The sequence below is a fragment of the Sphingomonas sp. 22176 genome, assembly GCF_052045505.1.
In the GTDB taxonomy this organism is placed as follows: Bacteria; Pseudomonadota; Alphaproteobacteria; order Sphingomonadales; family Sphingomonadaceae; genus Sphingomonas.
This window is the reverse complement of record NZ_JBQEPL010000001.1, coordinates 1,172,336-1,279,808: the sequence shown is the minus strand read 5'-3', so window position 1 is coordinate 1,279,808 and position 107,473 is coordinate 1,172,336. Positions and strand designations below refer to the sequence as shown.

The following is a 107,473-nucleotide window of genomic DNA, read 5'->3' as shown; positions in this document are numbered from 1 at the left end:
CGGGGGATCGCGCCCTGTTCGCGCCACGCCACCAGCGTCGGCCCGAATCGCGGATGGTCGAGCAGCCAGGCCTCCAGCCGCGGCGAGGAGCGGGCGAAGCAGCCGGCGGCGAGGATCAGGAAGATCGTCGTCGGCATCAGCGGCAGCAGCGCGCCGATGAAGCCGAGGCCCACGAACACGAAGCCCAGCACCAGCCACAAGGGTCGCGACAGCCGCCCCTGCCCTGCCCCCGATTCGCGTTCCTGCACCATCGTCATCCTGCCCTGCTGCCGCGAATCGCTCGCAGTGACCATAAGGGAAGCACCGCAATCCCGCGCCCCAGGATTGACAGCGCCGCACCGCTCCCGCAGCCGGAAACCATGGCCGACCTTCTCGACACGCTCGAACAGACCATCCGCGACCGCCGCACCGGCGACCCTTCGACCAGCTATGTCGCCAAGCTCACCGCCCGCGGCCGCGCCAAGATCGCGCAGAAGCTGGGCGAGGAAGCCACCGAAGCGGTAATCGCCGCGATCCAGGACGATCACGACGAGGTGGTGAAGGAATCGGCGGACCTGATCTTCCATCTGCTCGTGCTGCTGGCGGACATGGGGCTGGGCCTCGACGACGTCCGCGCCGAGCTGGCGCGGCGCGAGGGTGTCTCCGGCATTGCCGAAAAGGCGGCGCGGGGGGCCTAGACACTTCCCTCCCCTCAATCCTCCCCTGTAAGGGGAGGTGGCAGGCCGCAGGCTTGACGGAGGGGTGTTCCCGCTGAGAGCGGGGACTTCGGGCTCGACCGGTTACATCCCTCCGTCGCGCTGCGCGCGCCACCTCCCCTTGCAGGGGAGGATTGAGGGAGCCACCAATGCCGATCGACGCCACCAAACCCTATGACGACCAGAACATCTTCGCCAAGATCCTGCGCGGCGAGATACCGGCGAAGAAGGTCTATGAGGACGACCACGCCCTCGCCTTCCACGACATCGCGCCCCAGGCGCCGCACCATATCCTGGTGATCCCCAAGGGCGCCTATGTGAGCTGGGACGATTTCTCGGCCCGCGCCTCCGACGCCGAGATTGCCGGGTTCATCCGCGCGGTCGGCAAGGTTGCCCGCGACGCCGGGTTCGTCGGGCCCGGTTACCGCCTGCTCGCCAATACCGGCCTCGACGCCGGCCAGGAGGTGCCGCACCTGCACGTCCATCTCTTCGCCGGCCACCCGCTCGGGCCGATGCTCGCGCGGTAATTGCGTGCGCACGCAACATTGTTTCGCGTCCGCACGCGGTAAGGGATTGCGTGGGCCGAGTTTGGGGCTAGGCTCGTACCTTTACCAATTGGGGGCGGCGCAACGCTCGCCGCATATGGGGATCACGCAATGATATTCGGGCGCGTAAAGCCTCTCGATGCCATTCTAGCTACCGCCGAAAAGAAATCGCTCCACCGCTCGCTGGGGGCCTTCCAGCTGACCATGCTGGGCATCGGCGCAGTGATCGGCACCGGCATCTTCGTGCTCACCGCCGAGGCCGCGCAAAAGGCCGGGCCGGGCATGATGATCTCGTTCGTCATCGCCGGTTTCGTCTGCGCGGTGGCGGCGCTTTGCTATGCCGAAATGGCGGCGATGGTGCCGGTCTCCGGCTCCGCCTACACCTACAGCTATGCCGTGATGGGCGAGCTTGTCGCCTGGATGGTCGGCTGGGCGCTGATCCTCGAATATGCGATTGCGGCGGGGGCCGTCTCGGTCGGCTGGTCCGGCTATATGATGGGCTTCATCCAGCATAATTTCGGCATCGTAGTGCCGCTGCAACTGATCCGCGGGCCGTTCGACGGCGGCATGATCAACCTGCCGGCGATGGCGGTTGCCGCGATCGTCACCGCGCTGCTGGTGAAGGGCACCAAGGAGAGCGCCTCGGTCAACGCGGTGCTGGTGGGCATCAAGATCCTCGCACTGGCGATGTTCGTGATCGTCACGCTGCCGGTGCTGAAGACCGGCCAGTTCACGCCGTTCGCGCCGCTCGGCTTCGCCGGCATCTCGGGTGCCGCCGCCTCAATCTTCTTCGCCTATGTCGGCTTCGACGCGGTTTCGACCGCCGCCGAGGAAACCAAGAACCCGCAGCGCAACATGCCGATCGGCCTGATCGGCAGCCTCGCGATCTGCACCATCTTCTACATGCTCGTCGCCTCGGGCGTGATCGGCACCGTCGGCGCGCAGCCGGTCCATGGCCCTGCCGGCGAAGTGCTGTCGCCCGGCACGCCCGCGCTGTCGGAAGCCTGCCGCGCGATGTCCGACCAGGCGGTGGTCTGCTCGAAGGAAGCGCTCGCCTGGACGCTGCGCTCGATCGGCCATCCGTTCCTCGGCTGGCTCGTCGGCGCCGCGGCGATCATCGCGCTGCCCTCGGTCATCCTGATGATGATGTTCGGCCAGACCCGCATCTTCTTCGTGATGAGCCGCGACGGCCTGCTGCCCGAGTTCTTCTCGCGGGTGCACCCGAAGTGGCACACGCCGCACGTCATAACCATTCTGACCGGCATCTTCGTGTCGCTGTTCGCGGCCTTCTTCCCGGTGGGCCTGCTGGCGGACGTGTCGAACTCCGGCACGCTGTTCGCCTTCGCGGCGGTGTCGATCGCGGTGATGGTGCTGCGCAAGACCGATCCGACCCGCCACCGCCCGTTCCGCACCCCGGCGATCATGGTGACGGCGCCGATCGCGATCGCGGGCTGCCTCTATCTGTTCGTCAGCCTCTCGGGCCCGACGATCATGCTGTTCTTCGGCTGGGCCGCGGTCGGTCTGGTGGTCTATTACGCTTATAGCTATCGCCGCAGCTATGTCGGCCGCGGCATCATCGACGTGCACGAGGCGGATGCGGACGCGCCGCCGCAGCCGGTGCCGCCGATCGGCGACGCGCATACGCCGGGCTACAAGGACGCCTGATCCCCGGATCGCAGTCCACAAAAAGAAAGGGCCGGAGGAGCGATCCTCCGGCCCTTCTTCTTTGGGTCGCGTTGGCCGATCAGCCGATCTTGGCGGCGGCGAGCGCCTTCAGATCCTTCTCGGCGCGGGCGCCGTAGTGCTGGATGATCTCCGCCGCGCAGATCGCGCCGAGCTGGAGCGATTCCTTCAGGCCCTTGCCCTGCGCCTGGCCGTGCAGGAAGCCGGCCGCGAACATGTCGCCCGCGCCGGTGGTGTCGACCAGCGCGCTGATCGGTTCGGCGGGAACTTCGATCCGCTCGTCGCCCTGGAGCGCCATCGCCCCCTTCTCGCTGCGGGTGACGACGAGTAGCGGCACCTTGCCATGGATGTGCTGCACCGCCGCTTCGAAATCCTCATGCGCGCACAAAGCGAGCAGCTCGGCCTCGTTGGCGAACAGGATGTCGATCAGGCCGTCCTCGATCAGCTTGCGGAAATCGTCGCCGTGGCGCGAGATGCAGAACACGTCGGAGAGGGTGAAGGCGACCTTGCGGCCGGCGGCGCGGGCGATGTCGATCGCCTTGCGCATCGCGGCGCGCGGCTCTTCCGGGTCCCACAGATAGCCTTCGAGATAGAGGATCGCACCGTTGGCGATCAGCTGCTCGTCCAGCGCGGCGGCGGGGAGGAACTGCGAGGCGCCGAGGAAGGTGTTCATCGTGCGCTGGCCGTCCGGCGTCACGAAGATCAGGCAGCGCGCCGAGGTCGGCTGGCCGGGGCGCATCGCGGTGTCGAAATGCACGCCCGCCGCGCGGATGTCGTGCGCGAAGACCGCGCCGATCTGGTCGTCCGCCACCTGGCCGATGAACGCCGCCTTCCCGCCGAGCGCCGCGATGCCCGCCACGGTGTTCGCCGCCGAACCGCCGGAAACCTCGCGACCCGGGCCCATCTTGGCGTAGAGCGCATCAGCCTCTTCGGGCGAGAACATCAGCTGCATCGAACCCTTGGGGACGCCGATCGATTCGATGAAGGCATCGTCGGCCTGGGCGAGGATGTCGACGATGGCATTGCCGATCGCGACCACGTCGTAGCTGGGGTTGGTCAAGGTTCAGGGCTCCAATTGCAATGGGCGTCGCCCTAGAGAGAGGCAGATACAAGTGCAACCAAGGGAAAACCGTTTGAACGCTGTCCGTCTCGCCAAGTCCTCGGTGCCCTTTTCGGCGCTGCTGCTCGCCGCCTGTTCGGGCACGGTGCCCGCCGCGCGACCGGCGGCGTCGCTGCCGGTGCCGGGACGCGTGCCCGAGCAGCCCGCCAGCCTCGCGCCGATCCGCGGGCTTACCGGCCCGCAGCTGCTCGCGCGCTTCGGCCAGCCCCGGCTCGACGTGACCGAGGGCAAGGGCCGCAAGCTGCAGTTCGTCGGGCCGATCTGCGTGCTCGACGCGTACCTCTACCCGCCCGAGCATGGCGGCGGCGCGGCGACCGTCACCTGGGTCGATGCGCGGCAACGCAACGGCAGCCCGCTCGACCAGGCGAGCTGCGTCGCGGCGCTGGGGAAGCGGAAGTAACTCCCCCCGCTAAGCACCCCTCCCGCTTGCGGGAGGGGCTGGGGGAGGGACCGACGTGGAAGAAGCGCTGCTGGGTTTCAGCCCCTCCCCCGTCCCCTCCCGCAAGCGGAAGGGGAGCGCAGACTGGAGCGGCGCAGCTCCGTTTACGGCAGCAGGATCGTCGACCCGGTCGTCTGCCCACCCTCGATCGCGCGGTGCGCCTCGGCGGCGTCCTGCAGCGCAAACCGCTGGCCGATCTCCGGCTTCACCGCGCCCTTCTCCAGCATTTCGAACAGCCGCGCCGCGCCGGCCTGCCGCTCCTCGGGCGTCACATAGTAATCGAACAGCTTGGGCCGGGTGACGAACAGCGAGCCGTGCTGGTTGAGCGTGGCGAGCTTCACCCCCTCCACCGAACCGCTGGCATTGCCATAGCTGAGGATCAGCCCGCGCCGCGCCGTCGACCCCAGCGAGGCTTCCCAGGTTGCCTTGCCGATCCCGTCGAACACCACCGGCACGCCTGCGCCGTCGGTGATCTCGCGCACCCGCGCCGCGACATCCTCCTGCCCGCGCGACAGCAGCACATGGTCGCAGCCGACCGCCTTCGCCTTGTCGACCTTGGCCTCATGGCCCACCGTACCGATCACCGTCGCGCCGATGCCCTTCAGCCAGCCGACCGCGATCTGCCCGACCCCGCCGGCCGCGCTGTGCACCAGCACCGTCATGCCCGCCTGCACCTTGGCTGCGCGCTCGACCATGAATTCTACCGTACAGCCCTTGAGCAGCACCGCCGCGGCGGTTTCGCTGCTGATGTCCTCGGGCAGCTTGAACAGGGTCTCGGCCTTGAGGTTGCGCGCGGTGGCATAGGAGCCCAGCGCCGGCCCGAAGGTCGCCGCGCGATCACCGACCGCGAAGCCGGTGACGCCCTCGCCCACCGCCTCGATCACGCCCGCGCCTTCCACACCGATGCCCGAGGGCAGCTGCGCCGGATAGACACCGGTGCGGTGGTACACGTCGATGAAGTTGAGCCCCGCCGCTTGCGTGCGCAGCCGCACCTCGCCGGGGCCGGGCGCGGGCAGGTCGACCTCGACCCATTGCAGCACTTCGGGACCGCCGGTCTGCTCGAAGCGAATCATCTGTTCCATCGAAACTCCATCCTCAATGCACCGGCCACACGGCCATGATCAGTCCCGTGCCTATCAGCAGCACCAGCAACGACAAGGGTGCGCCCAGCCGCGCGTAATCGCCGAACCTGTAGCCGCCCGGCCCCATCACCAGCGTGTTGCACTGGTGGCCGATCGGCGTGAGGAAGTCGCAGCCCGCGCCCACAGCGGTCGCCATCAGGAACGCCTCGGGCCGGTAGCCGAGCTCGCCCGCGAAGGTGGCGGCGATCGGCGCCATCACCAGCACGGTCGCGGCATTGTTGAGGAACGGCGTCACCGCCATCGCCGCCGCCAGGATCATCGCGACGGCGCCCCAGGGCGGCAGCGTCGCGGCGATGTGGCCGAGCTGGTCGCCGATGATCTTGCTGGCGCCGGTGGTGCGCAGCGAATCGCTCACCGGGATCAGCGCGCCGAGCATCACCAGGATCGGCCATTCGATATGCTCATAGGCCTCGCGTACCGGCAGCGCGCCGAGCAGGATGGTGAGCCCCGCCGCCGCGAAGAATGCGACCGCCACGGGGACATAGCCGGTCGCCGTCGCCGCCATCGCCACGCCGAGGATTGCGAGCGGCAGCAGCCCTTTGCGCGCGCTGCCCAGCCGCAGCTCGCGCTGCGCGAGCGGCAGGCAGCCGAGCTCGCCCAATCGCTCGAACAGCAGGTCGAGCGGACCCTGCAGCACGATCACGTCGCCCGCGCGCAGCTCAATCTCGCCGAGCCGGGTAGACAGCCGCTCGCCCTGGCGCGACACCGCGATCAGGTTCACCCCGAAGCGCTCGTGCAGGCCCAGCCGCCCGGCGGTGCGGCCGATCAGCGTGGAGTCGGTGCCGATCACCGCCTCGATCACGCCGACTTCGCTGGTGTTGCCTTCAGGCTGGGCGCGATCCTGCCCTTCCAGCACCAGCGCGTCGGTGGCGATCACCCGCTCCAGGTCGTCCGGGGCGCCGGTGAGGATCAGCACGTCCTCGGCGCGCAGCTTGTTGTCCGGGAAGGGCGTGCTGCGGATGCCGCCGCGCAGGATCGTCGTCACTGCGACCGCGTGATCGTGGCGCTCGCGGAACTCGGCGACGGTCTCGCCGACCGCTTCGGATCCTTCGGGCACCGCCGCCTCGGTGACATAGTCCTCGATATCCATCGCCTCGCCCAGCGTCGGCGCGGCGCGGCGGTCGCGCGGGATCAGCCGATAGGCGAAGCGCAGGAACACCAGGCCGACCAGCGTCAGCCCCAGCCCCACAGGCGCATAATCGAACATGCCGAAGGGCTTGCCGGTCATCTCCTCGCGCACCCGGCTGACGATGATGTTGGGCGAGGTGCCGATCAGCGTGATCAGCCCGCCGAGCAGCGAGGCGAACGACATCGGCATCAGGAAGGTGGCGGGCGACGCCTTGGAGCGCTTGGCCATCTGGAAGGCAACCGGCATCATCATCGCCAGCGCACCGATATTCTTGACCAGCGCCGAGGCGAAGCCGACGCTGGCGCAGAGCAGCAGCAATTGCGAACGCACCCGCGTCACCCGCCGCTGGAGCAGCAGCATCGCCCGCTCGATCACGCCCGAGCGCTGCACGGCGGCGGAAAGCACCAGCGCCGAGGCGACGATGATGACGATGTCATCGGAAAAGCCGGTGAAGGCCTCCTTCGGCTTCACCACCCCCACCGCCAGCGCCGCGAGCAGCGCCAGCACCGCCACCATGTCGTAGCGCAGCTTTCCCCAGACGAAGAGCAGCATCATGCCGGCAAGCACGACGAGCGACAGGATCTGGGGTGTGGTCAAGCGTACCTCGCGGAAGGAGTGCGAGGAAGCTAACGCGGTGATGCAGGGTTGGGTCCGGAGCCTAGACGATCCTCCCCTGCAAGGGGAGGTGGCAGGCCGCAGGCCTGACGGAGGGGTGTCCCCGCTGGCGAGGATTCCCGCCATCGCCGACCGGGATACCCCTTCACCGCACTGCGGGCGGTCCCCCTCCGGGGGAGGATCTTAGGGCCTCAATGCACCGTGCCCAGCACCTTGGGGACGGACAGCAGCACCACCAGCCGTTCGATCTGGCGCCAGCGGCAGAAGTGGATGACGTTGCCGAGATCCCGGCTCGCCTCGGCACGCGCCGCGGCCTCCCCGCAGGCCGCATGGCCGAAGCGCCGAATCAGGTCGGCCGCGTCGTGCACTTCGTCGCGATCGCTCAGATAGGGGTAGACGTCCATTGCAACTCCAACACAGGGGCAGCCCCCCGGCCCGTGCCGACCTGATACACCAGTTTCCCTTCCGCTCCGGTGGACGATGCTGGTGAACGATCGGGAAACCATGGCAAAGGCTGGCGCTTCGCGCAGATTCGTGGCAAGGGGCACCATGCAGTCCACCCCTTCGCGCACGCCGATGGCCGGCGGCTTCCTGTTGACGGCGAGTATTCTCGTCGGCGCAGTGGCCGGGGCCCTACGCGGAGAAGCGACGGTGGGATTGCTGGCCGGGCTGGCAGTGGGGTTCACCCTCACGCTCGCCGTCTGGCTTATCGATCGCGCGCGAGGTTAGAGGGGCGCGCCTGCAACACTGTATCGGGCTTGCGGTGCGCCGCGCGTAGCCCCAATTTTAGGGTCTCAATGTCTATTTCGAATCTACCGACGCGCCTCGCCGAGGCGCTGGAACAGCGTGGCTATTCCACGCTGACTCCCGTTCAGTCCGCCGTCCTGGAAGACCAGGCCGCGGGCCGCGACCTCATCGTCTCCGCCCAGACGGGCTCGGGCAAGACGGTCGCCTTCGGCCTCGCCATGGCGCCCGAACTGCTCGCCGGCGAAGAGATGCTGCCGCCCGCCGGCGCGCCGCTCGCCCTCATCATCGCGCCGACGCGTGAACTCGCGCTGCAGGTCAGCCGCGAGCTGATCTGGCTGTACAGCCCGGCCGGCGCGCGCATCGCCACCTGCGTCGGCGGCATGGACGCCTCGAAGGAGCGCCGCACGCTCAACCACGGCGCGCACATCGTCGTAGGCACGCCGGGTCGTCTGCGCGATCACCTCGAGCGCGGCGCGCTCGACCTCTCCAGCCTGCGCGTCGCGGTGCTCGACGAGGCCGACGAGATGCTCGACATGGGCTTCCGCGAAGAGCTGGAAGCCATTCTCGATGCGACCCCCGAAGGCCGCCGCACGCTGCTCTTCTCGGCGACGATGCCGCGCCCGATCGTGGCGCTGGCCAAGCGCTACCAGAACAACGCCTTCCAGATCACCACCAAGAGCGACGATCGCGGCCACGGCGACATCAGCTACCAGGCGGTGACCGTCGCGCCGGCGGATATCGAGCATGTCGTGATCAACCTGCTGCGCCTGCACGAGGCGGAGACGGCGATCCTGTTCTGCGCGACGCGCGACAATGTCCGCCACCTCCATGCCAGCCTGATGGAGCGCGGCTTCGCGGCCGTCGCCCTTTCCGGCGAGCATTCGCAGTCCGAGCGCAACCATGCGCTGCAGGCGCTGCGCGATCGTCGTGCCCGCGTCTGCGTCGCCACCGACGTTGCCGCCCGCGGTATCGATCTGCCGACGCTGACGCTGGTGGTCCATGTCGAACTGCCGCGCGACGCCGAGACGCTCCAGCACCGCTCGGGCCGTACCGGCCGTGCGGGCAAGAAGGGCACTGCGGTCCTCATCGTCCCCTATCCGCGCCGCCGCCGCGTCGAGCAGATGCTGCACGGCGCGCGCATCCCGGCCGTGTGGATCGAAGCCCCGACCGTCGAACAGATCCGCGCCGCGGATCGCGAGCGGCTGATCGCCGCGCTGCTCCAGCCGATCGAGACGGACGAAGAGGACGTGGCACTGGCTGAGCGCCTGCTCGCCGAGAAGACCCCGGCCGAGATCGCTGCGGCGCTAGTGCGTGCGCACCGCTCGCAGCTGCCCGAGCCGGAAGAGCTGATCGAAGCGACGCCGGAGGCCCGCCGCGCCGCCCAGCAGGAGCGTCACCGCCCCGGCTTCGACGATACCGTGTGGTTCCGCATGGACATCGGTCGTCGCCAGAACGCCGATCCGCGCTGGATCCTGCCGCTGATCTGCCGCCGCGGGCACATCACCCGCAACGAAGTCGGCGCGATCCGCATCGCGGCGAACGAAACGCACTTCCAGATCCCGGCACCGCTGGCGGCGAAGTTCGCGGCCGCGGTCGACAAGTTCGCGCGCACCGCGGGCGACGACGATGACGGCATCCGGATCGAGCGGTCGACCGAAGCGCCGGAGCCCGGCGCCCGTGCCGATGGTCCGGCGCGTCGTGGTCCGCCGAACCGCAGCAACGCCAACGGCAAGCCCGGCGGCTTCCGCAAGGGCCCGCCCCGCGCCCGCTGATATCGGCAGCGCCCCCTCCCGATGCGGAGGGGGCGCTGCGTCAGCCGGCATTGCATCGAACCCCGGCCAGGCCGGTTACCAGTTCGCCGCCTCTACCGCGTGATTATAGCTTCCCAGCATCATCTCGGCGTTGAACGGACGGTGGTCCTTCTTGAACGACCGGTAGCTGCCGAGCATCGACGACAGGAAATGCAGTTCGGGCGGCTCCTTCTCGCCGGCCTTGGACGCTTCGGCGCGCGCGGCCGCGATCGCCGGCTCGATGATCGCCAGATCCGCATCGGCGCGCTGGAATAGCGCCGCATCCGGCGCCTTGGCGGTAGTGAACCGCGAGATCAGTGCATTGGCGTGGAACATCGCCAGCCGCCTGTTGTAGTCGAGCACCTTCCCCTCGGCCTTCAGCTTCTCCAGCACCGCCGTATCGCGCTTCACCGACTCGCGATCGATCAGGTCGCTGAACCGCTTGAGATCCGCGTCGGCCGCGTCGATCTCGGCCAGCATCTGGGCATCTTCCTTGCGCCCACGTGCCAGATTGTCGTCCATATAGGCCTTGCTGGTATAATAGGGAGCCAGCTCGGCCAGATGCTTCTGGACCTTGGTCATCGATGCGATCAGCGCATCGGCAGCAGCGTTGAGGTCGGCCGGCGCGCCGGCCAGGGCGCGGGCCTGCTTCAACTCGTCGATGCCCTTGTCGATCCAGCCGGCGTCCACCAGGAACTGGCCGTCGGTCGATGCGTGGGCGACATCGGCTTCGCGATACTTGGCCGCCTTTTCGTAGAAGCCGAACGTGCCGATCAGCCGGTTATGCGCGCTGATATAGGCATCGAGCTGGGTCGAGGCAGCGGCGGTGCCGGCGGCGGCGCTGCTCTGGTTCTTGTCGCTGGATGCAGCGATCTTGTCGCACCCGCTCAGGCAAAGGCTGGCGACGCCGATCAACAGGGCGGCGGTTTTCGAAGATGTCATGGCGTTTCCTGTGGGACAGGGGAAGGTTCGGCCGGGCGGGCGCGATCAGACAGCGCTGTCGGACTCCGCACGGCGTGAAAGCGCGTCTTCAACCGAGGGAGCGTTAGATCCAGCTCCGGCCATCCGGTCCGGCGCATCCGACGGGCGGCAACTGGCTCGGAAAGCGTTCCTGCAACTTGTGACAGCCCCAAGTGCGCATCGGCTTCGGCGCATAGCCGTTCAGCGCGATCCCGACCTCGTCATAGGGGCTGGCTGCACGCGCCACGTACATATACCAGCGCCCGCCGAACATCACCGCGCCGGCGACCAGCACGACGCAAAGAACTTGAAATATTTTACGCACCTACGACCCCTTGTTGTGACAAAGGGGGCCCCGTTGCCGATAATTTCAATCCATTTCAAGCATATGTGTGATGGGTTGAAGATCCCCGCCGGTCCGGACGGGGAATTTCGGGCTCGCCCCGGCCGATGGCCAGACTGCGGCAGCGCCCCCCGGAGGTGGCGCCGTCCCCCTTACTCCGCCCGGTGGCGCTTCTTGCCGCTCAGCGCCGAGAGCACCCCGCGCATCGTGCGCACCTCGGGGCTCGACCAGCGCGGCTTGGTGAGCAGGGTCCGCAGCGTGCGCTTGGCCGTGGGTACGCGGTCGGGCGGGAAATAATAGCCCGCTTCCTCCAACATCGCGTCGAGCTGGCCGATCATCCCGTCCAGTTCCTCCTGCGGGGCCGGCGGCTCGATGTCGACGAGCGGCGGGCTCTCCAGCCCGACATGCTTCGACCATTCATAGGCGACCAGGATCACCGCCTGGGCGAGGTTCAGCGAACCGAATTCCGGGTTGATCGGCACGGTGATGATCGTGCGAGCGAGCGCGACGTCGTCGGTCGCCAGCCCCGAACGCTCGGGGCCGAACAGGATTGCGCAACGCTCCTGCACGCCGTGGATCTCCCGGGCGGCGACTTCCGGCGTCACCACCGGCTTGGTCACGCCGCGCTTGCGCACCGTGGTGGCATAGACATGGGCGCAATCCGCCACCGCATCGGCGACGCTCTCGAAAACCTGCGCCTTCTCCAGCACGATATCGGCGCCGCTCGCCGCCGGCCCGGCCGAAGGGTTCGGCCAGCCGTCGCGGGGGCTCACCAGCCGCATCTCGGCCAGCCCGAAGTTGAGCATTGCGCGCGCGGCCTTGCCGATATTCTCGCCCAGCTGCGGGCGGACGAGTACGATGACGGGGGAATTCAACTTTTGCCGACCTCGCTGACGTTACCGGCGAATTCCTCGAAATCCTTCGCCTCGCGGAAATCCTTATACACGCTGGCGAAGCGGATATAGGCCACCGAATCCAGGCCTTTGAGCGCCTCCATCACCAGCTCGCCGATGCGTTGGGAGGGGATTTCGCTCTCGCCCGTCGTCTCCAATTGTCGTTGGATGCCCGAGACCAGCCGCTCGATCTGGGCGGGCTGGATCGGCCGCTTGCGGCAGGCGGTGGAAACCGAGCGCATCAGCTTCTCGCGCTCGAACGGCTCGCGGCGATCTCCGCTCTTCACGACCGTCAGGTCGCGCAGCTGGATACGCTCGAAGGTGGTGAAGCGCGCACCGCACGCTTCACATTGCCGGCGCCTGCGGATCGCCGCCCCGTCATCAGTGGGGCGGCTATCCTTTACCTGGCTGGCTTCATTGGAACAGAATGGGCAGCGCACTTAGCCGCCGTAGATCGGGAAGCGTTCGCACAGCGCGCGGACGCGGGCCTTCACATCGGCCTCGACCGCGGCGTCGCCCGCCTCGCCCTTGGTCCGCAGCCCGTCGAGCACATCGGCGACCATGTTGCCGATCTCGCGGAACTCGGCCGGGCCGAAGCCGCGGGTGGTGCCCGCCGGCGAGCCGACGCGGATGCCGCTGGTCTTCATCGGCGGCAGCGGGTCGTTGGGGATGCCGTTCTTGTTGCAGGTGATCGCCGCGCGCTCCAGCGCCTCGTCGGCGTCCTTGCCGGTCACGCCCAGCGGGGTGAGGTCGACCAGCGCGAGATGCGTGTCGGTGCCGCCCGAAACGAGGTTCGCACCGCGCTCCTTCAGCGTCGCCGCCAGCACCTTGGCGTTCTCGACCACCGCAGCGGCATAGCTCTTGAACTCTGGGCGCAGCGCCTCGCCGAACGCGACTGCCTTGGCGGCAATCACGTGCATCAGCGGGCCGCCCTGCAGGCCCGGGAACACCGCCGAGTTGATCTTCTTGGCGATCGCCTCGTCGTTGGTCAGGATCATGCCGCCGCGCGGACCGCGCAGCGTCTTGTGCGTGGTGGTGGTGACGACATGGGCATGGCCGAACGGGGTCGGGTGGACGCCGCCGGCGACCAGGCCGGCGAAGTGCGCCATGTCGACCATGAACATCGCGCCGACCTCGTCCGCGATCGCGCGGAAGCGGGCGAAATCGATGTGACGCGGATAGGCCGAGCCGCCGGTGATGATCAGCTTCGGCTTGTGCTCGCGGGCGAGGGCGGCGACCTGGTCATAGTCGATCAGGTGATCGTCCGGGCGCACGCCGTACTGGACCGCGTTGAACCACTTGCCGCTCATCGCCGCGCGGGCGCCGTGGGTCAGGTGGCCGCCGGCATCGAGGCTGAGGCCGAGGATGGTGTCGCCCGGCTTGGTCAGCGCGAGCATCACCGCGCCGTTGGCCTGCGCGCCCGAGTGCGGCTGGACGTTGGCGAAGCCGCAGTCGAACAGCTGCTTGGCGCGATCGATCGCCAGCTGCTCCACCTCGTCGGACGGGTGGCAGCCCTGGTAATAGCGCTTGCCGGGATAACCCTCGGCGTACTTGTTGGTGAACACCGAGCCCTGCGCCTCGAGCACCGCCTTGGAGACGATGTTCTCGCTGGCGATCAGCTCGATCTGGTGCTGCTCGCGGTCCAGTTCATGCTCGACGCCGGCGAACACCGCCGGATCGACTTCGCTGAGGGTTTTGGTGAAGAAGCCATCCGGCTGAAGGCCTGCCGTAACGGGGTTGGTGCTCATGCGGGGCTCCTTTCGGGGTTGCGCAGCTTCTCCACGCGGCGGACGTGCCGGTCGCCGAGGAAAGCCGTTTCGAGAAACTGGGTGATGCACGCCTTAGCCATTTCGATGCCGATCATCCGCGCGCCGAGCGCGATGACATTGGCATCGTTATGCTCGCGCGCAAGGCTGGCGGAGAGCGGCTCGGAGACGAGCGCGCAGCGGGCGGCAGGGTTGCGGTTGACCGCGATCGAGATGCCGATGCCCGATCCGCACAGCGCGATGCCGAAGGCCGCGTCGCCGGTCTCGATCGCCTTGCCGAGCCGGTATCCATAGTCCGGATAGTCCACGCTCTCGGGCCCGTTGGTGCCCAGATCGAGCACGTCATGGCCGAGGCCACGCAACCAATCGGCGAGTTCTGCCTTCATTACGTAGGCGGCGTGATCCGAGGCGAGGGCGATGCGATGTTGCATGGCGCGCCCTCTACGCGCGTGTGCGCCCGCTGGCTAGACACCCAGGAGACCATATGCCGAAGACTCTGTCCGTTCTGCTTCCCGCGCTGGCACTCGGCCTTGCGGCCTGCTCGCCGAGCACCGAGGACCGCGTCGACAATTCGCTCGATCGTACCGGCGACTCGCTGGCCAATGCGGCCGACCGGCTGGGCGATCGGATCGAGAACCGCGCGGACGCCGCCGGCCGCGCGATCCGCGAAGGCGCGGACGACACCGGCGATGCGCTGGCGAACGGCGTAGACCGCACCGGCAACGCGATCGACGACGCGGCGCATTGAGGTCGATCGATTCAACTTCGAAATGAATTGGGATAGCTTGGTTGTCGGCAGCAATCCCGCTGCCTGAACCAAGGAACCGCACATGACACTCGCAGAAGTGTGCGTTCTGCTGATGGCGCTGTTCGCCTTCGCCACCTTGATCCTCAAGGTGATCGAAGTCGCGCGTCAGAAGTAAGCGTACCGGGAGGGGGAGGCGTTGCAGCGTCTCCCCTGAACGAAGAACCCCCACCGTTGCAGCGGCGGGGGTTCCGGTGAACCAGGGAAAACCCTGACAGTCGCATAGACCTATATACACCAGACGGTGCTCGGTTTCAATTTCACCCCTGCAAGGTCGCCTTCTTCCCGCGCTTCGGGCTTCCCGACTTGAGCACCCCGCGCCGGAACAGCCGCGCCGCGATCGTCAGCGTGATCGCCACCCACAGCGCCTGCCAGGCAAAGGCGAGCGCGTGCGGCCAGAGCTCGGGCGCATTCGCCGCCCGCGCCGCCATCGCCATGGGCGAGCTGAACGGCACGATCTCCGCCACGGTCGCCACCCAGCTCTCCGGATTGCCGGCGGCATAGGAGGACATGCCGAACATCGCGAACTGGAAGATGGTGATCGGCAGCGACAGCATCTGGATCTCGCGCTGGCTGGCGGCGAGCGAGCCCACGCCGAGGAACACCGCGCTCTGCAGCAGATAGGCCATCACGAAATAGCCGATCAGCAGCAGCGGGAAGATCGGCCCCACCGCGACGCTCAGGCTGGTCAGCATCCCCGCCGCATCCCCCGGCAACAGCCGCGGCAAGCTGGCGACCAGCGTGCCCCAGAAGGCGACGAACAGCAGCGCCGATCCGAACGCGCCGAGCAGCTTGCCGAAGAACACGCTTTCCAGCGGCACCGCGGCGGCGAGGATCTCGATCACCTTGTTCGAGCGCTCTTCGGCCATCGCCCCCACCGCCTGGCCCGACAGCATCAGCGTGACGAGGAAGATCGCGAAGGTGGAAAAATAGGCCGCCTGCCCGCGCCCGCTGACGGTCGGCGCCTGGACGGCGATGGTCTCGTAGCGCGCGGTGCTGCGGATGCCCGGTGCATGCTCGGCACGAAGTGCCTGCGTGGCGAGCGCGGCGAGATAGCGTCCCTCCGCCTCGGCACCGGCGCGGCGCAGCACCGTGGGATGATCGAGCGGGCCATACAGCACCGCCGCCGCTTCGATCGCATCGGAATCGAACAGCCCCCGCGCCTGCCGCGCCATATCCCCTTGCGGATCTTGCAGCTGCAGCTTCGGCCGGGCGGAGTCCCGCGTGAACACGCTGCGCAGTTCCCGGTCGGCGGCGCGCACCCCCTCCTGCTGGCCGGCAGGCACGATCGCCACGAGCATCTGCCGCGCCTCCCCGGCAGCGCCCGCGGCCTGGCCGCTTAGCCCGCCGATGATGCCGAAGCCTATCATCAGTAGCGGGCTGAGCAGGAACAGCAGGAAGGTCGGCGTCATCACCGTCGCAGTGAGGTCGCGGCGCGCAATGGTCAGCGCCTGGCGGAGGAAACGCGGCATCATGCGATCGTCTCCGGCTGGTCAGCCAGCGCGTCGGTGCCGACGATGCGAACAAAGGCGTCGTGCAGCCCCGGCCGCTCGATCGACAGGCCGGAGATGCCGTGCCCCGCGTCGATCAGCCGGACGAGCAGCGCCTCGATGCCGCCATCGGGCACGGTGAAGCGCCAGCTGCCGTCCTCGCGCCCCGCATCGGCGGGCAGCATTCGCCCGATCGCGTCGGCATCGTGGTGCGGCGTGTAGCGGGCGCGGAGCGGCAGCAGGGCGCGCGCCTCGTCCACACTGCCCTCGAAGCGCACCTTGCCGCCCGCGATCACCGAGATGCGCTCGCACAGCCGTTCGGCATGCGCCATCACATGGGTGGAGAAGAGGATTGTCGCCCCGCGATCGCGCTGGCCACGGATCAGCAGCTCCAGCCGCTCCTGGTTGACCGGATCGAGCCCCGAAAAGGGTTCGTCGAGCACCAGCAGGTCGGGTTCGTGCACCACCGAGCCGAGCAGCTGCACCAGCTGCGCCATGCCTTTCGAGAGCTTGCGGATCTTGTCGTCGGCGGCATGGCCCAGCCCTGCGCTTTCGAGCAACTCCCCTGCCCGCTTGCGCCCGGTGGCCCAGGGCAGCCCGCGCAGCGCGCCCATGAAGGCGATCGCCTCGCGACACTTCATATTGGGGTAGAGCCCGCGCTCCTCGGGCAGATAGCCGACCTGGTCGCTCATGTCGCGCGGGTGGCGGCTGCCGAGCAGGGTCCGCTCGCCCTCGTCGGGCTCGATGATGCCGAGCAGCATCCGCAAGGTCGTGGTCTTGCCCGCGCCATTGGGCCCGAGCACGCCGTAGATAAGGCCCTTGGGCACCGCGATGCCGACACCGTCGACGGCACGTCGATCGCCGAAACGCTTGACCAGCCCGGAGGCACTGACGGCGAGTTGCTGCAACGATGCCTCCCCCTAGCAATCGCAACGTGGTAGCGGGTGCGCGTGCGGCAAGACAAGTCCATCGAAGAACGGCTGAAGGCGAAGGCGGCGGAGATCGGCTTCGCGGCCTGCGGCATCGCGCATGCCGATGCCGCGCCGCGCACCGCCGAACGGCTCCGCAAATGGTTGGACGAGGGCGCGCATGGCGACATGCTGTGGATGGAGGAGCGCGCCGAGCAGCGCGGCAGCCCCAAAGGGCTTTGGCCCGAGGTGCGCTCGGTCATCGCACTGGGCATGAGCTATGCCCCCGCCAAGGATCCGCTGGCGCTGGCGAGCGAAGGCGAGGTCGGCCGCATCTCGGTCTATGCCCAGGGCGCCGACTATCACGACGTGGTCAAGCGCCGCCTGAAGGAACTCGCCCGCTGGCTGGTCGCCGAGGCGCCGGGTGCCGATGTGAAGGTCTTCGTCGATACCGCGCCGGTGATGGAAAAGCCGCTGTCCGAGGCGGCCGGGCTCGGCTGGCAGGGCAAGCACACCAATCTGGTCAGCCGCAGCCATGGCAGCTGGCTGTTCCTCGGCGCGATCTACACGACGCTCGACCTGGCCTCCGACGGCCCGAGCGGCGGCAGCTGCGGCACCTGCAACGCCTGCCAGACGGCCTGCCCGACCGGTGCCTTCCCGGCCCCCTATCGGATCGACGCGCGCCGCTGCGTCTCCTACCTGACGATCGAGAACAAGGGCCCGATCCCCCGCGACCTCCGCGACGGCATCGGCAACCGCATCTATGGTTGCGACGACTGCCTGGCGGTGTGCCCGTGGAACAAGTTCGCCGCCGCCGCGCAGGCGAACCTGGCCTTCCATCCGCGTGCCGAGCTAACCGTCCCGTATCTCGCCGATCTGCTGGCGCTGGACGATGCCGGCTTCCGCGAAGTCTTCGCCGGCTCCCCGATCAAGCGCATCGGCCGCAATCGGATGGTGCGCAACTGCCTGATCGCGGCGGGAAACAGCGGCAGCGATCGGCTGGTGGCGCCGGTGCTGGCCCTGCTCGACGATCCCGCGTCGGTCGTGCGCGGCGCGGCGGCATGGGCGCTGGAACGGCTCGATCCGGCCCGCTGGCAGATAGAAAGCGATGCCCGGGCAGCGCAGGAGCCCGACCCGCAGGTTCGCGCCGAATGGCTCGGGCTTGACTCGCCCGCCCCACCCCGCTAGGCGCGCCCCTTCGCAATTGGCCCCGCACCCCCGGTGAAGCGGTGGCCCTGCGCTTTTCCCGCAAGAGAAGCACAGGCGAAACCGGGATCGCGATCAGGACGGCGTGCCGCCCGGGTCAACGTCACAGCAATTGGTAAAGGATTTTATATGTCGAAGCGCTCCAGCGCCAAGCATAAGCTCGATCGCCGCATGGGCGAAAACATCTGGGGTCGTCCGAAGTCCCCGGTGAACAAGCGCGAGTACGGCCCGGGCCAGCACGGCCAGCGCCGCAAGGGCAAGATGTCGGACTTCGGCATCCAGCTGCGCGCCAAGCAGAAGCTCAAGGGCTATTACGGCGACATCACCGAGAAGCAGTTCAAGCGCTCGTACGAAGACGCCTCGAAGATGAAGGGCGACACCGGTCAGAACCTGATCGGCCTGCTCGAGCAGCGCCTCGACATGATCGTCTATCGCGCCAAGTTCGCTCCGACGATCTTCGCGGCCCGTCAGCTGGTCAACCACGGCCATGTCCGCGTCGACGGCGAGAAGTGCAACATCGGTTCGCGCCGCATCAAGCCCGGCCAGGAAGTCAGCCTGAGCAGCAAGGCGCAGGAAATGGCCCTGGTCATGGAAGCGCAGAGCCTCGCCGAGCGCGACATCCCCGACTATGTCGCTCCGGACGGCGCGGCGAAGATCACCTTCACCCGCGTGCCGACGCTCGACGAAGTGCCGTACCCGGTGAAGATGGAACCGAACCTGGTCGTCGAGTTCTACTCGCGCTAATTCGGCTCCCTTCGGGAACGAGAAACGGGGCGGTCCTTCGGGGCCGCCCTTTTTCGTTGTGCGGACCAAAACGAATCCGCAGAACAGGCGCACCAGGAGGAATTCCATGCGCTTTTCGTTGCTTGCCCTTGCCTTGCTCTCGACCACGGCCGCCGCCCAGGCGCAGACCGCCGCCCCCGCCCTCTCGCTCGACACGCTGAAGACCGTGACGCAAACGCTGTCCTCCGACGCGTTCGAGGGGCGCAAGCCGACCACGGCGGGCGAGGACAAGACGATCGCCTATCTGATTGAGCGCTTCCAGAAGGCGGGGCTCAAGCCCGGCAACAAGGGCCAGTGGGTGCAGGACGTGCCGCTGGTCGAACTCAGCGTGCAGAGCCCCAGCAAGCTCGCCTTCACCGGCGGCAAGACCCCGGTGTCGCTCGCTTATGGCAGCGAGGCGGTATTCTCCACCTATCGCGTCACCCCGAAGATCGACCTCAAGGACAGCGAGGTCGTGTTCGTCGGCTATGGCATCAACGCGCCCGAGCGCGGCTGGAACGACTATGCCGGGCTCGACGTGAAGGGGAAGACGGTCGTCATCCTGATCAACGATCCCGACTGGCAGACCATGACGTTGGACGGGCCGTTCGGCGGCCGGGCGATGACCTATTATGGCCGCTGGACCTACAAGTACGAGGAAGCCGCCCGCCAGGGTGCGGCGGGCGCGATCATCATCCATGACACCGAACCCGCCGCCTATGGCTGGGGTGTGGTGGAGAGCAGCTGGGGTGGCCCCAAGCTCGAACAGGATACGTCCGGCGACCACGCCGACCAGTCGCAGCTGATCGGCTGGATCCAGCAGGATGCGGCGAAGGCGCTCTTCGCCAGCGCCGGCAAGAACTATGCCGCGCTGGTCGAGGCGGCCAGGCACAAGGGCTTTAAGGCGGTGCCGCTGGGCGTGAAGGCCTCGGCCAGCTTCGGCGTCGGCATCAAGCGCCAGGCCTCGAAGAACGTCGTCGGCATCCTGCCCGGCACCGCCAAGCCCGACGAAGTGGTGCTGTTCTCGGCGCATTGGGACCATCTCGGCCATTGCAAGCCGGTGAACGGCGACGACATCTGCAACGGCGCGGTCGACAATGCCACCGGCACCGCCGGGCTGGTGGCGCTTGCCGAGGCCAATGCCAAGGCGGGCCCGGCCAAGCGCAGCATGGTGTTCCTGGCGGTGACCGCCGAGGAACAGGGGCTGATCGGCTCGCAATATTATGCCGAGCATCCGGTCTATCCGCTGGCCAAGACCGTCGGCGGCGTGAACATGGACGGGCTCAACATCCACGGCAAGGCGAACGACTTCGTGCTGGTCGGCGCGGGCAAGTCCGAGCTGGAAGAGCTGGTGAAGCCGCTGGTCGCCGCCGAAGGCCGGGTTATCGGCGTGGAGTCCACGCCCGAGAAGGGCAGCTATTATCGCTCCGACCATTTCAGCTTCGCCAAGCTCGGCGTCCCGATGCTGTACGGCGAGAGCGGCGACGATCTGGTGGTCGGCGGCAAGGCGGCCGGCGCCAAGGCGGCGGAGGACTATACCGACAAGCGCTACCACAAGCCGCAGGACGAATATGATCCCAACTGGAACTGGGACGGCGCACTGTCGGACCTGCGGATCTATTACGGCCTCGGCCGCGAACTGGCCGAGGGCAGCAGCTGGCCGAACTGGTTCAAGGATGCCGAATTCCGCGGCATCCGCGACAAGGCACGGGCGGGGCAGTAACGGCGAACGCCAGCCGCACCTACCCGGAGGAAGCCGGGATCCAAGGGAGGCGCCGTCGCGGCGCCTCCGCCGCCGAAAGGCGAAGGAATCCCGGCGGACCCGCGCGACCGGTCCGCCGCTGGCGAACGGGTCGGGCGGCTGTCCTACAGCCAAGGTTCCTGCTAGGTTCGATCGGCTCTTTGAACCGGTGAGTCCTTCGCTGCTGCGCCTTTGGCGGCACTCGCGGCAACCCGCCTGAACTTCAGGCCGCGCCCCTGCGCGAGCGCCTGAACTTCCTAAACTTCGCCCTCCGCGAAAAATCCGCACGGGCCTAAACTTCGTAAACTTCGACCCCGCGAAAAATCCGCACAAGCCTAAACTTCGTAAACTTCGACCCCGCGACAAATCCGCACGAGCCTAAACTTCGTGCACTTCGCACGCCGTCCAGCGACCCCAAATCGATCGCGATGCCCTCGGATTTCCGATCGCCGCAGCGCGCGGAATGCGCGCCCTCCGCGCTGCCCGACCTTTCCCCTGGTACCGTACGGAGCTAAAGCCCGCGCCATGACTCGTACCCCTCCCCCCGAATGGGCGCCGCACGATGCGGTCTGGATCGGCTTTCCCAGCCATGCTGACCTCTGGGTCGAAGACCTGGAGCCCGCCCGCGAAGAAGTGATCGCCTTTGCCCGCGCGGTCCATGCCGAAGGCCGCGGCGAGCGCGTGATCCTGGTTGCCGCCGATGCGGCCGCCGCCGAGGCCGCCAAGGCGATGGCCGGCGACGCCGCCGAGGTCGTGACCGAGCTGTTCGGCGATATCTGGCTGCGCGACACCGCCGGCATCCTCACCAGCGACAAGGTCGCGCAGGATTTCGGCTTCAACGGCTGGGGCGGCAAATACGACCTGGAAGGCGACGACACGATCGGCGCACGCCTCGCCGCGCATCGCCAGCTCGCCACCGCCAAGCATGGCTGGGTGCTCGAAGGCGGCGCGATCGACGGCGACGGCACCGGGCTGTGCGTCACCACCGAACAGTGCCTGCTCAACCCCAACCGCAACCCGGACCTCGACCGCGCCGCGATCGAAGCCAAGCTGGCGGCGGACCTGGGCTATACCCGCGTGCTGTGGCTGGGCGACGGCCTCGCCAACGACCATACCGACGGCCATGTCGACAATCTCGCCCGCTTCATCGGCCCCAACCGGCTGCTGATCCCGACCCCGGCCGAGGACGATCCCAATGCGGCGATCTACGCCGATGCGGTCGCCCGTGCCGAGGCGTTCGGCGTCGAGGTGGTGCGGATGCCCTCCCCCGGCGCGGTGCTCGACGAGGACGGCGAGGTGATCCCCGCCAGCTACATGAACTTCTACATCGGCAACGCCGCCGTGGTGGTGCCGCTCTACGGCCAGCCCAACGACGGGGCTGCGATTCAGACGCTGCAGGGCATCTTCCCCGGCCGCGCGATCGTCGGCCAGCGGGCGGACCATATCCTCACGGGCGGCGGCAGCTTCCACTGCATCTCGCAGCAGATCCCGACGCTCGGGTGACCGCCTTCGCCGTCCGCGCGCTGCTCTCCGGGCTGATCGTCGCCGCCGTGGCGATGCTGGCCCGGCGCAGTCCCGCGGTCGGCGCCTTGGTCGCGTCGCTACCGCTGATCTCGCTGCTCGGGGTCATTTGGCTGTGGCGCGACACGCAGGATCCGGTGCGGGTGGCGGCCCATCTCTAGGCGACCTTCTGGTATGTGCTGCCGTCGCTCCCCATGTTCCTGCTCGTGCCGGCGCTGATGCGATCCGGGGTCGGCTTCACGCCCGCCCTGCTCGCGGGCATCGCGCTCACGATCCTGTTGTATTTCCTGACCGCCGCGGCGCTCGCCCGGTTCGGCATCACGCTCTGAGGACCGTCATGACCCAGATTACCGTCGGCGCGCTGCAGCTCGCCTTCTCGAACGATATCGACGCCAACATCGCCCGCGTGACCGAGCTGGTCCGCGAGGCGGCCGGCCGCGGCGCGCAGGTGGTGCTGCCGCCCGAACTGTTCGAGGGCGAATATTTCTGCCGCGTCGAAGACGAGGGCCTGTTCGCCAACGCCAAGCCGGCGACCGAGCACAAGGCGGTGCTGGCGATGCAGGCGCTCGCCGCCGAGCTCTCGATCCACATCCCCACCAGCTTCTTCGAAGCCGATGGCCCGCATCACTATAACAGCCTCGCGATGATCGGCCCGGACGGCAAGGTGTCCGGCGTCTACCGCAAGAGCCACATCCCCGATGGGCCTGGCTATGAGGAGAAGTTCTACTTCCGCCCCGGCAACACCGGGTTCAAGGTGTGGGACGGCCCCGGCGCCAAGCTGGGCGTGGGGGTGTGCTGGGACCAATGGTATCCGGAAACCGCGCGCGCGATGATGCTGATGGGCGCCGAGCTGCTCTTCTACCCCACGGCGATCGGCAGCGAGCCGCATGACGACAGCCTCGACACCGCCCGGCTGTGGCGGCGCGCGATGGTGGGGCATGCGGTCTCCAACGTCGTGCCGGTGATCGCCGCAAACCGCGTCGGCACCGAGCATGGCCAGACCTTCTACGGCACCAGCTTCATCACCGACGAGCGCGGCGATATCCTCGCCGAGCTGGACCGGGCGGAAGAAGGCGTGATCACCGCGACGCTCGACATCGATCGGGTCAAGCGCCACCGCGCCGCCTTCGGCTTCTTCCGCGATCGCCGGCCGGAGCTGTACGGCCGACTGGTGCAGGATATCTGATCGAGGCTTTCCCGGCGCGTCAGCCGCGCGCCGGGGCCTTGCGGCGGAAGGGCACGTCGCGCCGCAGATAGGTCAGCGCGCGCCAAACCCACTCGATCGGGCCGTACTGGAAGCGCGCCAGCCACCAGTGTGCGCCGACGATCTGGACCGCGATCGCGAACAGCGCGACCCACAGCCGGGTCGCCGCGTCCCACTCGGCATATTTACCCAGGCCGTAATGGTAGAAGATCGGCACGAAGATCGCCGATTGCAGGATGTAATAGGTCAGCGTCAGCCGCCCCGGTGCGGCGAGCGGCTGCACCAGCCGGCGCGCGGGCCCGTCGTACAGCGCAATCACCAGCAGCGCCCAGAAGGCGGTGCCTGCAAGGTCGAGCCACATATTGAGCAGCGCCCAGAAGGCGCGGTCGGCGCCGAGCCCGAAGCCCAGGCCTGAAAACCATGCGCGCAGCGGCTCGCGGGTGAGGAAGAGCAGCACCGCGGCCACCAAGGCACCCAGCAGCGCAGGACGGCGCCAGGCGCGGCTCTTGGCAAGGTTGCCGAAGAAATCGGTCCGGCCCAGCACCAGCCCGAGCAGATAGAGCCCGAGGATCTGCACCATCCGGCCATATTCGAGGAAGAACCAGTATTTGGATTGCTGCCCGGCCCACAGGTTCACCCGCAGCACCTGCCAAAGGTCGCCGCCCAGATAGACCGGCATGCCCGGATCGACCGAGGATTGCGCCGGGGCATTGGCCCAGCCCGCCCCCAGCGCGCCGGCGACCATCTGCACGATCAGGCTGGGGCCGATCAGGCAGAACACCGCCCCGCCGAGCAGCACCGCATTGCTGCGGATCCGGTTGAAGAACAGCAGCAGGAAGCCGATCGCCGCCAGCGTCTGCATGATGTCGCCGCGATAGATCAGCGAATGCAGGAAGCCGATGCCTTCGAGCAGCAGCAGCCGCCAGGCGAAACGCGCGGTAAAGTCCTGCCCCCGCTGCGCCGCCCGGTCCATCAGGATGAAGAAGCTGAATCCGAAGCACAGCGCCAGCAGCGAGAAGCTCTTTCCCATGAACAGTGCAAAGACGACGTCGGTGATCAGACCGGGTTTTTCGCCCGCCCAGAACAGCTCGTAACTTTCGATGACATGGACGAGGAACAGCGCCATCAGCGCAAAGCCGCGCAGCACGTCGACAACGTCTAGCCGGTTGGCAGGCGCGGCCGCCCGGCCGCCCGGTCCTGGTTCCACGGAATGGTTGCGAGACGCTCCGGCAGTGTCAGCAGTGCCCGGCATCGGCCTCATTTACGTCTTCTTTGTCCGACAGGCGTAGCCACGCCATCATGGTTAGCGCCCTATCCCGCCGGCTGCTCTGCATCGCGCTCGTCGCGGTGCTCACGTGCATCGTGCCCCCGGCACATGCCCAAGCGGGCGTTGCCGGTCAACCGCTTGGCGTGTGCCTGCTGGCGGACACGGGGCAGCGGGAAGACGAACTGATCCGGCACCCGGAACGGTTCGACTGTACGACGCCGCAGCACCGATTCGGTTCCGGCGATTTCTGGGCGATCTCTACGACGATCGACCAGCGCTCGACCTTCGCCGTGCCGCTTGCGCTGCGCTTTGCCAGCCTCTGGCAGGGCCGGCTGGCGATCCGCTTTTACTACGCCGACGGCGCAATTCGCAGCTGGCAGAGCGACGGACGGGGCATCAGCCCGCTGATCCAGCTGGGCGCGGTGGCGGAGTTGCCCGTGCCGGTGCGCGATCCGGCGCTCGTGCGCGTGCTGTTCCACGTCGAAGGCGCCGCCAATCTTCGCGGGATCGCCACCGGACTGCGCATCGCCACCCATCGCGAAAGCGAGCACGCCAATCTGGTACTTGCCGGACTCTATGCCGCCTTTGCCGGCATGGCGGCGGCGCTGATCGTGTACAATTTCGCGCTTTGGTGCGCGATGCGGCATCGCTTCCAGCTCCATTACTGCCTGCTGCTGGGCGCGCTGCTCGGCTATACCTTCACCTCCTCCGGCGCCCTGACCTGGGTCGCGCCGATGGTGGCCAACAACGACCGAATTCGGCTCAACTATCTGTTCATCGGGCTGGCCGGGGGTGCAGCGGCGCTGTTCACCCGCAGCTTCTTCGCAGAGCAGGCGATGCCGCGCTGGCTCGATCGGGCCAGCCGGATCGCGGCGATGGCAGTGCCGCTGTCGGCCGTGGCCGTGGCCGTGTTCGGCGCGGTGCAGCTGCGCATCGCCGACCTGCTCTACTCGCTGGCCTTTGCCGGGCTGCTCGCCATCGTGGTCCCCACCCTTTGGGGCGCCTGGAGACAGCGTTCCAATTTCCTCTGGCTGTTCGCCATCGCCTGGAGCGCGCCGATCCTACTGGCGGCGATACGGATCGGTGCCGCGCTGCACATCGTCCCGTGGAACTTCTGGATCGACAACTCCACCATCCTGTCGATGGGGCTGGAGGCGCTGGTCTCCTCGCTGGCCGTGGCGTATCGGATCAAGTTCCTCCGCGACGAGCGCGACGCGGCGATCACCCGCGAAGTGGTTGCGCGCAAGCTGGCGGACATCGACCCGCTCACCGGCCTGCTCAACCGCCGAGCCTTTCTCCACCGGGCGATCGGCCGCGCCGAGGACCAGCAGCTGCTGCTGGTCGACATTGATCATTTCAAGCGCGTCAACGAGACGCTTGGGCATGATGGCGGCGACGAGGTGCTGCGCCTGTTCGCCGCCGCGCTACGCCACGCCGCGCCCGATCCCGTGCTGATCGCGCGAATGGGCGGCGAGGAGTTCGCCCTGCTTACCCCCGCCGCCCAGCGGATCGAACCCGAGGCGCTGCTCGCCAGCCTGCGCCGCATCCGGATGCCGTTCGACATGTCGATCACCTCCAGCATCGGTACCTGCAACGGCACGCTGGCGACCGATCGCGACTGGAAGGCCCTGTACCGCTGCGCCGACTCGGCGCTGTTCGAGGCCAAGGCCGCTGGCCGAGACCGTGCCCGGGCGCTGCGACTGGACGCGGCCTGATCTTGCCTGCCTGCACCCGCGCATGTACATTGCGCGCAGGGAGAATGGGGAAAATGCAGCGTCACAAGCGCTTGTTGCTGGTTGCCGGAGCCGTCGCGCTGCTCGTCGCGATCACGCGCCCCTCGCCCCCGCATGCCAATTTCGAGCTGCTGATGCACCGCGTCGGCGATACCGCGCCCCAGCAGGTCCACGCCGCGGTCGATCTCGGCGTGCTGGCCGTTTCGGTGCTGGTCACCTGGAGCGGTCGTCTCGCGCATTAAGGCGCGGAACCAACCTCGGAATTTGCCGTAGAGACGGAACGCGCACGCCGCGCGACACGTCCGCCTGTGCATGAAAAACCGCGCTTGCATGGCAAAATCGGGTTGCTTACACTGATGTCAATGACAAAGCCCGAAATGGTCTGGAAGACCGCCTATCGGCATCCAGGAGAGTGGGATCGCAGCTACGCGTTGCGGTCCATGGTAGACCTGTTCGAGGAGAGCGCAGCGGCCCATCCGCACGCCCCGCTCCTCGATTTCATGGGTCGCATCTACAGCTATGGCGAGGTGCTGGACGGCGCCAACCGCGTCGCCTGCGGGCTGCGCGCGCTGGGCTATGGGCCGGGCGACCGGATCGGCCTGTTCCTGCCCAATGTGCCGCACTACGTCGCCGCCTATTACGGCATCCTCAAGCTGGGTGCGACGGTGGTGAACTTCTCGCCGCTCTATTCGGTCGAGGAGCTTGCCGCCCAGGTCGCCGATTCGGGCACGCGGCTGCTCTTCACCCTGTCGGCCACCGCGCTGCTGCCCACCGCGCTCAAGGTGCTGGAAAAGAGCGGGCTGGAGAGGCTGGTGGTCGGATCGGTCGCCGGCGCGCTGCCCACCGCCAAGTCGCTCTTCTACCAGCTGTTCCGCGGCAGCGAAGTCACCGCCAAGCCGCACGACCCGCGCATCCTCGCCTTCTCCAAACTGATCGCCAACAAAGGCGATTGCGCCCGTCCCGACCTGGATCCCGCGCGCGACGTCGCGCTGATCCAGTATACCGGCGGCACCACCGGCACCCCCAAGGGGGCGGTGCTCACCCACCAGAATCTTTCGGCCAATGCCCGGCAGGTCGCCGAGCTCGACCCCGATCTCGGCAAGATCGAGGATTCGGTGCTGGGCGTGCTGCCCTTCTTCCACGTCTTCGCCAATACCTGTGTGCTCAACCGCACGGTGATCACCGGCGGCAAGATCGTGATGCTGCCGCGCTTCAACGCGCAGCAGGTGCTCACCGAACTGCGCCGCACCAAGCCCCGCTCGCTGCCCGGCGTGCCAACCATGTACCAGGCGCTGCTCGACGCGCCGGGGATGAAGCCGTCGGATTTCTCGTCGCTGCGCTTCTGCATATCAGGCGGCGCGCCGCTGCCCGAGCAACTGAAGCTCAACTGGGAATCGGTCACCGGCGCGCACATCATCGAAGGCTATGGCCTGTCGGAGAGTTCGGGCGTGGTCTCGGCGAACCCCTATGTCGGGCTGAACAAGAGCGGCACGATCGGCCAGCCGATCGCCGGCACCCGCGTGCGGCTGGTCGACAAGGAAGATCCCCGCAAGCCTGCGCCCGAGGGCGAGCCGGGCGAGATCGTCGTGCAGGGCCCGCAGATCATGCAGGGCTATTGGAACCGGCTCGAGGCCGATGTCGGCACCTTCGTCGACGATCACTGGCTGCGCACCGGGGACGTCGGCATCATCGACGACGATGGCTATATCCACATCGTCGACCGGCTGAAGGACATGATCGCGGTCGGCGGGTTCAAGGTGTTCCCCAGCCAGATCGAGGCGGTGCTCTACACCCATCCGGCGGTGAAAGAGACGCTCGTGCTCGGGCTGCCGGATCCGTACCACGGCGAGCTGCCGCACGCCTATGTCGCGCTCAACGACGGCATGACCGCGGACGCCAAGGAGATGTGCGACTGGCTCAATGCGCAGCTCGGCAAGCATGAGCGCGTCAAGGAAGTGGTGATCCGCGACAGCCTGCCCAAGACGATGATCGGCAAGCTCAGTCGCAAGGATCTGCTGGCGGAGGTGAAGGCCGGGCGGTGATTCTCGCCCGACTCACCCTCACCCTTACGGCGCTCCGCGCCTCCCTCCCTCTCCCGCCTGCGGGAGAGGGATTCTAGTCTCGCCCTCTCCCGCAGGCGGTGGGGAGGGTGAGGGTGTGTGGAGGTAGCTCAATCCCCCTTCTTGCCCTCGGTGAACATCACCGCCTTCAAGTTCATGAACTCATGCAGGCCCCAGGGCCCAAGCTCGCGGCCATGGCCGGATAGCTTCACCCCGCCAAAGGGTGCCGGCGGCACCGAAGCGAGCAGCGTGTTCACCGCCGTCATCCCGGCTTCGATGTCGCGCGCGAACCGTTCGATCTCGGCCTCATCCTGCGTCCACACCGACGAGCCCAGGCCATAGGGCACGTCGTTCGCAACGGCGATCGCTTCGTCGATATCCGCGACCTTATAGACCGCCGCAACCGGCCCGAAGATCTCTTCCTTGGCGACATCGCTCTCCGGATCGAGATCGACCAGCACCCCCGGCGTCATCCAGGCGCCCGCGCGGTCGATCTTGGTGCCCCCCGTCAGCAGCTTCGCGCCGGCGGCCTGCGCCTTCTCTACCTGCTCCAGCACGGTGTCCCGCTGCTCGATGCTGGAGAGCGGCCCCATCACCGTTTCCTTGTCCATCGGATCGCCGATCTTCACCGCTTCCATGCCCGCGACGAACTTCTCCAGAAATGCGTCGTACACATCGGCATGGACGATCATCCGCTTGGAGCAGATGCAGCTCTGCCCGGCATTCTGCACGCGCGCGGTCACCGCGGTCTTCACCGCCGTGTCGAGATCGGCCGAGGGCATGACGATGAACGGGTCGGAGCCGCCCAGCTCCAGCACCACCTTCTTCAGCGCGCGGCCCGCGGCCTCGGCCACCTTAGCACCCGCGCCTTCCGAGCCGGTGAGCGTCACCGCCACCACCCGCTTGTCGGCGATGATCGCGTCGACCTTGCCCGACTTGATCGCGAGGTTCTGGAACAATCCCTCGGGCGCCCCCGCCTTGCGCGCCATCTCTTCCATCGCCGCCGCGCAGCCCTGCACGCTGGAGGCATGCTTGAGCAGCGCGACATTGCCGGCAAGGATCGTCGGCGCCAGGAAGCGCACCGCCTGCCAATAGGGGAAGTTCCACGGCATCACCGCCAGCACGGGCCCCAGCGGCAGCCAGCGCGCGACGGCATGGCCGGTCGGCGTCTTGACGGTCGTGGGCTCCAGATAGGCGGGACCATGCTCCGCATAATGGCGGAAGCCCGAGATGCACTTCTCCACCTCGGCCAGGCCGGCGGTGATCGTCTTGCCCATCTCGCGCACCGCCAGCTCGGCGAGGTGCTGCTTGTTGGCTTCCCATGCATCAGCGATCTTGGCCAACAGCGCGGTGCGCGTCTCGATCGAGGTCTCGCGCCACTGCTTGTACCCGGCCGCCGCGCGGGACAGCGCCGCCTCGATCCCGGCATCGTCGAGCTCGGCGATGCGATCGACGGTCTCGCCGGTCGCCGGGTTAATGATTTCGAACATCTGCAAGTCTCCTTCGCGCTTCCCAACGCGGACCTAGGCGCAGGGTGCCAAGGGCGGCAATCATACTGCCGTCCATTGCGTGCGGAACGGCTTGCCAAGCGCGCGGCGCCCGAACACGATGCCGCATCTGTCCTGCCGGAGACCTTCATGCGCCTCGCTCCCCTCGCCCTCCTTCTCATCGCCACGATCCCCGCGGCCGCGATCGCGCAGGACGCGCCCAATCGCCTGTTCACCGGCAGCGACCTGTTCGCGCTCGAACAGGCGAGCGATCCGCAGATCAGTCCTGACGGGAGCAAGGTCGCCTATGTCCGCCAGTCGGCCGACATCATGACCGATCGCGGCCGCGCGAGCATCTGGCTGGTCGACGTGAAAACCGGCCAGCAGACTCCGCTGGTCGCCGGCACCGGATCGCACAGCCAGCCGCGCTGGTCGCCCGACGGCACCCGGCTCGCCTATGTCTCCTCCGGCGAGGGCGGTACGCCGCAGCTGTTCGTCCGCTGGATCGCCACCGGCGCCACCGCACGGATCACCGGTATGCCGGACAGCCCGCAGGGCATCGCCTGGTCGCCCGACGGCAAGCAGATCGCCTATACCATGACCGTGCCCGGCGAGGGGCTCTCGCTCGGCAGCCAGCCGCCCAAGCCCGAAGGCGCCAAATGGGCCGAGCCGCTGGAGGTGATCGACCGCGTCACCTACCGCGCCGATGGCGGCGGCTATCTCAAGCCCGGCTCGGACCATATCTTCGTCGTGTCGGCGGACGGCGGCGCGCCGCGCCAGGTGACCTTCGGCAAGTTCGACGATGCCGGACCGCTCGCCTGGTCGAACGACGGACGCACGCTCTTCTTCGGCAGCAACCGCCGCAAGGATTGGGAGCGCGAGCCGAACGACAGCGAGATCTACGCGGTAGACGTGACCTCCGGTACGCTGACCCAGGTCACCAAGCGCTACGGTCCCGATGCCGCGCCGGTGCTCTCCCCCGACGGTACCCGCATCGCCTATCTCGGCTTCGACGATACGCATCGCAGCTTCCAGAACACCCAACTCTACGTGATGAACCGCGACGGCAGCGACAGCCGGTCGCTCACCGCCGCGCTCGACAAGAGCATCGACAGCGCGGTCTGGGCCAAGGACGGCCGCAGCCTGTTCGTCTCCTATGACGATCACGGCCGCAAGCTCGTTGCCCGCATCGGGCTCGACGGCAAGGCGACCACCATCGCTACCGGCCTCACCGGCGGCGGGCTCGATCGACCCTATACCGGCGGCGACTTCACCGTCTCGGCGGGCGGAACCATCGCCTATACCGGCGGCGACGCGCTGCATCCGGCCGACATCTATGTGAACGGCAAGCGCCTCACCCATCTCAACGATACCGTGCTTGCCGCCAAGACGCTCGCGCCGGTGACCCCGCTGGCAGTGACCGCGCCCGACGGCCGCAAGATCGATGCGTGGCTGGTCACCCCGCCGGGCGTGAAGCCCGGCACCCGCGTGCCGACGATCCTCGAAATCCATGGCGGCCCGCACACCGCCTATGGCCCCGGCTTCTCGACCGACTACCAGCTCTACGCCGCGCACGGCTATGCGGTGGTCTATGCCAACCCGCGCGGCAGCACCTCGTATGGCGAAGAATTCGCGGACCTGATCGACAAGAAATATCCCGGTGACGATTACGGGGATCTGATGGCCGCGGTGGATGCAGCGATCGCCTCGGGCGTAGCCGATCCCGACAACCTCTTCGTCACGGGCGGCTCGGGCGGCGGCGTGCTCACCGCCTGGATCGTCGGCAAGAATGATCGCTTCAAGGCCGCCGCCACGCAGAAGCCGGTGATCAACTGGATCAGCGAGGCGCTGACGATGGACGCGACCGGCTTCACCTCGCGCTACTGGTTCGCCAAGCAGCCCTGGGAAGATCCGATGAGCTATTGGAGCCGCTCGCCGCTCAGCCTGGTCGGCAACGTCAAGACGCCGACGCTCGTCGTCGTCGGCAGCGAGGATTACCGCACGCCGGTGAGCGAATCGGAGCAATATTATGCCGCGCTCCAGATCCGCGGGGTGCCCACGGCGCTTGTGAAGGTGCCCGGCGCCAGCCATGGCGGCATCGCCGCGCGGCCCAGCCAGGCGGCGGCCAAGGCCGCGGCGATCCTTGCCTGGTTCGATCGCTACCGCACCGGTGCCACGCCGGCCGGCCAGTAAATACATGGCGGGGCCCGGTTGCCATCGGGCCCCGCCCTGCCGCATAGCGAGCGCATGGCGGAACAAGCAGACATCACGGCGCTCTCCTTCGAAGAGGCGCTGAAGGAACTGGAGAAGATCGTGAGCCGGCTGGAGAGCGGGGAAGCGGCGTTGCAGGAGGCGATCGACCTCTATGAGCGCGGCGACCAGCTGCGCCGGCAATGCGCCGCCCGGCTCGACGCGGCACAGGCCCGGATCGAGGCGATCCGCACCGATGCCGACGGCCGCGCCGCCGGCACCACGCCCTTCGCGGCCGGCTGAGGCGTGGCGAGCGTGACGCACGCCTCGCTCGCGCTCGAGTCCGCGCTGCGCCAGGTCGCGGCCGAGATCGACGCCCAGTTCGACCGCCTGCTCGAAGTGCCGGACGATCCCCGCGCCGACCTGTACCGCGCGATGCGCCACGCCGCGATCGGCGGTGGCAAGCGGCTGCGGCCGCTGCTGGTGTTCGCCACCGCGCAGCTGTTCGCGGTCGACAAGACCTGCGCGGCGCGCGTGGCGACTGCACTCGAATGTATCCACGTCTATTCGCTGATCCATGACGATCTGCCGGCGATGGACGACGACGACCTGCGCCGCGGCAAGCCGACGGTGCACAAGGCGTTCGACGAGGCCACCGCGATCCTGGCGGGGGACTGCCTTCACGCGCTCGCCTTCGAGATTCTCGGCCATGAGGCGACGCACCCGGACCCCTATGTCCGCGTCGAGCTGATCGCCGAACTCGCCCGCGCCTCCGGCCCTTCGGGCATGGCGGGCGGCCAGATGATGGACCTGGAGGCGGAGAAGGCCAGCTTCGACCTCGCCACCGTCACCCGGCTGCAGGCGATGAAGACCGGCGCTCTGATCTCTTGCGCAGTCGAGAGCGCCGCGATCCTCGGCCGCGTGTCGCCCGAGGCCCGCACGGGCCTGCGCGGCTATGCCCGCGATATCGGCCTCGCCTTCCAGATCGTCGACGACATCCTCGATGCCGAGGGCGACGAGGCGCTGGTCGGCAAGAAGCTGGGCAAAGACGGCGCGGCGGGCAAGGAGACCTTCCTGTCGCTGCTCGGTATCGATCGCGCACGCGAACAGGCGCGGATGCTAGTCGACCAGGCGATCGCCCATCTCCACGCCTTCGGCCCCGAGGCCGATCTGCTGCGCGACGTGGCGCGCTTCACGCTCGAACGCGACCGGTAAGGACCGGGGGGAGACACCGCATGCACAGCCGTATCGGGGTCTATCCCGGCACCTTCGATCCGATCACCCGCGGCCATATGGACATCATCCGGCGCGGCGCGAAGCTCGTCGACCGGCTGGTAATCGGCGTGACCACCAATCCGTCCAAGTCGCCGATGTTCACCGTCGACGAACGAATGGCGATGGTCCGCCGCGAGGTGGAGGGGCTGCCCGGCACGATCGAGGTGGTCAGCTTCGATTCGCTGCTGATGGACTTTGCCGAACGCGAGCGCGCCAGCGTGATCATCCGGGGTCTGCGCGCCGTCGCGGACTTCGAATACGAGTATCAGATGGCTGGCATGAACCAGCAGATCAACGACCGGATCGAGACGGTTTTCCTGATGGCGGACGTGTCGCTGCAGCCGATCGCGAGCCGGTTGGTGAAGGAAATCGCCATCTATGGCGGCCCGATCCATCGCTTCGTGACAGAGGCCGTCGAGGCCGATGTCGCGGCCCGGGTAGAGCTGCTCGGACGCAAGGGCAGCAACTAACATCACGCCGACGCGCACCGGGCTTTGCGCTGCCCGGCGATTGCGGTAGAGCCGCGCATTCACCAGAAAACGAGTGGGAAGTTCGATGCGTTTCCTAGCCACGATGGCCGCCATGGCCGCCACGCTGTTCGCCATGCCGGCGCTGGCCCAAGGCGGTGGGGGCAAGCCGAAGCCGATCATCGAACCGTTTAAGGGCGTCGACGCCGATGTGAACACCCGCCCCCCCGTGCTGGTTCCCGCCGACCCGGCGAACACCTGGGTGCTGGACCTCTCGACCGGCGGCCGCGTGCTGATCCGGTTGCGCCCCGATGTGGCGCCGAAGATGGTCGAGCGGATCAAGACGCTCACCCGCAAGCATTTCTATGACGGGCTGACCTTCCACCGCGTGGTCGACGATCCCTACAACATCGCCCAGGGCGGCGATCCCAAGGGCGACGGCACCGGCGATTCGGACATGCCCAACGTGCCGGCCGAGTTCAGCTCCCTGCCGCACGTGCGCGGCACCGTCTCCGCCGCCCGCCGCGGCGCGCCGGACAACGCCACCGCCGAGCAGAAGACCGAGGCGGAGAACAGCGCGAACAGCCAGTTCTTCATCATGATGCAGCCCAAGCTCGCCTTCGACCATGACTACACCGTGTTCGGCCGCGTCACTTCGGGCATGGAGTGGGTCGACAAGATCGAGCGCGGCGAGCCGCCGCAGCACCCGACCGTGATCATCCACGCCTATATCGAATCGGACAATCCCCCGCCCTATCAGCCGCTTGCCCCCGCCGCCCCGGCGGCGACCGGCCCGACGCTGATCCCGGTGGGCCCGAGCGCTCCGGCCGCCAAGCCCACGCCCGCGGCGAAGAAGCCGGCACCGACGAAGAAGTGATCGACCTCCGCCAGTGAACGTCGACCTTTTCGATTTCGAACTGCCGAACGAACGGATCGCGCTGCGCCCCGCGGCCCCGCGCGACTCCGCCCGCCTGCTGGTGCTCGACGGCGCGGAGACGCGCGACGCGATCGTCCGCGACCTCGCCGCTCAGCTGCGCCCCGGCGACTGCCTGGTGTTCAACGACACCCGCGTGATCCCGGCCCAGCTGGAGGGGACGCGCGGCGAGGCGCGGATCAGCGCGACGCTCCACAAGCGCGAGGGGCCGCGCCGCTGGCGCGCCTTCATCCGCAACGCCAAGCGGCTGCGCGACGGCGATGCGATCGACTTTGGCCCCGAGGCGATCGCCATCGCCTCGGATCGTGCCGAGGACGGGAGCTTCGCGCTCGACTTCCAGGGCGACGAGCCGGTCGAGTTGCTGCTGGAGCGCTGCGGCCGCATGCCGCTGCCGCCCTATATCGCCTCGAAGCGCCCGACAGACGAACGCGATGCCGACGACTATCAGACGATGTTCGCGGCCGAGCCCGGCGCGGTCGCCGCGCCCACCGCCGCGCTGCACTTCACGCCCGAACTGATGGCCTCGCTGGACGCCGCCGGCATCGGCCACACCACGCTGACGCTCCACGTCGGCGCGGGCACCTTTCTGCCGGTCAAGGCGGAGGACACGGCCGACCACAAGATGCACGCCGAATGGGGGCGCATCACCCCCGAGGTGGCCGAGCGGCTGAATGCGGTGCGCGCCGCGGGCAACCGCATCATCGCAGTGGGCACCACCAGCCTGCGCCTGCTGGAGAGCGCCGCGGACGAGCACCGCGTGATCCAGCCCTTCGAGGGCGACACCGCGATCTTCATCACGCCGGGCTATCACTTCAAGGGCGTCGACGGGCTGGTCACCAACTTCCACCTGCCGCGCTCGACGCTGTTCATGCTGGTCTCCGCGCTGATGGGGCTGGACCGCATGCAGGCGGCCTATGCCCATGCGATCGAAACCGACTATCGCTTCTACAGCTATGGTGATTCGAGCCTGTTGCTGCCAGCCCGCTAAAGGGAATCCGATGCGCCTGTTCCTGCTGCTCGCCGCCTGTACCGCCGCTCTCCCCGCCGCCGCGCAGCAACGGTCCGGGTCGGACCAGATCACGGTCAATGCGCCCGGGGCGCAGCCCCAGGCCACCGTCATCGCCGAGCCGGTCGCGCTGCTGATCGCCGGGTTCGACAGCGACGGCGACGCGCGTGTCACTCGCACCGAGTTCGACGCCGGCCTCAAGCGCAGCTTCGACAGCGCCGATACGGCGCATACCGGCAGCCTCAGCTATATTGCCTATTCGGACTGGTCGCTGCGCTGGATGGGCGATCGCAACACCCTGCCCAGCCCGTTCGAGATCGACCGCGACGGCGACAACAAGGTGAGCTGGGCCGAATTGCAGGACCGCTTCGCGCTGATCTGGACGCGGTTCGACAAGAACAAGGACGGCGTGATCGAGCGCAGCGAGCTGGTGACGATCCGCCCGCCGGCGTTCAGCCCGATGGACGGCAAGCGCAAGCGGCGCTGATTCCTACACCGCCAAGCCGCTCAAACACTTTCGCCGCAATGCGCTAGCATCACATGGGTGACGCCCGCTAGGATCGCCCGACATGTCGGGAAATCACGCGCACGGCCATCATCATGGCCACTCACACGGGCATAGCCACGGCCATAGTCACGGGCACGGCCATTCGCACGGCCATGGCATAGGGCACGGCCACGCGCCCGCCGATTTCGGCCGCGCCTTCGCGATCGGGACCGCGCTCAACATCGCCTTCGTGGTGATCGAAGGCGGCGCCGGGATCTGGACCAATTCGATGGCGCTGCTGGCCGATGCCGGCCACAATCTCTCCGACGTGCTCGGGCTGCTGATCGCCTGGGCGGGCGCTGAGCTCGGCAAGCGCCCGGCGACCCCGCGGTTCACCTATGGCCTGGGCGCCTCGTCAATCCTCGCCGCGCTTATCAATGCGCTGCTGCTGCTGATCGCGATCGGCGCGATCCTGCTTGAGACGGTCCAGCGCTTCGCCGATCCCCCCGCCGTGGCGCCGATCCCGGTGATGCTGGTGGCGGGCGCGGGCATCGTCGTCAACCTGGGCACCGCGCTGCTCTTCGCCCGGGGGCGCGACCACGACATCAACGTCCGCGGCGCCTACCTCCACATGGCGGCCGATGCCGCGGTATCCGCCGCAGTGGTGGTCGCCGGTGCGCTGATCTGGTGGACCGGGCTGCGCTGGATCGATCCGGCGATCAGCCTCGTGGTCGTGGTGGTGATCCTGGTCGGCACTTGGGGGCTGCTCCGCGAATCGGTCACCATGGCACTGCAGGCAGTGCCCGATCGCATCGATCTGGAGGCGGTGGAGCAGGCGCTGCTCGCCCAGCCGGGCGTCACGCGGGTCCACGATCTCCACGTCTGGCCGATGAGCACCACCGAAACGGCGCTCACCGCGCATCTCATCATGCCCGATGGTCATCCGGGTGACGCATTTCTGCTTCATCTTCAGCACCAGCTCGCGCATGATTTCCGGATCGAGCACAGTACGGTACAGATTGAATTGGGCAACGGGGCGGAGTGCAGGATGCATGGACCTGGCAGCGGACACGGGTAAGACGAGCGCCATGGCGGCCCGGCCGCTGGACCTCGTCATCTTCGATTTCGACGGCACGCTGTCCGACAGCGGCGACTGGTTCGTCTCTGTCGCCAACGACCTCGCCGAACGTTTCCGCTTCCGCAAGATCGCGCCGGACGAGGTGGAGCTGCTCCGCCGCAAGAGTTCGCGCGAGGTGATCGACTTTCTCGGCATCTCCCGCTGGAAGATGCCCTGGATCGCCCGGTACGTCCGCAAGCTGGTGAGCCGCGAGGCGCACCGGATCGAACTGTTCCCCGGCACGCCCCACCTGCTGGAGCGGCTGGTCGACATGGGCGTGAAGCTGGCGCTGGTCACCTCCAACTCGGAGGAAAATGCCCGCAAGATCCTCGGCCCCCGCTACGCCGCTAAGATCCATTGCTATGCCTGCGGCTCGTCGCTGTTCGGCAAGGCGCCCAAGTTTCGCCGCGTGCTGCGCAAGATGGGCGTCGCCCCCCATGCCGCACTGGCGATCGGCGACGAGACTCGCGACGTGGATGCGGCGCGTGAAGTCGGCATGCGGGCAGGTTCGGTGCTGTGGGGCTATGCCGCCGAGGATCTGCTGACCGGCATGTCCCCGGACGCCGTTTTCCGCACGCCCGAAGAGATCGTCCATTACGTCAGCCGGCATCGGGGCTGAGGTACCGCCATGTCCTCCCCCGGGCGGGGGAGGATCAAGCGTGGCCTTCAGATATCCAGCGCCCAGCCGTCGCGACCCTTGGGATCGGGCGGGGTGACGGGCACGTAGCGTTCCGCCCCGGCAGCAAGCCGCAGGATCGTCCAGTCGCCGCGGCGGTCGATGGCCTCCAGCGTGCAGCCGCACGCCTCGAACGCTTCCACCACCTGGGCGCGCTGCGTCTCCAGCAGTCCGGCCAACACGATCGTCGCATTCGGCGCCGCGATGGCGGCAAGCTCGGGTGCCATCGAGACCAGCGGCCCCGCCAGGATGTTGGCGATGACAAGGTCGTAGGGCGCCTTGGCGGTGATCGCATCGCACAGCGCGCCGTCCGCTACCACCAGGTCGACGCCCTCGATCCCGTTCGCCACCGCATTCTCGCGCGTCACGTCGACTGCGGCGGGATCGATGTCGGTCGCCATCACCTTGGCCGCGGGCCAGAGATGCGCGCCGGCGAACGCGAGCAGCCCGGTGCCCGTGCCGACATCGATGATGTTCGCGAACTGGCGATCCGAAAGCCCGTCGAGCATCGCCAGGCAGCCCGAGGTCGTCGCGTGATGCCCGGTGCCGAAGGCCCGGCCCGCGTCGATCAGGAACGCCCGGCCGCCCTGCGGTGCCTCGACCGGATGCGCGCTGGTGTGGACGACGAAGCGCCCCTCGCGGATCGGCTCCAGCCCTTCCTGACTCAGCGTCACCCAGTCCTGCGCGGTCAGCGCCTCGACCTCGGGTTCGATGCCCGCCGCGCTCGGCACCAGCGCCTTCAGCGTCGCCAGCATCGCCGCATCGGGCTCGTGCTCCATATAGGCGTCGAGCAGCCAATGCTCGACGTCATCTTCCACCGTCTCGGTGGTCATCAGCACCGCATCGATCTCGATCGTGCCCGCGTCGATCGCCTCGGCCTCGGCGCGGGTGCAGGGCAGGCTGACCTTCCAGCTATCGATCTCAGCGGACATAGCTGGCTCCATTGGCGTCGAGCACCGCGCCGGTCATCGAAGGCGGCGCATCGAGCGCGCAGAATTTTGCGATGGCGGCAATCTCCTCCGGGCTGGCGACGCGGCCCAGCGGGATGTCCGCCAGCAGCTTGTCGCCGCCGCGGCTCGCCAGATAGTCCTCGGCCATGCCGGTCATGGTGAAGCCGGGGCAGATCGCGAAGGCGAGGATGCCCTCGCCGGCGTAGCCGCGCGCGATCGACTTGGTCATGCCGACCATGCCCGCCTTGGAGGCGGCATAATGCCAGTGCGCCGGGCTGTCGCCGCGATAGGCGGCGCGGCTGGCCACGTTGACGATCCGGCCGCCGCTCTTGCGGTCCTGCCAGTGGCGCACGGCGAGCCGGCACAGTTCGGCCGAGGAGGTGAGGTTCACGCGCATCGTGCGCTCCCAGCCCTCGACCCAGTCGTCATGGGGCGCATCGAGCGGGTTGGCCTCGAAGATGCCGGCATTGTTGATCAGCACGTCGATCCGGCCGTCCAGCGCGTCGAGCGCCTGCTGCCAGAGCGCCTGCGGGGCGGCGGGATCGGTGAAGTCGGCGGGGATGCCGCTGCGCGTGCCCTGGCCGACCAGCGTCACGCGCGCGTCGTCGCCAAGCAGCGCCATCGTCGCCGCGCCTATGCCCCGGCTGCTTCCGGTGAGGAGGATATGGGTCTTCATGGCCCCTGCCCTAGCGCGGGCGGGTGGGCGCGTCACCCCGCCACGCAGGCGTCAGTCGTGCAGCACCGCCACGCCGAGCGCGCCGAGATTGACCGTCAGCTGGACGCTCAGCGCATGGTCCATCTGCGGCCGCGCGCCGTTCCGTCCGACGCGATACTGGTTGAGATAGCCGATATCGGCATTCAGCGCCTTGCCCAGCGGCACCGCGACGCCGAGGATGTTGCGCATCCGCTCATAGCCCGCGCGCTGGCCCCAGCGCGTGTCGTTCACCAGGATGATGCTTTCATGGCTGGCGAACAGCGCAAGCCGGTGGCGCCCGACGGGCAGATTGTAGCGGAGCAACGGCCGGATCCGCACCCCCACGCCGCGCGCGTGCGCCACGAAGCGCTCGTCCACGCGGAACCGCCCGGCGAAACGGCCGCTGGTCACCACCAGATGTTGCCGCAGGCGATCCTCGTCGGGCGCGAGGTTGAGGTTGTGAAAGCCGACGCGGCGATAGCCCATGCCGAGCTCGATGCCCTTGCGCATCTGCCAACCCAGAATGCCGCCATATTCGGTGGTGTAGATGCCCCCAAGTCGGTCCCCTGCCCGCGCGATCTGCTCCACCGTCAGGCGCACGCGCGGGACAACCGGCACCACCACGTTGAGCTGCTCCCAGGCCTGCACATCCTCCTGCTGCGCCCGCGCAGGGACGACACCGGCGAGCAACAGAAGCGCGGCACAGGGAAAGACACGAGACATCGAACCGCGATGCACCGCTGCGCACCGCGGATCAACCCGCGGCGGCGTTGCTTCAGATCATGCGGACACTGCCGTCGAGAAGTCCTCGGCCGCAGCGCGCAGCTGGTTCAGCCGGTCATCCACCTCGGTCACGTCGTGCTGGAGCGTGTCGATCTCGCTGGTGACGCTCTTGGTATCCTCGCGGATCGCCCCGATCGTGGCGGACATCGAGTCGGCCGCAAGCGCGGTTTCGTCCACCGCTGCGGTGATCGCTGTCACCGTCTGGGCCTGCACTTCCATCGCGCTGCGGATGCGGTTGGCGCTTTCCTGCACCTCGGAGACGGTCGCCCGGATCGAGGCGTTGGTCTCCACGGTCGAGCGCGTCGCCGACTGGATCGCGGCGATCTTGGCGGCGATGTCGTCGGTGGCGCGGGCGGTCTGGCTGGCGAGACTCTTCACTTCCTGCGCCACCACCGCGAAGCCGCGCCCGGCATCCCCTGCCCGCGCGGCCTCGATCGTGGCGTTGAGCGCGAGCAAATTGGTCTGCCCGGCAATGTCGCGGATCAGGCCGAGGATCGATTCGATCGACTTGGCGTGATCGGAGAGCATCTCGCTCATCCCCACCGCCTCGCTCGCCTGCCCCGAGGCCCGCGTCGCGATGCCCGCCGCCGCTTCGACTTCGGTGCGGGCATCCTCGATCGCGCGGATCAGCCCCGCCGCGGTCATCGCCGCCTCACGCATCGCAACGGCGGACTGCTCCGCCGCGGCCGCGACTTCGCTGGCCTTGCCGAGCATGCCGCGCGCGGCACTGGAGGCACCCTGCGCCTGCAGCCGGATGCGATTGCCTAGCATCGTCGCGCCTTCGATCGATTCGGCGATGCTGGCGCGGAACTGGTCCGAGCGTGCGCGGCGTTCGTCATGTACCGACTCGGCATCACGCGCGCCGAGATGCGCCGCCATCAGGTCCACCTCGGCCATGGCGATACGCTGCACCGCATCGCTGAGCCGGGCATAGCGATCGACATCCCCATCCACCTTGCCCCGCAGCATGTCGAGCGCCTGGCTATGGGCATAGGCGAAATGCGAGATCAGCACCGGCAGCGGCACGCCCATCAGATAGGTACGCGCGGCATAGTCGCAGACCATCTGCGCCCATTCCTCGCTGAACGGCTGCTCGAACTTCACGCGATCGTAGCGCGCGCCGCCGGCGACATGCGCCTCGGACTCAATCTCTGCGCGCATCTGGCTGCTCAGCCGGCCGCGAAGAAGGTGCTGCTGGCACCGCCGCGAAATCAGCTCGTGCGCGTCCTCGAGCAGGCCGGCGATGTCGGCACAGCTGGCGAGCAGCGTGCCGTCCCAGTCATAATCGTGACGGTGTTCGCTCAACGAGCGCGCGCCGCCGCTCCACTGGCCGGGCTTGCGGCTGGCCGCCAGTGCAGACCCCATCACGCCGCGACCATGGCGACGAACTCGCTGGCGCTGCCCTTCAGCGCGCCAAGCTGTTCGTCGAGCGCCGCAAATCCCTGGCCGACCCGATCGATCTCGGAGGCGACCGCCTCGGTATCGGCGCGGATCGCGCTGATCGTCGCCGACATCGAATCCGCCGCCAGCGCGGTCTCGTCGACTGCCGCGGTGATCGCAGTGACGGTCTGCGCCTGCACTTCCATCGCGCTGCGGATGCGGTTGGCGCTTTCCTGCACTTCGGAGACGGTCGCGCGGATCGAGGCGTTGGTTTCCACCGTAGAGCGCGTCGCCGATTGGATCGCGGCGATTTTGGCAGCGATGTCGTCGGTCGCCCGCGCGGTCTGGCTGGCGAGGCTCTTTACTTCCTGGGCCACCACCGCAAAGCCGCGCCCGGCATCGCCTGCTCGCGCCGCCTCGATCGTCGCGTTGAGCGCGAGCAGGTTCGTCTGCCCCGCGATATCGCGGATCAGGCCGAGGATAGATTCGATCGACTTGGCGTGATCGGATAGCATCTCGCTCATCCCCACCGCGTCGGTCGCCTGGCCGCTCGCGCGCGTCGCGATTGCCGCCGCCGCTTCGACTTCGGTGCGGGCGTCCTCGATCGCGCGGATCAGTCCGGCCGCGGTCATCGCCGCCTCGCGCATCGCCACGGCCGACTGCTCGGCAGCGGCCGCGACTTCGCTTGCCTTGCCGAGCATGCCGCGTGCCGAAGCAGAGGTGTGCACCGCCTGGCCGCGCAGCTCCTCGCCGCCGCGCGACGCCCGCTCCACGGTCGCGCCGATCGACAGCTGGAACTCGTTCGCCAGCCGATCGCGCGCCACCTGCGCGCTGTGCTCGCGGTACATGTTGTAGATCTCAACGGTGATATCCGCCTCGAGCGCAGACAGGCGCATCAGGGTGTCGACCAGCACCGGCAGCCGCGCATCGGCGCCCCCCACCCGGCGGATCAACACTTCCAGCGCCGCGCGGTCGCTCGCGCTGATCATCGAAAGCAGCGCCATCGGCGGCACCCCCTTCTCATAGGCGGCGGCGACCGAGCGCTCCACCGACTCGATCCAGGTCTTGGTCGTCGTCTCCAGGAAGCGGCTGCGCAGGAACACCACGCCCACGTCGATCATCTTGGCGGTGTCCGACGGCGCCCAATCGCGCTCCTCAGGAAAGCAGCGGACCCACTGGTGCCAATAGGCGGCAGAGACCGCTTCGATCTCCGGCTCTAAAATGTCCCAGCATTCGCGACTTGATTTCTGAAGCGAGCCTTCGAAATCGAACACATGCAGCCGCGCCGCCACGTCGATCCGTGCGCTCATCGTGCCGGCAGCCGCCAGCGCCTGGGTGGAAACCGAATCGCTCACCTACGTCACATCCCCGGTCGGCGGCCGGGCTTCGGCCGCATCGGGCCAAGCTATGTCGCTTCAGTGGTTAAGAGCCGGTTAGGAGCGCATCTGGCATTGCGCGCGTGCAACATCTTGCATCCACCGCCCGGCTGAACCTAAGGGCAATCCGTCTTGCATCCTCGTCTGGCGGGCTTAAGGAAGCCCGCGTCGACCGAAAGGATTTATCGTTGGCCAACGTCCGCAACACGGCGCGACCGCTGTCGCCGCATCTGGGCATCTACAAATGGGGACCGCACATGGCGGTCTCGATCATTCACCGCGCCACCGGCTCCGGCATGGCGACCGTGGGCACCGGGCTTTTCGTCTGGTGGCTGGTCGCGCTGGCCTATGGCCCCGATGCCTATGCGACCTTCCTGGACGTGTTCACGTTGCAGAACGGCCAGCTCAACATCCTCGGCTATATCGTCGGGATCGGGATGAGCCTGTCCTTCTTCCAGCACATGGCCTCGGGCGTGCGCCACCTGTTCCTCGACGCCGGCGCGAATTTCGAGCTGCGGGGCAACAAGCGCACCGCGCTGACCACCTTCGCGGTCAGCATCCTCGCCACCGCGATCTTCTGGGTCGTGCTTCTGGAGAAGGCGCATGGGTAACGGCACCCGGCTCGGTCGCGTCCGCGGCCTCGGTTCCGCGCATGAAGGCGCGGGCGAATGGTGGAAGCACAAGGTTTCCGCCGGATCCAACCTGCTGCTGGTACTGTGGCTGATCGTCTCGATCGCCCTGCTGCCCGCCTATGATTACGCGACGATGGTGGCCTGGATCGGCCAGCCGCTGGTCGCGGTGCCGCTGATCCTCCTGGTGCTCAGCGTCACCTTCCACTTCCGTCACGGCCTGCAGGTCGTGATCGAGGACTATCAGCACGACGAAAGCCGCTTCGTGCTGATCGTCCTGCTCGAATATTTCACGATCACCGTCCGCGTGCTCGCGATCTTCGCCATCCTGAAGATCGCCTTCACCACCACCGGAGTGGCTGCCTGATGTCCGCCGCCTACAAGATCATCGATCATATCTACGACACCGTCGTCGTCGGCGCGGGCGGCTCGGGCCTCCGCGCGGTGATGGAAGTGGCGCAGTCGGGTCTCAAGACCGCCTGCATCACCAAGGTGTTCCCGACGCGCAGCCACACCGTGGCGGCGCAGGGCGGCATCGCCGCCAGCCTCGGCAACATGGGTCCGGATCACTGGACCTGGCACATGTACGACACCGTCAAGGGCTCCGACTGGCTCGGCGACCAGGACGCGATCGAGTATCTCACCCGCGAGGCTCCGGCCGCGGTGTACGAGCTCGAACATGCAGGCATGCCGTTCAGCCGCACCGACGAGGGCAAGATCTACCAGCGCCCGTTCGGCGGCATGATGCAGAACATGGGCGAAGGCCCGCCCGCGCAGCGCACCTGCGCCGCGGCGGACCGTACCGGCCATGCGATGCTGCACACGCTGTACCAGCAGAGCCTGAAGTACGACGCGGACTTCTTCATCGAATATTTCGCGCTCGACCTGATCATGGAAAATGGCGAGTGCCGCGGCGTGATCGCGCTGTGCATGGAAGACGGTTCGATCCACCGCTTCCGCAGCCATGCGGTGGTGCTGGCGACGGGCGGCTATGGCCGCGTCTACCAGTCGGCCACCTCGGCGCACACCTGCACCGGCGACGGCAATGCGATGGTGCTCCGCGCCGGCCTGCCGCTGCAGGACATGGAGTTCGTCCAGTTCCACCCGACCGGCATCTACGGCGCGGGCGTGCTGATCACTGAGGGCGCGCGCGGCGAAGGCGGCTATCTCACCAACTCCGAGGGTGAGCGCTTCATGGAGCGCTACGCCCCGTCGGCCAAGGATCTCGCCAGCCGCGACGTCGTGTCGCGCTCGATGGCGATGGAGATCCGCGAGGGCCGCGGCGTGGGCAAGGAGAAGGACCATATCTTCCTTCACCTCAACCATATCGACCCGAAGATCCTGCACGAGCGCCTGCCCGGCATCACCGAGACCGGCAAGGTCTTCGCCGGCGTCGACCTTACCCGCCAGCCGCTGCCGGTGGTCCCGACCGTCCACTACAATATGGGCGGCATCCCGACCAACTATCACGGCGAAGTCGTGCGCCTGCACGACGGCAACCCGGACTCGGTCGTCCCCGGCCTGTTCGCCGTCGGCGAAGCGGCCTGCGTGTCGGTGCACGGCGCCAACCGCCTCGGCTCCAACTCGCTGATCGATCTCGTGGTGTTCGGCCGCGCGACCGGCAAGCGGATCGTCGACATCCTCAAGCCGGGCACCCCGCACCACCCGCTCCCGAAGGATTCGGAAGCGCTGGCGCTGGGCCGCCTCGACCATTTCCGCAATGCGAACGGCGGCACCCGCACCGCGCAGCTGCGCGCCGACATGCAGAAGACAATGCAGCGCCACTGCGCCGTGTTCCGCACCGAGGAGCTGATGGCCGAGGGCGTGGCGCACATGGACCAGGTCTATGCGGGCATGCAGGACGTGCATGTCAGCGATCGCTCGCTGGTGTGGAACACCGATCTCGTCGAGACGCTGGAGCTGGATAACCTGCTCGGCCAGGCGATGGTGACGATCCGCAGCGCGATCAACCGCAAGGAAAGCCGCGGCGCCCACATGCACGAGGACTTCCCCGAGCGCGACGACGCGGGCTGGATGAAGCACACCATCGCGACGTTCGACGGCTGGGGCGGCAAGGGTGGCACCACCGCGATCGATTATCGCCCGGTGCACGACTACACGCTCACCGACGCGATCGAGTATATCAAGCCGAAGAAGCGGGTGTACTGATCCGTTAGCGGATGGGTTTAGAAAAGGCCGGGGCGGCGACGCTCCGGCCTTTTCGTTTGGGGTGGGGTAGTATGAACCCCACTCACCCTCACCCTCCCCACCGCCTCCGGCGGCGGGTCCCCTCCCTCTCCCGCAGGCGGGAGAGGGAGGGAGGCGCGTAGCGCCGGAAGGATGAGGGTGAGTAGGGGCAGCGAAGCTACCGAAGCACCCCGAATCGCGCACTCGCCAGATGATGCGCATGGCAGATCGCCACCGCCAGCGCGTCGGCCGCATCGGCGCCGACGATCTTCACCCCCGGCAGCAGCCGCGAGACCATCGCATGGACCTGCTCCTTGTCGGCATTGCCGACGCCGACGACGGACTTCTTCACCGTGCTCGGCTTATACTCGCCAACATCGATCCCCACCCGCGCGGCAGCGCACAGCACCACCCCGCGCGCCTGGCCGAGCTTGAGCGTCGACTGCGCATTGGAATTGACGAACACTTCCTCGACCGCCGCCGCCTCGGGCGCGTGATCAGCGATCAGCGCGGCGAGCATCGCATCGAGATGGGCGAGCCGGCGCGGCAGCGTGGCCTTGGTGTCGGTCACCAGCTTGCCATGGCCGAGATGGCTGAGGCGGTTGCCCTCGGCACGGATCAGGCCCCAGCCGGTGGTGCCAAGGCCGGGATCGAGGCCAAGGATAATCACAGACCCTCCCCGGCACGGGGAGGGGGACCAGCCGAAGGCTGGTAGAGGGGGCTCTCCACCAGCGAGTACCTTGGGGAAGCCCCCCGCCACCACCGCTTCGCGGCGGTCCCCCTCCCCGTTCCGGGGAGGAGCGAGAAGATCAACCCAGCTTCTCCATCACGTCGTCGGGGATCTCGTAATTCCCCCACACCGTCTGGACGTCGTCGTCATCGTCGAGCGCGTCGAGCAGCTTGAACAGCGTCGCGGCGTCGTCGGCGCCCACCGTCACCATCGTCTGCGGCCGCCAGGCGAGCTTGGCGCCCTCGGACTCGCCGAGCACCGGCTCCAGCGCCTTGGCGACTTCGTGCAGGTCGCCCTGCGCGGTCCAGATCTCGTGGCCGTCCTCGCTGCTGGTGACGTCCTCGGCACCCGCTTCCAGCGCCGCCTCGAACACCTTCTCGGCGTCGCCGGCGCTCGCCGGATAGGAGATCAGGCCCAGGCGGTCGAAGCCGTGGCTCACCGAACCGGCGGTGCCCAGGTTGCCGCCGTTCTTCGACACCGCGGTGCGCACGTTGGTGGCGGTGCGGTTGCGGTTGTCGGTCAGCGCCTCGATGATCAGCGAGACACCCGCCGGGCCGAAGCCCTCGTAGCGAATCTCTTCGTAGTTATCGCCTTCGCCCTTGCTCGCCTTGTCGATCGCGCGCTGGATATTGTCCTTGGGCATCGACTGCGCCTTGGCGGCGTTGATCGCGGCGCGCAGGCGCGGGTTCATGTCCGGGTCCGCCAGACCCATCTTTGCCGCCACGGTGATTTCGCGGCTGAGCTTGGAGAACATCGCCGAGCGCTTCTTATCCTGCGCGCCCTTGCGGTGCATGATGTTCTTGAATTTGGAATGGCCTGCCATGGTGAACCCGAACTGCCTGCGGTCTGGAGGAGGTGGAAAGCGCTCGCCTTAGCGCGGTTGGCCGGCGAGCGCCATCGCAGGGCTCAGATGCCCAGCGCCTGCTTGTAGGTTTCGAGCAGCATCTCGGCCTCTTCGCGGTGATGCTTTTCCATCTTCCGCAGGCGAACGATGGTGCGCATCGTCTTCACGTCGAAGCCGGTCGACTTGGCTTCGGCATAGACGTCCTTGATGTCGTCGGCGATGCCCTTCTTCTCCTCTTCGAGACGCTCGACACGCTCGATCAGGAGGCGGAGCTGCTCGGCGGAAATATTGTCGGACATGGGTGTTCTAGCTCCTGAAGCATGAGATCGGACGAGGCACGCCGCGCGAGAGTCGCGCAGGTCGGATCGTCCGAAGGGAAAGGAATCCGGCGGGCCCTGTACGCCAGCCGGCGCCTTCGCTCAACCTTAGTCCTTCGGGAAGGCCTGCCGCTTGCCGCGCAGCGTGTGCACCACGCCGGCGCGCATCACGGTATCGACATGCTCCAGCACCGTTACGTCCTGCAGCGGATCACCCGAGACTGCGATCAGGTCCGCCGCCTTGCCGGGTTCGAGCGAGCCGAGCTGGTCCTTGCGGCCGAGTGCATCGGCGGCATCCAGGGTCGCCGCGCGAATCGCGCCCGCCGGGGTGAGCCCGGCGCGAACGAGCAGCGCGAACTCCTTCGCATTCTCGCCGTGGCGCGACACCCCGGTGTCGGTGCCGAACGCGACCTTCACCCCGGCCTTGATCGCCTTGGCGTGGCTCGCCGCCGCGGCCGCAGCCGCCGCTTCGGCCTTGGGGATGGTGGCAGGCGGCAGCTTGCCCGCGCGGGCATTGGCGAGCGCGGTCACCGGCGCGATCATCGTCGGGACCAGCCAGGTGCCGTGCGCCTTCATCGCGGCAATGGTGGCATCGTCGAGGAAGCTGCCATGCTCGATCGAGTCGGCCCCCGCTTCCACCGCGCCGCGTACGCCCTCGGCGGCATGGGCGTGGACCGCAACGCGGCGGCCGAACGCGTGCGCCGTCTCGACGATCGCCTTCATCTCCTCGTCGGACATCTGCTTGCCCAGGCCGCCCGCGACGTTGGAGAGCACACCCCCGGTCGCAGCGAACTTGATCACCTGCGCGCCAAGACTGATCTGCTGGCGCACCGCGCGGCGGCAATCGTCGGCGCCGTCACAGGTGTTGATCTGGCGGTGTGCCACCGCTTCGGCAAATTCCTCGGCGAGGCCGTTGGTGCCGTCGCCATGTCCGCCCGAGACCGAGATCATCCGCCCGGCATTGACGACTCGCGGACCCGCGATCGCGCCGCGCTCCACCGCGTCGCGCAGCGCGCGGATCGCGCGGGGATTGCTGCCGAGGTCGCGGACGGTGGTGAAGCCTGCTTCCAGATCGCGCCGCGCATCCTCGATGCCGATGATGAATTCGTCGGCCTCGTCCTCGGTGAGCGCATTCATCCGCTCCTTCACCGGATCGCCCTCGGAGAAGAGATGGACGTGCAGGTCGATCAGGCCCGGCAGGACGAACTTGTCGCGCAGGTCGAGCAGGGTCGCCCCCGCCTCGGGCGCGACGAAGCCTTCCCGAACCTCGGCGACCTTGCCGTCGCGCAGGATCAGCGTGCTGGCGCCGCGCGGCGCCTGGCCAGGTTTGTCGAGCAGCCGCCCGGCCTGGACATAGGTGACCTTGGAAGACGTTTGGGCGAGAGCGGGAACGGCCGTGGAACATGCCAGCGCGGCCAGCAACAACGTCTTCATGCCCATCTCCCCCTGTCACGCCCCCATTTCAGGCCCGGTTCAGGCGTGGGGGTCGGTCATGCTGGGAGGATCACTGGCCGGGAAGCTCTCGTCAAGCGCCTCGTCGAGCTCGGCGTCGTCGCGGCCCTCGTTCTTCTTCAGGCTCGCGTCCATCCGCGCCAGTTGCTCGGGCGTGGCCTCGCTCTGGTACTTCGCCTTCCATTCGGACTGCTCCATCCCGTAGACGATTCGGCGCGCATCGGCCTTGGCGATGCTCGGATCGGCTTCGTGGATCCAGTCGCCCAGGCAGTTCCGGCAAAAGCCCGAAAGCCCCATCAGATCAATGTTCTGGGCATCGTGGCGATGGCGTAGATGGCGCACCAGCCGGCGGAACGCCTTGGCCGCTGTTGCGTCATCCAGGCGATCTAGTTCATCCATGTGGCACCTCCGCAGTTGATGTTAACGCATTTGGGGCTAGAGGCGGGCACGCACAAGCCGAGGAAGACAACGATGACACAGGCGATCTCCCCCCGCTCGCGCAAGGTGCGCGTCCTGGCAACATTGGGACCCGCCAGCGCGTCCCCCGAAATGATCGAGAAGCTGTTCCGCGCCGGCGCCGATGCGTTTCGCATCAACATGAGCCATGGCGACCAAGCCTCGAAGATCCCGCTCTTCGAAGCCATCCGCGCGATGGAAAAGACCACCGGCCGTCCGACCACGATCCTCGCCGACCTGCAGGGGCCAAAGCTGCGCGTCGGCAAGTTCGCCGAGGGCAAGGTGATGCTGGTCACCGGCCACCAGTTCACGCTGGACCGCGATCCCACCCCGGGCGACGCGACCCGCGTCGAGCTGCCGCACCGCGAGATCTTCGAAGCCGCGCATGCCGATGCGCGCCTGCTGCTCGATGACGGCAAGCTGGTGCTGCGCGTCACCGACGCGACGCCCGACCGGCTGACCACGATCGTCGAGGTTGGCGGCGCGCTGTCGAACAACAAGGGCCTCAACGTCCCCGACATGGTGCTGCCGCTCGCCGCGCTGACCGAAAAGGACCGCAGCGACCTCAGCTTCGCGGTCGAACAGGGTGCCGACTGGATCGCGCTCAGCTTCGTCCAGCGTCCCGAGGATCTGATGGAAGCGCGCCGCCTGATCGGTGGCAAGGCCGCGCTGCTCGCCAAGATCGAAAAGCCTTCGGCCATCGCGCGCCTGGAGGAAATCCTGGAGCAGTGCGACGGCGTAATGGTCGCTCGCGGCGATCTCGGCGTCGAGCTGCCGCCGCAGACCGTACCGCCGCTGCAGAAGCGGATCGTCGAGTCGGCGCGTCGCCTGGGCCGCCCGGTGATCGTCGCGACCCAGATGCTCGAATCGATGATCGAGAGCCCCTCGCCCACCCGCGCCGAAGTGTCGGACGTGGCGACGGCGGTCTATGACGGCGCCGACGCGATCATGCTTTCGGCCGAAAGCGCCGCGGGCAAGTGGCCGATCGAATCGGTGTCGATGATGAACTCGATCGCCGATGCGGTGGAGCGCGACCCGGCGCATGGCGACCGCGTCCACTTCACCGTCACTAAGCCCGATCCGACGACCGCCGACGCGCTGGCCGAAGCGGCGAAAAACATCGCGGCGACGGTGTCGGCCTCGGCGATCATCTGCTTCACCAGCTCGGGCTCGACCGCGCGGCGCATCGCGCGCGAGCGGCCGCTGGTGCCGATCCTGGTGCTGACCCCCGAGCGCGACACCGCGCGTCGCCTGGGCCTGCTCTGGGGCACCCACGCCGTGCAGACGCGCGACGTCGACTCGTTCGAGGAAATGGTCGGAAAGGCCAAGCGCATGGCGCTGCGCCACGGCCTCGCCAAGGCGGGCGACCGGGTGATCGTCTGCGCGGGCGTACCCTTCAAGACGCCGGGCTCGACCAACGTGCTCCATGTGGTGACGCTGCTCGGCGACGAGCTGACCAGCTACACGGGGCCGGAAGGCAACTAAGCCCCATCCTCCCCTCCCGCTCCGGCGGGAGGGGATTACCCCCGCCCCATCCGCATCGCCGCACCGGCGACAAAGGGGCAACCCGCGACCAGCACCAGGCTGATCGCCGCGAGCAGCTTGATCGCGCCGGGCTCGCCGCCGGTGGCACCCGCGCCAAAGATCAGCAGCGGCACCGCGAAGGGCAGCATCACCAGCCCCGCCAGCGCGCCCGCGCCGCGCAATCCCGCCACCAGCGCCGCCGTCGCCACGCCCAGCGCCGCCAGTCCCGGCGTGCCGATCGCCAGACCGATCAGGATCGTCCCCAACGCCGTGCCGGGCACATGCAGCAGCGCCGCCGCGACGCAGGTCGCCGCCAGCAACGCCGGACCGAAGCCCAGCCAGTGCCCCAGCATCTTCGCCGTCGCGATGCCGGCGTCCGAGAAGCCGCGCACCACCAGCTGATCGAGCACGCCGTTCTCCGCATCGGGCGTCACCAACCGCTCGACCGGGAGCAGTGCGGCGAGCAATGCCGCCGCCCAGATCACGCCGCCGCCGATCCGCGCGAGCAGCCGCCCGTCGGGCCCCACCGCGAAGGGGAACAGGATCGCGACCAGCAGGAAGAAGGCGATCGGCAGCACCAGCCCGCCGCTGCTCCACGCCCGCCGCAGTTCGCGCCAGACCAACGCGATCACAGCGCGATCTCCTGCGCGTCCGGCAGCGCGATCGGCTGGTGCGTCGCGACCAGCACGATGCCGCCGCCCGCGCGGTGCGCGGCGATCCGCGCCTCCAGCATCGCAACCGAGGCGGTGTCGAGGCCATTCCCCGGCTCGTCGAGCAGCCACACCGGTGCGCCGCTCGCCAGCACCCGGGCAAAAGCCGCGCGCCGTCGCTGGCCGGTCGAGAGCAGCCGCACCGGCACGTCGGCGATATCCGACAGGCCGACCGCTTCCAGCGCATCGGCGACTGCGTCCCCGCGCCCGTCAAGCCCCGCCCAGAAGCCGAGCGCTCCCGCGAGCGTCCGCTCCGCATCCAGCGCCGCGGCTTCGCTGAGCAGCGCTCGCGCGCCCTCGCCCGTCACGCGCCCGCCCAGCGGCGCGAGCAGCCCGGCGGCGATGCGGATCAGGCTCGACTTGCCGACGCCATTGGGCCCGAGCACCAGCCCGGCCTCACCGGGCGCGAGCATGAAGGAAAGCCCCTCGAAGAGGATCCGTCCGCCGCGCAGGCAGGTCACGGCGTCAAAGGCGAGGCCGGGGTTCAATCCGCGGCGTCTTCCAGCGCGTGCATGGCGTCGTCGGACAGGCCGAAATGGTGGCCGACCTCGTGGATCACGACATGATGGACCAGCCGCTCGAGCGGCTCGCCGGTCTCCACCCATTCGTCGAGGATCGCGCGGCGATACAAATGGATGCGATCGGGCAAGCCGCCGGAGTCGAACGCCGATTTCTCGCCGATCGGGCGGCCGTGATAGAGGCCGCTGAGCGCAAAGGGATCGTCGATACCGAGCGCGTCGAGCGTCTCCTCGTCGGCGAACTCCTCGACCAGCAGCACCACGTCGGCGAGGTGCGCCTGGAACGGCGCGGGGATGCGGGCCAGCGCAGCGCGGGCAAGGCGCTCGATCAGGGCGGCATCGGGGGCGAAGGTTGGCGCTTGCTCCGGCATGGCCGAATGCATAGGCGGAGCGGCAGAGAACGAGCAAGGAGGGGATGGATATGGTAGCGCGTTTGACCGACGGCTTGCGCGAGGAATCGCTCGCGGCCCTGCCGGCCTGGAACTACGAGCCGGGGCGCGACGCGATCACCCGCCGCTTCCTGTTCGCCGACTTTACCGAGGCTTTTGCGTTCATGACCCGCGTGGCGCTGATCGCCGAGAAGGCGGACCACCATCCCGAGTGGTCGAACGTGTGGAATCGCGTCGACATCCTGCTGACCACGCATGATGCGGGCGGGCTGTCGACAAGGGACCTGCAGTTGGCGGCTGCAATCGACGCACTGGTGAAGGGCTAGCGTGTAGCTTCCGGCTCCTGCGCACCCCTCCCGCTTGCGGAAGGGGGATTAGAAGAAGCGGGAGGACAAAAGCTCACTCCGCATCCGGCCGCTCGTACAGATCCCAGCGATGCTCGCCGGTCACCATATCGGCATAGGGCCGCCCCGCCGCATCCTTGCTCGGCACGTAGCGAAAGCGCTTCTGGATCAGCTTGCAGGTGGTCTCGTCGAGATCGCGATTGCCGCTGCTCCGCGTGACGGTGCAGCTCGAAACCCGACCGTTCACGCCCACCACGAAGCGCAGCCCCACCGTGCCGCTCGCCCCGGCGTTGAGCGCGCCGCGGGGATAATCGGCATCGGTGATTTGTCCGCCGATCCAGCGGAGCGGCACCCCGCCCCCGCCGCCCGACCCGTTGCCGCGCCCGCCGCTGCCGGTGCCGTTCCCATCGCCGCCCGCGCCAGTCCCCGGCCCAGCCACCGGCGCCGCACCGGAAGACGAGTCGCTGGCGGTGGCGGGCTTCGGCGCCGTTACCATGGGCGGCGGCTGGAGCATCACCGGCGGCGGCGGTGCGACCACCTCGGTCGCCCTGGAGACGCGGTTGGGCGGTGCCGAGGCGCCCTCCGCCTTGGGCGCTGCACGCCGCTTGGCCGGTTCGGGCGCAGGAGGCGGCGGAGGCGGCGGCACGTCGAAGCTCACCAGAGTCGCATCCGGATCAGCGCGGAGCACCGTCTGCGCGCGCAATCCGGCGAACAGCAACGCTGCCAGCAGCGCTTCCACCGCGATCGCCGCGGCCGCGCCGCGCGCTCGGGAGCCTCCGGAAATCACCGGATCTGCGCCGATCGTTGCGGGTTCATGCAACCGAAATGTGGCGTGGCACATTGATACGCTTCGAACACGAACCGAAAGATGGGGTCCGAATATGCGTAAGACAATCGCCGCGCTCACCGCCTTTGCCCTGGTTATGCCGGTTGCGATGCCGATTGGCGTAGCCAGCGCCCAGTCGCGCTACGAAGGCAAGTCCAGTTCCAGCCGCGGCTATCGCTATGTGAAGAAGTGCCGCAAGTCGAAGGGCGAAGCCGGCCTGATCGCGGGCGGCGTGGCCGGCGCGGTCGCCGGTCCGGCGATCATCGGCGGCGGCTTGCTCGGCGCTGCGGCCGGCGGTGTCGCCGGCGCGCTCGGCGGCCGCGCGATTGACCGCTCGATGACCGCGAAGAACCGCTGCTACTATGTGAAGGTTCGCCGCTGAGGCACCCACGGGGGCGGGCCCATGCCCGCCCCTTTCCAAATCTTCCTGCATCGGCCAGAAACCGGCCATTCCGCGGCGATCCGAGCCGCGCTCCCAGATGCAGGAACACCGCATATGTCCAGCTATGCCGACCGTCTGACCGCGCTCCGCGCCCAGCTCGCGGCCGAAGCCCTCGACGGCTTCGTCGTGCCGCTCACCGACGAGCACATGTCCGAATATGTCGGCGCCTATGCCCAGCGGCTCGCCTGGCTCACCGGATTCCAAGGTTCGGCCGGCACCGCGGTGGTGCTGCCGCACGAAGCGGCGATCTTCACCGACGGACGCTACACGTTGCAGGTGCGCCAGCAGGTCTCCGCCGACCATTGGGAATATGTCGGGGTGCCTGCGACCAGCGTCGCCGACTGGCTGGGCGCGCATGCCCCCAATGGCGGCCGCATCGGCTATGATCCCTGGCTGCACACCCGCGCCTGGGTGGAGGAAGCGCGCAAGGCGCTGGCCGAGAAGGGCGCGACGCTCGTCCCCGTCACCCGCAACCCGATCGACGCGGTCTGGACCGAGCAGCCAAACCCCTCCGATGCTCCGCTCGCGGTGCTGGACGAGGCGCTGGCCGGCAAGTCCTCGGCCGCCAAGCGCGCCGAGATCGCCGACTGGCTCCAGGCACGCAATGCCGATGCAGTGGTGATCGCCGCGCTCGATTCGATCGCCTGGGCCTTCAACGTGCGCGGCGACGACGTCACCCACACGCCGGTCGCGCTCGCCTATACGGTGATCCATGCCGACGGCACCGCCGACCTGTTCGTCGCGCCGGAGAAGGTGACGGATGCGGTGCGGCAGCATCTCGGCAACGCGGTGCGCATCCAGGACCGCGCGGCGTTCGCACCGGCGCTGGGCGGCTTCGCGGGCAAGCGCGTCGTCGCCGATCCGGGCACGGCAGTGTCGGCGATCTTCGACGGGCTGGAAGCCGGCGGCGCCACCGTGGTCGCGCTGCGCGATTCGGTGATCCTCGCCAAGGCGATCAAGAATCCGGCCGAAGTGGCCGGGCACAAGGCAGCGCAGGCGCGCGATGGCGCGGCGCTCAGCCGCTTCCTGAAGTGGTTCGAGGAAACTGCGCCGCAGGGCGGCCTCACCGAAATGTCAGTCGCCGACAAGCTCCGCGAATTCCGCGAGGCGACGGGCAGGCTGAAGGACCTGTCCTTCGACACTATTTCCGCCACCGGCCCCAACGGGGCGATCCCGCACTACAAGGTTACCGAAGAATCGAGCCTGCCGATCGAGCGCGGCCAGCTGTTCCTGATCGATTCGGGCGGCCAGTATGGCGACGGCACCACCGACGTCACTCGCGTGATGCCGGTGGGCGAGGCTGCCCATGAGATGAAGGACCGCTTCACCCGTGTGCTCAAGGGGCATATCGCGATCGCAACCGCAACATTCCCCGACGGCACCACCGGCGCGCAGATCGACGGCTTCGCGCGGCGGCCGCTCTGGGAAGCAGGTCTCGATTTCGCCCATGGCACCGGCCACGGCGTCGGCGCCTATCTTTCGGTGCACGAGGGCCCGCAGCGCATCGCGCCGCCCTCCTATCCGGGCGGCCAGGCGCTGGAGCCGCTCCGCGCCGGCATGTTCCTCTCGAACGAGCCGGGCTATTACAAGGCGGGCGAATACGGCATTCGGATCGAGAACCTCGTCCATATCGTCGAGCGGACCATCCCTGGCGGCGACAAGCCGATGCTGGCGTTCGAGACGCTCACGTTCGCGCCGATCGAACGCAGCCTGATCCTGCCCGAGCTGCTCAGCCCCGAGGAGCGCGCCTGGCTCGACGCCTATCATGCCGAGGTGCTGGTGATCGTCGGCCCGCAGCTGGAAGGCGCGGAACGGACTTGGCTGGAAGCCAAGTGCGCGCCGATCGGGTGAACTACGGCTGATCCTGGGACCGCCGCCGGAGGCGGTGGTGGAGGATGTCCCGGCCGCAGCGACGCGAGACACATCGGCGGCGCCCCCCCTCTGTCGCGCTGCGCGCGCCACCTCCCCTTGCAGAGGAGGATCGTGTCAGTCCGCTGATTCGGGGGGCGCTTCCGCGCCCTGCCCGGCCCCTTCCGCCTTAGCCTCGCGCGCCTGGGCTTTCCGCCGCCGCAGGTTTTCGCGCAGTTTTTCGGCCAGTCGGGCCTGCTTATCCACATCCTTCATGCGAAAAGCGATAAACCGGCATGATGCGGGTTGACAATCGCGGGTCCCCAAGCAAATAGGCCCCTCCCGCACGGCGCTGGTCGCCGCGGTTGGAAAACAGTGCTGCCGTAGCTCAGTGGTAGAGCGCATCCTTGGTAAGGCTGAGGTCGCGAGTTCAATCCTCGCCGGCAGCACCATTTTCCCCTTCTGACAGAAGAATTTGCCCGTAAGGGCGCGGCGGCGCGTAGCGGCGCGGCTCCATTTCCGACGTCCTGGCAAATGGATTTCCGCCTGCGCGGGAATGACGATCGCTGGTGTTGAGGCGGCCGCTCCCGACCGCCCCTCCACGCTCAACCCCGGCGCAGCCCGTCGATCCGCACGACCGGCACCGTGCCCAGCCCGTTGGGCAGAGTGACGGTCAGCCCCGCCTGCGATTGCCGGAAGGCAACGTCGCCGCCGCCCAGCAGCCGCGCCCGTGCCACCCGGCCCGCACCGAGCCCCAGCGCCTTCACCGTCACCGGCGCGCTCGGCGCCTTGAGGAAGAACAAGTACAGCGTGTCGCCCTTGGTGGTGAAGCGTACGTCCTGCTCGGTGAAGCCCTTGAAGCCGTCCTCGTTCTGCATGCCTGCGGCGAGTTGGGTCGGCCCCTCGCCGTAGCTGCGCCACGGCCGTGTGCCGAACACCGCCTCGCCGTTCACCGCCATCCAGGCGCCGAGATCGTCGAGGATGCGCTCCTCCTCCGAATCGATCGACCCGTCGCCGCGCTGGGGCACCGAGAGCAGCAGGTTGCCGTTTTTCGAGATCACGTCGGCCAGCCGCTGGAGCACGTCGTTCGCCGACTTGTAGCGCTTTTCGGTGTAGAGGCTGCGCTTGTAGAACCAGTCGCCGAGGCAGGTGTCGGTCTGCCAGGGTTCCTCCCACAATTTGTCGGCAAAGCCGCGCTCGACATCCTGGACCAGTCCGAAGCGAGCATAGGGCTTGAGCTGCTTGGCGTTGAGCACCACGTCGATCTTGCCGCTCTTCGCGATCGAGCGGTTGTAGTAATCGGCCGCCGCGGCCAGCCCGACGGGGCCGAAGGGCAGTTCGTAATCGTCGAAATAGCAGAGATCGGGCTGGTATTTGGTGACGAGGTCGACCTGCCGCTGCAGCCAGCGCGTCGCATAGGCCGCATCGCCGGCGGGGCCATGCTCGACCCACTGGCCGTCATGGTCCTCGTGCCACTTGCCCATCGCCTTCATCGTGTCGATGCCGTCGGGGGCGACGATGTGCTTGCCGGTATAGAGCAGCTGCGGGTCCAGCCCCTCCCACCATTTGCCTGCGCCGTCGGCCTTGGTCAGGCGAAAGGCATCGTAGCGCTCGCCCTTGCGCGGGCCCTCGGGATCATAGCCATAGGCTGTCTGGAACCAGTGCCAGGCATGCGCCGCATGGTTGGAGACGCCGAAGCGCAGCCCGTGCGCCCGAGCGACCTTCTCCCAGGTGCCGACCACATCGCGCTTGGGACCGACACGGAGGCTGTTCCAGCCGTGATGCGCGCTGTCGTAACAATCTAGATTGTCGTGATGGCAGGCGAGCGACACGAAATATTTCGCGCCTGCCTTCACATAGCGCCGCATCAGCGCTTCGGGATCCCAGCGCTCGGCGGTCCAGCGGTTCTGGACCTCCATGAACCCGGCATCAGCGGGGTGGCCATAGGTCTTGCGATGGAAGTCCGAGGCCGGGTGGCCCTGAATGTACATGTGGCGGCCATACCAGTCGCCTTGCTCGGGCACCGATTGCGGGCCCCAGTGCGACCAGATCCCGAACTTCGCATCGCGAAACCAGTCCGGGTAGCGATAGTTCGCCACCAGCGACGGCCAGGTCGCCTGTACCGGCCCCTGCGCCGTCACCTGCGCCCGCGCCACCGCCGGCAGGGCCGCGAGCCCCGCCAATACCCCGCGACGCCGCCACCCTGATCCGATCATTGCTACCTCCGCTGAGCCACCACAGTACCACCTTGATACCGCACTTCAGCGTCAAAGCTATTGTCATCGGTCACCGGCTTGCCGGCGCTGACCCATTTCACCCGGAAGCTGCGCGTGGCGGGCATGCCGGCCCAGCCCTTGCCTTCGCGTGCGCCGATCGTCAGCGTGCCGGCCTTGTCGTCCCAGGTCAGCGGGATGCGGCTGAACGCGCCCGCCTTGTACTGTTCGCTGCGGCCGTCATCCTCGTAGAGCGAGAAGGCTCCGTTGGCGCCGGTATAGACGGTGATCGTCAGCGGTGCGTCCGGCTGCTGGTCGACATATTGGGTCACCGGCCCCATCGGCACGATCGCGCCGGCACGGACGAACAGCGGCATCCGCTCGGCGGGCGCCGCGATGCCGGCGATGGTACCGCCGCGATAGATCTTGGCCGTGGCGAAGTCGTACCAGGTGCCGGTGCCGGGGAAGTAGACCGTGCGGCTGCGCGCCTTGTACGCGGTCACCGGCGCGACCAGGAAGGCGTCGCCAAACAGATACTGGTCGTCGATCCGCCGCGCCCGGGTGTCGGCCGGATAGTCCATCACCATGCCCCGCATGATGCTGCCGTCCTTCCAATAGGCGTCGGCACCCAGCGTGTAGATAAAGGGCATAAGCCGGTAGCGGAGCTGGTCGTACCAGACCATCGACGCGCGCATCGACGAGCCTTCGGGCGAAATCTCGTAGATCTCGCGGAACGGCGCCTCGCCATGGCTGCGGAACAGCGGGCTGAACGCGCCGAACTGGAACCAGCGCAGGTTGAGCTCGCGCCATTCGGCCAGGTCTTCCGGCGTCGGGTTCTTCGCCTCGTAGCGCGGCTCCACCGCGAAGCCGCCGATGTCGTGCGTCCAGTTGGGCAGCCCCGACATCGCCGTGTTCACCCCTGCGGAAATCTGCGCACGCAGATCATACCAGCGGGTCCCGACGTCGCCCGACCAGACCGCGGCGCCATAGCGCTGCAGCCCGCCAAAGCCCGATCGGGTGAGCAGGAACGGCCGCACATCGGGCTTGAAGCCCTGCCAGCCTTCGAAAAATGCGCGCGCGTTCATCAGCGGATAGCTGTTGAAATATTGCGCGGCCGGGCCGATCGCGGTCGGGCCCATGGTGTCGATCCGCTCCTCGATCGAGAGGTTGGAGTGCATGTCCGGCTCGCTGGCATCCGCCCACCAGGCATCGGTGCCGAGTACGCCCAGCTTTTCCTGCACCTGTTTCCAGAAGATCCGCCGTCCTTCCGCCGAATAGGGATCGTAGAAGGTGTTGGCATAGCCAGGGCCGACCCAGTCCTTGTTCCCCTGGCGCAGATTGCCCTGATAGGCCGCGCCCGCTGCGGCGAGTTCCTTGTAATTCTCGGTCGTCGGATAGAATTTCGGCCAGACCGAGATCATGAACTGCGCATGCTGGGCATGCACCTTGTCGATCATCGCCTTGGGATTCGGGAAGCGCGTCGGATCGAAGGCATGGCTGCCCCAATCGTCGTCGCGCCAATAGCGCCAGTCGAGCACGACATTGTCGACCGAGATGTTCAGCGAACGATATTTGTCGATCACCCCGGTCACTTCGTCGGCGGTGTTGTAGCGCTGGCGCGACTGCCAGAAGCCGTAGACCCATTTCGGCATCATCTCGGCCTTGCCGGTGAGCTGGCGATAGCCGGCGATCGCGCCGTCCATCGTATCGGCGGGGACGAACCAGTAATTCTTCGCCTGACCCACTTCGCTGGTGAACCACACCGAATGGCGGTCCTGGGCGGGGAGCGGATCATTGTGGAGCAGCGCCATATAGCCGGCATTGGGCTCCCATTCGATGCGGATGCGGACCGGCTTGCCCTTGGTCATCGGCAGGTCGAAATTGGCGTACCAGGGGTTCCAGTTCTGGCGCCAGCGATCCAGCAACAGCTTTCCGTCGGCATAGACCTTGTAATAGCTCGAACCGTAGAGCTGGAACTTGTGGGTGCCGGTTACCTCGGGCTGGACGTCGCCGGTCCACACCACGGTCTGCTTCTGCACCGCGTTGCCGGCGGTGTTCTGCCCGCCCGTCGCCGCCACCGTCTGCGCCTTGGCCGCCTCGGGCCAGTTCTTCTGGTCCTTGATATACTGGTAGTCGATCGTCGCTTCCTGGCGGGTGACCGCCGGCTTGCCGTCGAGGAAATATTCGGCCTTCCAGCCGGGCTTGCCGTCGCTGGTGACCTTCATCCCCTCGCCGACCAGCGTGTAGGGCGCAGGGTTCCCGAAGCGGGTGATGCTCGCATTGTCCCAGAGCAGCCCATAGCTGCGCGTCGAGACCAGGAACGGCACGCCGATATCCATATTGTGCTGGGCGAGTTCGACGTCCTCGCCATTATAGTTCATCTGCGCATTCTGGTGCTGGCCGAGGCCGTACAGCCCCTCGTCGCTGCTGCGGTTGAACTGCTGGCTGACCGAGACGAAGCGCTTCCCCTCCACCGTCACCGGCCGAAACGCGGTCTGGCCGGATTCGGCGAGCAGCTCGCGGCCCTTGGCATCGGTGAAGCGCACCCGGCCGGTGGCGATCTCAATATCGGCGGTGGCGCGCTTGGCCTTGACCAGCACATGGCCGTTCGCGCTGCTGACCTCGAACGCGCCGGGCGCGGGCGGGTTGGGCGCCATCAGGCTGGGGGCCAGCGTACCGGTGTCGACGCCCAAGGGCAGCGCCACGACATGGAAGATGCCGTCGCCGTGCACCGTGACTTCCATCGTGGCAGCAGCACCGCCGGTGGGGGTGACGACCACGCCGCCATCGCTGCGGGTGTAGCCATTTTCCTGCGCCGCCTGCGCCACGCCGATTGCGCTGCCCGCCAGCAGCGCCGCCATCCACACCCGCTTCATGCCCGTCTCTCCCTTATCGCGTTGGCGCCTGGCCGATGCGCGGGGAGTGCCATCGCCCCCCGGCAGCGTCCACCCGCCCATGGTCGTAGAGTCCGCCGCGCGCCTGCCGAAGGTCCGGTTGCGCGCGGCCGATGATTCTGCAACCACAGGGTAGCGCTACCAGAATCAGAAGCAAATCACCGTGAAGCCTCAAGTTTCGGTCGCGGTGGATGGATGCAGAAGAGAGGATTGCCGTGTTCGAAGACCTGACGCGCCGCACGATGCTAACCGGCATGGCCGCCACCGCAACGTTCGCCGCGCTGCCCGCCCATGCTGCAGGCGAAGACGAGGTGCTGCCGCTCTGGCCCGGTTCGCCCCCGGGCGCGCCCAGCCCGCTGCCCAAGCCGAGCACGGAAGAGCGCTCCAAGAACCCCGACGCGCCCGATCGCTGGCTGCGCGGGATCGACCGCCCTTCGCTCACCGTGCGTCGCGCGGCGAACCCCAACGGCACCGCGGTGATGCTGATGCCCGGCGGCGGCTATGGCTTCCTGGCGCTCGACAATGAGGGCGAGGAGCAGGCGCGCTGGCTCAACGCGCAGGGCATCACCGCCTTTATCCTGCGCTACCGCATCCCCACCGACGGCTGGGCCAACCGCGCGATCGTGCCGCTGGCCGACGCCCAGCGCGGGCTGCGGCTGATCCGCGCCTCGGCCAAGCGCTACGGCGTCGATCCGGCGAAGCTGCTGGTGATCGGCTTCTCCGCCGGTGGCCACCTCGCCGGCAGCCTGGCGACCCGCCATGCCGAACGCGTCTACACCCCCGTCGACGCCGCCGACCAGCTTTCCGCCCGCCCGGACCTCGCCGGGCTGATCTACCCGGTGGTGAGCATGGCCGCGCCCTTCACCCATATCGGCTCGCGTGACCAGCTGTTCGGCACCGGCGCCGATCCCAAGGCGCTCGACGCTGCCTCGGTGGAGAAGCGCGTCACCGCCGACACCCCGCCGATCTTCCTCACCCATGCCAGCGACGACGGGCTGGTGCCGATCGAGAACAGCATCGCGCTCTACCAGGCGATGCTCGCGGCCAAGCGCCCGGGCGAACTGCATGCGTTCGACCAGGGCGGGCACGGCTTCGGCGTGCGCCTGCCCAAGACGGTGCCGGCCTCTGCCTGGCCCACGCTGTTCGCGGCCTATGCGCGGCGGCTCGAATTGCTGGCCGGCTGAGCGCAACAATCCGTGCGCCGAAGCGTCTTTTCGTTACAAATCAACGAGGAGGCGCTGCATGGACCCGAGAACCGAACCCGTAGAGAAGCGCGCCCGCAAGGGGCTCGGCGCCGTCGCGCTGATCATATTGGCGATCATTGCGACGGTGTTTGTCGGCTACAACATCTACTACGCCGTGACGCCGGGCTGACGCTCGCCGCCTCAGACCTCCATCGTACGGGCGCGGCGGCGGCGGACCGGGCTGGCGACCGAGAGGCTGGGCACCATCGGCGCCTCGCCCCGATCGAACCAGCCGAGCGCCGAGGAGATCGCCGTTGCCGTGCTCCGCAGCAGCGCCAGCGCCTCTTCCTGCGAGACATGCGGGGCATCGTCGATCGCGGCGAGGAACGGAATGGTCAGCGCCGCGACGACATGGCCGTCGAAGCCGAAGATCGGGCAGCTCATGTCCGACACCCCCGCCATCCGCGCGCTGGGGATCGATTCATAGCCCTTGGCGCGAACCTCGGCGAGCCGATCCAGCAGCCCCTTGGGCAGCCCCTTCGGATACAGCGCCGCGCGTCGCTCCTCGTCCATCGCCGACAGCAGCACATGGCCCGAACAGCTGGTCAGCAGGTCGATCTCGGTGCCGAGCCGCACCGCGAAGCCGGTCTGGCCCGGGCTCTCCTGCCGGGCGACGATCAGCCCGCGCGTGCCGTTGACCACCACCAGATGGCAGGACTGCACCGTCGCCGCCGCCAGGCTGTGCATCAGCGGCGTGGCGACATGGGTGAGTTCCTGCGCGGGCGTTGCCCGGTGGGCGATTTCCAGCACGCGGTAGGTCACCCGGTAGCGATCGCTGGCGCCGTCCTTGTGCAGCCAGCCGCGCCGATCGAGCACCACGATGATGCGGAACAGCTCGCTGATCGATCGCCCCAGCCGCTGCGCAATCTCGCTGATCGTCAGCCCCTGCGGCTCGCTGCCGAGCAGCTCGATCACGTCGATCGCCTTCTCCAGCGCAGGCGCGGCATAGGCGGGCGATTTGTCGGCCGCAGCGGTTGGTGCATTCTCGGTCATGGCGATCAGGCTAGCCAATGCGACGAGCGGTGTCATGCCACTTGCGAACAATCGCGGCTTGCGCCTAAGAATGTGAAAGTCATTTTGACCTGTGAAAACGTTCTGAAGGAGTTGGGGAGGCGATGCGTTTCGGCAACAAGACCGCGCTGGTGACCGCGGCTGGGCACGGCATCGGCCGCGCGACGGCGCTGCGGCTGCGCGATGAGGGCGCCAAGGTGTTCGCGCTCGACCGCGACGGCGCCGCGCTCGCGACGCTCGACGGTGTCGAGCCGGTGGTGCTCGACCTGCTGGACGCCGACGCGATCGCCGCGCTTCCCGAGACGATCGGCCAGGTCGATGTGCTCGCCAACATCGCCGGCTTCGTGGCGGCAGGCTCGATCCTCGACGGCACCGATGCCGACTGGATGCTGTCCTTCGACCTCAACGTCCATGCGATGCACCGCATGATCCGCGCCTTCCTGCCGGGCATGCTGGCGAAGGGCGGCGGCGCGATCGTCAACATGTCGTCGATCGCCTCCAGCGTGAAGGGCATCCCCAATCGCCACGCCTATGGCGCATCCAAGGCGGCCGTCATTGGTCTGACCAAGTCGGTCGCCGCCGATTTCGTCGCCAAGGGAATCCGCTGCAACGCGGTGTGCCCCGGCACGGTGGACACCCCGAGCCTCCGCCAGCGGGTCGCCGAACAGGCTGCACAGCAGGGCATCAGCGTCGAGGAAGCGCATGCCGCCTTCGTCGCACGCCAGCCGATGGGCCGGCTCGGCCAGGAAGACGAGATTGCCGCGCTGATCTGCTATCTCGCCAGCGACGAGGCCAGCTTCACCACCGGCGCGGTGCATGTGATCGACGGCGGGTGGGTGAACTGATGACGATGAACGCCCGCATCACCGGCCTGCGCACGGTCGACCTGCGCTTCCCGACCAGCGCCTCGCTCGACGGCTCGGACGCGATGAACCCGGACCCCGATTATTCGGCGGCCTATGTCATCCTCGAAACCGACGTGCCCGACCTCGAAGGCCATGGCCTCACCTTCACCATCGGTCGCGGCAACGACATCTGCGTCGCCGCGATCGAGGCGATGCGCCACCTGGTGATCGGCCTCGACCTCGCCTGGATCGCCGAAGAGCCCGCGCGCATGTGGCGGCACCTCACCGGCGACAGCCAGCTGCGCTGGATCGGTCCGGACAAGGGCGCGATGCACCTCGCCACCGGCGCGGTGGTCAACGCGATCTGGGACCTCTGGGCCAAGGCCGAGGGCAAGCCGGTGTGGAAGCTCGTCGCCGACATGACGCCCGAGCAGCTCGTTCGCGCGATCGACTTCCGCTACCTCACCGATGCGATCACGCCCGAGCAGGCGCTCGCCCTGCTCACCGAGCGCGCCGCCGGCAAGGCCGACCGCGTCGCCACGCTCGAGGCGAACGGCTATCCCTGCTACACCACGTCGGCCGGTTGGTTGGGCTATCCCGACGAGAAACTGCGCCGCCTCGCGCAGGAAGCGGTCGATGCCGGCTTCCACCATATCAAGCTCAAGGTGGGCCGCGACCTGGAGGACGATATCCGCCGCGTCCGCATCGCCCGCGAGGTGCTCGGCCCCGATCGCAAGCTGATGATCGACGCCAACCAGGTATGGGAAGTCGGCCAGGCGATCGAATGGGTCAACGCGCTTGCCTTCGCCAAGCCCTGGTTCATCGAGGAGCCGACCAGCCCCGACGACGTGCTCGGCCACAAGGCGATCCGCGACGGGATCGGCCAGGTCCAGGTTGCGACCGGCGAGATGTGCCAGAACCGCATCCTGTTCAAACAGTTCATGGCGGTGGGTGCGGTCGACGTGATCCAGCTCGACGCCTGCCGCATCGGCGGGGTGAACGAGGCCCTCGCGGTGCTGCTGCTCGCCGCGCGCTACAACCTGCCGGTGTGTCCGCACGCCGGCGGCGTGGGGCTGTGCGAATACGTCCAGCACTTGTCGATGATCGACTATCTGTGCTTTGCCGGCACCATGGACGGCAGGGTCATCGAATATGTGGATCATCTCCATGAACATTTCCTGGAGCCCTGCGTGATCAAGGACGCGGCGTACATGCCGCCGCAGCAGCCCGGCTATTCGATCCAGATGAAGCCCGAGACGCTCGTCCATTATCGGTTCGGCGCATGAACCTGGGGCTGGCCGGCAAGGTCGTGATCGTCACCGGCGGTTCGTCGGGGATCGGCGCGGCCATTGCCGCCGGGCTGGCGCGCGAAGGCGCCCGGCCCGCCATCATCTCGCGCGAGCCGCCGCGGCCGGATCTGGTCGCGCAACTGGGCGAGGACTGGCTGTTCCACCCCTGCGAGCTGGCCGAGGACGACGCGGTGGTCGCCGCGGTCGACGCTGTGGCGGCGCGCTTCGGGCGCATCGACGGGCTGGTCAACAATGCCGGGCTCAACGACAATCTCGGCTTCGAGGCGACCCCGGCGCAGTTCCGCGCCTCGCTCGACATCAACCTCGTCCATTATTTCGGCATGGCCCGCGCCGCGCTTCCGCACCTCAAGGCGGCGCAGGGGGCGATCGTCAATATCGGCTCGAAGACCTCGATCACCGGCCAGGGCCATACCAGCGCCTATGCCGCCGCCAAGGGCGCGGTGCTGGCGCTGACCCGCGAATGGGCGGTGGCGCTGCGCGGGGACGGCATCCGCGTGAACGCGATCGTACCGGCCGAGGTCGAGACCCCCGCCTATGCCGAGTGGCTGAAGAGCTTCGACGATCCCGCCGCGCGGCGCGAGGAAATCGAGCGCCGGGTGCCGTTCGGCCACCGCTTCACCACCCCGGAAGAGATCGCCGACACCGCGCTGTTCCTGCTTTCCGAGCGGGCCAGCCACACCACCGGCCAGTGGCTGTTCGTCGACGGCGGCTACACGCATCTGGACCGCGCCATCGAATGACCCCAACAGGGGCGTCGCACCAAGGAGAGGACACATGGCCAGCAAGGCCGGACGCTACACCCCCGCCATCATCCTGACGGTCTCGCTGTTCTTCCTTTGGGGAATGGCGAACAACCTCAACGACATCCTAATCGCGCATTTCCGCCGCGCGTTCACGCTGAGCGATTTCGAGACCAGCTTCGTCCAGCAGGCCTTCTACATGGGCTATTTCCTGCTCGCGACGCCTGCGGCGATGCTCGCGCGGCGGCGGGGTTACAAGGCGGCGATCGTCACCGGCCTGACGCTGTACGCGATCGGCGCGCTGCTCTTCTATCCGGCGACGCATTTCGGCGAGTATCGCTGGTTCCTCGCAGCGCTGTTCGTGATCGCCTGCGGCCTCGCGTTCCTGGAGACCTCGGCCAGCCCGCTGATCGCCGAGCTGGGCAGTCCCGAAGGCGCCGCGCGCCGGCTAAACTTCGCCCAGGCGGCCAACCCGCTGGGGACGATCTTCGGCGTGCTCGTCGGAAAATACTTCATCCTCTCCAGCTTCGCGCAGGACGACAAGGCGCTCGCCGCGATGTCCGCCGCCGAGCGGACCGCGACGCTGCGCGGCGAACTCGCCTCGGTGCAGACGCCCTATCTGGTGATCGGCCTCGTCGTCCTCGCCTTCGCGATCGCCGCCGCGCTGATCGCCTTCCCGGACAACCGCAAGGATGGTGACGCGCCCGCAGTGCCGACGGGCAAGGCGCTCGGCACCGTGCTGCGCGACCGGACGCTGCTGTTCGCGGTGGTGGCGCAGTTCTTCTATGTCGGAGCGCAGGTAGGGCTGTGGAGCTACACGATCCGCTATGCGCAGGTGAACCTGCCCGGCCTCACCGAGCAGGGCGCCGCCGACTATCTGTTCGCCAGCCTGGTGCTGTTCGGCGTGGGCCGCTTCGTGGGTGCGGCGATGCTCGGCAAGGTCTCGGCGCCGCAGCTGCTGGTGGTGTTTTCGGGGCTATCGGCAGTGCTGGCGGCGGTGGCGGTGTTCGTCGGCGGCACGACTGGGCTCTACGCGCTGGTCGCGGCGAGCTTCTTCATGTCGATCCAGTTCCCGACGATCTTCGCGATCGGCATTGGCGGGCTCGGCGCGCTCAAGCAGATCGGCGCCTCGCTGATCGTGATGGCGATCATCGGCGGCGCGGTGCTGACCGCAGCGATGGGGCATGTGTCCGATCTGGCGGGGATCAACCTGGCGCTGCTGGTGCCGGCGGTGGCGTTCCTGGTCGTGCTCGCCTTCGGGGTGCGCGCGACGGGGACGGCGGGGGATGTGGAGATGGCTCCGGCCGGGCATTGATACCCTTAGTAGCCCCTCCCCTTCAGGGGAGGGGTTGGGGTGGGGCTGTGTCTCACCGAGACCAACGGACGTCTGGAATCCCCCCACCCCCAAGCCCCTCCTCCGAGGAGGAGGGGCTTAAGAAGAAGATCAGCCGACCAGCACCACGTGCAAAAACCTCGGCCCATGGGCGCCGCGGACATAGGTGCCTTCGATGTCGGTCGTGCCGCTGACGCCCGTTACCCAGTAGTGCGCGCGCGGCACCGCGCCGCCGGCGGCGGCGTCCTCCAGCCAGCGGACCAGCGCGCCGACTTCCAGCACGACGATGTGCCGCAGCGCCAGGAAGTTGGGCAGCATCGGCGCTTCCGGCGAGGTCTCGAATACCAGCGAGCCCGTCTCCGCCACCCCGGCGCGCGCGAACGCCAGCACCGCGCCGTCGTCGATCGGGCATTCCGCCAGCCGGGTCAGCCCAGCCCAGTCGAGCCCCGCCACCCGCGCATCGGGCGGCAGCCAAAGCGCCGGTTCCGCGCCCTCGACGGCGAGATAGCCCGCGACCGCGCCCGGCAATTCCGCCAGCGACCCGATCTGTGCATGCGTCGCCGCCACGCTCGGCAGGGCGAGCTGCGCCAGGAAGCGCGCGACCAGATCGTCCGGTCCCGCCGGCCGCTCGCGCTCCTCGCCCGCGAGCAGGCAGGCCGCCTCGGCCGCCAACACCGCCGGGTCGCGCGCGGGCCCCAGCCGCGCCAGGATCGCGTCGCGCGCGCTCATCGTTCGCCCCTCCGATAGCGGTCCATGAAGCTCTCCGCCGCCGGTGCGGGGAAGTCGCGCCCGCCGGTCCAGCCGCCGGCCAGCGGCAGCTTCGATATCCAGCCGCGCCCGATCAGCCGCATCGTCCGGATCGCCCAGCGCACCCCCACCCGGTACAGCCAGGCCCGCCGCGCCGCCCAAGCCCAGAGCCCCAGCCCCTGGCGCAGGGTCACCGGCTCCAGCCCCTCGCGCCAGCTCTTCTCGCGCCAGCCGCGCAGCAGCGTCGGCAAGGGGATCGCGACCGGGCACACCTCCTGGCACTTGCCGTTCATCGTACACGCATTGGGCAGGTCTCGGCTCCCCGCGAGCCCGTCGAGCGCCGGGGTCAGCACCGATCCCATTGGCCCCGGATAGGTGCCGCCATAGGCATGGCCGCCGATCTGGCGGAACACCACGCAGTGGTTCATGCACGCACCGCAGCGGATGCAGCGGAGCATCTCCGCCAGCCCCTCGTCGCGCATCGCGCTGCGGCCATTGTCGACCAGCACGATGTGCATCTCCTCGGGCCCGTCACGGTCCCCTGCCCGCTTCGGCCCGGCATAGAAGGTGGTGTACTGCGTCAGCGCCGCGCCGGTCGCCGAGCGGGCGAGCAGCCGCAGCAGATGCACGGCATGGTCCATCGAGGGGACCAGTTTCTCGATCCCCGCGGTCACGATATGGACGCGCGGCGGCACCAGCGAGAGTTCGGCATTGCCCTCGTTGGTGACGGTGCAGATTTGCCCCGAATCCGCGATCAGGAAATTGGCGCCCGAGATGCCGACATCGGCACCCAGCATCTCGCCGCGCAGCTGCCGCCGGGCGCTCGCCGCCATCGCGGCGATGCTTTCCTCGACATGCGGCTGCCGGTGGCGGGCGTGGAAGAGCTCCGAGACCTGCTCGCGCGTCTTGTGCATCGCCGGCCAGATGATGTGCGAGGGGCGCTCCCCGGCAAGCTGGATGATATGCTCGGCGAGATCGGTCTCGACGCGACCGATTCCCGCCGCCTCCAGCGCGTGCGGCAGGCCGATCTCCTCGCCGAGCATCGACTTGGAGCGGGCGACGCTCTTGGCGCCGGCCTTGCGGCAGATCTCGACGACGATCGCGCAGGCCTCGTCGGCGGTCGCGGCCCAGTGGACCGTCGCCCCCGTTGCGGTCGCCGCCGCCTCGAACTGGACGAGATAGGCACCGAGATTGGCGATCACATGGTCCTTGATCGCCGCCGCCCGTTCACGCGCCGCCGCGAAGCTGGGCCAGGCGCCGATCGCCGCGCCGCGCTTGGCTTCGGCGGTGCCGGCGGTGCGCTCGACCGCGATCTTGAGCTGGCGATCGGCGAGTGCAGCGTCGACCCGCGCATCGAACGCCCGGCTCATTGTGCTTCCCCGATCGCCGGGCCGTCGGCCATACCCGCCAGCACCTCGATGGTGTGGAAGGCGCGCACGTCCGATCCGCGCCGGTGAAGCTTGCCCGCCATGTTCATCAGGCAGCCGAGATCGCCCGCCAGCAGCAGCCCCGCGCCGCTCGCCTCCACCGCTGCCGCCTTCTCGTCGGCGATCGCGTTGGAGATGGCTGGGTATTTCACGCAGAAAGTGCCGCCGAAGCCGCAGCAGGTCTCCTCGCCGGCGAGCGGCACCAGCGCCAGCCCCTCGACTGCGCCGAGCAGTCGCCGCGGCTGGGCCTTGATGCCGAGCTCGCGCAGACCCGAACAGCTATCGTGATAGGCCGCGGTCGCGGGCAGCGCGACGCCCGCCGGCCGCCAGCCGCGCGCGTCCAGCCAAGCGAGGATCTCCCAGGTCTTGCTCGCCACCGCCTCGGCTCGCGCGGCCCATTCGGGATCGTCGGCGAGCAGTTCGGGATAGTGGCAGCGGATCGTGCCGGCGCAGCTGCCCGAGGGGACGACGATCGCCTCGTACCCCTCCAGCATCGCCACGTTGCGTCGGGCGAAGTCGGTAGCGGTCTCACGGTCGCCCGAGTTGAGCGCGGGCTGCCCGCAACAGGTCTGCGCTTGCGGCACCACCACCTCGCACCCGGCATCGGCGAGCGCGCGCAGCGCCGCAAAGCCCACACGGGGCCGCATCGCATCGACCAAGCAGGTGACGAACAGCGCGACGCGGGGCGAAGGGGTCATGCTCATGACGCGCCTTCGCATATCGGCGGGCGCGCTGCCACCAGCCTGCGCATCAGCCCGCCGCCGCCTCGGCCTGCATCGCAGCGACCTCGTGCCGGATCATCTTGAGCACCAGCGCCGCCGTGCGATCGGTGTCCTCCGCCGGGCTCAGGAAGCGATGCTGCATCAGCCCCAGCGCGGTCGCGGTGATCAGGTCGGTCAGCGCACAGCGCCGCTCGGCGAAGGCTTCACCCGGGATCAGCGCGGTCAGTGCCGCAAGCATCGTCCCGCGCACGTCTTCGCGCGTCTCCTCGAAGATCGCGGCGATGCGCTCGTTGCGCGCCGACTCGGCGATGATCTCGGCGAACAGCGGGTCCGCTTCATCCGGTTCGGGACGAATGAAATCGCCCAGCCAGGTCCAGACGAACTCGGGATCGCCGCTCCTGATGCCCGCGCACAGCGACTCGGGCGAGAGGAAATCCATGCAGTCAGCCTGCACGATTTTCGCGACGATCGCCTCCTTGGACGAAAAATCTCGATAAATTTGACCTACCGCAATGCCAGATTCCTTGGCGATCTGGGCCACGCCCGTGGCGTGAAAACCGTTCGCAATGAACAACCTGCGTGCTGCCGACACAATTTTTTCGCGCCGCAACATGGCCTTGTCGCGGTGAGGAACTCCGCCTTCTTCCGTGGTTTCTGCCATCGCGTTTCTCTATAAAACCATCTTGACCGAGTCACTCACTTCGCAGTAGCGGCGAATGTGAGCGAACGTTCACTCACATATATCACAACGGCAGGCATCCGCATGACTTTTTTCCGTCACACCGCGCCGGCTCTCGCGCTTGTCCTCGCCGCTTGTGGCGGCCAGTCCCAGCAGCAGGGCGGCGGCGCCCCCGGCGCGGGCGGACAGCAGGCCGCTCCTCCCCCGGTCTCCTACGTCGTCGTCCGGCAACAGGCGGTGCCGCTCAGCAGCGAGCTGCCCGGCCGCCTGAGTCCCTATGAGAGCTCGGACGTGCGGCCGCAGGTCAACGGCCTGATCCTCGAGCGGCTGTTCACCGAAGGCGACATGGTGCGTCAGGGCCAGCCGCTGTATCGGATCGATCCCGCGCCCTACCAGGCTTCGGTCGCCAGCGCCCGCGCCGCACTCGTCCGCGCACAGGCGGCGATCGCCTCAAACGAGGCGCTTGCCCGCCGCTATGCCGAGCTGGTCAAGATCAATGCGATCTCGAAGCAGGACTATGAGAACGCGCTGACCACCGCCGCCCAGGCGCGCGCCGACGTGGCCTCGCAACAGGCGGCCCTGCGCACGGCGGAGATCGACCTTGCCCGCACCACCATCCGGGCGCCGATCAGCGGGCGCATTGGTCGCTCGCTTTCTACCACGGGTGCGCTCGTCTCGGCAGCGCAATCGAGCGCGCTGACGACGATCCAGCGGCTGGATCCGATCTATGTCGACATCCAGCAGTCGAGCGCCGACGTGCTCAAGCTGCGCCAATCGATCATGGCCGGCCAGGTCGCCAAGGACGGCAACGCCAAGGTTGCGCTGAAGCTGGAGGACAGCACCGATTACGGCCCGCAGGGCACGCTGCGCTTCGCCGACGTGACGGTCGACCAGACCACCGGCAGCCAGATCATCCGCGCGCTGTTCCCGAACCCGAACGGCCTGCTGCTGCCGGGCATGTTCGTCCGCGCCCATCTGATTGAAGGCACCCAGAAGAATGCAATGCTGGTGCCCCAGCGCGCGGTGAGCCGCGACGAGCGCGGCAACCCGATCGTGATGGTCGTCGGTGCGCAGAACAAGATCGAGCCGCGGCCGATCCAGACCAGCCGTACCGCAGGCGACAGCTGGATTGTCACCGGCGGCGTGAAGCCGGGTGACAAGGTGATCGTCGAGGGCGCGATGATGCTGCGCCCGGGCATGCCGGTCACACCGCAGCCCTTCGACCCGAACGCCAAGCCCGCGCAGGGCCAGGCGGGCGCCGCTCCCGCCCAAGGGAAGTAAAGCTCCATGTCGCGCTATTTCATCGATCGACCCATCTTCGCGTGGGTCATCGCGATCATCATCATGCTGGCTGGCGTCCTCGCCATCCGCACGCTGCCGATCGCGCAGTTCCCGGCGATCGCGCCGCCCGCCGTCTCGATTACCGCCACCTATCCGGGCGCGGATGCAAAGACGCTGGAAAACACGACGACGCAGATCATCGAGCAGCAGATGAAGGGGATCGACCACCTTCGCTACTTCTCGTCCTCGTCCTCGTCGTCCGGCACGGTGACGATCACGCTCACCTTCGAGCAGGGTACCGATCCGGACATTGCCCAGGTGCAGGTGCAGAACAAGCTGCAGGCGGCCACCCCGCTCCTGCCGCAGGAAGTGCAGCAGCAAGGCATCCAGGTCGCCAAGGCGACCCAGAACTTCCTGGTAGTGATCGGCCTCTATTCGGAAGACGGATCGCATAACGGCACCGATCTCGCCGACTATGCCGTCTCCAAGCTGCAGGATCCGCTGTCGCGGGTGAATGGCGTGGGCGATACCCAGATCTTCGGCTCGCAATATGCGATGCGTGTCTGGGTCGATCCGGTGAAGCTCACCAAATATTCGCTGGCCATGACGGACGTCACCAGCGCGATCCAGGCACAGAATGCCCAGGTTTCGGCGGGCCAGCTCGGCGCCCGCCCGGCACCGAAGGAGCAGATGCTCAACGCCACCGTCTCGGTGCAGTCGCGTCTCGCTACGCCCGACCAGTTCGCGCAGATCCGCCTGAAGAGCGGCACCGACGGCTCGGTGGTGCGCCTCGGCGACGTCGCGCGGGTGGAGATCGGCGCGGAAAATTACGGCTTCGATTCGAAGTGGAACGGCAAGCCCGGCACCGGCATCGGCATCAAGCTCGCCCCGGGCGCGAACGCGCTGACCACGGTCGATCTGGTGAAGGCCCGCGTCAACGAGATCGCCAAGACCTTCCCGTCGGACATCAAGGTCATCTACCCGTACGACACCACGCCGTTTGTCCGCCTGTCGGTCGAGCAGGTGGTCCACACGCTGGTCGAAGCGGTGGTGCTCGTCTTCCTGGTGATGTTCCTGTTCCTGCAGAACTTCCGCGCCACGCTCATCCCGACGATCGCGGTGCCGGTGGTGCTGCTCGGTACCTTCGCGGTGCTGGCGATCGCCGGCTATTCGATCAACACGCTCACCCTGTTCGGCATGGTGCTTGCGATCGGCCTGCTGGTCGACGACGCGATCGTCGTCGTCGAGAATGTCGAACGCCTGATCGTCACCGAGCATCTCAGCCCGATCGACGCCGCCCGCAAGTCTATGGACGAAATCACCAGCGCGCTGGTCGGCGTCGCCCTGGTGCTCTCGGCGGTGTTCCTGCCGATGGCGTTCTTCGGCGGCTCCACCGGCGTCATCTACCGCCAGTTCTCGATCACGATCGTCTCGGCGATGGTGCTATCGGTGTTCGTCGCGCTGGTGCTCACCCCCGCGCTCTGCGCCACCATCCTCAAGCCGCACGATCCGGACAAGGCCGAAGGCAAGGGCCCGCTCGCACGCTTCTTCCGCTGGTTCAACGAGAAGTTCGACAATGGCCAGCGCAAGTATGAAAAGGGCGTGCGGAGCACCGCGCGCAGCTGGAAGCGATCGGGGCTGGTCTATCTGCTGATCATCGGCGGGATGGCTTTCCTGTTCCTTCGCCTGCCCTCCGGCTTCCTGCCGGACGAAGACCAGGGCATCGCCATTGCGCTGGTCCAGGGCCCGGCGGGCGCCACCTCGGCGCGTACCGAAAAGGGGCTGGAACTCGTCCGCGATCACTTCCTCAAGCAGGAAGCGGGCAACGTCCAGGGCGTGTTCACCATCAACGGCTTCAGCTTCGCCGGCTCGGGCCAGAACAGCGGCCTTGCGTTCATTCCGCTGAAGGACTGGTCGGATCGCTCCGGCCAGGCCAATGTCGCGGGGTCGATCGTCGGCCGCGCGATGGGCGCCTTCTCGCAATATCATGACGGCCTGATCTTCGCGATCACGCCGCCCGCGGTGCAGGAGCTCGGCAATGCGACCGGCTTCGACCTGCAACTCGTCGATACCGGCGGCATCGGCCATGAACGCCTGCTCCAGGCACGCAACATGATGCTGGGCATGGCCTCGCAGGACAAGCGCCTGGTCGGCGTGCGCCCGAACTCGCTGGAGGACGCGCCGCAGCTCAAGGTCGACATCGACCAGGACAAGGCCAAGGCGCTCGGCCTAGACCTCTCGTCGGTCAACGGCACCATCGCCACCGCTTGGGGTGGGTCCTACGTCAACGACTTCGTCGATCGCGGCCGCGTCAAGCGCGTCTACGTCCAGGCCGATGCCCCCTATCGCCTGGCGCCGGAGGACATCGCCAACCTCTTCGTGCGTGGTCCCACCGGTACGATGTCGCCGTTCACCGCCTTTTCCACGCTTCGCTGGGAACAGGCGCCGGTGCAGCTCACTCGCTACAACGGCCTGCCCTCGATGGAAGTCCTGGGCGCGCCGGCCCCGGGCGTATCGACCGGCGACGCAATGGCGGCAATGGAGGCGATCCACGCCAAGCTGCCGCCTGGCACCCAGCTCGAATGGACGGGCCTCTCCTACGAGGAACGCCTGTCGGGCGGCCAAGCCCCTGCGCTGTACGCGCTGTCGCTGCTGATCGTGTTCCTCTGCCTCGCCGCGCTGTACGAAAGCTGGTCGGTGCCGATCTCGGTCATCCTGGTGGTGCCGCTCGGCGTGATCGGCGCAGTGCTCGCGGCGACGCTGACCGGCCTCAACAACGACATCTACCTGCAGGTCGGCCTGATCACCACGATCGGCGTGTCGGCGAAGAACGCGATCTTGATCGTGGAGTTCGCCGAAGAACGGATGCGCGAGGGCATGAGCGCCTTCGACGCCGCCGTCGAAGCCGCCAAGCTGCGTCTTCGCCCGATCCTGATGACCAGTCTTGCCTTCGTCTTCGGCGTGCTGCCGCTGGCCATCTCCACCGGCGCGGGTGCCGGCGGCCAGCATGCGATCGGCCGATCAGTGGTGGGCGGCATGCTCTCCGCGACGATCCTCGCCATCTTCCTGGTGCCGATGTTCTTCGTGGTAGTGCGCAACCTGTTCGACCGCCGCCGCAACAAGGGCGAGACGCCCTCCGCAACCACCCATGACGGCGGCGCTTCGGCGCCGCAGGGAGCCTGACGGCCGTGACCAACCGCTTCCCCCTGCTCCTCGCGCTGGCCGCGAGCACCGCACTCTCGGCCTGTAACCTCGCCCCCAAGTATAGCCGGCCGGAGCCGGCGGTACCGGTGGCGCTGCCCCAGGGCGGCGTCTACCCGGCCGCCGCCACCGACGCGCCGGACATCAGCAAGGTCGGCTGGCGCGACTTTTTCGTCGACGATCGCCTGCGCAAGGTGATCCAGCTGGGACTGGACAACAACCAGGACCTGCGCCTCGCCGCCGCCAACGTGCTGCAGGCGCGGGCACAGTACCGTGCGCAGCGCGCGGACCTGTTCCCCGCGATCGGCGTCACCGGCACCGGCACCTACACCAACACCGCGCAATTCGCGGCGAGCTCCGGCGGCGCAGTGGGCGGCGCCGGCGGCGTGCAGGACGTCCAGAACTTCAGCGTGACCGGCGGCGTCACCTCGTTCGAGCTCGACTTGTTCGGCCGGGTTCGGAATCTCAGCCGCGCCGCGCAGGAGCAATATTTCGCGAGCAGCGAGGCGCAGCGCGCCACCCGGGTCTCGCTGATCGGCGAGATCGCCAGCGCCTGGCTCACCCTCGCCTCGGACCGCGAGCAGCTCGCCATTGCGCAGAACACGCTCAAGGCGTTCCAGCAGTCTCTTGATCTGACCCGAGCACAGTTCCGCATCGGCACCGCCTCGGAACTCGAATCGCGCCAGGCCGAGACGAGCTACGAATCGGCGCGCAACGACGTCGCCACGGCACAGACCCAGATCGCGCAGGACATCAACGCGCTCCAGCTGCTCACCGGCGCCACCGTCGCGCCCGAGCTGCTGCCGGAATCGCTCGGCGACGCCAAGGCGACGATCGACGCGCTGCCCGGCAACGTGCCCTCCGAAGTGCTGCTGCGCCGCCCCGACGTGCTCCAGGCCGAGCACCAGCTGATCGCGCAGAATGCCAATATCGGTGCAGCCCGCGCGGCCTTCTTCCCGAGCATCTCGCTTACCGCCACGGTAGGCTCGATCGCGTCGACGATCGGCAAGCTGTTCGGGTCGGGCACCGATACCTACACGGTCTCGCCCACCGCCTCGCTCAACATCTTCAACTTCGGCAAGAACCAGGCGAACCTCAACTATTCGAAGGCCTCGCGCGACGCGGCGGTGGCGACCTACCAGAAGACGATCCAGACCGCCTTCCGCGAAGTCGCCGACGCGCTGGCCCAGCGCGGCACGATCGAGGAGCAGCTGCGGGCGCAGAGCGCGCGGGCCAATGCGGCGGAGGTCGCGGCGCGACTGTCCGACGCGCGCTACCGTGCGGGGGTCGATTCGTTTCTCACCGTGCTCGATTCGCAGCGCAGCGCCTATGCCGCCGAGCAGAGCCTGGTCACCACGCGCCTCACCCGCGCGAGCAACTTGGTGACCCTGTACAGAACCTTAGGCGGCGGACTCGACTAGACGCTTGCCAGTTGCGAAAATCGGCATACTCTCTGGATCCAATAGGAGAAGGAGAGGTGTCGTGTCGCTGAACGAAGTGCACACCGTACAGGACGAGGGGCTACCGCCGCTGCCGGTCCAGGCCGCCGACGAGAGCATGATCATCCTCGAAGGCCTGTTGTGCGTGATGCGGGAGAAGAACCTGCTCTCCCGCCAGGATCTCGAGCTGCTGTGCCAGAAGGTCGAGCGCCGCGCCGCGGGGATCAGCAAGAACCCGCTGCCCTGCTGCCCGGACAAGGCGGCGAACGCGCGCAACTACATCCAGCGCCTCGCCGACTATCTGGGCCAGCGCTATGGCGGCAAGCATCTCCGCCGGGTGAGCTGAGCCGCTGATTGCTTATAGGCCGCCCGACGCCGTATCGGGGCGTCGGGACCAAGCGGAACACGCGACGAGGCGCCCCTGCCACCGGCTGGTGGTAGGGGCGCCGATATCGCCGCCGAAGCGCTTCGGCTTATTTGACGCCCAGGAATGGCATCGGTCCCGCGCCGCCCATATAGGTGGGCAGCTGGCCGTTCCATTTCTCGACCGCGCGGAGATTAACGATCTCCGGGTTGGTGCGGATCGCCTCGGCCTCGACCTGGATCGCCTTGGCGTCGCCGGCCGCCTTGGCGATGCGCGCTTCGGCATCGGCCTTGGCGGTTTCTACATTCGCCTTCGCCGCCAGCGCCTGCTGCTCATTGGCGATCTTGGCGTTGATCTGGTTGAGCACTGCCTCGGGCACGACGATGTTGCCCGCCCAGTAGATCTGCTCGACCTGCAGCCCCACCGGCGCGAAGAAGGCCTGCACCCGCCTGGTCGCGGTGGCGATCAGCTCGGCCTTGTGGGTGCCGTAGATCTCCTCGACGCCCAGCTGCGCCGCGCGCTCCACTATGGCGTTGCGGATCGCATTACGCAGCGGCCCCGCGATGATCTCGTCCATGTCGGTGCGGTAGCGCTGGAACAGGATCGACGCCCGCGCCGGATCGACATGGTACGACACGCCCACATCCGACTTCAGCGACAGGCCGTTCTTGTCCTGAAAGGTGAAGGCCTCGTCGATCGGGCTTTGCTCGGTGTGCGACGCCGTCCATGTATAGGTGCGGGTGAACACCGGATACTGGTAGATGTGCGTGCCCGGCAGCGCCACGTACCAGCCGACCGGCAGCGACTCCGGCCGGACCCCACCGGCGATGTTGTTGACGCGAATACCCACCTGCCCCGGCTCGACCCGCGCGAAGCTGCTAAGGCCGAAGATGGCAGCCGCCACCGCGATCGTGATCCAAACCCAGCCGCGCCCCAGCAGCCGGAACCAGCCAAAGCCACCACCGAAATTCCCCGGTTGATATGCCATGTTTGCAGTCCATGAAGATGGAGGATGAAGCGTCCTCCCGCGCCACGTTCGGGCGGGGGCGACCCCAATGTCGCCCACGCGTGAATGCGCGCGGCCGAACTGATCGGACCGGTCGGTCGATGGTCAGGTGGAGGTCGGGCGGGATGCGCGGCCGAAAGGCTTCGGTTGCGCAGGCAGGACGACACAGCAACAGCCAAATCGCGGAACAGATGCCGGCAAGACCGGCAATCCCACAATCCTACAGCTCAAGCCAAAACGTCGCTAATCCCTGCTCCTTGTGCAGCACCGAATGTAGAGACGAATCTACGCCTTTTGTTGCGGTGCGCAAGCGAATCCGGAAGGTGCACTTCCGATTTTTCGAGGCCTTGAGCTCAGCCCAGCATTGCCTGCAGCCTGGCGGAGATCCGCTCGGAGAACGCCGTGCCCTCGCGTGTCACCATGTGCGCGGCGAGCCCCTGCTGCTCGGCAAGCGCCATGCCCGCAGGCCCGAGCACGGTCAGGGCGGTGGCCCAGGCATCCGCCAGCATCGCCTCGCGGTGCAGCACCGAGACCGAGACGACCCGGTTTTCGATCGGCCAGCCGGTACGCGGATCGATGCTGTGCGCATAGCGGCGACCGCCCTGCTCGAAGAAGCGGCGATAATCGCCCGAGGTCGCGACCGACAGGCCGTGCAGCGCCACGCGTACCGGGGCGAGCGTGCTGTCCGGCACCGGCTCCAGCTCGACCCACCAGGGCTGGCCGTCGGGCTTGATGCCCTCGCCGCGCAGTTCGCCGCCAATCTCGATCAGAAAGTCCTCGATGCCGAGCGAGACCAGCCGCTCGGCCACGGCATCCACCGCGTAGCCCTTGGCGATGCCCGACAGGTCGATCTGCACCGCCTCGCGCCGGCGAATGCGGCGCTGCTCGCGATCGAACTCGAGGTGGCGCGCGCCCGACATGATCCTGGCCTCGCCGATCGCATAGGCGCTGGGTATGTCGTCGCGCGGCCCGGCGGGGCCGAAGCCCCACAGATCGGCGAGGACTCCCGCAGCGGGATCGAACGCACCCCCGCTCGCCGCATGCACCGACAAGGCCGCGTCTAGCACGCGCACCCCCTCGGCAGACAGTGGCTGCCAATAGCCGAGCATGCCGCGGTTGAACCGGCCGACGCGCGAGGTGGGCTCCCAATGGCTGAACTCGGTGATCATCCGCATCAGCACCGCCTGGACAGTGTCGCGGATGTCCTCGGGCGGGTCGACAACGACCAGCCGCCAGGTAGTGCCCATCGTCGCGCCGCCAAAGGTGGCGACGGGCGCAGCCGATCGCCGCCGGTGGAACGCCGCCGGCGATAGGCTTTGGGGAACAGCAATACGTGCGTCGGCGATCAGGGTGCCAGTACCTCCAGCGTGGTCGTGTAGCTGACGCGACGGCCGGAGGGAACGCCCCGCATGCCCTGCGGGCCACCCTCGCCGCGCGGCGCGCCTGCCTGCGCTCCCGCCTGCCCCCCTGCCTGCGGACGCGGCCCCTCGCCTTCGCCTTCCGGCCGCGGCGCATTGGGCGTCACGTTGACCCAGTACATGCCCGCTTCTGGCCACTTGATCGTGACCTTGCCGGCAGCATCGGTGCGCTGCTCCATTTGCTTGGGCGCGCTGCGATAGCGGCCGTTGCCGAGGATGGTGGTGACGTAGAGGCCCGAGGCGGGCTTGCCGTCGAGCAGGAACTGGAAGGTCGCGGGCTCATTGGCGACGAGGTCGTTGGGGTGGGTCACCGGCACCAGCTCGATGCCCTCGCCGGTCGGCTTGAACACGGTGTTGGTCGGCGCGCCCTGCGTCACGAAGATCTCGTTGCGGGCGAGCATCTCGCTGGTCTGCACGTCGGTGGCGCCGGCCGGGATCGCGGTGGCGAGCTGCGCCTTGGTAGTGCCGCGCGGCAGCATCTTGGTTTCGCCGTTCAGCGTGTAGCGGCCGAACACACCCTGGTTCACCACCGCGATCCGGTACGTGCCCTGCTGGGTAAGGTGCACGTCGAAGGTCGCACGGAACTGGCCGACATTGTGATGCTCGGCCTTGCCCTCGGTGCCGTCGGGCTGGGTGATCGTGGGGATCGCGCCCATCGGGCGATGATCGAAATAGAACAGGTCGTTGGACACCGCGGCGTCGACGGTCACCCAGTTGTCGTTACCCGAGACGACCGTCGACGACGGCAACAGCCACATGCGGTGGGCGATCGCGGCCGGCGCGGCGAGCGCGGTGACGGCGGCAAGGGCGAAAAGCGGCTTGCGGAACTTCATGGTACGGATTCCCCCGATTAGCGCTTGAGCGTGAACGAAACGGCGCCGAGCTCGCTGGCGCCCTTGGCGGTGGCGGTGGCGCTGCTGCCGTTCCAGGCGAAGGGCAGCCGCACCACTTCGCGGCCGCCGACTTCGCGCGCGGCTTCCACCACCAGCGTATACTGGCCCGGGGTGAGCGCCGGCATGCCGCCCTTGCCGGCGACAAGGCGCTGCTTCTGCACCCCCGGCGCGCGGGTGGCGCCGCTGACACCGTCGGCGGGGAAGCTCATCGTACGGCCGGAGGCACGCCACCACTGGCGCACCTCGTGCAGCCACTTGGTGCCCTCGCCGCCGCGCTTGTCGACATCGTACCAGACGGAGAGGGTGCGGGCCGGCTGCCCTTCCTTCTCCAGCCACACTGCAACGTACGGCTTGTGATATTCGGCCACGCGGATGCGCGGCAGCTCGATCGACAGATCCATCGTCTGCGCCGCCGCCGCGTTCGGCAGCAATGCGCCGGCGCCAAGCGCGGCCGTGGTGAGTCCGGTCAGGCGAAACTGCATGAAACCCCCTTTAGTGAATCAGGAACAGCGCGATCAGCGCAGGAATGGCGAGGCCGGCCGCGACCAGCGGCCAGGTGCTCTTCCGATGCTTCGAATGCATCCACAGCAGCACCAGCCCGGTCAGCGTGAACACCAGGCAGGCGAAAGCGAAGACATCGATGAACCACTTCCACACAGGCCCGGCATTGCGGCCCTTGTGGAGATCGTTGAGATAGGCGATCCAGCCGCGCGAACTGATCTCGCTGGTCACCTTGCCGGTTGCGCGCTCGATCGCGACCCAGCCGTCGCCGCCTGGACGCGGCTGGGCGAGGTAGATCTCGTCGGCCGACCATTCGGCGACGCCCTGCGCCGGCATCTTCAGCGTGGCGCGCAGCCAGGTCGCGACCGGCGCAGGCAGCGGCTGCTTGGCATCGGGCTTGTCGTCCGGCCGGACCAGCGGCAGCAGTGCGGGCGGCAGCTGCGCGGCGCGGTCCACCGTCTGGGGCGCGCCCTCGATATCCGACGCATGGTTCAGCGTGAAACCGGTGACCGCGAACACAAGCAGCCCGATCAGGCTGATCGCCGAGCTCATCCAGTGCCAGGTATGGAGCTGCTTGAGCCAGAAGCTCTTGCGGCTGCGCTTGCGGGGCGCGACGGAAGGAGACGGGGCGTGCATTGGGCGGTCAGGAATCTCGGTTAGGGTCGGAACGACGCGATAACGCGAACGATTCGCATTTACAACGATCGAGTTGTAACAAGCTGTACCGGGTGCATCGGAAACGCTGTGTTCACGATCCTATCCGCTGGTTTGTCTGGGCGTTACGCCCCCGAGCGGCTATCCCGGCGCCAGCAAACACGGAGACGAACGATGCGCGACGACCTGGTGATCCAGACGATCGAGCCGACCACGCACGATCTGGGCGGCTTCAAGGTGCATCGCACCCTCCCCTCGCGGCCACGCACCATGGTGGGGCCGTTCATCTTCTTCGACCAGATGGGCCCGGCGATCCTCGACGTCGGCACCGGCATCGACGTGCGCCCGCACCCGCACATCAACCTCAGCACCGTCACCTATCTGTTCGCCGGCGCGCTAGACCATCGCGACTCGCTCGGCACGTATGCCACGATCGAGCCCGGCGCGGTGAACCTGATGACCGCGGGCCGCGGCATCGTCCATTCGGAACGCTCGCCCTCGGCCGAGCGCGCGAAGGGCCCCGAACTCTCGGGCATCCAGACCTGGCTGGCACTGCCCGAGGCGCTGGAGGAAATGGACCCCGCCTTCGAACATGTCGCCGCCGCCGATCTTCCCATCATCGAGGCGCACGGCGCCCGCGCCCGGGTGATCATGGGCGAACTGTGGGGTGCCGCGGCCCCCACCACCACCTATGCCCAGACCATCTATGGCGACATCGTCCTCGATGGCGGTGCCAGCATTCCCATCGACGCGGTGGCCGACGAGCGCGCACTCTATGTCGCGATGGGTGACGCCAGCCTGGACGGCATGCCGCTGCTGCCAATGACGCTGTACCTGCTCCGCCCCGGCGTTCGTGCGACATTGCGCTCCGAACGTGGTGCGCGGGTGATGTTCTGCGGCGGCGAGGCGTTCAAGACGCCGCGCCACGTCTGGTGGAATTTCGTCAGTTCGAATCGCGAGCGCATCAATCAGGCGAAGGAAGACTGGAAGGCGGGCGCCTTCCCCAAGGTTCCCAATGACGACAAGGAATTCATCCCCATCCCGGAAGTTCCTAAGACGGTAAGTTACCCCTAATTTTCCTTTACTTGCGGCTTTCGCTGAACCGGCGCATTTAGGCATTGGGCAGAGAGACCGGACGGCACGGAGGCGGTGCTGGACAGGTACAGGGAGAGCCGCGTGACCGGAATTCGACAGACGAGCTTGCCGCTGGCGACGGGCGTTACGCTCAACGTCGCGCTGGCGGGGGACCCCGCCAACCCGCCCATCCTCCTGCTCCATGGCTTCCCGGAATCGCACCGCACCTGGCGGCACCAGATTCCGGCGCTTGCCGAAGATTATTTCGTGATCGCGCCGGACCAGCGCGGCTATGCCCGATCGTCCAAGCCCGACGGCGTCGACTCCTACGCTGCCGACAAGATCGCCGCCGATGTGTTTGCGCTCGCCGACGCGCTGAGCGTCGATCGGTTCACGCTGGTGGGGCATGACTGGGGCGGCGCGATCGCCTGGATGGCGGCCCTGCGCGAACCCAAGCGCGTCGCCCGGCTGGCGATCGTCAACGCGCCGCACCCGCAGGTCTTCCAGCGCAAGCTGTTCGACGATCCCGGCCAGCGCCGCGCCAGCCAGTATATCCGCTTCTTCCGCGAGACCGAACTCGATCGCGCGCCGGACAAGACCGGGCTCGAGCAGTTCCTGCTGTCGCTGTTCGGCGAGCATCTCCAGGTCACCGTGACACCAGAGGAGAAGGCGATCTATCTCGACCAATGGAGCCAGCCCGGCGCGCTGAGCGCCATGCTAAACTGGTATCGGGCGACCCAGATCGTGGTGCCGGCGATGGACGAGAACCCACCGCGACCGAGTTGGATCGACGGCCCCTTCCCGCTCCAGCCCCAGCCGACGCTGGTGATCTGGGGGATGCGCGATCGCGGGCTGCTGCCCTGCCTGCTCGACGGGCTGGAGACGTTGATCCCGGACTATAGCCTCGTCCAGCTCCGCGCCGGCGGCCATTTCGCGCCCTGGGAAAAGCCGGAGGAAGTAACGGCCGCGCTGCTCGAATGGCTCGCCGCTCGCCCGGTATGAAAAAAAGCGCCCGACCGAAGCCGGGCGCAGTGGGAAGGAACCGGCAGCGCAAGATCTCAGAAGCGGAAGCGCACGCCTAGGCTGTAGTAGCGGCCCTCGTAGCGCGTATCGATCGGGTAATATTGCGTCTCGTTGAAGTAACGATAGTTGCTGAACGGCTGCGCGAGGATGTTGTTGACCTCGGCCGTCAGCGTGATGTTCTCGATCGGCGTGTACGAACCCGAGAAATCCAGGCGCGATATCGGCCGCACGCTCTGGCCGGTATATTGCTGGTCGTTCGAGTTGCGGCTGTAAAAGTCGATATAGGAGCTGCGGTAGTTGTACGACAGGCGCAGCGAGATCTTGTCGCGCTCGTAGAAGCCGCTGAGGTTGTACGACCATTTCGACAGGCCGGTGAGCGATACCATCGGCTGCGCGCTGCCCAGCGTCGCCGGCAGCTGGTTCTTGGCGTCGACATAGGTGAGGTTGGCCTGCGCGCCGAACCCGCTCAGCCAGCCCGGCAGGAAGTCGAAGAAGCTTTGCGCTGAAAGCTCGAAGCCCTTGATCTTGCCCGTGCCGGCATTCTCCGGCCGGCTGACCTGGATGAGGCCATAGACCGGATCGTTGACGTCGCGGGTATAGTTGTTGATGAACCCCTTGAGATCGCGGTAGAATACCGCACCGCTCACCGCCCCGTTGCGGCCGAAATAATATTCGATCGTAGCGTCGTAGTTCTTGGAGGTCAGCGGCTTCAGGTCCGGATTGCCGCCCGAGCCGAAAAAGGCATAGCGCGACGCATTGCCGCCCGAGCTGGTATCGGTGTTGCGGTTGAGACTGAACGCCGGGTTGAGCTGGCCGAAGCCCGGCCGGGTACGCGTGATGGTGAAGCCCAGGCGCGCCTGCAGCCCCTGCGTCAGCTTGGCGCGCAGCCCGAAGCTCGGCAGCACGTCGACATAGTTCTGGCGGTTGGTGTCGGTCACCGCCGAGACGGTGCCGTCCACCGCCGTCACCTTCGAGGTGCCGACATAGCGCCCGTCGGTGTTGACGATGCGCACGCCGACGGTGCCGTCGATCGGGATCCCTACGTCGAAGGCATAGCCGGCCGAGGCATAGGCCGCGTAGCTCGATTCCTTGGCGTAGAAGCCGCCATAGGGATCCATCGGGATCGCCTGGGTGCTGAACTGCCGGAGCGCGTCCTTATAGCCCTGGTCGTTCGGATTGGCGGCGACGATCTTCTGCAGCGAGGCATAGGAGAGCTGGCGCAGCGCCTCGGCATTGCTCTGGATCGCGTCGTAGGACGGCATCAGCCAGTTGCGGAACGGCGGGCCGTCGCCGCGGAAGCCGTCCTGCACCTGCTCCAGATTGCCGGTCGGCAGGCTGGCAAGCGGGATGTTCAGCGTCGGCGTATAGGCATAGCGACTGCCCTGGCGGCGCTTGGCGTCGCGGTCGGTCGCACGCAGGCCGAACTTGATCTTCGGCAGCCAGCCGATCTCGGTGTCGAGCGCAACGTCACCGCGCCACTGGAGCCCGGCGCCGCTGACATAATATTCCTTTTGGTAGAAGCCGCGCCACACATAATTGGCGGGGTTGGTCATGTCGTAATTGCCGAGATCGAACCAGGAGGACTTGTTCTTCTCAAAGATCACGTTGACCGGCGGCGCGGCGGCAGTCTGCCCGTCGAGGCTCGCTTCGTTGTTGCCATATTCCGAGAAGGTGTAGGCGAAGTCGCTCGAGATCACCGCGCGGCCGGTGGTCCAGATGAAGCCGGCGGCGGCCTGATAGGTGTTGGTGTAATCGCGCGTGGTGGAACGGAACGTCTCCGCCGGGTAGCCGCCGGTCTTGCTCACGCTGACCAGCTTGTTCGGCTCGCCGGGCACGCGGACGATGTTGAACAGGTTCGGCGGCACTTCGACGCCGTCCGCATTTTTCGGCGCAGCACGGAGCAGTGACACGTCGAAGCTTTCGGTCGAACCCTGGTTGCGGAACGCCTGCCACAGGCCGTCGGCGTAGATTTCGAGATTGTGCGCCGGCTTCCACTGGAGCGAGCCGTTGACCGACGGCCGCTCGCGCAGCCCGCGCGGATAATAGAGGCCGACGCTGTACGGCAGGCGGAAATCGGCCGCCTCGCCCGCGGGCAGCGTCGCCTTGCTGTTCGCCACCGGATCGACGCCGCCATTGGTGTAGCGGATCGCGTTGTTATAGTAGAAGCGATTATAGGCGACGTTGATCAGCGCGCCCATCTCGCCGATTGGCGTGTCCCAGCGATCGCTGATCAGCAGGTTGCCGTTGGGGTTCGTCTTCTTCGACTGGTCGTTGTACGAGGCGCGGATCGCGCCGGCGATCTCCAGCCCCTTGAAGTCGAACGGGCGGCGCGAGCGGACGTTGACCAGCCCGGCCAGGCCCGGTTCGATCAGATCGGCGGTCGCCGACTTGTACACTTCGAGTGCAGCGAGCGCGCCCGCCGGGAAGTCCTGCACCGCAACGGTGCGGTTCTCGGCGGTGAAGATCTCGCGCCCGTTGAACGAGGTACCGACGTCCGGCAGCCCGCGGATCAGGATGCCCGAGGCCTCGTCTGCATAGCGGCCGACCTGCACGCCCGGTAGCCGCGCGAGGCTCTCCGCAGCGTTATTGTCCGGCAACTTACCGATATCCTCGGCGACGATCGCGTCGAGGATCGAGTCCGAGTTGCGCTTGAACTCACGTGCCGAGGCGAGGCTGGCGCGGATGCCGGTGACGAGGATCTCCTCCTCGGTCGCACTGCTCTGCGTGCTAGGCGTTTGCGGCGTTTCACCGCGGTTTGCGGCAGATTGTGCCCAAGCCGGTACGGCGCCCGCAAGCGCAATCACCGCCACGCCCATCAACAGAATCGGTTTGCGAGTCATGTCGTCCTCCCCATTTTGCATCCCCTGGCTCGGGCTTTCCCGATCGCTGCAGCGGACACAGACCACCACGCTGGGCGCGGCTTCGGCCTATTAAGTCTGACAAGACGGAAGGGCTGTCAATGACGCGTAGATGAAATTTCGCTCGCAGTCATGAAAGACGCGCAGGCGCAAGCAGTTGCGGCCGCAGAGGCGGCGCCGTCAGCCAGGACCGATCCGAAAAAGTGCGGGCGCAGCCGTCAGGCGACGCGCATCACATAGGGCGTGGTGTCGTAGGGCGGGGCGAGCCCCTCCACCCAGGCGCCGTGCGCATGGGTCCGCGCGACCAACGCCATCGACGTATCGCCGGGCCAGCCGCGCACGCGCACTTCCTGCGCCGCGATATCGCGGTTGGGCTCCATCATCACCCAGCCGAGCGGACGCTCGGGCGTCGCGGCGGCGCCGGCCGTCTCCATCATCGCGCCGAGGCGCGCCTGCGCCTCGGGTCGCAGATATTGCCAGACTACCGAGTGCAGCAGCACCCGGGTGACACCCGCTGGCTGCGGCTCTGCGAGACGCGCCTCCAGCCAATCGGCGGCGTCGCCGCGCTCCAGTTGCACCGGCGCGGCACGCAGCATGGCGATGGCCATCTCCAGCCGCGCCCGCCGCTCCACCGCATCGACCCAGACATAGGCCTGCAGGCGATCGGCATCGCGATCGTCGGTCAGGTCGAGTGGGGCAATGTCGACTCCGCGGACGGAGACGATCTCCACTGCCGCAACGGGCGGCGGGCTCCCCCGCCATTCCGGTTGGAGCACCAGCGGCGATTCGGGCGGGCCGACTGCCACCCCGCCCAGATCGAAGCGGTACCGCCCGAGCATCAGGTTCAGCCCGGCGCTCGACCCGATTTCGAGGAGCTCGAAGCGTGGGCCATAGCGTGCCGCCAGGTGCAGCAGCCCGGTCATCAGCCCGTTCGAGCGCGCCGCCTCGTTGGTCTGGGGCGGGCCGTAAAGCCAGGGCATCAACGGCAGGTCATAGGCCGAGAGCACCGCATCGAGCGCCGCGCCGATCCGGCCGAGATCGGTCTCCTCGCCAGTGAAGATGCGGCGGAGTTCGGGCACGCCGCGCCGGTGCAGCGCGTGCAGCCCGCCGACCAGCCGCAGCACCAGCGCATCGGCCACCGGCTCGCCCGGCCAGTCGAGCACCCGCCGCCCGGTTTCGCTGGCGCGGGTGATGCCCTGCCCCAGCGCGGTACAGATGCGCGCGGTGATCGGCGCGTCCATCGCCGCGCAATAGCCCGCCTGGACGGCAAAACTCTTGCGGTTCTCGATTTCGCTTGCCATGCGCATCTCCCTTTGGCGCCTGTTGCGCCCATGGCGCCCCCCAAGTAAAGCCCCCGCACCCATGACCGAGCCGTTAATCCTTGCCGTGCCGAAAGGCCGGATTCTTGAAGAGGCGCTGCCGTTGCTGGCGGCGGTCGGCATCGTGCCCGAAGCGGCCTTTTCCGATAAGAACTCACGCGCGCTGCGCTTTGCCACCAACAATCCCGCGATCGACCTGATCCGGGTGCGTGCGTTCGACGTGGCGACCTTCGTCGCGCATGGCGCCGCACATCTGGGCATTGTGGGTTCGGACGTGCTGGCCGAGTTCGACTATTCGGAGCTCTACGCGCCGGTGGACCTAGGCATCGGCCATTGCCGCATCTCGGTCGCCGAGCCCGTGGCGCTGGCCGAGCAGGACGATCCGCGCGGCTGGAGCCATGTCCGCGTCGCGACCAAATACCCGCACATCACCCGCGCCCATTTCGAGGCGCGCGGCGTGCAGGCCGAATGCGTCAAGCTCAACGGCGCGATGGAGCTGGCGCCGGTGCTGGGCCTCGCCCCGCGCATCGTCGACCTCGTCTCCTCGGGCCGCACGCTGAAGGAGAACGGGCTGGTAGAGGTGGAAGTGATCGCGCAAGTGACCAGCCGCCTGATCGTCAACCGCGCCGCGTTCAAGACGCGCGCCAGCGAAGTCGTGCCCCTGGTCGACGGCTTCCGAAAGGCCGTGGCATGATCCGCCTGAATTCCACCGACGCCGGTTTCGCCGATGCGTTCACCGCGCTGGTGAATGCACGGCGCGAGGCGGACGACGATGTCGCGCGCAACGTCACCCACATCATCAAGCGCGTCCGCGACGAGGGCGATGTCGCGCTGCGCGACCTGACGCGTCTGTTCGACAAGCATGATCTCGACCGCTCGGGCTGGACGATCGATCGCGCCGACTGCCTCGCCGCCTATGAGGGGCTGAGCCCCGAACTGCGCGACGCACTCGAGCTCGCCGCCGAGCGGATCGCGGTCTATCATTCCAAGCAGCGGCCCGAGGATCGCGACGAGACCGACGCGCAGGGCATCCGCCTCGGTGCGCGCTGGACGCCGGTAGATGCGGCAGGCGTCTACGTCCCCGGCGGCCGTGCGGCCTATCCCAGTTCGGTGCTGATGAACGCCATTCCGGCCAAGGCTGCTGGGGTGCGTCGCCTCGTGATGGTCACGCCCACGCCCAATGGCGAAGTGAACCCGCTGGTCCTCGCCGCCGCGCATGTCGCCGGCGTGGACGAGCTGTACCGTGTCGGCGGGGCACAAGCGGTGGCCGCGCTCGCCTATGGCACCGAGACGATCGCCCCGGTCGACGTCGTCACCGGCCCCGGCAATGCTTGGGTGGCCGAGGCCAAGCGCCAGCTCTACGGCGTGGTCGGCATCGACATGGTCGCGGGTCCGTCCGAGATCGTGGTGGTGGCGGACGGCAAGAACGATCCCGAGTGGATCGCCGCCGACCTGCTCAGCCAGGCCGAGCACGACCCCACCAGCCAGTCGATCCTGTTCACCGACGACGCCGCTTTCGCCGACAAGGTCGCGGCCGCGGTCGACGCGCAGATCGCCACGCTGGCGACGGGTGCCACCGCGCGCACCAGCTGGGACGCGAACGGCGCGATCATCCTGGTGCCGGACCTGCCCACCGCGATGCCGCTGGTCGATCGCCTCGCGCCCGAGCATCTCGAGCTCGCCTGCGACGATGCGGAGCCGCTGTTCGACATGGTCCGCCATGCGGGCTCGGTGTTCCTCGGCCGCTACACGCCGGAAGCCGTCGGCGATTATGTCGCCGGCCCCAACCATGTGCTGCCCACCGGGCGGCGCGCGCGCTTCGCATCGGGCCTTTCGGTGCTCGATTTCATGAAGCGTACCTCGTTCCTGAGCCTGGATCCGTCCGGGCTCGCCGCGATCGGCCCCGCCGCGGTCGCGCTCGCAGAAGCCGAAGGCCTGCCCGCGCACGCAAAGTCGGTCGCGATCCGTTTAAAGTGATAGAGTAAGAATATGGCCAGTCCGCAAGCACGCTCCCGTTCCAAGGCCCGCGCCGCCGCGCGCCTCGGTGCCGTCCAGGCGCTCTACCAGCGCGAGATGGAGGGCACCTCCATCCCTGCGCTGCTGCACGAGTTCCACCAGCACCGGCTCGGCGCGATCATCGAGGACGTCGAATATGCCGACGCCGACATCGCCTTTTTCGACGACATCGTCAGCGGCGCCGATGCCCGCCGCGAGGAGATCGACGGCATCATCGCCGCCAAGCTGAGCACCGGCTGGACGCTGGAGCGGCTGGACAAGCCGATGCGCCAGATCCTGCGTGCCGGCACCTATGAGCTGCTCGCCCGGGCCGACGTGCCGACCGCAGCGGTGATCAGCGAATATCTGGATGTGACCGACGCGTTCTACGATCGTCGTGAAAAGGGCTTCGTGAACGGCATTCTGGACGCGATCGCCAAGGACGCACGCGGTTGATGCGCGCGCCTGCCCCGTGCCGGGCGGCATGAACGAAGCGGCGTTCCTCGCCTATCTGCGCCACCTGCCGCTCCACCCTGGCGCGCGCGGGCTGCGCGATGATGCGGCCGTGCTCGGCGATCTCGTCCTCACGCATGACGTGCTGGTCGAGGGCGTCCATTATCTGCCGAACGATCCGGCGGAGGACGTCGCCTGGAAGCTGGTGGCGGTGAACCTGTCCGATCTCGCCGCCAAGGGTGCGGTGCCGGAAGGTGTGCTGCTCGGCTATCCGCTCGCAGGCGATGACGCGTGGGATTCTTCCTTTCTGGCGGGGCTGGACGCCGCGTTGGCGGCCTTCACCTGCCCGCTGATCGGCGGCGATACGGTGAAGGCGGCTGCGGGCGTGCCCCGCACGCTCTCGCTGACGGCGCTCGGGCGCTCGGCGCATGCCCCCGCCCGCAGCGGCGCGCAGGCCGGTGACCTGCTCTATGTGACCGGCACGATCGGCGACGGTGGCGCAGGGCTGGCGGTGGCGCTGTCCGGCGAAGGACCGGCGACGCTGCTCGACTGCTATCGTCGCCCGACCCCGCGGCTTGCCGAGGGCCAGGCGCTCGCCTCGGGCGTCCACGCGATGATGGACGTGTCCGACGGGCTGCTGATCGACGCGGCACGCATGGCCGAAGCCAGTGGGCTCGCGGTGACGATCGACCTCGCCGCCGTGCCGCTTTCGGCGGACTATCAGGCAGTGTGCGGAGGAGACCGCGAAGCACGGCTCGCCGCGGCGACGGCGGGCGACGATTACGAGCTGCTGTTCGCAGCCCCGCCGGGACCGCTCCCGCTGGCGGCGACCTGCCTGGGCGTGTTCAGCGAAGGCGAAGGCCTGACGCTACACGACGCCGGCACGCCGCTGCCGCTGCCCGGCCGACTAGGCTTTGAACACGGGGCCTAGTCGAACAGCCCGTCCTGCGATCCAGCCGGTGGGTTGAGCCCGAGATGCTTCCAGCCCGGGCCGTTCAGGCACCGCCCGCGCGCCGTCCGCGCGATCAGGCCGAGCTGGATCAGATAGGGCTCGATCACTTCCTCGACGGTGTCGCGCGGTTCGCTGAGGCCGGCGGCGAGCGTCTCCACGCCGACCGGGCCGCCGCGATAGACGTCGGCGATCATCATCAGATAGCGCCGGTCCATCGCATCGAGCCCGAGCCCGTCGACCTCCAGCCGGTTGAGCGCGGCATCGGCCACCTTGGCGTGCACCACCGCCTCGCCGAACACATTGGCGAAGTCGCGCACCCGGCGCAGCAGCCGCCCGGCAATCCGCGGCGTGCCCCGCGAGCGGCGCGCCACTTCGCGCGCGCCATCGGCGGCGATATCCAGGCCGAGCAGACCGGCGGCGCGCGTCACCACCCGCTCCAGCTCGTCCACGGTATAGAATTGCAGCCGCACCGGGATGCCGAAGCGATCGCGCAGCGGCGTCGTCAGCAGCCCCTGGCGGGTGGTCGCGCCGACAAGCGTGAAGCGCGGCAGATCGATCCGCACGCTGCGCGCCGACGGTCCCTCGCCGATCATCAGGTCGAGCGCGCGGTCTTCCATTGCCGGGTAGAGCACCTCTTCCACGGCAGGATTGAGCCGGTGGATCTCGTCGATGAACAGCACGTCGCCGTCCTCGAGATTGGTGAGCAGCGCCGCCAGATCGCCCGACTTGACGATCACCGGCCCCGAGGTCGAGCGGAACCCCACCCCCATCTCGCGCGCGATGATCTGGGCGAGCGTGGTCTTGCCCAGCCCCGGCGGGCCGAAGAACAGCACATGGTCCAGCGCGTCCCCGCGCGCCTTGGCGGCATCGATGAACACGCGCAGATTTTCGCGCGCCGCCTTCTGCCCGACGAACTCGTCGAGCGATTTGGGGCGCAGCGCGGCGTCGACGTCTTCGGCGCGGCGGCCGGCGGTGAGGAGGCGATCGGTGTCGGTCATGCAGTCCAGATGGTTTGATAGCCGCTAGGGCCGAGTTGGTCGATCACGTCGAACCGCGCACGAAGATAGGCGAGCATCGCGTCCGGCACCGGGCCGGGGCGCATCACCGAGACCTTTCCGGACGTATCGAAATAGGCGCGGGCGATCATGTCGTCGCCGAAGTCATAGACGAGATAGCTATAGTCCTGCTCGATCTGCCCGTCCGCATCGGTGATCCTGTCGCGCAGATGGATGATGACGGGTTCGGTCATCACGCGTCGTCCCACCGGCGCAGCCAGGCGAGAAAAGGGTCGGCGCTGGCGTGATCCCCCATATCGGCGACCAAATCCAGCAACTCCGACGCCCGGGGCGGCACGACCACGTCGAACGTCGCCGCGACCCACGCCCGCAAGGCCAGGCTGCGATCCCATGGCGGGCCATCCAGATACTCGTTCTCGGCATCGATCTCGGCCGGCGTCCGGTCAAACTGTTCCGGCCAGCACAGCTCCTCATAGCCGATGGCGAGCAGCCGAAGGAAATCGACAGGATCGGAGGCGAGAATGCCCAGCATCGTCGAGCCGGATCCCGACCCCAGATGAACGATATGCTGGTCCCCGGCATCGTCCCGCCACAGCGCGGCATAGGAGCCGTCGCCGCCGGTCCGGAAGAAGGCCGCCAGCCGATCGCGCTCGGCCTGGGGGGCACCAGGTAGCCATGCCTCGGCAAAGCCCGAATCGACGGGCGCGCTGTACATGCACCCTGCCGCGCTGCGCGTATCGATCTGCGCATAGTCGCCACCCGAGCGGAACTGCCGCACCAGGCCGGTCGTGCTCTGCCAGGCGAAGAACTGCGCCAGCGGCGCCGGCACCGTCACGCCGGGGGGGAAGGATTCGAGCATGCGATCGGCAAAGCCGGTATCGGGTGTGTTGTTCATCTGCGCCTCAACCCCTCTCGCGCAGGCGCGGGGGCTGGCCACCGGCGCTCGCAAGGCGCATCACGGCGCCATGGCCGATCTGTATCTTGCTACCGCAACATCCGACTCGCTGCGCGCCGAGCTCGCGCGCCGCTTCACCTTGCATCAGGGCGACCCGCCCGCGACCACCCGCGCGATCGTCGGCGGCGGGCAGTTGCAGCTGGATGCGGCGATGCTCGATCGGCTGCCGGCGCTGGAGATCGTCGCGATCAACGGCGTTGGCTATGACGGGCTCGATCTCGATGCGCTGCGCGCCCGCGGCGTACGGGTATCGACGACCCCCGATGTGCTGACCGATGATGTCGCGGATCTCGCCATTGGGCTGATGCTGGCGGTGCAACGCCGGATCGCCGCCAACGATGCGCTGGTGCGAAGCGGCGGCTGGAAGGCCCCGCTCGGCCGGCATGCCAGCGGCCGCCGGATCGGCATCTTCGGGATGGGCAAGATCGGCGCGGCGATCGCTGCCCGCGCGGCACCCTTCGCGCGCGAGCTTCTCTACACCGCCCGCAGCGCCAAATCGCTGCCGTGGCGCTACCTGCCCGACATCGCCAGCCTGGCGGAGGAGAGCGACGTGCTGATCCTCGCCGCCCCCGGCACCGACGCGACGACGCACATCGTCGACGCCGCGGTGCTGGACAAGCTCGGGCCCGCCGGGGTGCTGGTCAATGTCGCGCGCGGCAGCCTGGTGGACGAGGCAGCCCTGATCAACGCCCTGTGGGCAGGCACCATCGCCGGCGCCGGCCTCGACGTGTTCGCCGACGAGCCGCATGTGCCCGAGGCACTGCGCGCGATGGAGCAGGTGGTGCTCGCGCCGCATCAGGGCAGCGCGACGGAAGAAACGCGCGCAGCGATGGCCGCGCTGGTGCTCGCCAATCTCGACGCGCATTTCGCCGGCGAGCCGCTGCCGACGCCGCTGATCTAAAAGATCCTCCCCGTTCCGGGGAGGATTGAGAGGGATCGCGCCCCTCATCCCAGCAGGGTGCTCAGCACATCGGGATGGAAGCCCCAGCCGGCAAAGCCGCACAGCCCCATGAACAGCCCGAACGCGCCGAACACCCAGGCGACCATCAGCAACCAGCTGCTCTCCGCCAGTGCCGACACCGCCGCGACCGAAATCGCCGTGGCGATTGCCGCGTCGCTGGCGTCGAACTGGTCGTCATGCACGTTCAGCGCGTCGTACAGCGCCGCCTGCGCCTTGGCCTGCTCGGCGAGCTTGGGGCCCTCCGCCTTGTACTTGGCGATGTCGGCGTCGAGCCCCTTCAGCAGCGGTGCTACCTTGGCCGCATCGCTCGCCACCGCGGCGATCTGCGCGCGGCTGGTTTCGGCCAGATGCTGCTTGGTCTTGGTGGCCTGATATTCGTTCCACAGGTCGACCGAGCTCGACTGCGCCTGCTGCATCGCCTGGACGATATTGCCGTCCTTGATCCCGCCCACGCCGGTGAAGACCGAGAGAATCACCACGGTGACGGCGACGCGGCGGTTGAGGCGCTTGTCCTTGGCCTCGGCGGAGACTTCGATATCCATGACAGTCCCTTACTTCGCCGCCTTGCGCAGCGCGAGACGCACCAGCGCGTCGAGCGTCGCCGCTGGCCCGAGTTCGTCGCTGGCGGCGTTGACCGCAGCACTTGCCTCCGCGGGCTTGAAGCCAAGGTTGAGCATTGCCGACACCGCATCCGCCCCAGCCCCGCCGCTGGGTGCCGCCGCCGCGCCCACGCCGCCGAGCGCGAGCCCGCCGGCCTTGTCCTTCAGCTCGTTGACGATGCGCTGGGCGAGCTTCGGCCCCACGCCGTTCGAGCGCGCGATCGTCGCGGAATCGGCGCGGACGACGGCGGTGCGCAATTCCTCCGGCGCGAGGATCGAGAGGATGGCCAGCGCCACCTTCGCGCCCACGCCCTGCACGCTGGTCAGCAGCTTGAACCAGTCGCGCTCGTCGGCGGTGGCGAAGCCCATCAGCCGGATCGAATCCTCGCTGACCAGCATCTCGGTATGGATGGTGACCTGCTCGCCCACCGCGCCCAGCTTGTCGAGCGTCTTGGCCGAGGCGCCGACCAGATAGCCGACGCCGTTCACGTCGATCACCGCATGATCGGCGCCGCTGGACGCCAGTGCGCCGCGAAGATGGGCGATCATCGGCAGCGCTCCCGACGAAGGGAAACGGGCGGCAGCGGGGAAGCAGGCAGCAGCATGGCGGGTACATAAGCGGAACAGCGAAGCGGAGGAAGCAATTTTCGGCGCGACCGTCTGGCAATCCCGCCGCCGATCCCCAACTCACCGCAAACGGAGGGGGACTTCACGATGATCCAGGTGACGCTGCTGCTGTTCTGGTTTGCCCTGCTGGTGGCGGACGGAACGCCGATCGGCCGGACGCTGCGGCGGCTATTGGTCGAGACCCCTGCCCGCTGGTGCAACCGATGGTCGCGCGGCGAGGTGCTGCTCGTCCTGATGCTGCTTGCCGGTGCTGCCCTGATCCTGTGGCTGATGGAGGCCGAAGGGCGGCTGTTCCTGGGAATGATGGGACCAGACATCGTCGCGGGCGCCAGCATGCTCGAACTCGGCACGTTGCTCGACGTCGCGGTGACCGCGGTGACCGTGTTCGCCACGCTCCGCGTGCAGGGACTGCGGCATTGGGTGGCGGCGCGTTTCAGCCGTCACCTGCCCCGCGCGCGGCGGACCCGCCGGCCCGCACGGCCGGCTGCGAACGACGATGGCGACGGACCGGCCTTCGCCCTCGCCGCCTGAGGCTCAGGACCGCCAGCGCCAGTCGCCGTCAGTCTTCGCCCAGCTGATCCACACCAGTCCGAGCGTCAGCGGCGCCAGCAATGCCAGGAACAGCGGGTGCCGTGGCACCGCGAGGCGCAGGACCAGCCCCGTCAGCACGATGAACAGCGCCACGACAAGCCATCCCTGCCACGTCACCGGCGTGGCGCCATAGCCGAATGCCTTGGGCTTGAACCAGAAGCCCGGGCGCGCGCGATTCTCGGTCATTCCTCGTCTCCTTCCACCTGCTTGGGCGGGCGGCCGCGCTTGGGCCGCACCGGATCCGCCAGCTTCACGCCCCGCCGCGCCAGCGCCTCGCGCAGCAGGCATTCCACCTGCGCATTGACGCTGCGCAGGTCGGTCGCCGCGCTCCGCTCGATCGCGGCGTAGAGCGCCGGATCGAGGCGGAGCGGGAAAGCCTTTTTCTGCGGGGGAACGCTCACGCCACGGCCTCACTGATAGAGCGAACCGGCATTCACCACCGGCTGGGTGTCGCGCTCGCCGCACAGCACCACCATCAGGTTGGAAACCATGGCCGCACGCCGCTCGTCGTCGAGCTCCACCACGTTCTTGGCCGAGAGCTGGTCGAGCGCCAGTTCCACCATGCCCACCGCGCCTTCGACCAGCGCCTTCCGCGCGGCGACCACCGCTTGGGCCTGCTGGCGCCGCAGCATCGCCCCGGCGATCTCCTGCGCATAGGCGAGATGGGTGAAGCCGCATTCGTCGACGGTGATGCCCGCCACCGCCAGCCGCGCGATCAGCTCGGCGCGCAGCTCGCCGCCGACCTGGTCGTGGTTGCCGCGCAGCGTCACTTCCTGATGCTCGAAATCGTCATAGGGGTAGCGCGATCCGATCGTGCGCACCGCCGCCTCGATCTGGACGTTCACGAACGCCTTATAGTCGTCGACGTCGAACAGCGCCTGTGCGGTGTCGGTCACCCGCCACACCACCTGCGCCGCCATCTCGATCGGGTTGCCGCGCAGATCGTTCACCTTGATCTTGTCCGAAATCATGTTGTTGGCGCGCACCGAGACCTTGGTCTTGATCAGCCACGGCCAGGACCAGCGCAGGCCGGTGGTGCGATCGGTGCCGCGATAGTCGCCGAACAGCAGGATCGCCGCCGCCTGGTTGGGTTGGAGCAGGTAGAAGCCGCACAGCACGAAGAGGAAGACGAGCGAGGCGAGCACGATCCAGGTGGCCACCATCCCGTCCGGCAGTCGATCGATCTGCGTGAAGGCCAGCCCGCCCACGGCCAGCGCCGCCACCGCGAACAACAACATGCCGTAGCCGCTCGCCGTGCGCGCCACCGACTCGGTGCTCTGGCGCAATGCGGGTGCGGTGCTCCGTACGTCCGTCATCTTTCCCTCCTGAATTATGATATCATATTTATATCGAATCAGGAGGACGAACAAGCGGATTCGGCGGGCACGAAAAAGGCCGCCGGAGCATGTCCCCCGGCGGCCTCGATCTCCGTGCCAGGCCCGAACTCAGTTCAGCACGAGCGTCACCGCACGGCGATTCTGCGCCCAGGCGGCTTCGTCCGAACCCATCGCGACAGGGCGTTCCTTGCCGTAGCTGATCGTCGTGATGCGATCGGCCGAGACGCCCTGCGCGGCGAGATAGTTCTTCGCGGCGTTGGCGCGGCGATCGCCCAGCGCGAGGTTGTATTCGCGGGTGCCGCGCTCGTCGCAGTGCCCTTCCAGCGTGATGCGCACGTTCGGGTGCGCGACCAGCCACTTCGCCTGGCTGTCGAGGATCGTGCGCGACTGCTGGTCGACGTCATACTGGTCGAGGCCGAAGTGGATCGTGTCGCTCGTCACCTCGCGGCGGAACTGCTCGGAGAGCGGCGTCGCCTGCGTCGTCTCGCCATTGCCATAGGGCTGGCTCGGCGCCGGGGTCTCGGTCGGCGCGGGCGGCAGCTCCTTCGGCGGCTTCTTCGAGCAGGCCGCGGTGGCGATGAGCGCTACGCCGAGCATCAGACTGGGAACGAGCTTGGTCATGAAATCCTCCTTGTCACTGGTCGCGCATGCCGCGCATTCGTTACGCTAGAGTTTCTACTTGGTATCAGGGACGCACGGCACCCCAATTTGGATCCGAGCCGTCGAGCGGCGTCGGCACTTTTCGCGTTGCGCGGCCGGTGAGGTCGACCGTCCACAGGTCGGGGCGCCCCGATCCCTGCGCGGAGCGGAAGAAGATGATGACGCGGCCATTGGGCGCCCAGCTCGGGCCTTCGTCGCCCCAGCTGTTGGTGAGCAGCTGCTCGCCGCCGCCCGAGGGGTTCATCACGCCGATGCGGAACGCGCCGCCGCCCATGCGGGTGAATGCGATCTGGTCCCCGCGCGGGCTCCACGCCGGCGCCGCATAGCGCCCGCCGCCGAAGCTGATCCGGTGCTGGTTGGAGCCGTCCGCATTCATCACATAGAGCTGCTGGGTGCCGCCGCGATCGCTTTCGAACACGATCTTGGAGCCGTCGGGCGAGTAGGACCCGCCCGTATCGATGCCCGGCGAGGTGGTCAGCCGCTGCGGGGTGCCGCCGCTAGCCGGCACGCGATAGATGTCGGTATTGCCGCCCACCGCCATCGAGAACACCACCCAGCGCGCATCCGGCGACCAGTGCGGCGCGAAGTTGAGCGCCACGTTGGCGACCAGGGTGCGGTCCTGGCGCGAGGCCAGATCGTAGATGTGGATCGACGGGCGGTCGCGCTCGAAGCTCATGTAGAGGATCGCATTGAGCTTGGGGCTGAGGCGCGGGGTCAGCACGATCGACTGGCCGTTGGTGAGGAAGCGGTGGTTCGCGCCGTCCTGATCCATGATCGCCAGCTGCTTGCGGCGGTGGTTCTTGGGGCCGCTCTCGGCGATATAGACGACCTGCGTATCGAAATAGGGGCCTTCGCCGGTCAGCCGCGAATAGATCGCATCGGCGCACTTGTGGCCCGCACGGCGCCATTCGCCCGGCGAGACGACGAAGCCCTGCCGAATCAGCTCCACCTTGGAAGAGACGTCGTACAGATAGCAGCCGACCGTCAGCGTGCCGTTGGAATTGGCGCGGACATAGCCCTGCACCAGCGACTGCGCGCCGGTGCCGCCCCAATAGTCATAGGCGGGCGCGGTCACCTCGGGGAAGGAAACGGTGCGCAGCTGCGCCGGCGGCACCGGCGTGAACAGCCCCGAGCCGCGCAGATCGTTGGTGATGATGTCGGCGAGCTTCTGGCCGAGCACGTCGGTCGAGCCGGCGGGCGTGTCCATCACCGCCGAAGTCGGCATCGCAGGGATGGCGATCGGCATCGGCGCGGAGATGCCGCCGACGATGTCGATCACCGGCTGCGCGCCGCCCTGCTGCGCCGGCTGCGCTGCCTGGGCCTGCGCCTCGGGGCTGTTGGCGATCGGCGGCGGCGGAGTCGTCTGGGCGTGCGCGGTGGCCGCGAGGCAGACCGTCGCAAGGGCCGCAATCTTCAGTTTCATCGCTTCATCCTCATCCAGGCAGCTTGTAGCTGAACGCCAGGCTCTTCCAGCCGCTCGGCACGGCGTAGAGATTGGCGGGCAGCCCGTGGATCGGCGTGCAGCCCTTGAAGGTGGCGATCGCCAGGTCCTTCACTCGCTCCACATACCGACCATTGGTCGCATCGTTCCCCTGTATGCCGGTAATGTCCGGATCGCCCGCCAGCGAGCCATCCGGATTGAAGTTTACCCGCAGCAGCACGCGGATGCGCTCGGCGCCGGGCCCGGGGGTGACCTGGCGGTTGGCGCAGGGCTGGATCTGCCGTGCGATCACGCCGCGGAAGCTGGCCACGTCCTGGGCCGAAGCCTTGCTGCCGGGGTTCTGCAGCGCGGTGCTGTTGGTCTTGTTGTTCGAGCGGCCGAGATCGAGCCCGGCCAGGTTGCCGGTCGGCTTCACCGGGCGACGCTCGCTGCCCGTCGCCGCGCTGTGCGACGGCGCGTTGCTAGGCTTGGCAGGCGCAGCCTTGGACGGCGGCGCCGGCTTCGCCGGCTTGGCGGGCTTGGCCGGTTGCGGCTTTTCGGCAGGCGCCGGCTTGGGCTTGGGCTGCGGCTTCTCCGCCGGCGCGGGCTTTGGCTTGGGCTCAGGCTTGGGCGGCTGCGGCTTGGGCTGCGGGGCCGGCTGGGGCTGTGGCGGCGCGGGCTGCGGCTTGGGTTGCGGCTGCGGTTCCGGGGAGGGCGGCGGCGCGGCCTCGGGCTCGACCGGCGCCTCGACCGGCGACTTCTTGGCCGCCAGTTCCTCCTGGCTCGGCACCGGCGCGCTGCTTTCCAGCCCCACCTTGTCGGCGAGCGAGATGTCGATCGGAATCGCCTTGGGCGGCTCCTGCGGCGGCGTCTTCGCGAAGCTGAGCGCCAGCGCGGCGAACACCGCGGCATGCGCCACGATGGAAACGCCGAGCCCGATCCGCTCGCTACGGTCCATGGTCTCGCTCACTTCAGCGCTGGTCGCTCGGTTCGGTGAGCAGCGACACCTTGTTGAGGCCGGCCTGGTTGAGCTCGCCCATCACCCGCATCACCTTGCCGTAACCCAGCGCCGTATCGCCGCGCAGATAGATGGCGGCGGGCTTGCCGTCGGGGCCCTTCTTGGCCGCGATCGCTTCCAGCTTGGCCGGCAGCTCGGCATCGCTCACCGCATCATTGTCGATGAACACCTGGCCCTTGTCGTCGATCGAGATCTGGACGGGCTTCTGCTCCTGGTCGAGCGCCTTGGCGCGGCTCTCGGGCAGGTTCACCTGCACGCCGGCGGTGAGCAGCGGCGCGGTGACCATGAAGATGATCAGCAGCACGAGCATCACGTCGACGAGCGGCGTGACGTTGATCTCGGCCATTGGCGTGCGGCGGCCGCGGCCTTTGCCGGAAGGGAGGTGCATGCCCATCGGCTTAGCCCTCCATCTCCAGGCGACGGCTGAGCGTCGCGTGGAAGCCGTCGGCGAAGCGATTGAGCCGCGCCTCGACGCGGTTCACGGCATGGCTGTAGCGGTTGTACGCGATCACCGCCGGGATGGCGGCGAACAGACCGATCGCGGTGGCGAACAGCGCCTCGGCAATGCCCGGCGCGACGACGGCGAGCGACGAGCTCTGCGCCGCGGCGATGCCGGTGAAGCTGCGCATGATGCCCCACACGGTGCCGAACAGGCCCACGAACGGCGCGACTGAACCCACGGTGGCGAGGAAGTTCAGACGATCCGAGAGGCGGTCGATCTCCATCGCGACGGTGGCGCCCATCGCGGTGGCGAGGCGCTCGCGCGTGCCTTCGCGGTCGATCGTCTTGCCCGCGGTCGAGCGGCGCCATTCGCTGACGCCTGCCGCGAACACGCGCGCGATCGGCTGGTCGCGGCCGGCAGCGCGGCGGTGGAACTCGTCGAAGTCATCGGCCTCGCGATATTCGGTCTCGAAGCGCTGCATCTCCTTGCGCAGGCCGCTGACCTTCAGCGCGAAGCCGACGATGATCGTCCAGGTCCACAGGCTGGCGAGCAGCAGGCCGATCATGACCAGCTTCACGACGATGTCGGCTTCCAGGAACAGATGGATCGGCGACAGGACGGCACCGGTTGAGACGGACGGCATGGGCGCTTAACTTTCCTTCCACACGAGCGGTTCAAACGCGGCCAGCCACTCGGCCGGCTGCCGCCGCGGGCGACCGCCGGGAGCGACGAACGCCACCTCCACGGTTGCGTCGGCGACTATGGTTTCGTCCCGCATGACTCGTTGCTGAATAGTGACGACGGCGGCGCGCAATCGGATCAGTCTGCTCACAACCACCAGCGTGTCGCCGAGTTTCGCCGGCGCGCGGTAGCGGATGTCGAGCCCGGCGACCGCATAGGCCCCGCCGCCCGCCTCGAACACCGCGCGCTGGTCGATGCCCGCGCGATCGAGCATGTCCGACCGGGCACGTTCCATGTAGCGCAGGTAATTGGCATGATAGACGACGCCGGTGAGATCGGTGTCCTCAAAATAGACGCGCAGCGCAAAGCGGTGCTCACGGCCGTCGAGCCGGCCGGCAGGGGCTTGGTCGCTGCGGGTCATCGCCTGGCCTCCTAGCGGAGGGGATGCCCTAGCGGAACCCCAAAGGGGCCAACCTTTCGCAGGTGGGAGCCTCTTTCAATCCTCCCCTGCAAGGGGAGGTGGCGCGCGTAGCGCGACGGAGGGGTGTAACCGGCGGTGGAGTGTATTGCCCTACAGCGGGGACACCCCTCCACCACCGCCTTCGGCGGCGGTCCCCCTCCCCCTCCGGGGGAGGATCTTAGAACAGCAGCCGCTGCGTCGAACTCCCCCGCCCCACGGGCGCGCCGCCGCGCCTGCGCGACAGCTCGGTCTCGGCGGTAAACCGAACATCCTCGTCGCGATCGGTGAGGAAGCCTTCGAGCGAATCGTCGGAGATCTCGCTCCATTCCTTGCCGCGATCGGGGCCGTAGCGGACGCGCGGCAGCAGCCCCGGCTGGCTGGACCATTCGATCAGCTGCGCCACGCTCGCCTCGTTGAGCATGTCGCGCAGGTGAAACGCGGTGACATAGGCGTCCGGAAAGGCGCGGTGCGCGGGCAGGCCGCGCTCATGCTCCATACCCTCGGGGCGACGCCAGTAGCGCAGCATCTGGTTGGAGAAGCCGGGGCTGTCCGGCCACAGCCGCAGCGCGCATTTCCAGGTGCAGATCCAGTCGGCGCCGCGGGTGAGCGCGGGCGTGCAGAACTGCTCCTCGAAGGTGGCACGGTGCGCTGCAAGCGCGACGCGGCGCGGCCAGGGATCGAGGATCGGACGGGCGACGTCGTGCCAATAGGGCGCGTCGGCCACATCCTCGTCGCGGATATGGTGGATCGCCATGGTCAGCGGCGGGATGCCGCGGCCGGGATTGACGAGGCGGTTGCCGCCCTCGCCCTGCAGTTCCCAACGGCCGTCGGCGCCCAGCGCTACATCCTGCCAGCCGATCTCGCAGACGGCGTGCAGGGGCGGTTTGTCGCCGGTGGTCTCAAGGTCGATGACGCGGATGATCGAAGGAGGTGGCAGAGCCATGCTCGCGATGTGGGGGCTTTTCGGGCGAAATGCCAGCCGAAAGCGTGTCAGCTTCTCAAGCCCCGAGCCTCATCGCCTTCGCTCCCCTCCCGCTTGCGGGAGGGGTCGGGGGAGGGTGTGAGAGGCTAGCGGGCGCCGCCGGTGAAGAAAGAACCTCCACGTCGCACCCTCCCCTAGCCCCTCCCGCAAGCGGGAGGGGAATTTTGCGGCAGGGCTTAAGGTACGAAGCCTTACTCCGCCGCCTTCTTCTTCGCCGGCGCCTTCTTGGCGGCAGGCTTCTTGGCCGCAGTGGCCTTCTCGCCCGCCGCAGCCTTGGCCGCCGGCTTCTTCGCCGCAGCCTTCTTCGCCGGCGCCTTCTTCTTCGCCTTGCCCTTGGCCGGACCCTGCGCCGCCTTGGCGTCGATCAGCTGGGCGGCTTCCTCCAGGGTCAGCGCGTCCTTGTCGATCGTCTTGGGCAGCGTAGCGTTGGTTTCGCCGTCGGTGAGGTAGGCGCCGTAGCGGCCTTCCATCAGCTTGATCTCGGCGTCGGTGCGCGGATGCTTGCCGAAGACCTTCAGCGGCTCCCGCGCCGCGCCGCGCGCCGGGCGACCGCCACCCGCCGCCGCTTCGGCCAGCTTGACCACTGCCGCGTTCATGCCGGTCTCGAACACCTCGGCGGTCGACTGCAGCCGGGCGTACTTGCCGTCATGCGCCAGATACGGGCCATAGCGGCCGATCGAAGCGGTGATCGGATTGCCCGTCTCGGGATGGTTGCCGATCGTGCGCGGCAGCTTCAGCAGCTTGAGCGCCCATTCGAGATCGAGATCGACGTCCTTGGGAATCGACGCGCGCGCGGCATCCTTGCCCTCGCCGAGCTGGATATACGGCCCGAACCGGCCCGACTTGCGCTCGACATTGAGCCCCGTCTCGGGGTCCTGCCCCAGCACTTCCGGCCCGGTGTCCTCAGACCCTTCGCCGCCCGGCTGGCCGAAGCGCCGCGTGTACTTGCACTCGGGATAGTTGGAGCACGCCACGAACGCACCGAATCGGCCACCGCGCAGCGCCAGCTTGCCGACGCCGCAATTCGGGCAGAGCCGCGGGTCGCTGCCGTCCGCCTTGGCGGGGAACAGATACGGCTCGAGAAACTGGTCGAGCGCCGCGGTGATGTCGGAGGGCTTCTGCTCCATCACCTCGGTGGTGCGCGGCTTGAAGTCGCGCCAGAAGGCTTCCAGCACCGCCTGCCAGGCGGCACGACCGCCGGAGACGTCGTCCAGCTCCTCCTCCAGCTCCGCGGTGAAGTCGAACGACACGTACTTCTCGAAGAAGCGCTCGAGGAACGCGGTCAGCAGGCGGCCGCTCTCCTCGGCGAAGAAGCGGTTCTTCTCCACCCGCACATAGGCGCGGTCCTTGAGCACCTGGATGATCGAGGCATAGGTCGACGGGCGACCGATGCCGAGCTCTTCCAGCCGCTTGACCAGCGAGGCTTCGGAGAAGCGCGGCGGCGGCTGGGTGAAGTGCTGCTCGGCGCTGACCGCCTTCTTGGCGGGCGACGCGCCTTCGGACATGCGCGGCAGGCGGCGGCTGTCCTCGTCGCCCTCGTCGTCCTTGCCCTCTTCGTAGAGCGCGAGATAGCCGGGGAACAGCACCACCTGGCCGGTAGCGCGCAGGCCGTGCTGGCCGGTGCCGTCCGCCAGATCGACCGTCGTGCGCTCCATCCGCGCCGAGGCCATCTGGCCGGCGAGCGCGCGCTTCCAGATCAGGTCATAGAGCTTGGCATGGTCGCCCGAGCCGGCCCGGTCCTTGCCGAAATCGGTCGGGCGGATTGCCTCGTGGGCTTCCTGGGCGTTCTTCGCCTTGGTCTGGTACTGGCGCGGCTTGTCCGGCACGTAGCTGCCGTCATAGCGATCGGCCACCGCCTTGCGCGCCGCCTGGATCGCCGAGGGGTCCATCTGGACACCGTCGGTACGCATATAGGTGATCGCGCCGTCCTCGTAGAGCGCCTGCGCGATCCGCATGGTGTGGCTGGCCGAGAAGCCGAGCTTGCGCGCCGCTTCCTGCTGCAGGGTCGAGGTGGTGAAGGGCGGCGGCGGGTTGCGCGACGCCGGCTTGGTCTCGACCGCGACCACGGTGAAGCGGCCTTCCTCGACCGCCTGCTTGGCGGCCTCGGCGCTGCCCTGGTCGCCGATCGAGAGCCGGTCGATCTTCTCGCCCTTCCACTTGACGAGGCGGGCCTGGAACGGCGTGCCGTCCGATTCCATATCGGCGATGACCGACCAATATTCCTGCGCGACGAAGCTTTCGATCTCGCGCTCGCGTCCGACGATCAGCCGCAGCGCCACCGACTGGACGCGACCGGCCGACTTGGCGCCGGGCAGCTTGCGCCACAGCACCGGCGAGAGCGTGAAGCCCACCAGATAGTCCAGCGCGCGCCGGGCTCGATAGGCGTCGATCAGGTCGGTATCCAGCTCGCGCGGATGCTGCATCGCGTGGAGGATCGCCGGCTTGGTGATCGCGTTGAAGGTGACGCGCTCGACCTCCTTGGGGAGCGCCTTCTTCAGCCGCAGCACTTCCTGGACGTGCCAGCTGATCGCCTCGCCTTCGCGATCAGGGTCGGTCGCGAGGATCAGGCGATCGGCCTTCTTGGCCTCGTCGGTGATCGCCTTCAGCTGCTTCGACTTGTCCGCATAGGTCTCCCATTCCATCGCGAACGATTCTTCGGGGTTCACCGACCCGTCGCGGGCTGGCAGATCGCGGACATGGCCATAGCTGGCCAGGACGCGGTAATCCTTGCCGAGATACTTCTCGATGGTTTTCGCCTTGGCGGGCGACTCGACGATGACAAGCTGCATGAGGTGTTCGATCGATCCCTACGTGTACGCGTGTAAGGTGGGGGGGGCCGCTGCGGCGCGTCAAGCCGCTCGTTCGCGCCGCTAACACCCCTCCCGCGACCGGGAGGGGCAAGCGCGCGGTCAGGCGGTGGCCCGCATCCGCTCGAGCACCACATCAATGTCCTTCGCATCGTGCCGCTCGGGAACCCGCTGGTCCTCAGGCCCAACACCGCGATTGACCAGCCGCCCGCGCCGCACCGGCTCGCGCTCGGCGATCTCGGCGGCCCAGCGCAGCACATTCGGATATTCCTGGGCGTTAAGGAACACGTCCGCTCCGGCATAGGTCTCGCCGCGCACCACCGCGCCGTACCAGGGGAAGATCGCCATGTCGGCGATGGTGTAGGTGTCGCCCACCATGTAGCGGTTGTTCGCCAGATGCGTGTCGAGCACGTGGAGCTGGCGCTTGGCCTCCATGGCGTAGCGATCGATCGCATATTGGATCTTGATCGGCGCATAGGCGAAGAAATGGCCGAAGCCGCCGCCGAGGAACGGCGCCGAACCCATCTGCCACATCAGCCAGCTGAGCGTCTGCGCGCGCTCGGCCGTCTCGGTCGGCAGGAAGGCGCCGAACTTCTCGGCGAGATGGATCATCATCGCGCCGCTCTCGAAGATCGGCAGCGCAGGCGTGATCGAATGGTCGACCATCGCCGGGATCTTCGAGTTCGGATTGATCGCGACGAAGCCGCTGCCGAACTGAT

Annotated in this window: 112 protein-coding genes and 1 tRNA gene (2 of these 113 cut by a window edge); 52 read left to right on the top strand and 61 right to left on the bottom strand. The window is 67.9% G+C overall.

All coding sequences use genetic code 11. From position 1 onward, the window contains the following. Positions 1 to 251 carry the 5' portion of a YbaN family protein gene (locus tag ACTJKY_RS06060; RefSeq protein ID WP_121079154.1) on the bottom strand. It extends 151 nt beyond the left edge of the window, so 251 of the gene's 402 nt are visible here — the first part of the coding sequence; it begins with the start codon at positions 249 to 251; its stop codon lies off the left edge, out of view. Positions 252 to 359: 108 nt separating this feature from the next. Here ACTJKY_RS06060 and ACTJKY_RS06055 point away from each other — a divergent pair, with 108 nt between their 5' ends. From ACTJKY_RS06055 to ACTJKY_RS06045, 3 genes are all read left to right on the top strand, one after another. Further along, positions 360 to 677: a phosphoribosyl-ATP diphosphatase gene (locus ACTJKY_RS06055; protein ID WP_440844838.1), complete on the top strand. Its 318-nt coding sequence runs from the start codon at positions 360 to 362 to the stop codon at positions 675 to 677. A gap of 167 nt (positions 678 to 844) precedes the next feature. Further along, positions 845 to 1,222, top strand: coding sequence for a histidine triad nucleotide-binding protein (locus ACTJKY_RS06050; protein WP_440844836.1), 378 nt, complete (start codon positions 845 to 847; stop codon positions 1,220 to 1,222). A gap of 129 nt (positions 1,223 to 1,351) precedes the next feature. Next, the gene (locus tag ACTJKY_RS06045; RefSeq protein WP_440844835.1) at positions 1,352 to 2,905 is read left to right on the top strand and encodes an amino acid permease; all 1,554 of its coding nucleotides are present in this window, start codon (positions 1,352 to 1,354) and stop codon (positions 2,903 to 2,905) included. A 79-nt stretch (positions 2,906 to 2,984) separates the two neighbouring features. On the opposite strand, the gene ACTJKY_RS06040 is transcribed toward ACTJKY_RS06045, so the two are convergent. Continuing rightward, the gene (locus ACTJKY_RS06040; protein WP_440844834.1) at positions 2,985 to 3,983 is read right to left on the bottom strand and encodes an adenosine kinase; all 999 of its coding nucleotides are present in this window, start codon (positions 3,981 to 3,983) and stop codon (positions 2,985 to 2,987) included. A 73-nt stretch (positions 3,984 to 4,056) separates the two neighbouring features. On the opposite strand from ACTJKY_RS06040, the gene ACTJKY_RS06035 reads away from it, so the two are divergent. Continuing rightward, positions 4,057 to 4,443: a hypothetical protein gene (locus tag ACTJKY_RS06035; protein ID WP_440844833.1), complete on the top strand. Its 387-nt coding sequence runs from the start codon at positions 4,057 to 4,059 to the stop codon at positions 4,441 to 4,443. A 143-nt stretch (positions 4,444 to 4,586) separates the two neighbouring features. On the opposite strand, the gene ACTJKY_RS06030 is transcribed toward ACTJKY_RS06035, so the two are convergent. The 3 genes from ACTJKY_RS06030 to ACTJKY_RS06020 all read right to left on the bottom strand — a co-directional run bounded on the left by ACTJKY_RS06030 (position 4,587) and on the right by ACTJKY_RS06020 (position 7,772). Next, on the bottom strand, positions 4,587 to 5,564 hold the full coding sequence (locus ACTJKY_RS06030; RefSeq protein ID WP_440844831.1) for a quinone oxidoreductase family protein: 978 nt from the start codon (positions 5,562 to 5,564) through the stop codon (positions 4,587 to 4,589). Between the two features lie 13 nt (positions 5,565 to 5,577). Continuing rightward, the gene (locus ACTJKY_RS06025) at positions 5,578 to 7,350 is read right to left on the bottom strand and encodes an SLC13 family permease (protein WP_440844830.1); all 1,773 of its coding nucleotides are present in this window, start codon (positions 7,348 to 7,350) and stop codon (positions 5,578 to 5,580) included. A gap of 209 nt (positions 7,351 to 7,559) precedes the next feature. Next, complete coding sequence (locus ACTJKY_RS06020; protein ID WP_125974100.1) at positions 7,560 to 7,772, bottom strand: hypothetical protein; 213 nt, start codon at positions 7,770 to 7,772, stop codon at positions 7,560 to 7,562. Between the two features lie 76 nt (positions 7,773 to 7,848). Between ACTJKY_RS06020 and ACTJKY_RS06015 the strand changes: the two genes are divergently transcribed. Both ACTJKY_RS06015 and ACTJKY_RS06010 read left to right on the top strand, forming a co-directional pair. Beyond that, on the top strand, positions 7,849 to 8,097 hold the full coding sequence (locus ACTJKY_RS06015) for a hypothetical protein (RefSeq protein ID WP_440844828.1): 249 nt from the start codon (positions 7,849 to 7,851) through the stop codon (positions 8,095 to 8,097). 68 nt (positions 8,098 to 8,165) lie between these two features. Next, entirely contained in the window at positions 8,166 to 9,887 is a 1,722-nt protein-coding gene (locus ACTJKY_RS06010; protein WP_440844827.1) for a DEAD/DEAH box helicase, read from the top strand. A gap of 75 nt (positions 9,888 to 9,962) precedes the next feature. Here the strand turns inward: ACTJKY_RS06010 and ACTJKY_RS06005 are convergent, their stop codons facing one another. The 6 genes from ACTJKY_RS06005 to rpiB form a co-directional block, all read right to left on the bottom strand. Beyond that, positions 9,963 to 10,847 carry a DUF3829 domain-containing protein gene (locus ACTJKY_RS06005; protein WP_440844826.1) on the bottom strand — a complete coding sequence of 295 codons (885 nt, stop codon included), beginning with the start codon at positions 10,845 to 10,847 and terminating at the stop codon, positions 9,963 to 9,965. Positions 10,848 to 10,950: 103 nt separating this feature from the next. After that, positions 10,951 to 11,160, bottom strand: a complete 210-nt coding sequence (locus ACTJKY_RS06000) for a hypothetical protein (RefSeq protein WP_440844824.1) — start codon at positions 11,158 to 11,160, stop codon at positions 10,951 to 10,953. A 200-nt stretch (positions 11,161 to 11,360) separates the two neighbouring features. Then, entirely contained in the window at positions 11,361 to 12,083 is a 723-nt protein-coding gene (locus ACTJKY_RS05995) for an RNA methyltransferase (protein ID WP_440844823.1), read from the bottom strand. Then, the gene (gene nrdR, locus ACTJKY_RS05990) at positions 12,080 to 12,541 is read right to left on the bottom strand and encodes a transcriptional regulator NrdR (RefSeq protein ID WP_064311935.1); all 462 of its coding nucleotides are present in this window, start codon (positions 12,539 to 12,541) and stop codon (positions 12,080 to 12,082) included. The genes ACTJKY_RS05995 and nrdR overlap by 4 nt, the downstream gene beginning before the upstream one ends. Then, positions 12,542 to 13,849: a serine hydroxymethyltransferase gene (gene glyA, locus ACTJKY_RS05985; protein WP_440844821.1), complete on the bottom strand. Its 1,308-nt coding sequence runs from the start codon at positions 13,847 to 13,849 to the stop codon at positions 12,542 to 12,544. Beyond that, positions 13,846 to 14,298, bottom strand: a complete 453-nt coding sequence (gene rpiB / locus ACTJKY_RS05980; protein ID WP_440844820.1) for a ribose 5-phosphate isomerase B — start codon at positions 14,296 to 14,298, stop codon at positions 13,846 to 13,848. The genes glyA and rpiB overlap by 4 nt, the downstream gene beginning before the upstream one ends. Positions 14,299 to 14,351: 53 nt before the next feature. On the opposite strand from rpiB, the gene ACTJKY_RS05975 reads away from it, so the two are divergent. After that, positions 14,352 to 14,615: a hypothetical protein gene (locus ACTJKY_RS05975; RefSeq protein ID WP_315381006.1), complete on the top strand. Its 264-nt coding sequence runs from the start codon at positions 14,352 to 14,354 to the stop codon at positions 14,613 to 14,615. Positions 14,616 to 14,932: 317 nt separating this feature from the next. Here the strand turns inward: ACTJKY_RS05975 and ACTJKY_RS05970 are convergent, their stop codons facing one another. Together ACTJKY_RS05970 and ACTJKY_RS05965 are read right to left on the bottom strand one after the other, a co-directional pair. Then, positions 14,933 to 16,147 carry an ABC transporter permease gene (locus ACTJKY_RS05970; RefSeq protein ID WP_440844819.1) on the bottom strand — a complete coding sequence of 405 codons (1,215 nt, stop codon included), beginning with the start codon at positions 16,145 to 16,147 and terminating at the stop codon, positions 14,933 to 14,935. Then, positions 16,144 to 17,070, bottom strand: a complete 927-nt coding sequence (locus ACTJKY_RS05965; protein WP_440844818.1) for an ABC transporter ATP-binding protein — start codon at positions 17,068 to 17,070, stop codon at positions 16,144 to 16,146. Before ACTJKY_RS05965 ends, ACTJKY_RS05970 begins: the two co-directional genes overlap by 4 nt. Positions 17,071 to 17,112: 42 nt before the next feature. Between ACTJKY_RS05965 and queG the strand changes: the two genes are divergently transcribed. The 7 genes from queG (at position 17,113) to aguB (ending at position 23,486) form a co-directional block, all read left to right on the top strand. Next, entirely contained in the window at positions 17,113 to 18,258 is a 1,146-nt protein-coding gene (queG, locus tag ACTJKY_RS05960) for a tRNA epoxyqueuosine(34) reductase QueG (RefSeq protein ID WP_440845241.1), read from the top strand. A gap of 147 nt (positions 18,259 to 18,405) precedes the next feature. Then, positions 18,406 to 19,020, top strand: a complete 615-nt coding sequence (gene rpsD, locus ACTJKY_RS05955; protein WP_440844816.1) for a 30S ribosomal protein S4 — start codon at positions 18,406 to 18,408, stop codon at positions 19,018 to 19,020. Between the two features lie 106 nt (positions 19,021 to 19,126). Next, positions 19,127 to 20,761 (top strand): M28 family metallopeptidase, encoded by a 1,635-nt coding sequence (locus ACTJKY_RS05950; protein ID WP_440844815.1) that lies wholly within the window; start codon positions 19,127 to 19,129, stop codon positions 20,759 to 20,761. Between the two features lie 543 nt (positions 20,762 to 21,304). Beyond that, positions 21,305 to 22,282 (top strand): agmatine deiminase family protein, encoded by a 978-nt coding sequence (locus ACTJKY_RS05945; RefSeq protein WP_440844813.1) that lies wholly within the window; start codon positions 21,305 to 21,307, stop codon positions 22,280 to 22,282. Further along, complete coding sequence (locus ACTJKY_RS05940) at positions 22,279 to 22,461, top strand: hypothetical protein (RefSeq protein ID WP_440844812.1); 183 nt, start codon at positions 22,279 to 22,281, stop codon at positions 22,459 to 22,461. The genes ACTJKY_RS05945 and ACTJKY_RS05940 overlap by 4 nt, the downstream gene beginning before the upstream one ends. 33 nt (positions 22,462 to 22,494) lie before the next feature. Next, positions 22,495 to 22,629 carry a hypothetical protein gene (locus ACTJKY_RS05935; protein ID WP_440844811.1) on the top strand — a complete coding sequence of 45 codons (135 nt, stop codon included), beginning with the start codon at positions 22,495 to 22,497 and terminating at the stop codon, positions 22,627 to 22,629. A gap of 8 nt (positions 22,630 to 22,637) precedes the next feature. Continuing rightward, the gene (gene aguB / locus ACTJKY_RS05930) at positions 22,638 to 23,486 is read left to right on the top strand and encodes an N-carbamoylputrescine amidase (protein WP_440844810.1); all 849 of its coding nucleotides are present in this window, start codon (positions 22,638 to 22,640) and stop codon (positions 23,484 to 23,486) included. A 19-nt stretch (positions 23,487 to 23,505) separates the two neighbouring features. Here aguB and ACTJKY_RS05925 read toward each other — a convergent pair whose 3' ends face one another. Then, positions 23,506 to 24,711: a DUF418 domain-containing protein gene (locus ACTJKY_RS05925; RefSeq protein WP_440844809.1), complete on the bottom strand. Its 1,206-nt coding sequence runs from the start codon at positions 24,709 to 24,711 to the stop codon at positions 23,506 to 23,508. A 92-nt stretch (positions 24,712 to 24,803) separates the two neighbouring features. Here ACTJKY_RS05925 and ACTJKY_RS05920 point away from each other — a divergent pair, with 92 nt between their 5' ends. From ACTJKY_RS05920 to ACTJKY_RS05910, 3 genes are all read left to right on the top strand, one after another. Continuing rightward, positions 24,804 to 26,486 (top strand): diguanylate cyclase domain-containing protein, encoded by a 1,683-nt coding sequence (locus ACTJKY_RS05920; protein ID WP_440844807.1) that lies wholly within the window; start codon positions 24,804 to 24,806, stop codon positions 26,484 to 26,486. Positions 26,487 to 26,539: 53 nt separating this feature from the next. Continuing rightward, positions 26,540 to 26,746, top strand: a complete 207-nt coding sequence (locus tag ACTJKY_RS05915; RefSeq protein WP_440844806.1) for a hypothetical protein — start codon at positions 26,540 to 26,542, stop codon at positions 26,744 to 26,746. A 120-nt stretch (positions 26,747 to 26,866) separates the two neighbouring features. Then, positions 26,867 to 28,546, top strand: a complete 1,680-nt coding sequence (locus tag ACTJKY_RS05910; protein WP_440844805.1) for a long-chain-fatty-acid--CoA ligase — start codon at positions 26,867 to 26,869, stop codon at positions 28,544 to 28,546. A gap of 128 nt (positions 28,547 to 28,674) precedes the next feature. Here the strand turns inward: ACTJKY_RS05910 and ACTJKY_RS05905 are convergent, their stop codons facing one another. Continuing rightward, positions 28,675 to 30,054 (bottom strand): NAD-dependent succinate-semialdehyde dehydrogenase, encoded by a 1,380-nt coding sequence (locus tag ACTJKY_RS05905; protein WP_440844804.1) that lies wholly within the window; start codon positions 30,052 to 30,054, stop codon positions 28,675 to 28,677. A 147-nt stretch (positions 30,055 to 30,201) separates the two neighbouring features. Between ACTJKY_RS05905 and ACTJKY_RS05900 the strand changes: the two genes are divergently transcribed. The 9 genes from ACTJKY_RS05900 to ACTJKY_RS05860 all read left to right on the top strand — a co-directional run bounded on the left by ACTJKY_RS05900 (position 30,202) and on the right by ACTJKY_RS05860 (position 38,146). Beyond that, positions 30,202 to 32,244 (top strand): prolyl oligopeptidase family serine peptidase, encoded by a 2,043-nt coding sequence (locus ACTJKY_RS05900; protein WP_440844803.1) that lies wholly within the window; start codon positions 30,202 to 30,204, stop codon positions 32,242 to 32,244. 54 nt (positions 32,245 to 32,298) lie between these two features. Beyond that, positions 32,299 to 32,544, top strand: coding sequence for an exodeoxyribonuclease VII small subunit (locus tag ACTJKY_RS05895; RefSeq protein WP_010544449.1), 246 nt, complete (start codon positions 32,299 to 32,301; stop codon positions 32,542 to 32,544). A gap of 3 nt (positions 32,545 to 32,547) precedes the next feature. Further along, complete coding sequence (locus tag ACTJKY_RS05890; RefSeq protein WP_440844802.1) at positions 32,548 to 33,456, top strand: polyprenyl synthetase family protein; 909 nt, start codon at positions 32,548 to 32,550, stop codon at positions 33,454 to 33,456. A 20-nt stretch (positions 33,457 to 33,476) separates the two neighbouring features. Beyond that, complete coding sequence (coaD, locus tag ACTJKY_RS05885; RefSeq protein WP_440844800.1) at positions 33,477 to 33,986, top strand: pantetheine-phosphate adenylyltransferase; 510 nt, start codon at positions 33,477 to 33,479, stop codon at positions 33,984 to 33,986. 85 nt (positions 33,987 to 34,071) lie between these two features. Beyond that, positions 34,072 to 34,860: a peptidylprolyl isomerase gene (locus ACTJKY_RS05880; protein WP_440844798.1), complete on the top strand. Its 789-nt coding sequence runs from the start codon at positions 34,072 to 34,074 to the stop codon at positions 34,858 to 34,860. A 13-nt stretch (positions 34,861 to 34,873) separates the two neighbouring features. Beyond that, positions 34,874 to 35,905, top strand: a complete 1,032-nt coding sequence (queA, locus tag ACTJKY_RS05875) for a tRNA preQ1(34) S-adenosylmethionine ribosyltransferase-isomerase QueA (protein WP_440844797.1) — start codon at positions 34,874 to 34,876, stop codon at positions 35,903 to 35,905. A gap of 10 nt (positions 35,906 to 35,915) precedes the next feature. Then, complete coding sequence (locus tag ACTJKY_RS05870; RefSeq protein WP_440844796.1) at positions 35,916 to 36,410, top strand: EF-hand domain-containing protein; 495 nt, start codon at positions 35,916 to 35,918, stop codon at positions 36,408 to 36,410. Positions 36,411 to 36,492: 82 nt separating this feature from the next. Further along, positions 36,493 to 37,488 (top strand): cation diffusion facilitator family transporter, encoded by a 996-nt coding sequence (locus ACTJKY_RS05865; RefSeq protein WP_440844795.1) that lies wholly within the window; start codon positions 36,493 to 36,495, stop codon positions 37,486 to 37,488. After that, positions 37,463 to 38,146, top strand: coding sequence for an HAD hydrolase-like protein (locus ACTJKY_RS05860; RefSeq protein ID WP_440844794.1), 684 nt, complete (start codon positions 37,463 to 37,465; stop codon positions 38,144 to 38,146). Before ACTJKY_RS05865 ends, ACTJKY_RS05860 begins: the two co-directional genes overlap by 26 nt. 47 nt (positions 38,147 to 38,193) lie before the next feature. Here the strand turns inward: ACTJKY_RS05860 and ACTJKY_RS05855 are convergent, their stop codons facing one another. Genes ACTJKY_RS05855 through ACTJKY_RS05835 form a run of 5 tightly spaced genes read right to left on the bottom strand, consistent with a single transcriptional unit; the run spans position 38,194 to position 43,320 of the window. After that, positions 38,194 to 39,135: a 50S ribosomal protein L11 methyltransferase gene (locus ACTJKY_RS05855; RefSeq protein ID WP_440844793.1), complete on the bottom strand. Its 942-nt coding sequence runs from the start codon at positions 39,133 to 39,135 to the stop codon at positions 38,194 to 38,196. Further along, positions 39,125 to 39,829, bottom strand: coding sequence for an SDR family NAD(P)-dependent oxidoreductase (locus tag ACTJKY_RS05850; protein ID WP_440844792.1), 705 nt, complete (start codon positions 39,827 to 39,829; stop codon positions 39,125 to 39,127). The genes ACTJKY_RS05855 and ACTJKY_RS05850 overlap by 11 nt, the downstream gene beginning before the upstream one ends. 51 nt (positions 39,830 to 39,880) lie before the next feature. Then, positions 39,881 to 40,570 carry a DUF2490 domain-containing protein gene (locus ACTJKY_RS05845; protein WP_440844791.1) on the bottom strand — a complete coding sequence of 230 codons (690 nt, stop codon included), beginning with the start codon at positions 40,568 to 40,570 and terminating at the stop codon, positions 39,881 to 39,883. Positions 40,571 to 40,627: 57 nt separating this feature from the next. After that, positions 40,628 to 41,995 carry a methyl-accepting chemotaxis protein gene (locus tag ACTJKY_RS05840; protein ID WP_440845239.1) on the bottom strand — a complete coding sequence of 456 codons (1,368 nt, stop codon included), beginning with the start codon at positions 41,993 to 41,995 and terminating at the stop codon, positions 40,628 to 40,630. After that, complete coding sequence (locus ACTJKY_RS05835; RefSeq protein ID WP_440845238.1) at positions 41,995 to 43,320, bottom strand: methyl-accepting chemotaxis protein; 1,326 nt, start codon at positions 43,318 to 43,320, stop codon at positions 41,995 to 41,997. The genes ACTJKY_RS05840 and ACTJKY_RS05835 overlap by 1 nt, the downstream gene beginning before the upstream one ends. Before the next feature lie 254 nt (positions 43,321 to 43,574). Here ACTJKY_RS05835 and sdhC point away from each other — a divergent pair, with 254 nt between their 5' ends. Genes sdhC through sdhA form a run of 3 tightly spaced genes read left to right on the top strand, consistent with a single transcriptional unit; the run spans position 43,575 to position 46,184 of the window. Continuing rightward, positions 43,575 to 43,997 (top strand): succinate dehydrogenase, cytochrome b556 subunit, encoded by a 423-nt coding sequence (gene sdhC, locus ACTJKY_RS05830; protein ID WP_440844790.1) that lies wholly within the window; start codon positions 43,575 to 43,577, stop codon positions 43,995 to 43,997. Further along, positions 43,990 to 44,382 (top strand): succinate dehydrogenase, hydrophobic membrane anchor protein, encoded by a 393-nt coding sequence (sdhD, locus tag ACTJKY_RS05825; RefSeq protein WP_440844789.1) that lies wholly within the window; start codon positions 43,990 to 43,992, stop codon positions 44,380 to 44,382. The genes sdhC and sdhD overlap by 8 nt, the downstream gene beginning before the upstream one ends. Then, positions 44,382 to 46,184 (top strand): succinate dehydrogenase flavoprotein subunit, encoded by a 1,803-nt coding sequence (gene sdhA / locus ACTJKY_RS05820; protein WP_440844788.1) that lies wholly within the window; start codon positions 44,382 to 44,384, stop codon positions 46,182 to 46,184. The genes sdhD and sdhA overlap by 1 nt, the downstream gene beginning before the upstream one ends. A 196-nt stretch (positions 46,185 to 46,380) precedes the next feature. Here sdhA and ruvC read toward each other — a convergent pair whose 3' ends face one another. The 5 genes from ruvC to ACTJKY_RS05795 form a co-directional block, all read right to left on the bottom strand. Further along, positions 46,381 to 46,872, bottom strand: coding sequence for a crossover junction endodeoxyribonuclease RuvC (gene ruvC, locus ACTJKY_RS05815; protein WP_440844787.1), 492 nt, complete (start codon positions 46,870 to 46,872; stop codon positions 46,381 to 46,383). Between the two features lie 139 nt (positions 46,873 to 47,011). Then, a complete protein-coding gene (locus ACTJKY_RS05810) occupies positions 47,012 to 47,755 on the bottom strand; it encodes a YebC/PmpR family DNA-binding transcriptional regulator (protein ID WP_066720190.1) in 744 nt (247 codons plus the stop codon). A gap of 83 nt (positions 47,756 to 47,838) precedes the next feature. Next, positions 47,839 to 48,075, bottom strand: coding sequence for a DUF2312 domain-containing protein (locus tag ACTJKY_RS05805; RefSeq protein WP_010543233.1), 237 nt, complete (start codon positions 48,073 to 48,075; stop codon positions 47,839 to 47,841). 126 nt (positions 48,076 to 48,201) lie between these two features. After that, on the bottom strand, positions 48,202 to 49,527 hold the full coding sequence (locus ACTJKY_RS05800) for an amidohydrolase family protein (RefSeq protein ID WP_440844786.1): 1,326 nt from the start codon (positions 49,525 to 49,527) through the stop codon (positions 48,202 to 48,204). Between the two features lie 39 nt (positions 49,528 to 49,566). Then, entirely contained in the window at positions 49,567 to 49,944 is a 378-nt protein-coding gene (locus ACTJKY_RS05795) for a DUF1244 domain-containing protein (protein ID WP_440844785.1), read from the bottom strand. A 72-nt stretch (positions 49,945 to 50,016) separates the two neighbouring features. Here ACTJKY_RS05795 and pyk point away from each other — a divergent pair, with 72 nt between their 5' ends. Continuing rightward, positions 50,017 to 51,486, top strand: a complete 1,470-nt coding sequence (gene pyk / locus ACTJKY_RS05790) for a pyruvate kinase (protein ID WP_440844784.1) — start codon at positions 50,017 to 50,019, stop codon at positions 51,484 to 51,486. A 35-nt stretch (positions 51,487 to 51,521) separates the two neighbouring features. On the opposite strand, the gene ACTJKY_RS05785 is transcribed toward pyk, so the two are convergent. Genes ACTJKY_RS05785 through ACTJKY_RS05775 form a run of 3 tightly spaced genes read right to left on the bottom strand, consistent with a single transcriptional unit; the run spans position 51,522 to position 53,124 of the window. Continuing rightward, complete coding sequence (locus tag ACTJKY_RS05785) at positions 51,522 to 52,157, bottom strand: heme exporter protein CcmB (protein ID WP_440844783.1); 636 nt, start codon at positions 52,155 to 52,157, stop codon at positions 51,522 to 51,524. Beyond that, positions 52,154 to 52,723: a heme ABC exporter ATP-binding protein CcmA gene (ccmA, locus tag ACTJKY_RS05780; RefSeq protein WP_440844782.1), complete on the bottom strand. Its 570-nt coding sequence runs from the start codon at positions 52,721 to 52,723 to the stop codon at positions 52,154 to 52,156. Before ccmA ends, ACTJKY_RS05785 begins: the two co-directional genes overlap by 4 nt. Further along, on the bottom strand, positions 52,720 to 53,124 hold the full coding sequence (locus ACTJKY_RS05775; RefSeq protein ID WP_440844780.1) for a metallopeptidase family protein: 405 nt from the start codon (positions 53,122 to 53,124) through the stop codon (positions 52,720 to 52,722). Before ACTJKY_RS05775 ends, ccmA begins: the two co-directional genes overlap by 4 nt. A 50-nt stretch (positions 53,125 to 53,174) precedes the next feature. Here ACTJKY_RS05775 and ACTJKY_RS05770 point away from each other — a divergent pair, with 50 nt between their 5' ends. Beyond that, positions 53,175 to 53,468: a 4a-hydroxytetrahydrobiopterin dehydratase gene (locus ACTJKY_RS05770; RefSeq protein WP_354308398.1), complete on the top strand. Its 294-nt coding sequence runs from the start codon at positions 53,175 to 53,177 to the stop codon at positions 53,466 to 53,468. Between the two features lie 73 nt (positions 53,469 to 53,541). Here ACTJKY_RS05770 and ACTJKY_RS05765 read toward each other — a convergent pair whose 3' ends face one another. Further along, on the bottom strand, positions 53,542 to 54,306 hold the full coding sequence (locus ACTJKY_RS05765) for an energy transducer TonB (RefSeq protein WP_440844779.1): 765 nt from the start codon (positions 54,304 to 54,306) through the stop codon (positions 53,542 to 53,544). A 61-nt stretch (positions 54,307 to 54,367) separates the two neighbouring features. Here ACTJKY_RS05765 and ACTJKY_RS05760 point away from each other — a divergent pair, with 61 nt between their 5' ends. Continuing rightward, a complete protein-coding gene (locus ACTJKY_RS05760) occupies positions 54,368 to 54,694 on the top strand; it encodes a hypothetical protein (protein WP_440844778.1) in 327 nt (108 codons plus the stop codon). Positions 54,695 to 54,808: 114 nt separating this feature from the next. Then, on the top strand, positions 54,809 to 56,605 hold the full coding sequence (locus tag ACTJKY_RS05755) for an aminopeptidase P family protein (protein WP_440844777.1): 1,797 nt from the start codon (positions 54,809 to 54,811) through the stop codon (positions 56,603 to 56,605). Positions 56,606 to 56,740: 135 nt separating this feature from the next. Here the strand turns inward: ACTJKY_RS05755 and ACTJKY_RS05750 are convergent, their stop codons facing one another. Then, on the bottom strand, positions 56,741 to 56,878 hold the full coding sequence (locus ACTJKY_RS05750) for a hypothetical protein (protein WP_440844775.1): 138 nt from the start codon (positions 56,876 to 56,878) through the stop codon (positions 56,741 to 56,743). Positions 56,879 to 56,979: 101 nt separating this feature from the next. Here ACTJKY_RS05750 and ACTJKY_RS05745 point away from each other — a divergent pair. Continuing rightward, positions 56,980 to 57,054: transfer RNA gene (locus ACTJKY_RS05745), tRNA-Thr, on the top strand. 153 nt (positions 57,055 to 57,207) lie between these two features. On the opposite strand, the gene ACTJKY_RS05740 is transcribed toward ACTJKY_RS05745, so the two are convergent. Both ACTJKY_RS05740 and ACTJKY_RS05735 read right to left on the bottom strand, forming a co-directional pair. Continuing rightward, positions 57,208 to 58,818: an alpha-L-fucosidase gene (locus tag ACTJKY_RS05740; RefSeq protein ID WP_440844773.1), complete on the bottom strand. Its 1,611-nt coding sequence runs from the start codon at positions 58,816 to 58,818 to the stop codon at positions 57,208 to 57,210. A gap of 2 nt (positions 58,819 to 58,820) precedes the next feature. Continuing rightward, a complete protein-coding gene (locus tag ACTJKY_RS05735; protein ID WP_440844771.1) occupies positions 58,821 to 61,691 on the bottom strand; it encodes a TIM-barrel domain-containing protein in 2,871 nt (956 codons plus the stop codon). Positions 61,692 to 61,963: 272 nt separating this feature from the next. On the opposite strand from ACTJKY_RS05735, the gene ACTJKY_RS05730 reads away from it, so the two are divergent. Further along, positions 61,964 to 62,893, top strand: a complete 930-nt coding sequence (locus ACTJKY_RS05730) for an alpha/beta hydrolase (RefSeq protein WP_440845236.1) — start codon at positions 61,964 to 61,966, stop codon at positions 62,891 to 62,893. Positions 62,894 to 62,951: 58 nt separating this feature from the next. After that, on the top strand, positions 62,952 to 63,083 hold the full coding sequence (locus tag ACTJKY_RS05725) for a hypothetical protein (protein WP_354278437.1): 132 nt from the start codon (positions 62,952 to 62,954) through the stop codon (positions 63,081 to 63,083). A gap of 11 nt (positions 63,084 to 63,094) precedes the next feature. Here the strand turns inward: ACTJKY_RS05725 and ACTJKY_RS05720 are convergent, their stop codons facing one another. Continuing rightward, the gene (locus ACTJKY_RS05720) at positions 63,095 to 63,982 is read right to left on the bottom strand and encodes an IclR family transcriptional regulator (protein WP_440844770.1); all 888 of its coding nucleotides are present in this window, start codon (positions 63,980 to 63,982) and stop codon (positions 63,095 to 63,097) included. 86 nt (positions 63,983 to 64,068) lie between these two features. On the opposite strand from ACTJKY_RS05720, the gene ACTJKY_RS05715 reads away from it, so the two are divergent. The 4 genes from ACTJKY_RS05715 to fucP are packed head-to-tail and all read left to right on the top strand — an operon-like array spanning position 64,069 to position 68,174. After that, the gene (locus ACTJKY_RS05715) at positions 64,069 to 64,809 is read left to right on the top strand and encodes an SDR family oxidoreductase (RefSeq protein ID WP_440844769.1); all 741 of its coding nucleotides are present in this window, start codon (positions 64,069 to 64,071) and stop codon (positions 64,807 to 64,809) included. Then, positions 64,809 to 66,095, top strand: a complete 1,287-nt coding sequence (locus tag ACTJKY_RS05710; RefSeq protein WP_440844768.1) for an L-fuconate dehydratase — start codon at positions 64,809 to 64,811, stop codon at positions 66,093 to 66,095. Before ACTJKY_RS05715 ends, ACTJKY_RS05710 begins: the two co-directional genes overlap by 1 nt. After that, positions 66,092 to 66,859, top strand: coding sequence for an SDR family oxidoreductase (locus tag ACTJKY_RS05705; RefSeq protein WP_440844766.1), 768 nt, complete (start codon positions 66,092 to 66,094; stop codon positions 66,857 to 66,859). Before ACTJKY_RS05710 ends, ACTJKY_RS05705 begins: the two co-directional genes overlap by 4 nt. 34 nt (positions 66,860 to 66,893) lie before the next feature. Beyond that, positions 66,894 to 68,174, top strand: a complete 1,281-nt coding sequence (gene fucP, locus ACTJKY_RS05700) for an L-fucose:H+ symporter permease (RefSeq protein WP_440844764.1) — start codon at positions 66,894 to 66,896, stop codon at positions 68,172 to 68,174. A 129-nt stretch (positions 68,175 to 68,303) separates the two neighbouring features. Here the strand turns inward: fucP and ACTJKY_RS05695 are convergent, their stop codons facing one another. Genes ACTJKY_RS05695 through ACTJKY_RS05680 form a run of 4 tightly spaced genes read right to left on the bottom strand, consistent with a single transcriptional unit; the run spans position 68,304 to position 71,749 of the window. Then, positions 68,304 to 68,921, bottom strand: coding sequence for a LutC/YkgG family protein (locus ACTJKY_RS05695; RefSeq protein WP_440844762.1), 618 nt, complete (start codon positions 68,919 to 68,921; stop codon positions 68,304 to 68,306). After that, positions 68,918 to 70,309 carry a lactate utilization protein B gene (locus ACTJKY_RS05690; RefSeq protein WP_440844760.1) on the bottom strand — a complete coding sequence of 464 codons (1,392 nt, stop codon included), beginning with the start codon at positions 70,307 to 70,309 and terminating at the stop codon, positions 68,918 to 68,920. The genes ACTJKY_RS05695 and ACTJKY_RS05690 overlap by 4 nt, the downstream gene beginning before the upstream one ends. Next, entirely contained in the window at positions 70,306 to 71,070 is a 765-nt protein-coding gene (locus ACTJKY_RS05685) for a (Fe-S)-binding protein (protein WP_440844759.1), read from the bottom strand. The genes ACTJKY_RS05690 and ACTJKY_RS05685 overlap by 4 nt, the downstream gene beginning before the upstream one ends. A gap of 46 nt (positions 71,071 to 71,116) precedes the next feature. Then, positions 71,117 to 71,749, bottom strand: a complete 633-nt coding sequence (locus ACTJKY_RS05680) for a TetR/AcrR family transcriptional regulator (protein WP_440844758.1) — start codon at positions 71,747 to 71,749, stop codon at positions 71,117 to 71,119. A 102-nt stretch (positions 71,750 to 71,851) separates the two neighbouring features. Here ACTJKY_RS05680 and ACTJKY_RS05675 point away from each other — a divergent pair, with 102 nt between their 5' ends. From ACTJKY_RS05675 to ACTJKY_RS05660, 4 genes are all read left to right on the top strand, one after another. Beyond that, positions 71,852 to 73,048 (top strand): efflux RND transporter periplasmic adaptor subunit, encoded by a 1,197-nt coding sequence (locus ACTJKY_RS05675; protein WP_440844757.1) that lies wholly within the window; start codon positions 71,852 to 71,854, stop codon positions 73,046 to 73,048. A gap of 6 nt (positions 73,049 to 73,054) precedes the next feature. Beyond that, a complete protein-coding gene (locus tag ACTJKY_RS05670) occupies positions 73,055 to 76,231 on the top strand; it encodes an efflux RND transporter permease subunit (protein WP_440844756.1) in 3,177 nt (1,058 codons plus the stop codon). Between the two features lie 5 nt (positions 76,232 to 76,236). Further along, positions 76,237 to 77,670, top strand: coding sequence for an efflux transporter outer membrane subunit (locus tag ACTJKY_RS05665; RefSeq protein ID WP_440844755.1), 1,434 nt, complete (start codon positions 76,237 to 76,239; stop codon positions 77,668 to 77,670). Positions 77,671 to 77,731: 61 nt separating this feature from the next. Continuing rightward, positions 77,732 to 78,034, top strand: a complete 303-nt coding sequence (locus ACTJKY_RS05660; protein ID WP_440844754.1) for a hypothetical protein — start codon at positions 77,732 to 77,734, stop codon at positions 78,032 to 78,034. Between the two features lie 127 nt (positions 78,035 to 78,161). Here ACTJKY_RS05660 and ACTJKY_RS05655 read toward each other — a convergent pair whose 3' ends face one another. The 5 genes from ACTJKY_RS05655 to ACTJKY_RS05635 form a co-directional block, all read right to left on the bottom strand. Then, a complete protein-coding gene (locus ACTJKY_RS05655) occupies positions 78,162 to 79,040 on the bottom strand; it encodes an SPFH domain-containing protein (RefSeq protein ID WP_440844753.1) in 879 nt (292 codons plus the stop codon). Positions 79,041 to 79,411: 371 nt separating this feature from the next. Then, positions 79,412 to 80,305: an FAD:protein FMN transferase gene (locus ACTJKY_RS05650; RefSeq protein ID WP_440844752.1), complete on the bottom strand. Its 894-nt coding sequence runs from the start codon at positions 80,303 to 80,305 to the stop codon at positions 79,412 to 79,414. 98 nt (positions 80,306 to 80,403) lie between these two features. After that, positions 80,404 to 81,309: a DUF4198 domain-containing protein gene (locus tag ACTJKY_RS05645; RefSeq protein WP_440844751.1), complete on the bottom strand. Its 906-nt coding sequence runs from the start codon at positions 81,307 to 81,309 to the stop codon at positions 80,404 to 80,406. 17 nt (positions 81,310 to 81,326) lie between these two features. Beyond that, positions 81,327 to 81,851 (bottom strand): DUF2271 domain-containing protein, encoded by a 525-nt coding sequence (locus ACTJKY_RS05640; protein WP_440844750.1) that lies wholly within the window; start codon positions 81,849 to 81,851, stop codon positions 81,327 to 81,329. Between the two features lie 10 nt (positions 81,852 to 81,861). Further along, positions 81,862 to 82,506 carry a PepSY-associated TM helix domain-containing protein gene (locus tag ACTJKY_RS05635; protein WP_440844749.1) on the bottom strand — a complete coding sequence of 215 codons (645 nt, stop codon included), beginning with the start codon at positions 82,504 to 82,506 and terminating at the stop codon, positions 81,862 to 81,864. Positions 82,507 to 82,698: 192 nt separating this feature from the next. On the opposite strand from ACTJKY_RS05635, the gene ACTJKY_RS05630 reads away from it, so the two are divergent. Next, complete coding sequence (locus ACTJKY_RS05630) at positions 82,699 to 83,598, top strand: pirin family protein (RefSeq protein ID WP_440844748.1); 900 nt, start codon at positions 82,699 to 82,701, stop codon at positions 83,596 to 83,598. Positions 83,599 to 83,700: 102 nt separating this feature from the next. Beyond that, a complete protein-coding gene (locus tag ACTJKY_RS05625) occupies positions 83,701 to 84,600 on the top strand; it encodes an alpha/beta fold hydrolase (protein WP_440844747.1) in 900 nt (299 codons plus the stop codon). Between the two features lie 56 nt (positions 84,601 to 84,656). On the opposite strand, the gene ACTJKY_RS05620 is transcribed toward ACTJKY_RS05625, so the two are convergent. Together ACTJKY_RS05620 and ACTJKY_RS05615 are read right to left on the bottom strand one after the other, a co-directional pair. Beyond that, on the bottom strand, positions 84,657 to 87,461 hold the full coding sequence (locus ACTJKY_RS05620) for a TonB-dependent receptor (RefSeq protein WP_440844746.1): 2,805 nt from the start codon (positions 87,459 to 87,461) through the stop codon (positions 84,657 to 84,659). A gap of 236 nt (positions 87,462 to 87,697) precedes the next feature. Continuing rightward, a complete protein-coding gene (locus ACTJKY_RS05615; protein WP_440844745.1) occupies positions 87,698 to 88,780 on the bottom strand; it encodes a DUF2332 domain-containing protein in 1,083 nt (360 codons plus the stop codon). Positions 88,781 to 88,841: 61 nt separating this feature from the next. On the opposite strand from ACTJKY_RS05615, the gene hisG reads away from it, so the two are divergent. Genes hisG through thiL form a run of 4 tightly spaced genes read left to right on the top strand, consistent with a single transcriptional unit; the run spans position 88,842 to position 92,177 of the window. Continuing rightward, a complete protein-coding gene (gene hisG / locus ACTJKY_RS05610; RefSeq protein WP_440844744.1) occupies positions 88,842 to 89,492 on the top strand; it encodes an ATP phosphoribosyltransferase in 651 nt (216 codons plus the stop codon). Further along, a complete protein-coding gene (gene hisD / locus ACTJKY_RS05605; RefSeq protein ID WP_440844743.1) occupies positions 89,489 to 90,775 on the top strand; it encodes a histidinol dehydrogenase in 1,287 nt (428 codons plus the stop codon). Before hisG ends, hisD begins: the two co-directional genes overlap by 4 nt. 12 nt (positions 90,776 to 90,787) lie before the next feature. Next, positions 90,788 to 91,249: a transcription antitermination factor NusB gene (nusB, locus tag ACTJKY_RS05600; RefSeq protein WP_121073911.1), complete on the top strand. Its 462-nt coding sequence runs from the start codon at positions 90,788 to 90,790 to the stop codon at positions 91,247 to 91,249. 28 nt (positions 91,250 to 91,277) lie between these two features. Further along, positions 91,278 to 92,177 carry a thiamine-phosphate kinase gene (gene thiL, locus ACTJKY_RS05595; RefSeq protein WP_440844742.1) on the top strand — a complete coding sequence of 300 codons (900 nt, stop codon included), beginning with the start codon at positions 91,278 to 91,280 and terminating at the stop codon, positions 92,175 to 92,177. On the opposite strand, the gene ruvB is transcribed toward thiL, so the two are convergent. From ruvB to ACTJKY_RS05580, 3 genes are read right to left on the bottom strand one after another with little or no spacing between them, the layout of a single operon-like run. Continuing rightward, a complete protein-coding gene (gene ruvB / locus ACTJKY_RS05590; protein WP_084583095.1) occupies positions 92,174 to 93,196 on the bottom strand; it encodes a Holliday junction branch migration DNA helicase RuvB in 1,023 nt (340 codons plus the stop codon). The genes thiL and ruvB overlap by 4 nt on opposite strands. After that, entirely contained in the window at positions 93,193 to 93,447 is a 255-nt protein-coding gene (locus tag ACTJKY_RS05585) for a hypothetical protein (RefSeq protein ID WP_440844741.1), read from the bottom strand. The genes ruvB and ACTJKY_RS05585 overlap by 4 nt, the downstream gene beginning before the upstream one ends. Further along, positions 93,447 to 94,109 (bottom strand): hypothetical protein, encoded by a 663-nt coding sequence (locus tag ACTJKY_RS05580; protein WP_440844740.1) that lies wholly within the window; start codon positions 94,107 to 94,109, stop codon positions 93,447 to 93,449. Before ACTJKY_RS05580 ends, ACTJKY_RS05585 begins: the two co-directional genes overlap by 1 nt. A gap of 70 nt (positions 94,110 to 94,179) precedes the next feature. Here ACTJKY_RS05580 and ACTJKY_RS05575 point away from each other — a divergent pair, with 70 nt between their 5' ends. After that, positions 94,180 to 95,070 (top strand): 2-hydroxyacid dehydrogenase, encoded by an 891-nt coding sequence (locus ACTJKY_RS05575; protein WP_440844739.1) that lies wholly within the window; start codon positions 94,180 to 94,182, stop codon positions 95,068 to 95,070. A gap of 44 nt (positions 95,071 to 95,114) precedes the next feature. Here the strand turns inward: ACTJKY_RS05575 and ACTJKY_RS05570 are convergent, their stop codons facing one another. Both ACTJKY_RS05570 and ruvA read right to left on the bottom strand, forming a co-directional pair. Next, a complete protein-coding gene (locus ACTJKY_RS05570) occupies positions 95,115 to 95,672 on the bottom strand; it encodes a DUF4337 domain-containing protein (RefSeq protein WP_440844738.1) in 558 nt (185 codons plus the stop codon). 9 nt (positions 95,673 to 95,681) lie between these two features. Beyond that, a complete protein-coding gene (gene ruvA, locus ACTJKY_RS05565; RefSeq protein WP_440844737.1) occupies positions 95,682 to 96,278 on the bottom strand; it encodes a Holliday junction branch migration protein RuvA in 597 nt (198 codons plus the stop codon). Between the two features lie 165 nt (positions 96,279 to 96,443). Between ruvA and ACTJKY_RS05560 the strand changes: the two genes are divergently transcribed. After that, the gene (locus tag ACTJKY_RS05560) at positions 96,444 to 96,887 is read left to right on the top strand and encodes a hypothetical protein (RefSeq protein ID WP_440844736.1); all 444 of its coding nucleotides are present in this window, start codon (positions 96,444 to 96,446) and stop codon (positions 96,885 to 96,887) included. A 3-nt stretch (positions 96,888 to 96,890) separates the two neighbouring features. Here the strand turns inward: ACTJKY_RS05560 and ACTJKY_RS05555 are convergent, their stop codons facing one another. The 12 genes from ACTJKY_RS05555 to yghU all read right to left on the bottom strand — a co-directional run. Beyond that, entirely contained in the window at positions 96,891 to 97,133 is a 243-nt protein-coding gene (locus tag ACTJKY_RS05555; protein ID WP_440844735.1) for a hypothetical protein, read from the bottom strand. Then, complete coding sequence (locus ACTJKY_RS05550; protein WP_185743056.1) at positions 97,130 to 97,348, bottom strand: toxin-antitoxin system HicB family antitoxin; 219 nt, start codon at positions 97,346 to 97,348, stop codon at positions 97,130 to 97,132. The genes ACTJKY_RS05555 and ACTJKY_RS05550 overlap by 4 nt, the downstream gene beginning before the upstream one ends. A 9-nt stretch (positions 97,349 to 97,357) precedes the next feature. Next, positions 97,358 to 98,263, bottom strand: a complete 906-nt coding sequence (locus tag ACTJKY_RS05545; protein WP_440844734.1) for an SPFH domain-containing protein — start codon at positions 98,261 to 98,263, stop codon at positions 97,358 to 97,360. A gap of 129 nt (positions 98,264 to 98,392) precedes the next feature. Then, the gene (gene pal, locus ACTJKY_RS05540; protein ID WP_440844733.1) at positions 98,393 to 98,905 is read right to left on the bottom strand and encodes a peptidoglycan-associated lipoprotein Pal; all 513 of its coding nucleotides are present in this window, start codon (positions 98,903 to 98,905) and stop codon (positions 98,393 to 98,395) included. 64 nt (positions 98,906 to 98,969) lie between these two features. Beyond that, on the bottom strand, positions 98,970 to 100,367 hold the full coding sequence (tolB, locus tag ACTJKY_RS05535) for a Tol-Pal system beta propeller repeat protein TolB (protein WP_440844732.1): 1,398 nt from the start codon (positions 100,365 to 100,367) through the stop codon (positions 98,970 to 98,972). A gap of 10 nt (positions 100,368 to 100,377) precedes the next feature. After that, positions 100,378 to 101,322 (bottom strand): cell envelope biogenesis protein TolA, encoded by a 945-nt coding sequence (locus ACTJKY_RS05530; protein ID WP_440844731.1) that lies wholly within the window; start codon positions 101,320 to 101,322, stop codon positions 100,378 to 100,380. 13 nt (positions 101,323 to 101,335) lie between these two features. Beyond that, positions 101,336 to 101,776 (bottom strand): protein TolR, encoded by a 441-nt coding sequence (tolR, locus tag ACTJKY_RS05525; protein WP_440844730.1) that lies wholly within the window; start codon positions 101,774 to 101,776, stop codon positions 101,336 to 101,338. A gap of 4 nt (positions 101,777 to 101,780) precedes the next feature. Then, positions 101,781 to 102,467, bottom strand: coding sequence for a protein TolQ (gene tolQ, locus ACTJKY_RS05520; protein WP_093298119.1), 687 nt, complete (start codon positions 102,465 to 102,467; stop codon positions 101,781 to 101,783). Between the two features lie 6 nt (positions 102,468 to 102,473). Then, the gene (locus ACTJKY_RS05515; RefSeq protein WP_440844729.1) at positions 102,474 to 102,926 is read right to left on the bottom strand and encodes a YbgC/FadM family acyl-CoA thioesterase; all 453 of its coding nucleotides are present in this window, start codon (positions 102,924 to 102,926) and stop codon (positions 102,474 to 102,476) included. A gap of 217 nt (positions 102,927 to 103,143) precedes the next feature. Then, positions 103,144 to 103,908, bottom strand: coding sequence for an exonuclease domain-containing protein (locus tag ACTJKY_RS05510; protein WP_440844728.1), 765 nt, complete (start codon positions 103,906 to 103,908; stop codon positions 103,144 to 103,146). A gap of 230 nt (positions 103,909 to 104,138) precedes the next feature. Then, positions 104,139 to 106,736: a type I DNA topoisomerase gene (topA, locus tag ACTJKY_RS05505; protein ID WP_440844727.1), complete on the bottom strand. Its 2,598-nt coding sequence runs from the start codon at positions 106,734 to 106,736 to the stop codon at positions 104,139 to 104,141. Positions 106,737 to 106,856: 120 nt separating this feature from the next. Next, positions 106,857 to 107,473, bottom strand: partial view of a glutathione-dependent disulfide-bond oxidoreductase gene (gene yghU / locus ACTJKY_RS05500; RefSeq protein ID WP_440844726.1) — the 3' portion only. Its footprint extends 283 nt past the window's final position; only the last 617 of its 900 coding nucleotides appear in the window; its start codon lies beyond the right edge, outside the window; it ends in the stop codon at positions 106,857 to 106,859.

What these genes read in the sequence shown, in the direction of transcription:
- ACTJKY_RS06055 (WP_440844838.1), top strand. Translation starts at nt 360, where the DNA reads ATGGCCGACCTTCTCGACACGCTCGAACAGACCATCCGCGACCGCCGC.
- ACTJKY_RS06050 (WP_440844836.1), top strand. Translation starts at nt 845, where the DNA reads ATGCCGATCGACGCCACCAAACCCTATGACGACCAGAACATCTTCGCC.
- ACTJKY_RS06045 (WP_440844835.1), top strand. Translation starts at nt 1,352, where the DNA reads ATGATATTCGGGCGCGTAAAGCCTCTCGATGCCATTCTAGCTACCGCC.
- ACTJKY_RS06030 (WP_440844831.1), bottom strand. Translation starts at nt 5,564, where the DNA reads ATGGAACAGATGATTCGCTTCGAGCAGACCGGCGGTCCCGAAGTGCTG.
- ACTJKY_RS06020 (WP_125974100.1), bottom strand. Translation starts at nt 7,772, where the DNA reads ATGGACGTCTACCCCTATCTGAGCGATCGCGACGAAGTGCACGACGCG.
- ACTJKY_RS06015 (WP_440844828.1), top strand. Translation starts at nt 7,849, where the DNA reads ATGCTGGTGAACGATCGGGAAACCATGGCAAAGGCTGGCGCTTCGCGC.
- ACTJKY_RS06010 (WP_440844827.1), top strand. Translation starts at nt 8,166, where the DNA reads ATGTCTATTTCGAATCTACCGACGCGCCTCGCCGAGGCGCTGGAACAG.
- ACTJKY_RS06005 (WP_440844826.1), bottom strand. Translation starts at nt 10,847, where the DNA reads ATGACATCTTCGAAAACCGCCGCCCTGTTGATCGGCGTCGCCAGCCTT.
- glyA (WP_440844821.1), bottom strand. Translation starts at nt 13,849, where the DNA reads ATGAGCACCAACCCCGTTACGGCAGGCCTTCAGCCGGATGGCTTCTTC.
- rpiB (WP_440844820.1), bottom strand. Translation starts at nt 14,298, where the DNA reads ATGCAACATCGCATCGCCCTCGCCTCGGATCACGCCGCCTACGTAATG.
- ACTJKY_RS05975 (WP_315381006.1), top strand. Translation starts at nt 14,352, where the DNA reads ATGCCGAAGACTCTGTCCGTTCTGCTTCCCGCGCTGGCACTCGGCCTT.
- ACTJKY_RS05970 (WP_440844819.1), bottom strand. Translation starts at nt 16,147, where the DNA reads ATGATGCCGCGTTTCCTCCGCCAGGCGCTGACCATTGCGCGCCGCGAC.
- rpsD (WP_440844816.1), top strand. Translation starts at nt 18,406, where the DNA reads ATGTCGAAGCGCTCCAGCGCCAAGCATAAGCTCGATCGCCGCATGGGC.
- ACTJKY_RS05950 (WP_440844815.1), top strand. Translation starts at nt 19,127, where the DNA reads ATGCGCTTTTCGTTGCTTGCCCTTGCCTTGCTCTCGACCACGGCCGCC.
- ACTJKY_RS05945 (WP_440844813.1), top strand. Translation starts at nt 21,305, where the DNA reads ATGACTCGTACCCCTCCCCCCGAATGGGCGCCGCACGATGCGGTCTGG.
- ACTJKY_RS05935 (WP_440844811.1), top strand. Translation starts at nt 22,495, where the DNA reads ATGTTCCTGCTCGTGCCGGCGCTGATGCGATCCGGGGTCGGCTTCACG.
- aguB (WP_440844810.1), top strand. Translation starts at nt 22,638, where the DNA reads ATGACCCAGATTACCGTCGGCGCGCTGCAGCTCGCCTTCTCGAACGAT.
- ACTJKY_RS05920 (WP_440844807.1), top strand. Translation starts at nt 24,804, where the DNA reads ATGGTTAGCGCCCTATCCCGCCGGCTGCTCTGCATCGCGCTCGTCGCG.
- ACTJKY_RS05915 (WP_440844806.1), top strand. Translation starts at nt 26,540, where the DNA reads ATGCAGCGTCACAAGCGCTTGTTGCTGGTTGCCGGAGCCGTCGCGCTG.
- ACTJKY_RS05910 (WP_440844805.1), top strand. Translation starts at nt 26,867, where the DNA reads ATGACAAAGCCCGAAATGGTCTGGAAGACCGCCTATCGGCATCCAGGA.
- ACTJKY_RS05905 (WP_440844804.1), bottom strand. Translation starts at nt 30,054, where the DNA reads ATGTTCGAAATCATTAACCCGGCGACCGGCGAGACCGTCGATCGCATC.
- ACTJKY_RS05900 (WP_440844803.1), top strand. Translation starts at nt 30,202, where the DNA reads ATGCGCCTCGCTCCCCTCGCCCTCCTTCTCATCGCCACGATCCCCGCG.
- ACTJKY_RS05895 (WP_010544449.1), top strand. Translation starts at nt 32,299, where the DNA reads ATGGCGGAACAAGCAGACATCACGGCGCTCTCCTTCGAAGAGGCGCTG.
- coaD (WP_440844800.1), top strand. Translation starts at nt 33,477, where the DNA reads ATGCACAGCCGTATCGGGGTCTATCCCGGCACCTTCGATCCGATCACC.
- ACTJKY_RS05880 (WP_440844798.1), top strand. Translation starts at nt 34,072, where the DNA reads ATGCGTTTCCTAGCCACGATGGCCGCCATGGCCGCCACGCTGTTCGCC.
- ACTJKY_RS05870 (WP_440844796.1), top strand. Translation starts at nt 35,916, where the DNA reads ATGCGCCTGTTCCTGCTGCTCGCCGCCTGTACCGCCGCTCTCCCCGCC.
- ACTJKY_RS05865 (WP_440844795.1), top strand. Translation starts at nt 36,493, where the DNA reads ATGTCGGGAAATCACGCGCACGGCCATCATCATGGCCACTCACACGGG.
- ACTJKY_RS05860 (WP_440844794.1), top strand. Translation starts at nt 37,463, where the DNA reads ATGGACCTGGCAGCGGACACGGGTAAGACGAGCGCCATGGCGGCCCGG.
- ACTJKY_RS05855 (WP_440844793.1), bottom strand. Translation starts at nt 39,135, where the DNA reads ATGTCCGCTGAGATCGATAGCTGGAAGGTCAGCCTGCCCTGCACCCGC.
- ACTJKY_RS05850 (WP_440844792.1), bottom strand. Translation starts at nt 39,829, where the DNA reads ATGAAGACCCATATCCTCCTCACCGGAAGCAGCCGGGGCATAGGCGCG.
- ACTJKY_RS05845 (WP_440844791.1), bottom strand. Translation starts at nt 40,570, where the DNA reads ATGTCTCGTGTCTTTCCCTGTGCCGCGCTTCTGTTGCTCGCCGGTGTC.
- ACTJKY_RS05840 (WP_440845239.1), bottom strand. Translation starts at nt 41,995, where the DNA reads ATGGGGTCTGCACTGGCGGCCAGCCGCAAGCCCGGCCAGTGGAGCGGC.
- ACTJKY_RS05835 (WP_440845238.1), bottom strand. Translation starts at nt 43,320, where the DNA reads ATGAGCGCACGGATCGACGTGGCGGCGCGGCTGCATGTGTTCGATTTC.
- sdhD (WP_440844789.1), top strand. Translation starts at nt 43,990, where the DNA reads ATGGGTAACGGCACCCGGCTCGGTCGCGTCCGCGGCCTCGGTTCCGCG.
- sdhA (WP_440844788.1), top strand. Translation starts at nt 44,382, where the DNA reads ATGTCCGCCGCCTACAAGATCATCGATCATATCTACGACACCGTCGTC.
- ACTJKY_RS05810 (WP_066720190.1), bottom strand. Translation starts at nt 47,755, where the DNA reads ATGGCAGGCCATTCCAAATTCAAGAACATCATGCACCGCAAGGGCGCG.
- ACTJKY_RS05805 (WP_010543233.1), bottom strand. Translation starts at nt 48,075, where the DNA reads ATGTCCGACAATATTTCCGCCGAGCAGCTCCGCCTCCTGATCGAGCGT.
- ACTJKY_RS05800 (WP_440844786.1), bottom strand. Translation starts at nt 49,527, where the DNA reads ATGAAGACGTTGTTGCTGGCCGCGCTGGCATGTTCCACGGCCGTTCCC.
- ACTJKY_RS05795 (WP_440844785.1), bottom strand. Translation starts at nt 49,944, where the DNA reads ATGGATGAACTAGATCGCCTGGATGACGCAACAGCGGCCAAGGCGTTC.
- pyk (WP_440844784.1), top strand. Translation starts at nt 50,017, where the DNA reads ATGACACAGGCGATCTCCCCCCGCTCGCGCAAGGTGCGCGTCCTGGCA.
- ACTJKY_RS05775 (WP_440844780.1), bottom strand. Translation starts at nt 53,124, where the DNA reads ATGCCGGAGCAAGCGCCAACCTTCGCCCCCGATGCCGCCCTGATCGAG.
- ACTJKY_RS05770 (WP_354308398.1), top strand. Translation starts at nt 53,175, where the DNA reads ATGGTAGCGCGTTTGACCGACGGCTTGCGCGAGGAATCGCTCGCGGCC.
- ACTJKY_RS05760 (WP_440844778.1), top strand. Translation starts at nt 54,368, where the DNA reads ATGCGTAAGACAATCGCCGCGCTCACCGCCTTTGCCCTGGTTATGCCG.
- ACTJKY_RS05755 (WP_440844777.1), top strand. Translation starts at nt 54,809, where the DNA reads ATGTCCAGCTATGCCGACCGTCTGACCGCGCTCCGCGCCCAGCTCGCG.
- ACTJKY_RS05750 (WP_440844775.1), bottom strand. Translation starts at nt 56,878, where the DNA reads ATGAAGGATGTGGATAAGCAGGCCCGACTGGCCGAAAAACTGCGCGAA.
- ACTJKY_RS05740 (WP_440844773.1), bottom strand. Translation starts at nt 58,818, where the DNA reads ATGATCGGATCAGGGTGGCGGCGTCGCGGGGTATTGGCGGGGCTCGCG.
- ACTJKY_RS05735 (WP_440844771.1), bottom strand. Translation starts at nt 61,691, where the DNA reads ATGAAGCGGGTGTGGATGGCGGCGCTGCTGGCGGGCAGCGCAATCGGC.
- ACTJKY_RS05730 (WP_440845236.1), top strand. Translation starts at nt 61,964, where the DNA reads ATGGCCGCCACCGCAACGTTCGCCGCGCTGCCCGCCCATGCTGCAGGC.
- ACTJKY_RS05725 (WP_354278437.1), top strand. Translation starts at nt 62,952, where the DNA reads ATGGACCCGAGAACCGAACCCGTAGAGAAGCGCGCCCGCAAGGGGCTC.
- ACTJKY_RS05720 (WP_440844770.1), bottom strand. Translation starts at nt 63,982, where the DNA reads ATGACACCGCTCGTCGCATTGGCTAGCCTGATCGCCATGACCGAGAAT.
- ACTJKY_RS05715 (WP_440844769.1), top strand. Translation starts at nt 64,069, where the DNA reads ATGCGTTTCGGCAACAAGACCGCGCTGGTGACCGCGGCTGGGCACGGC.
- ACTJKY_RS05710 (WP_440844768.1), top strand. Translation starts at nt 64,809, where the DNA reads ATGACGATGAACGCCCGCATCACCGGCCTGCGCACGGTCGACCTGCGC.
- ACTJKY_RS05705 (WP_440844766.1), top strand. Translation starts at nt 66,092, where the DNA reads ATGAACCTGGGGCTGGCCGGCAAGGTCGTGATCGTCACCGGCGGTTCG.
- fucP (WP_440844764.1), top strand. Translation starts at nt 66,894, where the DNA reads ATGGCCAGCAAGGCCGGACGCTACACCCCCGCCATCATCCTGACGGTC.
- ACTJKY_RS05695 (WP_440844762.1), bottom strand. Translation starts at nt 68,921, where the DNA reads ATGAGCGCGCGCGACGCGATCCTGGCGCGGCTGGGGCCCGCGCGCGAC.
- ACTJKY_RS05690 (WP_440844760.1), bottom strand. Translation starts at nt 70,309, where the DNA reads ATGAGCCGGGCGTTCGATGCGCGGGTCGACGCTGCACTCGCCGATCGC.
- ACTJKY_RS05685 (WP_440844759.1), bottom strand. Translation starts at nt 71,070, where the DNA reads ATGAGCATGACCCCTTCGCCCCGCGTCGCGCTGTTCGTCACCTGCTTG.
- ACTJKY_RS05680 (WP_440844758.1), bottom strand. Translation starts at nt 71,749, where the DNA reads ATGGCAGAAACCACGGAAGAAGGCGGAGTTCCTCACCGCGACAAGGCC.
- ACTJKY_RS05675 (WP_440844757.1), top strand. Translation starts at nt 71,852, where the DNA reads ATGACTTTTTTCCGTCACACCGCGCCGGCTCTCGCGCTTGTCCTCGCC.
- ACTJKY_RS05670 (WP_440844756.1), top strand. Translation starts at nt 73,055, where the DNA reads ATGTCGCGCTATTTCATCGATCGACCCATCTTCGCGTGGGTCATCGCG.
- ACTJKY_RS05655 (WP_440844753.1), bottom strand. Translation starts at nt 79,040, where the DNA reads ATGGCATATCAACCGGGGAATTTCGGTGGTGGCTTTGGCTGGTTCCGG.
- ACTJKY_RS05650 (WP_440844752.1), bottom strand. Translation starts at nt 80,305, where the DNA reads ATGGGCACTACCTGGCGGCTGGTCGTTGTCGACCCGCCCGAGGACATC.
- ACTJKY_RS05645 (WP_440844751.1), bottom strand. Translation starts at nt 81,309, where the DNA reads ATGAAGTTCCGCAAGCCGCTTTTCGCCCTTGCCGCCGTCACCGCGCTC.
- ACTJKY_RS05640 (WP_440844750.1), bottom strand. Translation starts at nt 81,851, where the DNA reads ATGCAGTTTCGCCTGACCGGACTCACCACGGCCGCGCTTGGCGCCGGC.
- ACTJKY_RS05635 (WP_440844749.1), bottom strand. Translation starts at nt 82,506, where the DNA reads ATGCACGCCCCGTCTCCTTCCGTCGCGCCCCGCAAGCGCAGCCGCAAG.
- ACTJKY_RS05630 (WP_440844748.1), top strand. Translation starts at nt 82,699, where the DNA reads ATGCGCGACGACCTGGTGATCCAGACGATCGAGCCGACCACGCACGAT.
- ACTJKY_RS05620 (WP_440844746.1), bottom strand. Translation starts at nt 87,461, where the DNA reads ATGACTCGCAAACCGATTCTGTTGATGGGCGTGGCGGTGATTGCGCTT.
- ACTJKY_RS05615 (WP_440844745.1), bottom strand. Translation starts at nt 88,780, where the DNA reads ATGGCAAGCGAAATCGAGAACCGCAAGAGTTTTGCCGTCCAGGCGGGC.
- hisG (WP_440844744.1), top strand. Translation starts at nt 88,842, where the DNA reads ATGACCGAGCCGTTAATCCTTGCCGTGCCGAAAGGCCGGATTCTTGAA.
- hisD (WP_440844743.1), top strand. Translation starts at nt 89,489, where the DNA reads ATGATCCGCCTGAATTCCACCGACGCCGGTTTCGCCGATGCGTTCACC.
- nusB (WP_121073911.1), top strand. Translation starts at nt 90,788, where the DNA reads ATGGCCAGTCCGCAAGCACGCTCCCGTTCCAAGGCCCGCGCCGCCGCG.
- thiL (WP_440844742.1), top strand. Translation starts at nt 91,278, where the DNA reads ATGAACGAAGCGGCGTTCCTCGCCTATCTGCGCCACCTGCCGCTCCAC.
- ruvB (WP_084583095.1), bottom strand. Translation starts at nt 93,196, where the DNA reads ATGACCGACACCGATCGCCTCCTCACCGCCGGCCGCCGCGCCGAAGAC.
- ACTJKY_RS05585 (WP_440844741.1), bottom strand. Translation starts at nt 93,447, where the DNA reads ATGACCGAACCCGTCATCATCCATCTGCGCGACAGGATCACCGATGCG.
- ACTJKY_RS05580 (WP_440844740.1), bottom strand. Translation starts at nt 94,109, where the DNA reads ATGAACAACACACCCGATACCGGCTTTGCCGATCGCATGCTCGAATCC.
- ACTJKY_RS05575 (WP_440844739.1), top strand. Translation starts at nt 94,180, where the DNA reads ATGGCCGATCTGTATCTTGCTACCGCAACATCCGACTCGCTGCGCGCC.
- ACTJKY_RS05570 (WP_440844738.1), bottom strand. Translation starts at nt 95,672, where the DNA reads ATGGATATCGAAGTCTCCGCCGAGGCCAAGGACAAGCGCCTCAACCGC.
- ruvA (WP_440844737.1), bottom strand. Translation starts at nt 96,278, where the DNA reads ATGATCGCCCATCTTCGCGGCGCACTGGCGTCCAGCGGCGCCGATCAT.
- ACTJKY_RS05560 (WP_440844736.1), top strand. Translation starts at nt 96,444, where the DNA reads ATGATCCAGGTGACGCTGCTGCTGTTCTGGTTTGCCCTGCTGGTGGCG.
- ACTJKY_RS05555 (WP_440844735.1), bottom strand. Translation starts at nt 97,133, where the DNA reads ATGACCGAGAATCGCGCGCGCCCGGGCTTCTGGTTCAAGCCCAAGGCA.
- ACTJKY_RS05545 (WP_440844734.1), bottom strand. Translation starts at nt 98,263, where the DNA reads ATGACGGACGTACGGAGCACCGCACCCGCATTGCGCCAGAGCACCGAG.
- pal (WP_440844733.1), bottom strand. Translation starts at nt 98,905, where the DNA reads ATGACCAAGCTCGTTCCCAGTCTGATGCTCGGCGTAGCGCTCATCGCC.
- tolB (WP_440844732.1), bottom strand. Translation starts at nt 100,367, where the DNA reads ATGAAACTGAAGATTGCGGCCCTTGCGACGGTCTGCCTCGCGGCCACC.
- ACTJKY_RS05530 (WP_440844731.1), bottom strand. Translation starts at nt 101,322, where the DNA reads ATGGACCGTAGCGAGCGGATCGGGCTCGGCGTTTCCATCGTGGCGCAT.
- tolR (WP_440844730.1), bottom strand. Translation starts at nt 101,776, where the DNA reads ATGGGCATGCACCTCCCTTCCGGCAAAGGCCGCGGCCGCCGCACGCCA.
- tolQ (WP_093298119.1), bottom strand. Translation starts at nt 102,467, where the DNA reads ATGCCGTCCGTCTCAACCGGTGCCGTCCTGTCGCCGATCCATCTGTTC.
- ACTJKY_RS05515 (WP_440844729.1), bottom strand. Translation starts at nt 102,926, where the DNA reads ATGACCCGCAGCGACCAAGCCCCTGCCGGCCGGCTCGACGGCCGTGAG.
- ACTJKY_RS05510 (WP_440844728.1), bottom strand. Translation starts at nt 103,908, where the DNA reads ATGGCTCTGCCACCTCCTTCGATCATCCGCGTCATCGACCTTGAGACC.
- topA (WP_440844727.1), bottom strand. Translation starts at nt 106,736, where the DNA reads ATGCAGCTTGTCATCGTCGAGTCGCCCGCCAAGGCGAAAACCATCGAG.